Source organism: Bacillus sp. FDAARGOS_235, from assembly GCF_002073415.2.
In the GTDB taxonomy this organism is placed as follows: Bacteria; Bacillota; Bacilli; order Bacillales; family Bacillaceae_G; genus Bacillus_A; species Bacillus_A toyonensis.
The window spans coordinates 3,778,357-3,893,699 of the sequence record NZ_CP020437.2 but is presented as its reverse complement, the minus strand read 5'-3'; the positions used below and the strand labels follow the sequence as shown (position 1 = coordinate 3,893,699).

Annotated in this window: 116 protein-coding genes, 2 tRNA genes, 3 pseudogenes and 5 other annotated features (1 of these 126 running past the window's edge); of the genes and pseudogenes, 23 read left to right on the top strand and 98 right to left on the bottom strand. The window is 36.5% G+C overall.

All coding sequences use genetic code 11. The annotated features are described in order from the left end of the window. The 26 genes from obgE to hemA all read right to left on the bottom strand — a co-directional run. Positions 1–693, bottom strand: partial view of a GTPase ObgE gene (gene obgE, locus A6J74_RS22265; protein ID WP_000497121.1) — the 5' portion only. The gene continues 594 nt to the left of window position 1, outside the view; only the first 693 of its 1,287 coding nucleotides appear in the window; its start codon is at positions 691–693; its stop codon lies off the left edge, out of view. Further along, positions 693–1,241 (bottom strand): sporulation initiation phosphotransferase B, encoded by a 549-nt coding sequence (locus A6J74_RS22260; protein WP_001003572.1) that lies wholly within the window; start codon positions 1,239–1,241, stop codon positions 693–695. Before A6J74_RS22260 ends, obgE begins: the two co-directional genes overlap by 1 nt. 63 nt (positions 1,242–1,304) lie before the next feature. Further along, a complete protein-coding gene (gene rpmA / locus A6J74_RS22255; RefSeq protein WP_000944957.1) occupies positions 1,305–1,595 on the bottom strand; it encodes a 50S ribosomal protein L27 in 291 nt (96 codons plus the stop codon). A gap of 3 nt (positions 1,596–1,598) precedes the next feature. Continuing rightward, the gene (locus A6J74_RS22250; RefSeq protein ID WP_001973720.1) at positions 1,599–1,943 is read right to left on the bottom strand and encodes a ribosomal-processing cysteine protease Prp; all 345 of its coding nucleotides are present in this window, start codon (positions 1,941–1,943) and stop codon (positions 1,599–1,601) included. 11 nt (positions 1,944–1,954) lie between these two features. Continuing rightward, on the bottom strand, positions 1,955–2,263 hold the full coding sequence (rplU, locus tag A6J74_RS22245) for a 50S ribosomal protein L21 (protein WP_000270907.1): 309 nt from the start codon (positions 2,261–2,263) through the stop codon (positions 1,955–1,957). Positions 2,264–2,277: 14 nt separating this feature from the next. Further along, positions 2,278–2,355 (bottom strand) — a sequence feature (ribosomal protein L21 leader region). Positions 2,356–2,432: 77 nt separating this feature from the next. Next, entirely contained in the window at positions 2,433–3,821 is a 1,389-nt protein-coding gene (locus A6J74_RS22240) for an Rne/Rng family ribonuclease (protein WP_000855449.1), read from the bottom strand. Positions 3,822–3,888: 67 nt separating this feature from the next. Beyond that, the gene (gene spoIVFB / locus A6J74_RS22235; RefSeq protein ID WP_000598976.1) at positions 3,889–4,749 is read right to left on the bottom strand and encodes a stage IV sporulation intramembrane metalloprotease SpoIVFB; all 861 of its coding nucleotides are present in this window, start codon (positions 4,747–4,749) and stop codon (positions 3,889–3,891) included. Continuing rightward, positions 4,742–5,488: a stage IV sporulation protein SpoIVFA gene (spoIVFA, locus tag A6J74_RS22230; protein WP_000797540.1), complete on the bottom strand. Its 747-nt coding sequence runs from the start codon at positions 5,486–5,488 to the stop codon at positions 4,742–4,744. The genes spoIVFB and spoIVFA overlap by 8 nt, the downstream gene beginning before the upstream one ends. Positions 5,489–5,622: 134 nt before the next feature. Next, positions 5,623–6,420: a septum site-determining protein MinD gene (minD, locus tag A6J74_RS22225; RefSeq protein WP_000503310.1), complete on the bottom strand. Its 798-nt coding sequence runs from the start codon at positions 6,418–6,420 to the stop codon at positions 5,623–5,625. A 2-nt stretch (positions 6,421–6,422) separates the two neighbouring features. Further along, on the bottom strand, positions 6,423–7,109 hold the full coding sequence (minC, locus tag A6J74_RS22220) for a septum site-determining protein MinC (RefSeq protein ID WP_000391516.1): 687 nt from the start codon (positions 7,107–7,109) through the stop codon (positions 6,423–6,425). Positions 7,110–7,144: 35 nt separating this feature from the next. Further along, a complete protein-coding gene (mreD, locus tag A6J74_RS22215; protein WP_000975760.1) occupies positions 7,145–7,690 on the bottom strand; it encodes a rod shape-determining protein MreD in 546 nt (181 codons plus the stop codon). Positions 7,691–7,704: 14 nt separating this feature from the next. Further along, positions 7,705–8,559: a rod shape-determining protein MreC gene (gene mreC / locus A6J74_RS22210; protein WP_001135475.1), complete on the bottom strand. Its 855-nt coding sequence runs from the start codon at positions 8,557–8,559 to the stop codon at positions 7,705–7,707. A 41-nt stretch (positions 8,560–8,600) separates the two neighbouring features. After that, positions 8,601–9,620, bottom strand: a complete 1,020-nt coding sequence (mreB, locus tag A6J74_RS22205) for a cell shape-determining protein MreB (RefSeq protein ID WP_000466737.1) — start codon at positions 9,618–9,620, stop codon at positions 8,601–8,603. Between the two features lie 158 nt (positions 9,621–9,778). Next, the gene (gene radC, locus A6J74_RS22200) at positions 9,779–10,456 is read right to left on the bottom strand and encodes a DNA repair protein RadC (protein WP_001013401.1); all 678 of its coding nucleotides are present in this window, start codon (positions 10,454–10,456) and stop codon (positions 9,779–9,781) included. Between the two features lie 47 nt (positions 10,457–10,503). Further along, positions 10,504–11,079 (bottom strand): Maf family protein, encoded by a 576-nt coding sequence (locus A6J74_RS22195; RefSeq protein WP_001226288.1) that lies wholly within the window; start codon positions 11,077–11,079, stop codon positions 10,504–10,506. Positions 11,080–11,299: 220 nt separating this feature from the next. Continuing rightward, on the bottom strand, positions 11,300–12,262 hold the full coding sequence (locus A6J74_RS22185; protein WP_000361021.1) for a hypothetical protein: 963 nt from the start codon (positions 12,260–12,262) through the stop codon (positions 11,300–11,302). Positions 12,263–12,426: 164 nt separating this feature from the next. Further along, entirely contained in the window at positions 12,427–13,728 is a 1,302-nt protein-coding gene (locus A6J74_RS22180) for a bifunctional folylpolyglutamate synthase/dihydrofolate synthase (RefSeq protein ID WP_000582087.1), read from the bottom strand. Positions 13,729–13,820: 92 nt separating this feature from the next. Continuing rightward, on the bottom strand, positions 13,821–16,466 hold the full coding sequence (locus tag A6J74_RS22175; protein ID WP_000072227.1) for a valine--tRNA ligase: 2,646 nt from the start codon (positions 16,464–16,466) through the stop codon (positions 13,821–13,823). A 38-nt stretch (positions 16,467–16,504) separates the two neighbouring features. Then, positions 16,505–16,736, bottom strand: a binding site (T-box leader). Between the two features lie 176 nt (positions 16,737–16,912). Continuing rightward, complete coding sequence (ysxE, locus tag A6J74_RS22170) at positions 16,913–17,938, bottom strand: spore coat protein YsxE (RefSeq protein ID WP_000350668.1); 1,026 nt, start codon at positions 17,936–17,938, stop codon at positions 16,913–16,915. A 66-nt stretch (positions 17,939–18,004) separates the two neighbouring features. Then, positions 18,005–19,009, bottom strand: a complete 1,005-nt coding sequence (gene spoVID, locus A6J74_RS22165; protein ID WP_002049088.1) for a stage VI sporulation protein D — start codon at positions 19,007–19,009, stop codon at positions 18,005–18,007. 79 nt (positions 19,010–19,088) lie between these two features. Further along, positions 19,089–20,378 (bottom strand): glutamate-1-semialdehyde 2,1-aminomutase, encoded by a 1,290-nt coding sequence (gene hemL / locus A6J74_RS22160; RefSeq protein WP_000712951.1) that lies wholly within the window; start codon positions 20,376–20,378, stop codon positions 19,089–19,091. After that, entirely contained in the window at positions 20,378–21,367 is a 990-nt protein-coding gene (gene hemB, locus A6J74_RS22155) for a porphobilinogen synthase (RefSeq protein WP_001087055.1), read from the bottom strand. The genes hemL and hemB overlap by 1 nt, the downstream gene beginning before the upstream one ends. Positions 21,368–21,536: 169 nt before the next feature. Further along, positions 21,537–22,289, bottom strand: coding sequence for a uroporphyrinogen-III synthase (gene hemD / locus A6J74_RS22150; RefSeq protein WP_000992364.1), 753 nt, complete (start codon positions 22,287–22,289; stop codon positions 21,537–21,539). 2 nt (positions 22,290–22,291) lie between these two features. After that, positions 22,292–23,221 (bottom strand): hydroxymethylbilane synthase, encoded by a 930-nt coding sequence (gene hemC, locus A6J74_RS22145; RefSeq protein ID WP_001226392.1) that lies wholly within the window; start codon positions 23,219–23,221, stop codon positions 22,292–22,294. Positions 23,222–23,236: 15 nt separating this feature from the next. Continuing rightward, a complete protein-coding gene (locus tag A6J74_RS22140) occupies positions 23,237–24,070 on the bottom strand; it encodes a cytochrome c biogenesis protein (RefSeq protein ID WP_000009003.1) in 834 nt (277 codons plus the stop codon). A 17-nt stretch (positions 24,071–24,087) separates the two neighbouring features. After that, the gene (gene hemA / locus A6J74_RS22135) at positions 24,088–25,422 is read right to left on the bottom strand and encodes a glutamyl-tRNA reductase (RefSeq protein ID WP_000547854.1); all 1,335 of its coding nucleotides are present in this window, start codon (positions 25,420–25,422) and stop codon (positions 24,088–24,090) included. A 416-nt stretch (positions 25,423–25,838) separates the two neighbouring features. Here hemA and A6J74_RS22130 point away from each other — a divergent pair, with 416 nt between their 5' ends. After that, on the top strand, positions 25,839–26,291 hold the full coding sequence (locus A6J74_RS22130; RefSeq protein WP_000568750.1) for a MarR family winged helix-turn-helix transcriptional regulator: 453 nt from the start codon (positions 25,839–25,841) through the stop codon (positions 26,289–26,291). A gap of 2 nt (positions 26,292–26,293) precedes the next feature. Next, the gene (locus A6J74_RS22125) at positions 26,294–26,710 is read left to right on the top strand and encodes an organic hydroperoxide resistance protein (RefSeq protein WP_000359777.1); all 417 of its coding nucleotides are present in this window, start codon (positions 26,294–26,296) and stop codon (positions 26,708–26,710) included. A 33-nt stretch (positions 26,711–26,743) separates the two neighbouring features. Here the strand turns inward: A6J74_RS22125 and ysxC are convergent, their stop codons facing one another. The 8 genes and pseudogenes from ysxC to A6J74_RS30805 form a co-directional block, all read right to left on the bottom strand. Continuing rightward, a complete protein-coding gene (gene ysxC / locus A6J74_RS22120) occupies positions 26,744–27,340 on the bottom strand; it encodes a ribosome biogenesis GTP-binding protein YsxC (protein ID WP_000869123.1) in 597 nt (198 codons plus the stop codon). Continuing rightward, entirely contained in the window at positions 27,337–29,667 is a 2,331-nt protein-coding gene (gene lon / locus A6J74_RS22115; RefSeq protein ID WP_000097316.1) for an endopeptidase La, read from the bottom strand. The genes ysxC and lon overlap by 4 nt, the downstream gene beginning before the upstream one ends. A gap of 184 nt (positions 29,668–29,851) precedes the next feature. After that, on the bottom strand, positions 29,852–31,522 hold the full coding sequence (lonB, locus tag A6J74_RS22110) for an ATP-dependent protease LonB (protein WP_033657339.1): 1,671 nt from the start codon (positions 31,520–31,522) through the stop codon (positions 29,852–29,854). Between the two features lie 106 nt (positions 31,523–31,628). Further along, positions 31,629–32,888 carry an ATP-dependent protease ATP-binding subunit ClpX gene (gene clpX, locus A6J74_RS22105; protein ID WP_000472286.1) on the bottom strand — a complete coding sequence of 420 codons (1,260 nt, stop codon included), beginning with the start codon at positions 32,886–32,888 and terminating at the stop codon, positions 31,629–31,631. A gap of 264 nt (positions 32,889–33,152) precedes the next feature. Continuing rightward, positions 33,153–34,430 (bottom strand): trigger factor, encoded by a 1,278-nt coding sequence (gene tig / locus A6J74_RS22100; protein WP_000729257.1) that lies wholly within the window; start codon positions 34,428–34,430, stop codon positions 33,153–33,155. 309 nt (positions 34,431–34,739) lie between these two features. Beyond that, a complete protein-coding gene (locus A6J74_RS22095) occupies positions 34,740–35,738 on the bottom strand; it encodes a hypothetical protein (protein WP_000358251.1) in 999 nt (332 codons plus the stop codon). Positions 35,739–35,936: 198 nt separating this feature from the next. Then, a complete protein-coding gene (locus A6J74_RS22090; protein WP_001983650.1) occupies positions 35,937–36,185 on the bottom strand; it encodes a hypothetical protein in 249 nt (82 codons plus the stop codon). Positions 36,186–36,472: 287 nt separating this feature from the next. Further along, positions 36,473–36,585 (bottom strand): annotated as a pseudogene (locus A6J74_RS30805) (group I intron-associated PD-(D/E)XK endonuclease); the annotation flags it as partial. Between the two features lie 113 nt (positions 36,586–36,698). Between A6J74_RS30805 and A6J74_RS22085 the strand changes: the two are divergent. Beyond that, the gene (locus tag A6J74_RS22085) at positions 36,699–37,313 is read left to right on the top strand and encodes a PH domain-containing protein (protein WP_000473869.1); all 615 of its coding nucleotides are present in this window, start codon (positions 36,699–36,701) and stop codon (positions 37,311–37,313) included. 84 nt (positions 37,314–37,397) lie between these two features. Here A6J74_RS22085 and A6J74_RS22080 read toward each other — a convergent pair whose 3' ends face one another. The 12 genes from A6J74_RS22080 to A6J74_RS22020 form a co-directional block, all read right to left on the bottom strand. Continuing rightward, positions 37,398–37,598: a hypothetical protein gene (locus A6J74_RS22080; RefSeq protein WP_000090056.1), complete on the bottom strand. Its 201-nt coding sequence runs from the start codon at positions 37,596–37,598 to the stop codon at positions 37,398–37,400. 412 nt (positions 37,599–38,010) lie between these two features. Then, positions 38,011–38,084, bottom strand: a tRNA-Arg gene (locus A6J74_RS22075). Between the two features lies 1 nt (position 38,085). Further along, positions 38,086–38,159 (bottom strand) — tRNA-Gly (locus tag A6J74_RS22070). A 109-nt stretch (positions 38,160–38,268) separates the two neighbouring features. After that, positions 38,269–38,772, bottom strand: a complete 504-nt coding sequence (locus tag A6J74_RS22060; RefSeq protein ID WP_000645514.1) for a metallophosphoesterase — start codon at positions 38,770–38,772, stop codon at positions 38,269–38,271. A gap of 13 nt (positions 38,773–38,785) precedes the next feature. Continuing rightward, positions 38,786–39,394, bottom strand: coding sequence for an XTP/dITP diphosphatase (locus tag A6J74_RS22055; protein WP_000815932.1), 609 nt, complete (start codon positions 39,392–39,394; stop codon positions 38,786–38,788). An 11-nt stretch (positions 39,395–39,405) separates the two neighbouring features. Continuing rightward, positions 39,406–40,143: a ribonuclease PH gene (rph, locus tag A6J74_RS22050; protein WP_001261767.1), complete on the bottom strand. Its 738-nt coding sequence runs from the start codon at positions 40,141–40,143 to the stop codon at positions 39,406–39,408. A gap of 128 nt (positions 40,144–40,271) precedes the next feature. After that, complete coding sequence (locus tag A6J74_RS22045) at positions 40,272–41,318, bottom strand: GerMN domain-containing protein (protein WP_001126732.1); 1,047 nt, start codon at positions 41,316–41,318, stop codon at positions 40,272–40,274. Positions 41,319–41,498: 180 nt separating this feature from the next. Continuing rightward, positions 41,499–42,305, bottom strand: coding sequence for a glutamate racemase (gene racE, locus A6J74_RS22040; protein WP_000773999.1), 807 nt, complete (start codon positions 42,303–42,305; stop codon positions 41,499–41,501). Positions 42,306–42,629: 324 nt separating this feature from the next. Continuing rightward, on the bottom strand, positions 42,630–43,301 hold the full coding sequence (locus A6J74_RS22035; RefSeq protein WP_002109270.1) for a type 1 glutamine amidotransferase domain-containing protein: 672 nt from the start codon (positions 43,299–43,301) through the stop codon (positions 42,630–42,632). 107 nt (positions 43,302–43,408) lie between these two features. Continuing rightward, positions 43,409–43,633, bottom strand: a complete 225-nt coding sequence (gerE, locus tag A6J74_RS22030; protein WP_000659484.1) for a spore germination transcription factor GerE — start codon at positions 43,631–43,633, stop codon at positions 43,409–43,411. A gap of 165 nt (positions 43,634–43,798) precedes the next feature. Then, a complete protein-coding gene (locus tag A6J74_RS22025; RefSeq protein WP_080609589.1) occupies positions 43,799–45,094 on the bottom strand; it encodes a purine/pyrimidine permease in 1,296 nt (431 codons plus the stop codon). A 98-nt stretch (positions 45,095–45,192) separates the two neighbouring features. Continuing rightward, positions 45,193–46,434 carry an amidohydrolase family protein gene (locus tag A6J74_RS22020; protein WP_000219583.1) on the bottom strand — a complete coding sequence of 414 codons (1,242 nt, stop codon included), beginning with the start codon at positions 46,432–46,434 and terminating at the stop codon, positions 45,193–45,195. 189 nt (positions 46,435–46,623) lie between these two features. Here A6J74_RS22020 and A6J74_RS22015 point away from each other — a divergent pair, with 189 nt between their 5' ends. Next, entirely contained in the window at positions 46,624–46,809 is a 186-nt protein-coding gene (locus A6J74_RS22015; protein WP_000038412.1) for a PspC domain-containing protein, read from the top strand. A 68-nt stretch (positions 46,810–46,877) separates the two neighbouring features. Here the strand turns inward: A6J74_RS22015 and A6J74_RS22010 are convergent, their stop codons facing one another. Then, on the bottom strand, positions 46,878–47,450 hold the full coding sequence (locus A6J74_RS22010) for a helix-turn-helix domain-containing protein (RefSeq protein WP_000658048.1): 573 nt from the start codon (positions 47,448–47,450) through the stop codon (positions 46,878–46,880). 100 nt (positions 47,451–47,550) lie between these two features. Here A6J74_RS22010 and A6J74_RS22005 point away from each other — a divergent pair, with 100 nt between their 5' ends. Then, positions 47,551–48,516: a DMT family transporter gene (locus A6J74_RS22005; RefSeq protein ID WP_001201643.1), complete on the top strand. Its 966-nt coding sequence runs from the start codon at positions 47,551–47,553 to the stop codon at positions 48,514–48,516. Between the two features lie 141 nt (positions 48,517–48,657). Next, complete coding sequence (locus tag A6J74_RS22000) at positions 48,658–49,323, top strand: aquaporin (RefSeq protein WP_000913214.1); 666 nt, start codon at positions 48,658–48,660, stop codon at positions 49,321–49,323. 59 nt (positions 49,324–49,382) lie between these two features. On the opposite strand, the gene A6J74_RS21995 is transcribed toward A6J74_RS22000, so the two are convergent. The 3 genes from A6J74_RS21995 to A6J74_RS21985 all read right to left on the bottom strand — a co-directional run bounded on the left by A6J74_RS21995 (position 49,383) and on the right by A6J74_RS21985 (position 52,046). Beyond that, positions 49,383–49,814, bottom strand: coding sequence for an Rrf2 family transcriptional regulator (locus tag A6J74_RS21995; RefSeq protein ID WP_000512997.1), 432 nt, complete (start codon positions 49,812–49,814; stop codon positions 49,383–49,385). A 118-nt stretch (positions 49,815–49,932) separates the two neighbouring features. Next, on the bottom strand, positions 49,933–51,159 hold the full coding sequence (locus A6J74_RS21990) for an ABC transporter permease (protein WP_001224994.1): 1,227 nt from the start codon (positions 51,157–51,159) through the stop codon (positions 49,933–49,935). A gap of 2 nt (positions 51,160–51,161) precedes the next feature. Beyond that, entirely contained in the window at positions 51,162–52,046 is an 885-nt protein-coding gene (locus A6J74_RS21985; protein ID WP_000058105.1) for an ABC transporter ATP-binding protein, read from the bottom strand. Between the two features lie 342 nt (positions 52,047–52,388). Here A6J74_RS21985 and A6J74_RS21980 point away from each other — a divergent pair, with 342 nt between their 5' ends. Beyond that, a complete protein-coding gene (locus tag A6J74_RS21980) occupies positions 52,389–53,216 on the top strand; it encodes a 5'-nucleotidase, lipoprotein e(P4) family (RefSeq protein ID WP_000782783.1) in 828 nt (275 codons plus the stop codon). Between the two features lie 29 nt (positions 53,217–53,245). On the opposite strand, the gene motB is transcribed toward A6J74_RS21980, so the two are convergent. Then, on the bottom strand, positions 53,246–54,031 hold the full coding sequence (motB, locus tag A6J74_RS21975) for a flagellar motor protein MotB (RefSeq protein WP_001256739.1): 786 nt from the start codon (positions 54,029–54,031) through the stop codon (positions 53,246–53,248). After that, entirely contained in the window at positions 54,021–54,815 is a 795-nt protein-coding gene (gene motA / locus A6J74_RS21970) for a flagellar motor stator protein MotA (RefSeq protein WP_000344856.1), read from the bottom strand. The genes motB and motA overlap by 11 nt, the downstream gene beginning before the upstream one ends. Before the next feature lie 264 nt (positions 54,816–55,079). Between motA and A6J74_RS21965 the strand changes: the two genes are divergently transcribed. Beyond that, the gene (locus A6J74_RS21965; RefSeq protein ID WP_000720188.1) at positions 55,080–55,859 is read left to right on the top strand and encodes a M15 family metallopeptidase; all 780 of its coding nucleotides are present in this window, start codon (positions 55,080–55,082) and stop codon (positions 55,857–55,859) included. 38 nt (positions 55,860–55,897) lie between these two features. On the opposite strand, the gene A6J74_RS21960 is transcribed toward A6J74_RS21965, so the two are convergent. The 4 genes from A6J74_RS21960 to sdhC all read right to left on the bottom strand — a co-directional run bounded on the left by A6J74_RS21960 (position 55,898) and on the right by sdhC (position 59,622). Beyond that, positions 55,898–56,344, bottom strand: coding sequence for an acyl-CoA thioesterase (locus A6J74_RS21960; RefSeq protein ID WP_000822754.1), 447 nt, complete (start codon positions 56,342–56,344; stop codon positions 55,898–55,900). 90 nt (positions 56,345–56,434) lie between these two features. After that, positions 56,435–57,196, bottom strand: a complete 762-nt coding sequence (sdhB, locus tag A6J74_RS21955; RefSeq protein ID WP_001291830.1) for a succinate dehydrogenase iron-sulfur subunit — start codon at positions 57,194–57,196, stop codon at positions 56,435–56,437. Further along, positions 57,189–58,982, bottom strand: coding sequence for a succinate dehydrogenase flavoprotein subunit (gene sdhA / locus A6J74_RS21950; protein WP_000676745.1), 1,794 nt, complete (start codon positions 58,980–58,982; stop codon positions 57,189–57,191). Before sdhA ends, sdhB begins: the two co-directional genes overlap by 8 nt. 13 nt (positions 58,983–58,995) lie before the next feature. Continuing rightward, positions 58,996–59,622, bottom strand: coding sequence for a succinate dehydrogenase cytochrome B558 (sdhC, locus tag A6J74_RS21945; protein ID WP_000678354.1), 627 nt, complete (start codon positions 59,620–59,622; stop codon positions 58,996–58,998). 299 nt (positions 59,623–59,921) lie between these two features. Here sdhC and A6J74_RS21940 point away from each other — a divergent pair, with 299 nt between their 5' ends. Next, positions 59,922–60,371 (top strand): YslB family protein, encoded by a 450-nt coding sequence (locus tag A6J74_RS21940; protein ID WP_000042215.1) that lies wholly within the window; start codon positions 59,922–59,924, stop codon positions 60,369–60,371. A 114-nt stretch (positions 60,372–60,485) separates the two neighbouring features. Here the strand turns inward: A6J74_RS21940 and uvrC are convergent, their stop codons facing one another. From uvrC to A6J74_RS29810, 8 genes are all read right to left on the bottom strand, one after another. Then, on the bottom strand, positions 60,486–62,270 hold the full coding sequence (gene uvrC, locus A6J74_RS21935) for an excinuclease ABC subunit C (protein ID WP_000544286.1): 1,785 nt from the start codon (positions 62,268–62,270) through the stop codon (positions 60,486–60,488). Positions 62,271–62,418: 148 nt separating this feature from the next. Further along, positions 62,419–62,733: a thioredoxin gene (gene trxA, locus A6J74_RS21930; protein ID WP_000974757.1), complete on the bottom strand. Its 315-nt coding sequence runs from the start codon at positions 62,731–62,733 to the stop codon at positions 62,419–62,421. Positions 62,734–62,944: 211 nt separating this feature from the next. Continuing rightward, positions 62,945–63,922 (bottom strand): electron transfer flavoprotein subunit alpha, encoded by a 978-nt coding sequence (gene etfA, locus A6J74_RS21925; RefSeq protein ID WP_000101960.1) that lies wholly within the window; start codon positions 63,920–63,922, stop codon positions 62,945–62,947. A 36-nt stretch (positions 63,923–63,958) separates the two neighbouring features. Then, positions 63,959–64,732, bottom strand: a complete 774-nt coding sequence (gene etfB / locus A6J74_RS21920; RefSeq protein WP_001029031.1) for an electron transfer flavoprotein subunit beta — start codon at positions 64,730–64,732, stop codon at positions 63,959–63,961. 80 nt (positions 64,733–64,812) lie between these two features. Then, on the bottom strand, positions 64,813–65,589 hold the full coding sequence (locus tag A6J74_RS21915; RefSeq protein ID WP_000911298.1) for an enoyl-CoA hydratase: 777 nt from the start codon (positions 65,587–65,589) through the stop codon (positions 64,813–64,815). An 11-nt stretch (positions 65,590–65,600) separates the two neighbouring features. After that, positions 65,601–66,188, bottom strand: a complete 588-nt coding sequence (locus A6J74_RS21910; protein ID WP_000742218.1) for a fatty acid metabolism transcriptional regulator FadR — start codon at positions 66,186–66,188, stop codon at positions 65,601–65,603. 106 nt (positions 66,189–66,294) lie between these two features. Then, entirely contained in the window at positions 66,295–67,980 is a 1,686-nt protein-coding gene (locus A6J74_RS21905; RefSeq protein ID WP_000414726.1) for a long-chain-fatty-acid--CoA ligase, read from the bottom strand. A 189-nt stretch (positions 67,981–68,169) separates the two neighbouring features. Then, complete coding sequence (locus A6J74_RS29810; protein WP_080609586.1) at positions 68,170–69,207, bottom strand: BclA C-terminal domain-containing protein; 1,038 nt, start codon at positions 69,205–69,207, stop codon at positions 68,170–68,172. A 356-nt stretch (positions 69,208–69,563) separates the two neighbouring features. Here A6J74_RS29810 and A6J74_RS21895 point away from each other — a divergent pair, with 356 nt between their 5' ends. Then, positions 69,564–70,538 (top strand): ABC transporter substrate-binding protein, encoded by a 975-nt coding sequence (locus A6J74_RS21895; protein WP_000722816.1) that lies wholly within the window; start codon positions 69,564–69,566, stop codon positions 70,536–70,538. Between the two features lie 7 nt (positions 70,539–70,545). Then, the gene (gene fhuB, locus A6J74_RS21890; RefSeq protein ID WP_001087107.1) at positions 70,546–72,582 is read left to right on the top strand and encodes a Fe(3+)-hydroxamate ABC transporter permease FhuB; all 2,037 of its coding nucleotides are present in this window, start codon (positions 70,546–70,548) and stop codon (positions 72,580–72,582) included. 36 nt (positions 72,583–72,618) lie between these two features. On the opposite strand, the gene A6J74_RS21885 is transcribed toward fhuB, so the two are convergent. Both A6J74_RS21885 and A6J74_RS21880 read right to left on the bottom strand, forming a co-directional pair. Then, a complete protein-coding gene (locus A6J74_RS21885; protein ID WP_001031135.1) occupies positions 72,619–73,287 on the bottom strand; it encodes a hypothetical protein in 669 nt (222 codons plus the stop codon). Further along, positions 73,284–73,835: a sigma-70 family RNA polymerase sigma factor gene (locus A6J74_RS21880; protein WP_002104560.1), complete on the bottom strand. Its 552-nt coding sequence runs from the start codon at positions 73,833–73,835 to the stop codon at positions 73,284–73,286. The genes A6J74_RS21885 and A6J74_RS21880 overlap by 4 nt, the downstream gene beginning before the upstream one ends. 185 nt (positions 73,836–74,020) lie before the next feature. Between A6J74_RS21880 and A6J74_RS21875 the strand changes: the two genes are divergently transcribed. Together A6J74_RS21875 and A6J74_RS21870 are read left to right on the top strand one after the other, a co-directional pair. Beyond that, a complete protein-coding gene (locus A6J74_RS21875; RefSeq protein WP_000284958.1) occupies positions 74,021–74,524 on the top strand; it encodes a DinB family protein in 504 nt (167 codons plus the stop codon). A 137-nt stretch (positions 74,525–74,661) separates the two neighbouring features. Further along, positions 74,662–74,994, top strand: coding sequence for a YfjL-like protein (locus A6J74_RS21870; protein WP_001093294.1), 333 nt, complete (start codon positions 74,662–74,664; stop codon positions 74,992–74,994). A gap of 63 nt (positions 74,995–75,057) precedes the next feature. Here A6J74_RS21870 and A6J74_RS21865 read toward each other — a convergent pair whose 3' ends face one another. From A6J74_RS21865 to A6J74_RS21835, 7 genes are all read right to left on the bottom strand, one after another. After that, positions 75,058–75,750 carry an ABC transporter permease gene (locus A6J74_RS21865; RefSeq protein WP_000945205.1) on the bottom strand — a complete coding sequence of 231 codons (693 nt, stop codon included), beginning with the start codon at positions 75,748–75,750 and terminating at the stop codon, positions 75,058–75,060. Between the two features lie 24 nt (positions 75,751–75,774). Continuing rightward, entirely contained in the window at positions 75,775–76,647 is an 873-nt protein-coding gene (locus A6J74_RS21860; protein ID WP_000239296.1) for a DUF4097 family beta strand repeat-containing protein, read from the bottom strand. 35 nt (positions 76,648–76,682) lie between these two features. Further along, complete coding sequence (locus A6J74_RS21855; RefSeq protein WP_000475542.1) at positions 76,683–77,387, bottom strand: ABC transporter permease; 705 nt, start codon at positions 77,385–77,387, stop codon at positions 76,683–76,685. 34 nt (positions 77,388–77,421) lie between these two features. Continuing rightward, positions 77,422–77,583 (bottom strand): hypothetical protein, encoded by a 162-nt coding sequence (locus tag A6J74_RS30085; protein WP_000931813.1) that lies wholly within the window; start codon positions 77,581–77,583, stop codon positions 77,422–77,424. After that, a complete protein-coding gene (locus tag A6J74_RS21845; protein ID WP_000221075.1) occupies positions 77,576–78,499 on the bottom strand; it encodes an ABC transporter ATP-binding protein in 924 nt (307 codons plus the stop codon). The genes A6J74_RS30085 and A6J74_RS21845 overlap by 8 nt, the downstream gene beginning before the upstream one ends. 126 nt (positions 78,500–78,625) lie before the next feature. Beyond that, positions 78,626–79,561, bottom strand: coding sequence for a HAMP domain-containing histidine kinase (locus A6J74_RS21840; protein ID WP_000183219.1), 936 nt, complete (start codon positions 79,559–79,561; stop codon positions 78,626–78,628). 1 nt (position 79,562) lies between these two features. Next, entirely contained in the window at positions 79,563–80,255 is a 693-nt protein-coding gene (locus A6J74_RS21835; RefSeq protein ID WP_000018042.1) for a response regulator transcription factor, read from the bottom strand. 168 nt (positions 80,256–80,423) lie between these two features. Between A6J74_RS21835 and A6J74_RS30080 the strand changes: the two genes are divergently transcribed. Continuing rightward, on the top strand, positions 80,424–80,597 hold the full coding sequence (locus tag A6J74_RS30080) for a hypothetical protein (RefSeq protein WP_001293579.1): 174 nt from the start codon (positions 80,424–80,426) through the stop codon (positions 80,595–80,597). Further along, the gene (locus A6J74_RS21825) at positions 80,598–80,792 is read left to right on the top strand and encodes a YwbE family protein (RefSeq protein WP_001014310.1); all 195 of its coding nucleotides are present in this window, start codon (positions 80,598–80,600) and stop codon (positions 80,790–80,792) included. It begins immediately after the preceding gene. A gap of 39 nt (positions 80,793–80,831) precedes the next feature. Here the strand turns inward: A6J74_RS21825 and A6J74_RS21820 are convergent, their stop codons facing one another. Beyond that, entirely contained in the window at positions 80,832–82,031 is a 1,200-nt protein-coding gene (locus A6J74_RS21820; protein ID WP_001255939.1) for a class I SAM-dependent rRNA methyltransferase, read from the bottom strand. Between the two features lie 286 nt (positions 82,032–82,317). On the opposite strand from A6J74_RS21820, the gene isdG reads away from it, so the two are divergent. After that, a complete protein-coding gene (gene isdG, locus A6J74_RS21815; RefSeq protein ID WP_000587821.1) occupies positions 82,318–82,641 on the top strand; it encodes a heme oxygenase in 324 nt (107 codons plus the stop codon). Positions 82,642–82,707: 66 nt separating this feature from the next. On the opposite strand, the gene srtB is transcribed toward isdG, so the two are convergent. The 13 genes from srtB to zapA all read right to left on the bottom strand — a co-directional run bounded on the left by srtB (position 82,708) and on the right by zapA (position 98,319). Then, entirely contained in the window at positions 82,708–83,472 is a 765-nt protein-coding gene (gene srtB / locus A6J74_RS21810) for a class B sortase (protein ID WP_002104558.1), read from the bottom strand. 32 nt (positions 83,473–83,504) lie between these two features. Further along, entirely contained in the window at positions 83,505–84,275 is a 771-nt protein-coding gene (locus A6J74_RS21805) for an ABC transporter ATP-binding protein (protein ID WP_000403759.1), read from the bottom strand. After that, a complete protein-coding gene (locus A6J74_RS21800) occupies positions 84,265–85,248 on the bottom strand; it encodes a FecCD family ABC transporter permease (protein WP_001036848.1) in 984 nt (327 codons plus the stop codon). Before A6J74_RS21800 ends, A6J74_RS21805 begins: the two co-directional genes overlap by 11 nt. Before the next feature lie 27 nt (positions 85,249–85,275). After that, the gene (gene isdE, locus A6J74_RS21795) at positions 85,276–86,157 is read right to left on the bottom strand and encodes a heme ABC transporter substrate-binding protein IsdE (RefSeq protein ID WP_002093211.1); all 882 of its coding nucleotides are present in this window, start codon (positions 86,155–86,157) and stop codon (positions 85,276–85,278) included. A gap of 69 nt (positions 86,158–86,226) precedes the next feature. Then, positions 86,227–88,956, bottom strand: coding sequence for an NEAT domain-containing protein (locus A6J74_RS21790; RefSeq protein WP_001046173.1), 2,730 nt, complete (start codon positions 88,954–88,956; stop codon positions 86,227–86,229). A gap of 29 nt (positions 88,957–88,985) precedes the next feature. Continuing rightward, the gene (locus tag A6J74_RS21785; RefSeq protein WP_000476174.1) at positions 88,986–89,444 is read right to left on the bottom strand and encodes an NEAT domain-containing protein; all 459 of its coding nucleotides are present in this window, start codon (positions 89,442–89,444) and stop codon (positions 88,986–88,988) included. A gap of 23 nt (positions 89,445–89,467) precedes the next feature. After that, the gene (gene isdC / locus A6J74_RS21780; protein WP_000714742.1) at positions 89,468–90,178 is read right to left on the bottom strand and encodes a heme uptake protein IsdC; all 711 of its coding nucleotides are present in this window, start codon (positions 90,176–90,178) and stop codon (positions 89,468–89,470) included. Positions 90,179–90,666: 488 nt separating this feature from the next. Next, positions 90,667–91,992, bottom strand: a complete 1,326-nt coding sequence (brnQ6, locus tag A6J74_RS21775) for a branched-chain amino acid transport system II carrier protein BrnQ6 (protein ID WP_000842656.1) — start codon at positions 91,990–91,992, stop codon at positions 90,667–90,669. Positions 91,993–92,106: 114 nt separating this feature from the next. Continuing rightward, positions 92,107–92,362: a binding site (T-box leader), on the bottom strand. 108 nt (positions 92,363–92,470) lie between these two features. Further along, a complete protein-coding gene (locus tag A6J74_RS21770) occupies positions 92,471–93,160 on the bottom strand; it encodes a 23S rRNA pseudouridine(2604) synthase RluF (protein ID WP_000700727.1) in 690 nt (229 codons plus the stop codon). A 193-nt stretch (positions 93,161–93,353) separates the two neighbouring features. After that, positions 93,354–95,714 (bottom strand): endonuclease MutS2, encoded by a 2,361-nt coding sequence (locus A6J74_RS21760; RefSeq protein ID WP_000893740.1) that lies wholly within the window; start codon positions 95,712–95,714, stop codon positions 93,354–93,356. Between the two features lie 19 nt (positions 95,715–95,733). Beyond that, on the bottom strand, positions 95,734–97,452 hold the full coding sequence (gene polX, locus A6J74_RS21755; RefSeq protein WP_000867522.1) for a DNA polymerase/3'-5' exonuclease PolX: 1,719 nt from the start codon (positions 97,450–97,452) through the stop codon (positions 95,734–95,736). Positions 97,453–97,507: 55 nt separating this feature from the next. Beyond that, positions 97,508–98,047 carry a CvpA family protein gene (locus A6J74_RS21750; RefSeq protein WP_000565405.1) on the bottom strand — a complete coding sequence of 180 codons (540 nt, stop codon included), beginning with the start codon at positions 98,045–98,047 and terminating at the stop codon, positions 97,508–97,510. A gap of 2 nt (positions 98,048–98,049) precedes the next feature. Beyond that, positions 98,050–98,319, bottom strand: coding sequence for a cell division protein ZapA (gene zapA / locus A6J74_RS21745; RefSeq protein WP_000082703.1), 270 nt, complete (start codon positions 98,317–98,319; stop codon positions 98,050–98,052). 123 nt (positions 98,320–98,442) lie between these two features. Here zapA and rnhC point away from each other — a divergent pair, with 123 nt between their 5' ends. Further along, the gene (gene rnhC / locus A6J74_RS21740; RefSeq protein ID WP_000071617.1) at positions 98,443–99,378 is read left to right on the top strand and encodes a ribonuclease HIII; all 936 of its coding nucleotides are present in this window, start codon (positions 98,443–98,445) and stop codon (positions 99,376–99,378) included. Between the two features lie 168 nt (positions 99,379–99,546). On the opposite strand, the gene A6J74_RS21735 is transcribed toward rnhC, so the two are convergent. From A6J74_RS21735 to A6J74_RS21710, 6 genes are all read right to left on the bottom strand, one after another. Next, positions 99,547–99,681 carry a YuzL family protein gene (locus A6J74_RS21735; RefSeq protein ID WP_000039591.1) on the bottom strand — a complete coding sequence of 45 codons (135 nt, stop codon included), beginning with the start codon at positions 99,679–99,681 and terminating at the stop codon, positions 99,547–99,549. Positions 99,682–99,763: 82 nt separating this feature from the next. Continuing rightward, positions 99,764–100,666, bottom strand: a complete 903-nt coding sequence (locus A6J74_RS21730; protein WP_000503915.1) for an SDR family oxidoreductase — start codon at positions 100,664–100,666, stop codon at positions 99,764–99,766. A 177-nt stretch (positions 100,667–100,843) separates the two neighbouring features. Further along, a complete protein-coding gene (gene asnS, locus A6J74_RS21725; RefSeq protein ID WP_000432186.1) occupies positions 100,844–102,235 on the bottom strand; it encodes an asparagine--tRNA ligase in 1,392 nt (463 codons plus the stop codon). 52 nt (positions 102,236–102,287) lie between these two features. Continuing rightward, positions 102,288–102,539 (bottom strand) — a binding site (T-box leader). A 176-nt stretch (positions 102,540–102,715) separates the two neighbouring features. Continuing rightward, positions 102,716–105,136, bottom strand: a complete 2,421-nt coding sequence (gene pheT, locus A6J74_RS21720) for a phenylalanine--tRNA ligase subunit beta (protein ID WP_000498175.1) — start codon at positions 105,134–105,136, stop codon at positions 102,716–102,718. Positions 105,137–105,154: 18 nt separating this feature from the next. Beyond that, on the bottom strand, positions 105,155–106,189 hold the full coding sequence (gene pheS / locus A6J74_RS21715) for a phenylalanine--tRNA ligase subunit alpha (RefSeq protein ID WP_000388217.1): 1,035 nt from the start codon (positions 106,187–106,189) through the stop codon (positions 105,155–105,157). A gap of 43 nt (positions 106,190–106,232) precedes the next feature. Further along, positions 106,233–106,461, bottom strand: a binding site (T-box leader). A 62-nt stretch (positions 106,462–106,523) separates the two neighbouring features. After that, positions 106,524–107,321 (bottom strand): TrmH family RNA methyltransferase, encoded by a 798-nt coding sequence (locus A6J74_RS21710; protein WP_002039772.1) that lies wholly within the window; start codon positions 107,319–107,321, stop codon positions 106,524–106,526. A gap of 82 nt (positions 107,322–107,403) precedes the next feature. Between A6J74_RS21710 and sspI the strand changes: the two genes are divergently transcribed. The 3 genes from sspI to A6J74_RS21695 all read left to right on the top strand — a co-directional run bounded on the left by sspI (position 107,404) and on the right by A6J74_RS21695 (position 109,200). After that, positions 107,404–107,613, top strand: coding sequence for a small acid-soluble spore protein SspI (gene sspI / locus A6J74_RS21705; protein WP_000009509.1), 210 nt, complete (start codon positions 107,404–107,406; stop codon positions 107,611–107,613). 176 nt (positions 107,614–107,789) lie between these two features. Continuing rightward, complete coding sequence (locus tag A6J74_RS21700) at positions 107,790–108,347, top strand: HD domain-containing protein (protein WP_001189005.1); 558 nt, start codon at positions 107,790–107,792, stop codon at positions 108,345–108,347. A gap of 139 nt (positions 108,348–108,486) precedes the next feature. Beyond that, entirely contained in the window at positions 108,487–109,200 is a 714-nt protein-coding gene (locus A6J74_RS21695; protein ID WP_001183255.1) for a CPBP family intramembrane glutamic endopeptidase, read from the top strand. A gap of 27 nt (positions 109,201–109,227) precedes the next feature. Here the strand turns inward: A6J74_RS21695 and A6J74_RS30735 are convergent. Further along, a pseudogene (locus tag A6J74_RS30735) lies at positions 109,228–109,392 on the bottom strand (DUF4179 domain-containing protein); the annotation flags it as partial. 62 nt (positions 109,393–109,454) lie between these two features. Between A6J74_RS30735 and A6J74_RS21685 the strand changes: the two are divergent. Together A6J74_RS21685 and A6J74_RS21680 are read left to right on the top strand one after the other, a co-directional pair. Continuing rightward, a pseudogene (locus A6J74_RS21685) lies at positions 109,455–109,815 on the top strand (ammonia permease). 13 nt (positions 109,816–109,828) lie between these two features. Then, positions 109,829–110,191: a hypothetical protein gene (locus tag A6J74_RS21680; RefSeq protein WP_000446231.1), complete on the top strand. Its 363-nt coding sequence runs from the start codon at positions 109,829–109,831 to the stop codon at positions 110,189–110,191. A 22-nt stretch (positions 110,192–110,213) separates the two neighbouring features. On the opposite strand, the gene A6J74_RS21675 is transcribed toward A6J74_RS21680, so the two are convergent. Then, positions 110,214–112,013, bottom strand: coding sequence for a DHA2 family efflux MFS transporter permease subunit (locus A6J74_RS21675; RefSeq protein ID WP_000094770.1), 1,800 nt, complete (start codon positions 112,011–112,013; stop codon positions 110,214–110,216). Positions 112,014–112,025: 12 nt separating this feature from the next. Next, the gene (locus tag A6J74_RS21670; protein ID WP_001071409.1) at positions 112,026–112,679 is read right to left on the bottom strand and encodes an HlyD family secretion protein; all 654 of its coding nucleotides are present in this window, start codon (positions 112,677–112,679) and stop codon (positions 112,026–112,028) included. Between the two features lie 296 nt (positions 112,680–112,975). Here A6J74_RS21670 and A6J74_RS21665 point away from each other — a divergent pair, with 296 nt between their 5' ends. Further along, positions 112,976–113,593 (top strand): TetR/AcrR family transcriptional regulator, encoded by a 618-nt coding sequence (locus A6J74_RS21665; RefSeq protein ID WP_000023657.1) that lies wholly within the window; start codon positions 112,976–112,978, stop codon positions 113,591–113,593. A 41-nt stretch (positions 113,594–113,634) separates the two neighbouring features. On the opposite strand, the gene A6J74_RS21660 is transcribed toward A6J74_RS21665, so the two are convergent. After that, positions 113,635–114,720: a M42 family metallopeptidase gene (locus tag A6J74_RS21660; RefSeq protein ID WP_000163548.1), complete on the bottom strand. Its 1,086-nt coding sequence runs from the start codon at positions 114,718–114,720 to the stop codon at positions 113,635–113,637. 69 nt (positions 114,721–114,789) lie between these two features. After that, a complete protein-coding gene (locus A6J74_RS21655) occupies positions 114,790–115,281 on the bottom strand; it encodes a dUTP diphosphatase (protein ID WP_000365050.1) in 492 nt (163 codons plus the stop codon). Positions 115,282–115,343 lie beyond the last annotated feature (62 nt).

The following is a 115,343-nucleotide window of genomic DNA, read 5'->3' as shown; positions in this document are numbered from 1 at the left end:
TAAGAATTGGTGTCCAAGTCCGACGCCAGCATGTGCGCCTTCAATTAGTCCAGGAAGGTCAGCCATAACGAAGCTGCGGTTATCACCAGTTTCAACAACACCAAGATTAGGAACGATTGTTGTAAAGTGATACTCTGCAATTTTCGGACGCGCTGATGATACAACAGATAATAATGTAGATTTACCTACACTTGGGAATCCAACAAGTCCAACGTCTGCTAGCACTTTAAGTTCTAGAATGACATCACGTTCTTGACCTGGTTCTCCGTTCTCAGCGATTTCAGGTGCTGGATTCGTAGCTGTTGCGAAACGCGAGTTACCACGGCCACCTCGGCCACCTCTTGCGATTACAGCTGTTTGTTCATGCGTTACTAAATCGGCAAGAATTTGACCTGTTTTTTCATCTTTTACTATTGTTCCTGGTGGAACCTTTACGATTAAATCTTCAGATTTACGTCCGTGCTGACCTTTACTCATTCCGTGCTGACCACGATCAGCTTTGAAATGACGTTGGTAGCGGAAGTCCATTAATGTACGTAAGCCTTCCTCAACAACGAAAACAACATCTGCGCCTTTACCACCGTCGCCACCTGCTGGGCCACCTTTTGGAACATACTTCTCACGACGATACGCAACCATTCCGTTACCACCGTCGCCGCCTTTTACATATATCTTGACCTGATCTACAAACATTATTTCACCACACTTTTTTCGATTGGTTGTAATATAACTGAGACTTCTTCGTCTCGTACTGTATAAGAAATGGAATACCATTTATTGTTTTGGTTCGCAAGCCAATTCTGTAGTTCTTCTACACTCGTTAGCTTACCACGAAAATCAAAAAAGAAACGAGCATTCTCCGCGTCACATTCAATTGTGATACAAACATAATTTTCAACATATACGTCTAAACTATGCTGAAGCATTGAGAAGAATTGATTCGCCCATGTACATACAGTCTCATCTAAGTGAGATAAGTTATGTAATTCTCCTAATACTTCGTACTCCAATAAGCACGGCTGCTGTTTCCAATTATATGTTAAAATCCACTCTGAAAATAAAGGCATTGATAACCCCATCAGATTGGATTCTTGTCTCGCTTCTTGGACAAAACGATCGATGAGCCGATGAATCTCTTCCACTTTTCCAAGGGAAAGGTTTCCTTTAACCATCTGCATACGATTGAGCCAATCATGTCTTGAATGACGCAACGCATCTATAATTGTCCATTTTTCATTCATTTAGATACCCCTTAATATAGAAAAACTCTAACCTGCACTCAGGTTAGAGTTTTCCGTGAGTTCTTATGCTTCTTGAGCAACAGGATATACGCTCACTTGTTTGCGGTCACGGCCAAGACGCTCGAAGCGTACTACGCCGTCAACTTTCGCGTATAAAGTGTCATCGCCACCACGACCAACGTTAACACCTGGATAAATTTTTGTACCGCGTTGACGGTAAAGAATTGAACCACCTGAAACCGTTTGACCATCTGCGCGTTTAGCACCAAGACGTTTTGACTGAGAGTCACGACCGTTCTTTGTACTACCTACACCTTTCTTAGATGCGAAAAACTGAAGATCTAATCTTAACATACGTTACACCTCCTGCACTTTTTCTATTAAACGGATATACTTTCCGTAATCAAGTTCGATCGTCTTTAGCGAAACAACTAATCCTTCTAAAAGCGTTTGAGCTTTTTCTGCTGCATGAACGTCTAAATCATTAGGCAATTCATACGTTAAGAATCCACCATCACTTCCGAGTTCAATAGTTGCCTGCACATTACAAAGCTCTTCCACTGCATTTATAGAACCAAACACAACCGCTGTAGTTCCAGCACAGACAAGGTCTTGTCCATGTGGCGCATAATCGGCATGTCCAGTCATTTTAAATGATTGGATACTTCCTAATTTCGTGCGACTTATCGTAATTTTAATCATGTTAACCTGAATTAAGCGTTGATAGCTTCAACAACTAGCTTAGTGTAAGGTTGACGATGACCTTGTTTCTTACGATTGTTCTTTTTCGCTTTGTATTTGAAAACGATGATTTTCTTAGCGCGACCTTGTTTTTCAACTTTAGCAGTCACTGTTGCGCCTTCTACAACTGGGCTACCAACTTTAACGTTTTCGCCACCAACGAAAAGAACTTTGTCAAAAGTAACAGTTTCACCAGCTTCAACATCTAATTTTTCAATGTAGATTGCTTGACCAGCTTCAACTTTAATTTGTTTTCCACCTGTTTCGATAATTGCGTACATACTTGCACCTCCTCTTAATTACTAAGACTCGCCAAAAACGAGGTAGACATAAATGCCTTTAGGGAACCTGTCTTGTGCGGTTGTAGCATATAGCCGTTTAGGTGCTATAAACTATAACATAAAGATGTTATCATGAATCATAGACGGTTGTCAATAAATGTTCTGCTAACTATTTTTTCCGTTCTACAATTTCTTTTTTACTTCCAAATCTTATAATAGCGTACTTTTCGATAGTATCATCTTTGAAATAAATTTCAAATGGAATATTTTTTTGTAATTCTTTTTGTAAAAATTGTTTTTGCAGATCTTGAGGTGCAGCAATTAATACTGCTTCATCCTCTATATTGCCATATGTAATGAGTTCTCGCTCTAACTCATAAGCAATCGTTTCATACGACATTACATACCCCGTCGCCTTACACGGTACACACTCTTCTAGCAATACGTCACGTAAAGAATGTTTTTTACGTTTACGTGTCATCTCCAAAATCCCTAACTCAGTAAACCCAAGTACTCTTGTATAAGTGCGATCATTTTGCATAGCAGCTATGAGACGTTCTCTTACCTTTTCTTTATCTTCTCGTTTTTTCATATTAATAAAGTCGATTAATATCATTCCACCAATATCACGAAGTCTTAATTGGCGAGCGATTTCGTCAGCGGCCATTTCATTTGTACGAAGTACTGTATCTTGTAAATTTTGTTTTCCGGTAAACTTCCCCGTATTCACATCTATTACAGTCATCGTCTCCATTTGTTCCACAATCAAATAAGCACCGTTTTGGAGCCACACAATTTTTTGAAGTGCTTTTTCAATTTCTCGCTCTATTCCGAAATGATTAAACATCGAAGATTTTTCATTATAAAAAGATACTTTTTCTTTTCCGACCTTGTCTTCTAATTCTTTTACTACACTTCTTGTATCTACAACTATTTTTTCGATTGTTTCAATTGGATTCTCTTGAAATACACGATCTAAAAAAGTCGCTGGTCGATGAAGTAATAGCGGTGCCTTTCCTTGGCCCTCTTTTCTTTTTAACTCTTCATATAACTGCTGTAACCTTTGCATTTCAGTTTGTATTTCTTCAATTTCTCCTTTTTCAGAAGCGGAGCGGAAAATATACCCTCCTGTCCCTTCTACTTCAATTTCGAGTAACTGCTGTCTTCTTTTATTGTTTTTTATTTTCCGAGAAACAGCGCGCATTTCATCATATGGCATATAAACGACATATTTCCCGGTAAATTCTATATTCGCTGTTAATTTCGGTCCTTTCGTATCAATTGCCTCTTTCACAACTTGTACGAGTACTGCTTGTCCTTCATGTATACGATAAGAAGACGGTACATCATCATATGAAAGGTACGCATGTTTTTCTAAACCGATGTTTACAAATGCTGCATTCATTCCAGCAATTGTTCTTACGATACGTCCAACGTAAATATACCCAACAATCTCTTGTTCTTCATTACGTTTCCATAAAAATTCAACAATTTTGTTCTTCTCTTCAATTGCAACGCGCTTTTCCGATCCAGCATAGTTCATGTATAAGGTTTTCAAATTTCTTTCCTCACTTTATAATCTTCTTTGTTTTTACAATAATAAAAGGTTAGTGCTATCGTCAACACTAACCGATTAATTCTTCAACAGATGAAGTTGTTCGTTTTTCAGTAAAATACGCATAGAGTAATTCATTTTCATCCAATGTGTAATGCTCTTTATATTCTCCATGGACGATAATAGAATGCTTATATCCTCTACGAAATTTGGTGAAAATCGTATATAAACGATCTTCTGATTGCACCTCTATAGGTGCAATCTTTTCAATCCCTCTTTTATTTCCGTAATAACGCTCTAATAAAAAGCGCATAAACGCATAACGTCTTTGCTTCCATTCTTGATATAACGATATTGCTAAAAATATGAGTAGTACCCACATCATAATATTGTTACTATTCCAAAGTAACTGCCACCCTAATATGACACTAAAAAAAACACATGACAATTGCATCATTTTTTCATGTGCTTGTAAATAAGGAAAACGATATGATAATACATTAAACAACACTTTCCCGCCATCAAGTGGCCAAATAGGGAGTAAATTAAAGGCTAAAATAATTATATTATTCCACATAAAAAAATAATATAATTCCGCATTCAGCCAGCCAATCTCAAACAATATATACCCTACTAGCATCATCCAAATATGTTGAATAGGTCCTGCAATTACGACAACAAGTTCCTCTTTCAATGATTTATTTCCATGTTCCTCAAGCTCAGCCACACCACCAAACGGTAACAGTTGAATTTTTTTAATACGCCAATTATAATGCGCTGCTGCAAAAGCGTGACCGAGTTCATGAATGAGTACGATACAAAACAACAATAGTAACTCTTTAAAACGCGCCGTAAAAATACCAATAACTATAATAACCCAAAACAACGGATGCACTGAAATTTTCGTTAAAACTTCCTTATATTTAATCAAATGAAATCACCTGAATCGGATCAACAAATTTTTCATTCTTTTTTATTGCGAAATAAAATTTCCCATTTTTATTATTTGCATCATTACTCACCGTTCCAATTTTTTGTTTCTTTGAAACGTAATCATATAACTTTACTGACATATCATTTAAATTTGCATACCACGACTCCGTGCCATCTGCATGTTGAATTTGAACTGTATTTCCAAGTTCTTCTTTCTTACCCGCAAAAACAACTAATCCTTCATTTACTGACTCAACTGTTGCATTTGTAGCCGTTTGGACAAATACACCTTGGCCATTTTTTTGAAATCCTTGCATTACCTTTCCTGAAGCAGGAATTGCATAGTCTTTTTGCTGAATAGTCCCTTCCTTTTTCTCGTTAGGCGAATAGAAGACGAGAGGTTTTCCAAACTGTTTTTCATACCATTTCGCTACAGTAGCAAACTGAAACTCCTCTTTCATCACTTTTTCTGTAACAGCTTTAGCACCATCGAAAGAAGAAGGCGCATTCTTATACAAAATAGCAATTGAAAGAACTAAGATTGCTGATAATAAAACTTTGAAGAAAAAGACTTCCTTTCGAAACAAAGGATGAATTTCCTTTTCTCCCTCTTCAATAAATACCCCTTCACTATCAAAATTCCCCCCGGCAAAATACTGCTCTTCCTCCATTCTTTCTTGCTCTGCCTTCCTTTTCGCAATCCGCTTTTTAATTTCTTCTACACTTCTATTCTTCATACTGTCTCCCTTCTTTCGCTAACCTTATTTAAATAGAAACAGTTGTATACAGTTTGTACATATGTATGAGCTAGGAAAGAAAGATATTCGTATGAAGAAAAAAAGAAAGCACTTCGCATATGTGCGAAGTGCTCTTAACGGATGCCAAAGAAGTTTTTCATCTTTGTAAATACCGATACCTTTTCTTGTTCAAATGCTTGTAATGGTACATTCTCACCCAACAAGCGTCTTGCAATATTACGATAAGCTAACGCTGCTTTTCCACTAGGTTGCAACGCTACAGGTTCACCTGTATTTGTAGCACGAATAACTTCATCATCGTCTTCAACAACACCAAGAAGCTCGATTGATAATGTACGTACGATTTCATCAACATCTAACATATCCTGTTCATGAAGCATATGACTACGCACACGGTTAATAACAAGTTTCGGTGGTTCAATATCCTCTTTTTCTAAAAGCCCAATAATACGATCTGCATCACGCATTGAGGATACTTCTGGCGTCGTAACAACGATTGCTTTATCCGCACCAGCTACCGCATTTTTAAATCCCTGCTCAATCCCCGCAGGACAATCAATTAATATGTAATCATAATCTTGACGTAATACTTGTATTAATTCATCCATTTGTTCAGGTGTTACCGCTGATTTATCACTCGTTTGTGCTGCAGGTAATAAATAAAGATCATCAAAACGTTTATCTTTAATAAGAGCCTGAGGTAAACGACAACGCCCTTCAACGACATCAACAAGATCAAATACAATACGATTTTCCAGCCCCATTACTACGTCTAAATTTCGAAGACCAATATCTGTGTCAATTAAGCACACTTTCTTTCCAGATAAGGCTAGGGCTGTACCAATGTTCGCAGACGTTGTAGTTTTACCTACTCCGCCCTTTCCAGATGTAATTACTATTGCCTCTCCCACAGCTATACAATTCCCCTTTCTAACTTTGTTAAATTAGGTCTAAGATGAGTGAGAAGTTGCAGGCGATCGACAACAATGTGATTGTCCTCATTAATATACGCACATTCTGCCGTCTCCGCTCCGTCTTCTTTCTCTTCCGGAGCCCGCATTGCCACATCACTAATTCGAAGTTGCATCGGGTTCATAACAGATGCAGCAATTACAGCCTCTGAATCCCCATAATACCCAGCATGTGCAATCCCTCTTAATGATCCTACGACAAAAATATTCCCCCCAGCGATAACCGTTCCGCCTGGATTAACATCTCCAATTAACAATAAATTTCCTTTTACATGTAAAACTTGTCCAGAGCGAACAATTTTGGAAATAGGGACAATCTCTGTTTCTTCTTTCCATGCTATTGCTTCCGATTTAGTTATAACATCACTTTCAATTGAATCCACAACAAGATTCTTTTTATTACGAATTAACGTACGAAGCTCTTCTTGGTGGACTTCTGTTAAATAACGATTTCCCACTTTCACATGCACTTCAATTAAAGAACGCCCATCGCCATCATAGTAATGTGTAGATAGTTTTTCGTCCAATTCTTTCAGTAATTCAGAGAATGAACAGCAGTCATCTAAATGAAGCGTTATCCCGTCTTTTGTCCCTTTTATCGTTACATTTTGTTGCTTTTTTTCTTCCACTAAAGTTCACCCCACCGATTCAATTCGACATAAAATTAGAAAATCCTTTTTTCTTTTTCTTCCATCGCTCTTGAAAGACGCACTAAATATCGTCTCAGTGGGAAACAAACTATCAATATGAAAATTCCATTCAGCAATAAAGTAGAAAGGAGACGATCCGTGAAAAAGACATACGCCGACATATGAGTACGTCCTAACAAAGTTAAAAATCCATACACATAATATTCTAATGCTACAATGCTAGCTAATACGATAGACACAACAATGAATAAATTCAATTGTAGTACCTTCATCACACTATAAACTAAATAAGCTAAAATCGGATAAGCAAATATATATATACCGACAAGTTCTGTGTATACGGTATCAAATAAGAAACCAAATAATAGCCCGTAATAAATCCCTTGGACCGGACCATAGTACACAGTAACAAAACATAACACAATGATAAAGAAATGCGGCGCTGCTATACTGTCTTTCCAAAAAACTTCTGTTGGAACAATAGTAGCAAACATATTTTCAAACAGAAAAACAAAAAGGAGCAAAAGAGGAAGAGCTGCTCTTTTTAAAATCTTCATCATCTCTTCTCCTCCTCCTATTCTAATGGCGCTGATTTCATATCACGTTTAGCTACTATAATATGCTCTACGTCATTTAAATCAGCGGCAGGTTTTACATAAGCTGTTTTTGTTAAACCGTATGCATCTGGTTGAACATCAACGATTTCCCCAATCTCAAGACCTTTGGGGAAAATCTCCCCACCAAGTCCAGACGTTACAACCATTTGACCTTTAGCTACTGGTGCATCAGAGCCAATCTTTGTGAAAAGTAACAATTTTTTTTCTTTGTCATAACCTTCGATTAAACCGAAGATATTTTCATTTCCATGTACAACAGCAGAAACACGATTTGTTCGACTCATAGAACTTAACAACTCTACTGATGCTGTAAATTGAGATACACTTTTCACGCGTCCAACTAAACCTTTTGAAGTCATAACAGCCATATCCTTTTTAATCCCTTGCTGTGCTCCTTTATCAATTCCAATTAAATCGTACCATTTATCTGGATTGCGAGAAACAACAGTAGCTGGAATTTCAGAAAAATCGCTCGGCAACTCTTTTTTTTCAGTTAGCTGTCTTAATTTATTGTTGTCTTCCTCTAATTGCTTCACTTTAACTGATAAACTCGCATAGTTATCTATTTTTGCTTTTAATTCTTTATTCTCTTCATACGTGCGCTTTACATCCTCTACATTTTCAAAGAATCCAGCTACATATTTCGCTGGCTTTTGGAATACACGTTCTACAACACCGACAGTGTCTTTAACAAACTGCTCTGGCCATGTTAAACTGTTCCGTTCTTTCAATGAGATTCCAATCAATGCCACGAGAAGAATAATACTAACTAACAAAACAATTAATCTTTTGTTTAAGAAAAACTGTGGCACGTTCACACCCTCTTAATTCCATTGATTTTTATTTTGCAATATTATCGAGCAGCCGTTTTGAAAAGATCGATATTATCTAATGCTTTTCCTGTTCCAATTGCTACGCAATCTAATGGATCTTCTGCAACAAGAACTGGCATATTTGTTTCTTCACTAATCACTTTATCTAAGTTACGTAGTAATGCACCACCGCCTGTTAATACAATACCGCGGTCCATAATATCTGCCGCTAATTCAGGTGGAGTTTTTTCCAACGTATTTTTAACTGATTCTACAATTGCATCTACTGTATCTTTTAATGCATCCGCAATTTCTTCTGGTTGAATTAGTACTGTTTTTGGTAAACCACTTACTAAATCACGACCACGAATTTCCATAGGCTCGATACCTTCTGGCTCGCCTGCAGAACCGATTTCTAATTTTAATGCCTCTGCTGTTCTTTCACCAATCATTAAGTTATAGCTTTTCTTAATGTACTGAATGATTGAATCATCCATATCATCACCAGCAACACGAACTGATTGACTTGTTACGATACCACCTAATGAGATGATTGCAACTTCTGTTGTACCACCACCGATATCAACAACCATACTACCAGTTGGTTCCCAAACAGGTAAGTTCGCACCAATTGCTGCTGCAAATGGTTCTTCGATTGGATATGCATCACGAGCACCCGCTTGACGAGTCGCATCAATTACTGCACGTCTTTCAACAGCTGTAATACCAGACGGTACACATACCATTACATACGGTTTACGTGAGAAGAAGCCGTTTGATTTTTGAGCTTGTTGAATGTAATATTTCATCATTGTTGCTGTTGTTTCGTAATCAGCAATTACACCGTCTTTCATCGGACGAAGTGCTACTACGTTTCCTGGTGTACGACCAATCATCTGTTTTGCATCGCTACCTACAGCAACGATTTGTTTCGTATCAGTTTGTAATGCTACTACTGAAGGTTCACGTAAAACTACACCTTTTCCTTTTACATATACAAGCGTGTTCGCAGTTCCTAAATCTATTCCAAGATCGCGAGTAAAGCCACCAAATCCAAACATATTTTTTATCTTCCTTTCTTGTTTTCACGGACTCATTTTTTTCTTATTTTATATTATAAAAACAGTACGTTTTTTATATCTATATCCTTTTTGCAGATAATTTTCTACAAAAAACTCATAAATCACATTATAAAACAAAATAAGTAAAAAGCATAGTCTTAAATATGACCTTTTTCCTTTAAACTCACGAATTTATGGTCACCTATTATAATATGATCAAGCACTTCAATTCCAATAATCTGGCCGCATTCTACTAAACGTTTTGTTACTTCAATATCTTCTCGGCTCGGCGTAGGATCTCCTGAGGGATGGTTATGAAGACATATGATAGAGGCTGCTGCACGGCGGAACGCTTCTTTAAAGACTTCTCTTGGGTGTACAATTGACGTGTTTAGACTTCCAATGAATATCGTTTGCCTATGTATAACTTGATTTTTTGTATTTAAATATAAACAAACAAAATGCTCTTGTTGTAAAAAGCGCAGTTCTTCCATCATGTATTTCGCACAATCTTCTGGGCTTCGAATGCTATATCGATTTTGATACTCTAAACGTACCATTCTTCTACCTAGTTCAAAAGCAGCCATAAGCTGAGATGCCTTTGCAATCCCAACACCATGAATACTAATTAATTCTTCTAACGTTGCATCTTTCAACATACGTAAACCATCAAAGTGATGTAAAATTTTATCTGACAACTTTAAAACTGTCTCTTCTTTAGAACCTGTTCTGAGTAACACTGCAAGAAGCTCCCGATTTGATAAACTCCCTGTTCCTTCTAATAATAAACGCTCCCGTGGCTGTTCTTCTCTGACAACATCACGAATACCGTTCATCTCTCCACCCCTTTTACCTGTTCTCTCAAAGAAAACCCCATGCAATTTTACGCATGGGTTACATCAATATCAAATTGTTTTAATTCCCGGACAAGACGTGCAATTGGTAAGCCGACTACACTGTAGTAATCTCCTTGAATATGTTGAACAAAAATAGACCCTTTTCCTTGAATACCATAACTTCCTGCTTTATCAAGAGGTTCTTTCGATGCAACATATACGTCAATTTCCTCTTCTGTTAATTCCCAAAACGTAACTTCTGTACGCTCATAAAAAGTGACCGTTTTTTCTTTCGATATAATTGCCACACCTGTATATACTTCGTGTGTTTTTCCTGATAATAATTGTAACATTTCTTTCGCCTCAACCTCATTAGAAGGCTTTCCAAGAATACGCGACTCATATGTAACGATTGTGTCTGCACCTAACACAATGTGATCACTATTATTTTCTGCTACCGCAGATGCTTTTTGCAAGGCAAGGGACATAACAATATCAGGAGGTGATGAATACGCACCAATCGTTTCTTCTACTTCACTTACAACGATTTCAAATGGTACGCTAGCTAACTCCAGCAATTCCTTCCTCCGAGGTGATCCTGAAGCTAAAATAATTTTTCTCATATTTTCTCCTTCCTTTCTCACATGAAGCAGAACAATTTACATCAATCGTATCAAAAGAATAGTTTATCCACAAATGAAAGAAATATTATTTTCTCTAAACAAAATAATATTTCTTTACTGCATACGATTATATTCCAGCCATAGAGAAAGTACTTTGCTCTAAATTTAAAAGAAAAGAAAGAAGTATAGACACTTCTTTCTTCATCATTTCATTATCTTATCATTTCACTTTTTGTGAAACAATTTTTTCATACGAAAGTATACCATCAATAACAACTTGATTTAATTTCGCCAAAGATTCTTTATCGCTCTTTCCGTCCTTCACTGTTTGCACAGCTATTGACGTATACATATACAGCTTTTTTACCTCCTCCTGCTTCATACTTTTCCCTACTTTTTCAATTGATTTCCATTCTTTCTCAATTACTTCTATATCTTTTGCATTACTTTTCCCACCAGCTTGTACGCTAGAAGCATATTTTGCTAAATGAGTATATAATGGCTGTACTTTTGTTAAGAACGCTCCTATTTCTTTATCATCTTTAAGCAACGCTTTATCCGTAATATCCCAGTTCTTTTTTAAAACGGAGACACCATCATTTTTATACTGCGTCATTAATTGATTTATAGCCTGTTCATCGCTAGCAATACCAACAATTAGTGCATACTTATCACCGCTCGGTTTCAAAGCAGCAACCCCTCCGTTACCTTTCCATTCTTCAAGAGCGGCCTGTCCCGTTTCTTTGGAAGAATAAAGCCCACCTTGAACAAAAAATAATTTCATTGGCTCTAATGACGTTCCTGTCTGTTTTTTTTGTTTTTCCTCTTTTGATACTGGTGTTTGTTCTGCCGTTCCATCCACCTTTGATTCTTCATTTCCAGTCTGCTTCGAAGCCGTTACCGTACTTTCCCCTGTTGTCCCTTGTCCTGTAAGTAACTGCAGCATTCCCATTCCAAACGCCGTACCAATTATAATTGCAGTTGCAACAATTACAATTAATGTATTACTCCACTTCTTTCTGTATTTTTCCATGGGCGCTGATTTCTTTTTTTGAAACGGAACAACGTTTTTCGGTCTTTCACTTTCCACTACCATCCATTCAAACTCATCTTTCTTCTTCTCTTCATACTTCGCTTCTGTTCCATTTACTTTCACTGAGATCGTTCGTGATTGCTTGTCCATACACTCACACCTCACCTCTTGTCGTTGTCCGCATCATATCATATTCATTTCACAAAAAAACGAGATATTTGTCAGAGGAATTCGCCAAATAACCCTATATAATTATCTTATATGTATGCATTTGACTTCATTTGTAGAACAAAAAACTAGATAGCAAAGGCTATCTAGTTTTTCTCGCGAATATATTTTCTAACTTCAGAAATGAAATATAGAGAACCCGTTATGATAAAGACATCATTTCCCCCTATCATTTCAACCTTTGTATCAATTGCCTCTTTCCAATCTTCAAAGACTATTTTTGATTTTTTTTGCGAATGCGCTGCAAGTTTGTCAGCGGAAATGGCACGATCAAAGGCGAATGTTGTAAAAATAATTTCATCGGCAATTGTTTCTAATTGACCTACCATGTTATGCAACTGTTTATCACCAAGCGCAGTAAATAAAACTATTATATTTTTATCTTTATAATGTGCCTCTACTGTTTTTACAAGACTCTCAATACCTTCTGGATTATGAGCACCATCTATTATAATATCAGGATTACTTTTCAGCTTTTCAAATCGGCCAATCCAATACGCTTCATGTAATCCAGCTCTTATTTCCTCTTCCTCAATTAAAAATGATACATATGTTTTTAAATACATAATTGCCATAAGTGCTAGTGAGGCATTTCCTACTTGGTGAACACCTTTCATTGACATTCGAACATCTTCAAAAGATGCGAAAGGACAAGCAAAATCAAAACGTTCCCCATCTTCGTTAGACTGTTTATGTAACGCTGTAAAATGTTTGCCCAGTTCATATAAGTTTGCATGATTTTCCTTTGCAACCTTTTGAATGACCTGCAATGCTTCATCATCTTGCACGCCTGTAATAACCGGAACACCCGACTTAATAATTCCTGCCTTCTCATACGCAATTTCTCCTAGTGTATCCCCTAAAATATGCATATGATCGTGGCCGATATTTGTAATAATTGTGAGAATAGGATGAATCACATTCGTAGAGTCAAAGCGCCCTCCAAGCCCTGTTTCAAATAAAACAACATCACAGAAATTGATTTTACCGAAATAACAAATTGCCATAACAGTAATAATCTCAAACTCAGTCGCTTCCCCTAAATCCGTCTCGTCTAGTTTTTCAACGACTGGCTTTACCATGTTTACAAGTTCCGCAATCTCTTCATCTGCAATTGGTGTTCCGTTCACACTAATACGCTCATTAAATGTTTCAATGTAAGGAGAGGTAAATGTTCCAACCTTATATTTTGCGCCTTCTAGCATGTAGCGCATATACGTTAAAGTTGAACCTTTTCCATTTGTACCAGCAAGATGAACACATTTTATATGACGCTCTGGATTTCCGAGTTCTTCTAGCATCCAGCTCATTCTTTCTAATCCTGGTTTAATACCAAACTTCAATCGACTATGAATCCACCCTATCGCTTCTTCGTATGTATGTATCACGTATGTTTTCCCCTTTCAAAAGACAACCTTCATCATTCTATTATACGCAAAGAAAAGAGACTCACCAATATAGTGAGTCTCTAAAATACACTTTATTTCTCAAGATCTGCTAGACGTTGGCGAACTGCTTCGCGTTTTTCTAGGTAATCTTGCTCTTTCGCACGCTCTCCGTCAATAACTGCCGCAGGAGCTTTCGCTACGAAGCCTTGGTTTGAAAGTTTCTTCTGTACACGTTCTACCTCTTTATCGAACTTCTCAAGTTCTTTTTCAAGACGTGCTCTCTCTTCGTCAAGGTTGATAAGATCAGCTAACGGTAAGAATAACTCTGCACCTGATACGATTGCAGTCATCGCTTTTTCTGGCGCTTGTAAATTCGTTTGAATTGTTAATTCACTTGGGTTACAGAAACGCTCAATGTAAGAGCTGTTTTTCGTAAGTTGAGCAAGGATAGCCTCATCTTTTGCTTTAATTTGCATTTGAACTTTTTTGCTCATTGGCGTATTTACTTCTGCACGGATGTTACGAACAGAGCGAATGATATCAACTAGAAGGTGCATTTCTGCTGCCGCTTCTTTATCTTGTAAATCTTCGCGAACTGTTGGCCAAGCCGCTACTGTAATAGACTCGCCTTCATGCGGTAAATGTTGCCAAATCTTCTCTGTTACGAACGGCATGAATGGGTGTAATAGACGCATCGTTTGGTCTAATACGTAAGCTAAAATAGAACGAGTTGTTTTCTTAGCTGCTTCATCTTCACCGTATAGTGGAAGTTTCGCCATCTCAATGTACCAGTCACAGAAATCATCCCAAATGAAGTTGTATAATGAACGACCAGCTTCACCGAACTCATATTTATCCATGTTACGTGTTACACTTTCGATCGTTTCGTTTAAGCGAGTTAAAATCCACTTATCTGCAACTGATTTTTCACCAGTTAAATCGATTTCTTCATACTTCATATCATCCATGTTCATTAATACGAAACGTGATGCGTTCCAAATTTTATTAATGAAGTTCCAAGTAGATTCTACTTTTTCCATGCTGAAACGTAAATCTTGGCCTGGTGCACTTCCTGTTGATAAGAAGTAACGCATTGCATCTGCACCGTATTTCTCGATAACATCCATCGGGTCGATACCGTTACCAAGAGATTTACTCATTTTACGTCCCTGTTCATCACGAACTAAACCGTGAATTAATACATCTTTAAATGGACGCTCTCCTGTAAACTCTAAACCTTGGAAAATCATACGAGATACCCAGAAGAAGATGATGTCATAACCAGTTACTAAAGCATCTGTTGAATAGAACTTTTTAAAGTCTACTGCCTCTTCATTTGGCCAACCAAGTGTTGAGAACGGCCATAACGCTGAGCTAAACCATGTATCAAGTACGTCGTTATCTTGATTCCAGTTTTCAATATCCGCTGGCGCTTCAGTACCTACGTATACTTCACCAGTTTCTTTATGATACCAAGCTGGAATGCGGTGTCCCCACCATAATTGACGAGAAATACACCAGTCATGAATGTTTTCCATCCAGCGTAAGTATGTGTTTTCAAAACGCTCTGGTACGAACGTTACTTTTTCTTCTTCTTTTTGTTGAAGTGCTACTGCTTTTTCTGCAAGTGGAGCCATTTTTACGAACCATTGTGTTGATAAATAAGGCTCAACAACTGCACCGCTACGCTCACTATGACCTACTGAATGCATATGAGGCTCAATTTCTACTAATACGTCCGCTTCTTGTAAGTCTTTCACTAACGCTTTACGGCATTCGAAACGGTCCATACCGTTATACTTACCAGCTTTTTCGTTCATCGTTCCATCTTCGTTCATTACTAAGATGCGTGGTAAGTCATGACGGTTACCTACTTCAAAGTCATTCGGGTCATGAGCTGGTGTAATTTTTACAACGCCTGTTCCAAAGTCTTTTTCTACGTACTCATCGGCAATAATCGGAATCTCACGGCCTACGATTGGAAGGGTAACTGTTTTTCCGATTAAATGTTTGTAACGATCGTCTTCTGGATGAACTGCTACAGCTGTATCACCAAGCATCGTTTCTGGACGAGTAGTTGCAAGACGAATGTGACCAGAACCATCTGTTAATGGATAGTTCATATGGTAGAATGCACCTTGAACCTCTTTATGAATTACTTCGATATCAGAAAGAGCTGTACGTGTTGCTGGGTCCCAGTTGATAATATATTCACCGCGGTAAATTAAGCCTTTTTCGTATAATTGAACGAATACTTTATTAACTGCATCAGATAAACCTTCGTCTAATGTGAAACGTTCACGAGAATAGTCTAGTCCTAAACCAACTTTCCCCCATTGTTGACGAATGTGAGAAGCGTACTCTTCTTTCCACTCCCAAGCTTTTTCAAGGAATTTCTCACGGCCAAGATCGTAACGTGAAATACCTTCTTCACGAAGTTTTCCTTCTACTTTCGCTTGTGTTGCGATACCCGCATGGTCCATTCCTGGAAGCCATAATACATCGTATCCTTGCATACGCTTCGTACGAGTTAAAATATCTTGAAGAGTTGTATCCCAAGCATGACCTAAGTGTAACTTACCAGTTACGTTCGGAGGTGGAATTACAATTGTATACGGTTGTTTCTTCTCGTCTCCTGTTGCTTCGAAATATTTGCCTTCAAGCCACCATTGATAAAGGCCTTCTTCAACGGACATATGATCATATTTAGTTGGTAAATTCTTTTCCGTGTTTGACATTATTTTCCCTCCTTAAAATAAAAAATGCCCCTCATCCAAAAAAGGACGAGGGACATCGCGGTACCACCTTTATTTACAAACAAATTCAGAATTTGCTTATACTCTTAATTTGATAACGGACAAATCCGTCTTTTCCTAATGAGAACTATTCCGTTCAGAAAAGATGCTCCAGGGCTACCTTCTAACATAACTATCTAGAGAATCTCCCAGCTAATGATTCTCCTCTCTGAAGACGTTTCATGTTATACTCTTCCCCTTCAAGGCATTTATATGATTGTTAATTATTATATACAATAGTGTAAAAAACGAAACCTTATTCGTCAAGATAAATTTAAGACTATCACTTTCCGGGCGAATATAAAAAAGATAAGTAGCATCCTCCACTTATCTTTTTTACCCCTCTATTTACGGGCGGTAATACCCCCGCCACTGATTAAAGTTTCACTTTATCCGTTCCCTTGCTGGGCAGCTTGTAATTGTGACAGGAAATATTCTACATTGCTAACGAGCCAATGTGATTGTTGCAAGCTCTTTACTCCGCGAATCTCATTTTCCTTATTGCGACTCTGCCTTCTTTTTTTATAAGACTCAATTTGCCGAATAAATTGCGATGGATAGGTCATGTAAGCATACATAAGCAGTTGCTCTTCTTTCGTAAACGGGAAGTTTTTTTGGTACATTTGATACCATTCAAAACGATCACTTCGCGCAATTGGATATGTGTTTAAAGACCGCGAATAAAACCCTACAATATCTTGCACAGGCGTTGCAAACTTCGATTTTTCTAAACTAATAAAATAGCCATTCCGTTCATAGTCAAATAAAAAATGATTAAGTGACACGTTACCATGCACAAAAGTAATGCGTGTTTTATCTTTTTCTTTCATCGCATCGTTCCACTCATTTAATTGCTTCGTTGCAAATTCACGCGCCCTCATTACATGATGATAGTACGTACAATATTGTAATTCAAACGGAGACATATACCACTTCGCTTCAGATTCTACAAGAAACTCTTCTAACATCTCACCATCATTTTCCCAACGATCGGATATACTTGTGTAATGTTTTTCTAAATCTTCTTCTGTATATGTTTCTTCTTTCACCGTTTTTTGGTGCAACGTTCCAAGTGTTTGAAACATTTTATGGTATTGATCATTATCCTCGCCGTTTCCTTCCGCACGTTCTAACCAAGGCATTAAATAATAATTATAAGTCCCGTCACTTAAAATATAATTCCCATCCGTCGCATGGTATATAGGTACATAATTTGAAAAACCTTTCTCCTTCAAATATTGAATATGATGTAGAAAGTTATTCCGCTCTAACTTTCTATCTTCTATTTTCTTTAGCGCATATGGACCTTGATTCGTGTAAATTTTCGTTACACTTCCGTGCTCTTCCATATGCTGCGTATCCAATCTATATTGCCTTACAATGGGTTCATAGCGATTTCGTAATTCAATATCCATACGAATAACCCTTTCTATTCAAAACATAGCCTCTAGGACAATAGGGGAGTGAAAGCACTCACCCCCTTATTTCGCCTTTGCTTTTGAAACGGGAATATAAATAATTTGTCCCGTAGTTAAATATATATCTTCTGTTTGATTAACACGGTATAAGTTTTGTACAGACGTGTCATAACGTTCTGCAACAGATTCAATTGTATCCCCTTCTTGCACGAAATACATTCTTAACTTCGTAAATTCTTCTTCCGGTTCTTTCGTAAATAATTGTGTTAAATAAAGCGCATTTTCATCTCGCTGTGAGTATGCTTCTTCTTGCTCTTCCTGCTTTTTCGCCTTTTCTTTTTGATAATCTTTTCGTCCAAACAATTCAAATTGCAGCGTCGTTTCTTGCTCCTCTTCACGCTCCGCAAATTCATGTTCTGCCAATTCCTCTTCCGCTTCTTCTTGCCCTTTTCTTTCTTCTAGCTGGAACGGTTCAAATGCGTAATCTTCCCATTCATCCGATTCTTTATAGGTTGGTTCCGCTACATGCGGCGCGGGTCTATTTTCATCCTCTTCAGCTGAATCATTTTCTAACTCAGCATACGCCGTTTCTTCCTCTTCATCCTCGATTCTTTCCTCATCACATAAACCTGTAATAGATATATCCGCTAATAATTGTAAGCAACCATTTTCCTTCAATTCATAATCAAATTCTTCGATTGATACATATAATTCTTCAATTACTTTCACTCGATTTCTTGGAATTGATATTTCAAGTGGAAAGGAATGAACAAGTTCATTCACCCCATCTTCCCTTGTTTCTACATAATCAATTGACTTTGCTGGCGATAGTTCTCTTAATGAATAGGCCGAATCATCTTGCCTTGCAACATACTCCCCCGTTAAATCTAACTGCCCTCTCACGATAACTTCATGATCAAGCTCTTCTATCTCAACGTCTGGATCTAACGAAATTGACAAAAGTTCTTCGACTTCCTGTCCTTTTTGGAACCAAACAGATTCTTTTAATGAAAATCGTAACGAATGATCTGTTGTCACTTCTTTTCCCCCTCCCAAACTATATGTCATTACAGATTTATGTATGTAAAGCCCACTTTATGAATAAAAAAAATCGCTCCCCTTATGGAGAGCGATTTTCTCTAATATATTATGCTTGTAACTTTGACATTGCAATTTCAGCCGCTGCAATCGTCGCTTCAATATCTGCATCACTATGTGCTGTCGATAAGAACAAACCTTCAAATTGAGATGGTGGCAAGAATACACCTTGTTCTACCATTTCACGATAGTAAGCCGCGAAGAATTCTAAGTTTGAAGATTTCGCTGTATCGTAATTAATAACCGGCTCATCTGTAAAGAAAATACCAATCATAGAGCCTGCACGGTTAATATGATGAGGAATACCATGTTTTTCAGCCGCTTTACGTAGTCCCGCTTCTAACATTTCTGCTTTACGCTCAAACTCTACATATGATTCTGGCGTTAATTGTACTAACGTTTCATAACCTGCTGCCATTGCAAGTGGGTTACCTGATAAAGTACCAGCTTGATAAATCGGTCCGCTCGGCGCAACTTGACGCATAATTTCTGCTTTACCACCGTACGCCCCTACTGGTAAGCCACCACCGATTACTTTACCTAAACAAGTTAAATCAGGTGTTACACCGTAGTAACCTTGTCCGCAGTTATAAGCAACACGGAATCCTGTCATTACTTCATCAAAAATAAGCAGTGCACCGTTTTGTTCTGTTACTTCACGAAGCCCTTCTAAAAATCCTGGTTGCGGAGGAACAACCCCCATATTCCCTGCTACTGGTTCTACAATTACACAAGCAATATCATCACCGAATCGTTCAAAAGCGTACTTCACACTTTCTAAATCATTATAAGCTACTGTAATCGTATTTTTCGCTACACCTTCTGGTACGCCAGGGCTATCTGGTAAACCTAGAGTCGCCACACCAGAACCAGCTTTAATTAATAATGAATCACCATGACCGTGGTAACAACCAATAAATTTTAAAATTTTGTTACGGCCTGTATAACCACGAGCTAAACGTAGTGCACTCATTGTCGCTTCTGTTCCAGAGTTAACCATGCGGACAATTTCAATCGATGGTACACGCTCAATAACAAGTTTCGCTAATTTATTTTCGATTTCTGTCGGCGCACCGAAGCTTGTACCTCTTTCAGCAACAGATTTTAACGCTTCAACAACACGATCATTTGCATGACCATGAATTAAAGGACCCCATGATAATACGTAATCGATGTATTCATTTCCATCAATATCATATACTTTAGAGCCTTTTCCACGCTCCATAAACAATGGATTCATACCAACAGATTTAAAGGCACGAACAGGGCTATTTACGCCACCAGGCATTAAGTCTTGCGCCTCTTCAAACGCCGCAATCGATTTATCAAACTTTTTCATTATTTAGCGCCTCCTTCTTGTAACCACTTTGCTGCATCTTTCGCATGATACGTAATAATTAAGTCTGCTCCTGCACGTTTCATGCTAATTAATTTTTCAAGCACAACTTCTTTTTCATTAATCCAACCATTTTGCGCTGCCGCTTTAATCATTGAATATTCACCACTTACGTTGTAAGCAACGATTGGTAAATTAAAGTTATTTTTCACATCACGAATGATATCTAAGTAAGAAAGAGCTGGCTTTACAATTAAGAAATCAGCACCTTCCATTACATCTGATTCTGCTTCACGGAATGCCTCCATACGGTTCGCTGGGTCCATTTGATATGTTTTACGGTCACCAAATTGCGGCGCGCCGTGTGCAGCATCACGGAACGGTCCATAAAATGCTGATGAATATTTCACAGCGTACGACATAACTGGTACGTGTCCAAAACCATTCTCATCTAACGCATGGCGAATTGCTGTTACGAATCCGTCCATCATGTTTGATGGCGCAATAATGTCCGCTCCTGCTTTCGCTTGGCTTACAGCTGTTTTCGCAAGTACTGCAAGAGACTCGTCATTTAAAATAATACCATCTTCAATTACACCGCAATGACCATGGCTTGTGAATTGACATAAACATGTATCTGCAACTACTACTAACTCAGGGAACTCACCTTTAATTTGCTTAATGGCACGCTGTACAATTCCATGATCACAATATGCTGATGATCCAACTTCATCCTTTTCAGCAGGTAAACCAAATACAATAACAGAACGAATACCTAAATCAACAACCTCTTGCATTTCAGCTTGCAATAAATCTAAAGAGATTTGATATACGCCCGGCATAGAAGGAACTTCATTACGAACATTCTCTCCTTCTAATACAAAAATAGGGTAAATAAAATCTTCCGTATGTAAAAACGTTTCACGCACAAGCGCACGCATGCCCCCGCTTTGTCTTAAGCGACGATGACGATTAAATTGTAAAGAGTTCATAAATTTCTATCCCCATTCTTTTATTTTGTCCCGCGTTAACGGGCAGTAAGACTCCCATCTCAAAATTCGGCTAGAGCAAAGAAGTTAGATGGGAAATCAACTGCCCATAAACGCCCAATTGGTGAGGGCTAATAATTAGTGGGGAATGAACCTCCCACTAATTAAAGTTTCACTTTATAGATTCACAAATGCATTGTAGTAATGCTTCTACAGTGTACTCTTTCGGCACAATAACATGCGGAAAATAAAGGTTCGCTTCTTTTTCCGTAATAGGCCCTATACAAGCAATTGTACATTTTTTTGTCCATTCTCTCCAGTTTGTGCCCTCCAGTAAACGAACAAAACTATCAACAGTTGAAGGACTCGTAAATGTAATAACATTTACTTTCCTTACTTTCAATGCTGTTATAAGTTCTTGTTTTTTCTCTACATTTACTTTCGTACCGTATACGATTAGCTCATCTAGAGAAACACCAATTCCCCGAAGTTTAACTGGAATTACATCTCTCGCTAAATTCCCTTTCGGAAATAAAATACGCTCGTTTCCACTTAATTCTTTTAGAAACTCTTCGGCAAACACTTCTGCAACAAATGAGGTTGGAACAAAATGAACTTGATAGCCCCTTTTTTCTAACTCTAATTTTGTTTTCACGCCTACCGCAGCGATTTTAATAGTTAATGGTAGTTTCTTTTCTAAACCATCTAGAAAAAAAGTTACACCATTTTTACTCGTAAAAATAACCCAGTCATACGAATGTAGCTGCCTTGCTGTATGGTGAATTCGCCTATGAGATGTGCCTTCCATACGCAAAAGCGGAATTTCCAATGGAATTCCGCTCCGTTCTTTCACTGCTACACTCATTTGTTTCGCTTGATGCTGGGCACGTGTAATCAATACTGTTTTGCCAGCAAGAGCATTCATATTTATTGTTGTCCCTTATTTGCAGCAAGAATGAGTTCTTTTGCGCCTTGTTTAATTAAACGGTCCGCAGCCTCTAGCCCTACTTCCTTTGGTTCAACGCCTACCACTGTCTCTTTTAATAAAACAGAGCCGTCCATAGAACCGACAAGAGCTGTTAATTCGATTGCATCATCCTTTGTAAGAGTTGCATATCCAGCGATCGGAACTTGACATCCACCTTCAAGTTTATGAAGAAATACTCGCTCCGCTGCCACTGTTCTCTCTGTTACAGCATCATTCATATGCGATAACAACTGTAATAAATCGTTATCGTCCTTACGACATTCAATCGCTAATGCACCTTGTCCTACAGCTGGTACACATAACGTTTCATCTAAATGTTCTGTAATCACTTCATCATCCCAGCCCATTCTTTGTAATCCAGCTGTCGCTAAAATAATTGCATCATAATCTTCTTCTTTTAATTTACGTAAACGTGTATCGATATTTCCGCGAATCCATTTCACTTGTAAATCTGGTCTCGCAGCTAATAACTGTGCACTACGTCTTAAACTACTCGTTCCTAAAATCGCACCTTCTGCTAAATCTTTAAATGATTCTCCGCTTTTAGAAATAAAAGCATCACGAGGGTCAACACGCTTTGGTGTACAGCCAATCATTAATCCTTCTGGAAGTACGGCTGGCATATCTTTCATACTATGTACAGCCATATCGATTTCTTTCATAAGTAACGCATGTTCAATTTCTTTAACGAACAAACCTTTTCCGCCTACTTTTGAAAGAGTAACATCTAAAATCACATCACCTTTAGTGACAATTTCTTTCACTTCAAATTCATATGGTAAACCAAGTGCTTTTAACTGATCAATAAACCAGTTTGTTTGCGTCAATGCTAGCTTACTCTTTCGTGAACCTACAATAATTTTGCGCATAATTCTCTCTCCTCATTATAAATACCAAAAGTGGAAATTAGATAAACTACTTAATAGAAAAATGTTAACTAGCATTACGAGAAAGGCCCCTACATTCCACAGTACAATTTTCTTCCCTTGCAACACATCTGCCGCTCGTAAATACAAGCCCGTACAATATACAAATAGAACGACAAACGAACCGATTACTTTCGTATCATACCAATGAAAATTGTCCAATTTTGTATATCCCCATATGCATCCTAATAAAATTGCTAGTAAGAAAAATGGAACAGAAAATAAATTTAACCCGTAAGACGTAGATTCAAGCTTCGGCAAATTCCCTAACCTTCTTAATCTCGCATTCCACTTTTTCTTTTTTAATAGGCGATATTGCAGTAAATACATAATAGAAAAAATAAACGATACCGTAAACGTTGCATAAGAAATAATCGCCATTCCAACATGCACGTATACAAGTTCTGAAACTAATTGCTCTGCAAGTACTGGCGACATCTTTCCGAGCGGTGTAAAAATAGAAAAGGCGCTTACGCCAAATGCTACAACATTTGTAAAGAAGACTAAAAAGTCAACGCGCATAAATCGATTTATGACTAACGACATCGTAATCAATAACCAAACATAAAAATAAATCCCTGATAATAAAGTTAAAATGGGATTCGTTTCTGAATCTGTCGCCCTAAGCAACATAAAAATAGACTGCAATACCCATACAATCGAAAGTAACCAAAAAGCAAATCGGTTCGCCTTTCGGTTACTTTGGAAATAATCTATAAAATATAAACTAATGCTACAAGCATATAAAATAATTGCAATATGATAAATAATACTGTTATTTAAAAAACTCATCCGATCATCCTTCCAAATTATAAAGATGGAACGGATGGTGTCCACACTCTTTTATGTTCTACTTCTTCCGCACGACTCTCTACTTCTTCCGTTTCTAAATCAAAAATCTTTGCAAATAACGCTAATTTTTCGCCCGCCCCCTCTTCAGCAGCTATTTCTTTTGCTACTAAAATTGGGTCTTTTAATAATTGGTTAATAATACTTTTCGTATGCTTACTAATTACTTTTTTCTCACGATCACTAAGATTTGGTATTTTTCGTTCAAGACTTTCCATCGTTTCGCTTTGAATTACAAGTGCCTTATCACGAAGAGCTGCTATTAACGGAACAACACCAAGTGTACTTAACCACGTTTTAAATAGAACAATTTCCTCTTCAATCATAAATTGAATTTTCTCTGCTTCTTTCAAACGCTCAGCACGATTTGCTTCCACTACTCCTTGCAGATCATCAATGTCATATAAGAAAGAGCCTTCTAACTCATCAATTGCTGGATCAATATCACGTGGCACTGCAATATCAACCATAAATAAAGGACGACCAGAGCGCATTTTCTCTACCTTTGTCATCATCTCTTTCGTAATGACATACTCTGATGCACCAGTGGAACTAATTAAAATGTCCGCTTCTAATAATGCACATTGTAATTCACTTAAAGATTTTGCATGTCCCATATATTTCTCAGCCATTACTTCCGCTTTTGAAAGCGTTCTATTCATAACGGTTACTTTACGAGCACCGCTTCCGTATAAATTTTGTAATGCAAGTTCTCCCATTTTACCAGCACCAAGAATAAGTACATGACAATCTGTTAACTCACCAAATATTTTCTTTCCAAGTTCAACAGCAGCATAACTAACAGACATTGCACTCTCACCAATTGTTGTTTCTGAGTGAGCACGTTTTGCTAACGTAATGACTTGCTTAAACAATTCATTAAAAATTGTACCTGTCGCTTTTACTTGTTGCGCTTCTAAAAAGCTATCTTTTATTTGACCTAAAATCTGCGTTTCTCCAACTACCATAGAATCTAAACCGCACGTTACGCGGAATAAATGATCTATTGCACCATCTTGTTCAAAAATAGTTAAATATGGTGCGACTTCTTCTATTTCAAGCTGAAACCAATCAGCTAAAAACTTCTTAATATAATACCGTCCCGTGTGTAATTGATCGACAACAGCATAAATCTCAGTGCGATTACAAGTTGATACAATGACATTTTCTAACACGCTCTTTTGACTTTGTAATGTAGTCATTGCTTGTTCTAGCTCTGCTGCCTGAAATGTGAGTTTCTCACGAAATTCTACAGGGGCTGTTCGATAATTTACACTAACAACAAGAATATGCACGCAGCATGTCCCCCTTCACCCGTTTTATCACTTTATCTACTATCATAATACAACTTTCCTCTTATGAATCTGACAATCGTGTGAACAACCGATTATTTTTTATATATTCTCCGTATGTAATAAAGGAGATTCAGTAAAACTAATAAAAAGCTCCCTACTTTATAATGATTATAAATTAATAACTCTATTTGTACGTTACCAAAAAAAGTCCTCATAATCAAGTGATGGAAACTATTCCATATAAATTATAACATCATCTTTCCTATCTTCTTTCATCATGAAGGAAAATATGTATGATTGTTCCAAAATATAGCACACACTTTCTCAATACAATGTATTTGACATTGTATTTATTTTTCGTTATATTGGTTTTACAAAATTAAATTGTGCACAATTTAAAAAGAAAGGAGTTATTCATGATAGAAGATTCTTTGCATCTAGATAACCAACTTTGTTTTTCTATTTACGCCTGTTCTAGAGAGGTTACACGTTTTTATCGACCGTATTTAGACGAAATGGGTATTACGTACCCTCAGTACATTACTTTACTTGTACTATGGGAACAAGACGGACTAACAGTAAAAGAAATTGGAGAACGTCTATTTCTAGATTCCGGCACGTTAACACCTATGCTAAAACGGATGGAATCATTAAACCTTGTAAAACGTGTTCGTTCAAAAGAAGATGAGCGAAAAGTTTGTATTGAATTAACAGAACAAGGTAAAGATTTAAAAGAAAAGGCTTGTTCATTACCGAAAACGATGGCTACAAATTTAGGAATTACAGAGCAAGAGTATCGTTCTTTATTAACCCAATTAAATAAACTAATTGAAACAATGAAAACAATAAATGATAGAAAAGGGGAATAAACATGGATAAATTATATACTGCTTCAGTAACAGCAACAGGTGGAAGAAACGGGAAAGTAGTTTCAGATGATGGCATATTAAATCTTGATGTAAAAATGCCGAAAGCATTAGGTGGTGCTGGCGGGGAAGCAACAAACCCTGAGCAACTATTTGCCGCTGGTTATGCCGCTTGTTTTGATAGTGCATTGCAACTTGTCATTCGTACAAAACGAGTGAAAGTGGAAAGTACAGAAGTAACTGCTCACGTTTCTATCGGAAAAGATACAGATGGTGGTTTCGGACTATCTGCTGTACTTGACGTACATGTCGCTGGCGTTTCTCATGCCGAAGCACAAGAACTTGTAGAAGCCGCTCACGGTGTATGTCCGTACTCTAAAGCAACACGAGGGAATATTGAAGTAACATTAAACGTACGCTAAAAATTTATACAAACAAAAAACGCGCGACACTCGTCACGCGTTTTTTGTTTTTGTCATTTTATGAATTGCCTTCCACGCTTCTTCTTTTCCAAGTCCTGTTTCAGAAGAGAATAGAACGATTTCATCGCCAATTTCAACAGCAAGCGTTTCTTTTACAACTTTTAAATGCTTTTGCCATTTCCCTTTCGGAATTTTATCGGCTTTCGTCGCAATAATAATTGTTGGAATTTCATAATGCTTTAAGAAATCATACATCATCACATCATCGTTTGTTGGTTGGTGACGTAAATCTACTACTAATACAGCTGCATCTAATTGCTCACGTGTTGTAAAGTACGTTTCAATCATCTTGCCCCATGCTGCACGTTCCGTTTTAGATACTTTCGCATATCCATAACCTGGAACGTCAACAAAATGCATCATTTCATTGATTAAGAAAAAGTTCAGCGTTTGCGTTTTTCCTGGTTTAGAAGAAATACGTACTAACTTTTTACGATTTAAAATTTTATTAATGAAGGAAGACTTCCCGACATTTGAACGACCTGCTAATGCAATTTCTGGTAAATCACTGTCTGGATATTGTTCTGGTTTAACAGCACTAATTACAATATCTGCTTTTGTTACTTTCATTGTTTCACTCCTACTAATGCGTGCTCCAATACTTCGTCTAAATGAGATGCAAGCACAAACGTAAGATTTTCTTTTACGCTTTCTGGAATATCATCTAAATCTTTCTCGTTCTCTGCTGGCAAAATAATTTTTGTTAAGCCTGCGCGATGAGCACTTAATGTTTTTTCTTTCAATCCACCAATTGGTAATACACGGCCACGAAGTGTAATTTCACCTGTCATACCAACTTCTTTACTTACAGGAATACCTGTTAGTGCAGAAATAAGTGCCGTTGCCATCGTAATACCTGCTGACGGTCCATCTTTTGGAACTGCTCCTTCTGGAACGTGAATATGAATATCATTTTTCTCATGGAAATTTGGATCAATATGAAGCTCTTCGGCACGAGAACGAATATAGCTAAACGCAGCTTGTGCTGATTCTTTCATAACATCCCCAAGTTTCCCTGTTAAAATTAATTTCCCTTTACCTGGCGCTACGGACACTTCAATTGCAAGTGTATCGCCGCCCGCTGCTGTATAAGCTAACCCGGTTGCCATTCCGACTTGGTCTGTTTTCTCTGCTTGCCCATAACGGAATATGTGTTTACCAAGTAAATCTACAATATTTTTCTCTGTCACAACAATACGTTTACGTTCCGCTGTAACGATAATTTTCGCTGCTTTACGACAAACTTTTGCAATTTGGCGCTCTAGCGTACGAACACCAGCCTCACGTGTATAATAACGAATAATTTCAAGAAGCGCTTCATCACGTACTTGTAAATTACCTTTTCGTAAGCCATGCTCTTTTAATTGTTTCGGCAATAAATGCTCTCGAGCAATGTGCACCTTTTCCAGTTCTGTATACCCAGCAATCGAAATAATTTCCATACGGTCAAGTAATGGACCCGGAATACTTGAAAGTGTATTAGCGGTTGCTACAAACATAACTTTCGATAGATCATATGGTTCTTCAATGTAATGATCACTGAAGTTATGATTTTGTTCTGGATCTAACACTTCAAGTAATGCTGCTGATGGATCGCCACGGAAATCGTTAGACATTTTATCAATCTCATCTAATAAGAAGACTGGATTAACTGTTTTCGCCTTTTTCATACCTTGAATAATGCGTCCCGGCATTGCTCCAACGTATGTACGACGGTGACCACGAATTTCAGATTCATCACGCACACCACCAAGGGATACACGGACAAAATTACGATTTAATGATGTCGCAATTGAACGAGCTAACGAAGTTTTCCCGACCCCTGGAGGGCCTACTAAACAAAGGATAGGTCCTTTTAATGAGTTCGTCAATTTTTGTACAGCTAAATATTCAAGCACTCGCTCTTTTACTTTTTCAAGACCGTAATGATCTTTGTTTAAAATCTCTTCAGAATGAACAAGATCAATCATATCCTCTGTCGCTTCTGTCCACGGAAGTGCTAATAACCAATCAATATAATTGCGAATAACACCGCTCTCCGCAGAACTTGCTGGTAGCTTTTCATAACGATCTAATTCTTTCAGTGCAGCCTTCGTTGTTTCTTCAGGCATTCCTGACTGTTCAATTTTCTCACGAAGTTCTTCAACTTCCCCACCCTTACCTTCTTTATCGCCAAGTTCAGTTTGAATCGCCTTCATTTGCTCACGTAAGAAATATTCTTTTTGCGTGCGTTCCATTGAACGTTTCACTTTTTGTCCAATTTTCTTTTCTAAACTAAGTAACTCTTGTTCATCTTGAATAATTGAAATAAGTGTATGTAATCGTTCTTTCACAGATACAATCTCTAAAATTTCTTGTTTCTGTTTCGTTTTAATTGGCAAGTGAGAAGCAATTAAATCAGCTAGTCTTCCTGGTTCTTCTACATCAGCTACCGTTGCAAATGTTTCATTTGATACTTTTTTCGAAACTTTAATATATTGTTCGAAATGCTCCAGTAACGTACGCATAAGAGCTTTCTCTTCTAAATCACCTTCCACTTCTTCAGTTACCGTTTTAATAGAAACTTGTACTACATTTTCTTCCTCGATAAACTCTACTACTTCTGCTCTATGTAAACCTTCTACAAGGACACGAAGCGTACCGTTCGGCAATTTTAACATTTGCTTCACTTTCGCCACTGTACCTACACTATATATGTCATCTTCTTTCGGATCATCGATATTCATTTCTTTTTGCATCGCTAAAAAGATGATATTTTCATCCATTGCCGCCTGCTCTAGTGCCTGTATCGATTTATCACGTCCTACATCAAGATGCAGAACCATCGTTGGATATACGAGAACGCCTCTTAATGGTAGGAGGGGTACGATTCTTTCATTCGTATTCATACTAGACATAGCACCTCCATAATAAATTAAACTCCTGTTCAACTATTTTATATTACAATACATCTAGATGCAATTGCAGAGATTCTGAGCAATTGTAAATCCCTTGTTTTTTCTCCCTTATGAAAAGAAAAAAAGACTCCGCTTAAGCATACAAACTTAAACGAAGCCTGGCAAATTTTATTATCATTCATTCTCACATGGATTGTGCATCTGTTTCGTCTACAGTAGTATGTACATCAAGCTCTCGATGCATATTTTCCTGCATAAATGTTAGCTCAAATACTTCTTTTAACTTACGAACAGGAATGATTTCAATTCCCTTTATTGTGTACAAAAACGGTTGCATGTTTTCAGCAGGAATAATGACTTTCTTAGCTCCTGCTTTTTTCGCAGCCTTTATTTTTGCGTATACACCACCAATAGGCTTCACTTCTCCATGTATACTTATTTCACCTGTCATCGCCACTTCATTATTCACATATGTACGATGCACGGCTGAGTAAACACCCGTTGCCATAGCAATCCCTGCAGAAGGACCATCGATCGGGATACCACCTGGAAAATTAATATGTATATCGTACCCTTCTGGCAACACATCTAAAGAACGAAGTACTGTTAATACATTATCTACAGAACCTTTCGCCATACTTTTACGACGAATTGATTTCGTTTGGCTACCAATACTTTCCTCTTCTACAATACCGGTAACATTTACCGACCCTTTATCTTTCGCCGTGATTGCTGTTACTTCTATTTCTAATAACGCTCCTGTATTCGGTCCGTATACAGCAAGTCCGTTTACAAGACCGATCCTCGGAATAGGGTAAATACGTTTTTCATATTTCGGTGCAAGCTGACTAGAATGAACAACCCACTCTATATCTTCATCTTTAATGAAAGAACGTTCTTCATTTATCGCCATACCAGCAGAGATTTGCACGAGATTAATTGCTTCTCGTCCATTCCTTGCATACATACCAATCATTTCAATACCGTTCTCACCGATTTGCATTTCCACTTTGTCGGCTGCATTCTTCGCTACTTTTTGAATTTCTTCTGTATCTAGCTCACGGAAAAATACCTCTAAGCAACGAGACCGAATAGCAGGTGGAATTTCCTCTGGTGAACGTGTTGTCGCTCCAACTAAGCGGAAATCTGCTGGTAAACCTTTTTGAAAAATATCATGTATATACGTTGGAATCATCGTATTCTCTTCACTATAGTACGCACTTTCTAAAAATACTTTTCGATCTTCTAACACCTTTAACATTTTGTTCATTTGAATCGGATGTAGTTCACCAATTTCATCAATAAACAAAATACCACCATGTGCATCTGTTACTGCGCCTTTTTTCGGTTGTGGAATACCTGCTTGCCCCATCGCACCAGCACCTTGATAAATCGGATCATGAACCGAGCCAATTAAAGGATCTGCAATACCACGTTCATCAAACCGAGCTGTCGTCGCATCAAGTTCGATAAATGTTGCATTCGTACGAAATGGAGATTTCGGATTTCGTTTCGCCTCTTCTAATACAAGACGCGCTGCCGCTGTCTTTCCGACACCTGGCGGGCCATATATGATTACATGTTGCGGATTCGGACCACAAAGAGCCGCTTTTAACGACTTAATCCCGTCTTCTTGCCCTACAATATCTAAAAAGGATGTAGGGCGCACCTTTTCCGCAAGCGGCTCTGTTAGAGAAATCTCACGCATTTTACGAAGCTGTTCTAATTCTTTTTTTGATTCTCGATCAATTGAAACTTTTTGTGTTCGCTGATTTCGAAGTAAGTGCCAAAAATATAATCCGACAATTACACCAAAAACAAGTTGAACAAGTAAAAATATATTTGTCCAGCTCATCATTTATTTCCTCCCGCAATGTTTTATCATTTAGTATTTCCGCGGAAGAACGTAGCTAAACATAAAGAAAAACAGCAATTATAAAAATTGCTGTTTCTCTTTCGCATTATGCAGATGTTTTTGTATCAAGTACAGTACCGTCTTGTAGCACCAATTTCGGTGGCTCATTATCAGCTACTGTTTCTTTCGTAAGAATACACTTCTCGATATCTTTGCGAGATGGAAGTTCAAACATTACATCAAGCATTAAGCCTTCAATAATAGAACGAAGTCCACGAGCACCTGTTTTACGTTCAATTGCTTTTTTCGCAATCTCAATCAGTGCGCCTTCTTCAAACTCTAACTCAACATCGTCAAGCTCCAACAGTTTTTGGAATTGCTTAACAAGTGCATTTTTCGGTTTCGTTAAAATATCAACAAGAGCATCTTCATCAAGTGGCTCTAGGTTCGCAATAACTGGAAGACGACCGATAAACTCTGGAATTAAACCAAATCTTAAAAGGTCCTCTGGTAATACGTGAGATAGAACATGCTTTTCATTTACATCAGCATTTTTCTTCTCTGAACCAAATCCAATTACTTTTTCACCAAGGCGACGTTTAATAATTGGCTCAATGCCATCAAACGCTCCACCACAAATGAATAGGATATTCGTTGTATCAATTTGAATGAATTCTTGATGCGGATGCTTACGACCACCTTGAGGTGGAACGCTTGCTACAGTACCTTCTAAAATTTTCAGAAGTGCCTGCTGTACACCTTCACCAGATACATCACGTGTAATTGATGGATTTTCGGACTTACGTGCCACTTTATCAATCTCATCAATATAAATAATTCCTTTTTCTGCTTTTTCTACATCATAATCAGCCGCTTGAATTAGTTTTAGTAAAATGTTTTCTACATCTTCCCCAACGTATCCAGCTTCTGTTAAAGATGTTGCGTCCGCGATTGCAAATGGAACATTTAAAATACGCGCTAATGTTTGTGCCAATAATGTTTTACCACTACCTGTTGGCCCAATAAGTGAAATATTACTCTTCGCTAATTCTACATCATCAATTTTGCTGTTAGAATTAATACGTTTGTAATGGTTATATACCGCTACCGCTAGTGCTTTTTTCGCGTTATCTTGTCCGATGACATACTCATCTAAGATTTCACGAATTTCTACCGGTTTCGGTACATCTTTGAATTCTACTTCTTCGTCCTTCGCAAGCTCCTCTTGTACAATTTCAGTACAAAGCTCGATACACTCGTCACAAATGTAAACACCTGGACCTGCAACTAACTTTCGAACTTGCGTTTGTGTTTTACCACAGAAAGAACATTTTAATTGCCCTTTTTCATCATTAAATTTAAACATATTTTCACACCCCTTACAAAGTGCTAACCTCTTGCCTTCGTATGTACACGATAAATGTATCGTATGTAAATACATATTATGTCACTACGTAGCGAGAAATACAAATAATATGACTAGTTATGTACAAATAAAAAGTTTTTAAAACTTTTGAAATATGTATATTCGACTTATAAAGGAACTTTTCCTTCTTCATCGAAAAGTTTTATAAATATATTTCTATATTTATAAAACAAGGCACGATTAAAATCGCGCCTTGTTATTTTATTATGCAGCGTTTTCTACTAAGAAGTCTACAGCTTTACGCACTTTAAGATCTTCAGATAAAGCGTCTGCGCTTCCAAGAGCTTGCTTGATAGCGTCTACTGGCATACCGTACATTTCAGCCATTTTTTCAACTTCTGCAGTTACTTCTTCTTCAGTAACTTCGATGTTTTCAGCTTCAATGATAGCTTCAAGAACAAGATTGATTCTTACACGTTTTTGTGCATCCTCTTTCATTTGCTCTTTTAATTTGTCAGCATCAGTACCTGTGAATTGGTAGTAAAGCTCAAGGTTCATACCTTGTTGGCTTAAACGTTGCTCGAATTCACGAACCATACGATCTAACTCAGTGTCGATCATAGCTTCTGGAATATCGATTTCAGCGTTAGCAGCAGCTAATTCTACTACTTCGTCACGTACTTTGTGCTCAGCTTCGTGCTTTTTGCCTTCTTCTAAGTTTGTACGAAGTTTTGTTTTTAATTCATCAAGAGTTGCAACTTCTTCGTCAGCCTCTTTAGCGAACTCGTCGTTTAACTCAGGAAGTTCTTTTGTTTTGATTTCGTGAATTGTTACTTTGAATGTTGCTGGTTTGCCAGCTAATTCAGCAGCATGGTACTCTTCTGGGAATGATACTTCAACGTCTTTAGACTCACCAGATTTAAGACCAATTACTTGCTCTTCGAAACCTGGGATGAAAGTACCAGAACCGATTGCAAGAGAATAGTTTTCGCCTTTTCCGCCTTCAAATGCTTCGCCATCAACGAAACCTTCGAAGTCGATTACAGCTGTATCACCATTTTCAATAGTTCCTTCTTCTTTAACAACTAGTTCAGCTTGACGCTCTTGTAAAGCTTTTACTTCATTCTCTACATCTTCGTCAGTTACAGTTGTTTCAACTTTTTCTACTGCTAAACCTTTGTACTCACCTAATTTAACTTCAGGTTTCACTGTAACTTTTGCAGTGAAGATAAGGTTAGCATTTTTTTCGAACTTCTCAATATCGATTTCAGGATGAGCAACTGGGAAGATACCAGCTTCATCGATTGCTTCACCGTATGCTTTTGGTAAGATGATATCTAAAGCATCTTGGTATAAAGATTCGATACCAAAGCGTTGTTCGAATAACGGACGAGGCATTTTTCCTTTACGGAAACCTGGTACGTTGATTGTTTTTACTACTTTTTTGAACGCAGCGTCGATAGAGTTGTTTACTTCTTTAGCATCAACTTCAATTGTTAAAACGCCTACGTTACCTTCTAATTTTTCCCATTTTGCAGCCATTTATTCTTTCCCTCCAACTATAATAATGTATGCACATACCTTTATAGATCAAAATATTCATTATCTCTCTTTCGAAATAATAAATGTACAAATAATCCTCTAGCAAATGCTTTCAGATATAATGTTCCAATCTACTAGTTGTCTAAAAGACAACTACGGTATATTTTGTTCGAGACTAATATGAAACATATTAAGTAAGAGAATTACACTTCTCTTCTCTTACAAACAGGCAGATTTCTGCCTTTTGCAACCCTTACATTATAACATAGAATATGCTCGTTTCAAGAACTGAACGATTCTTTTTCATAATTATACGGGCAAATATCCTTCTCTTTCAACACGCAATAACCATTGATAGGCAATATGAAACTCTTCTAATTCAATATTATATGCTGTCATAAGTTCTTCTTCATCAATAGCCAATCCGAAACGTTTTCTTCCAATTCTCTCTAAAACAGCAGCCCAAATCTCTACTTTATCCATTAATAGTGCAAATGGGAAAACGCTAATTTGTAATTCTTTCCAATATACAACCATCGCACTAAATATATCGGGATAATTTTGCTCCAATCGGCTTGATAATGTATGTATAATGTTATCGGATTGCTCCTCATTATGACCTGTAAATGCTGGAATCACTTTAACCCTATTTCCAAACTTTTCTACTTCTATCTCTTCTTCTACTTGATTTTCTATCATTTTATACAAAATAGAAGTTTTCAAATAAGGATGTTGCTTTTCGTCTATTAAAAATTTCTTTAAAACAGGTAATGCGAGATCCAAGTCTTTTAACGAAATCTGTTGAATCGCTCTCAGCTTTTGCCCAAAGTTTTCTCCAAAAATCTCCTTAGTAAATTCATCCAATTCGAAATTTGAATCAATTAGCGACGTGTCTTCTTCATTTAGCATACCTTCTGCAAATAAAGCGAGTTGCGCTAATTTTTCCTTTTGCTCAGGCATTATATCTTTTGTTCGCAAAACTTTTTCAACAGTTTCAATAACGCCTTCATAATCATTTGTTTGAACTAAAATCGTCACATACGTTTCAAGAATATCACCAAATAAGACAGCTCCTGTTTCAAGCAACTGTTCACATTTGTCTTTCGCTTCTTCCATACGTTTTAATTCCAGCAAACAAATAACGGAAGCTAATTCCGTTTGTTCCGTTTCTGCATTATACTGACGTAATATTTCAAAGCAGCGCAATGCATCTTCGAATTCCCGCTCTTTCAGCGCTAAAAAGCCTTCATCAATATAGCGTTCTGATAGTTGCGGAAACAATACGACCGTATTTTCTTTTTTATCCATACGTCCGCCTCTTTTTCTAGATTTTAATGATCTTCAAAGTAAATATATCAAATGCGTAATAAGAACACAACAATCTAAAACCTTTTGTTTGAAATATAAAAATATTCTATTTTTATATTTCAATACAGCTAAATCTTTATTAAAAAATCAAAATTATACAAATAAAAATCCTCAGCAACAGACGCAGAGGATTCATCATTAATGGAAAGCTTTTATAATTGTGGGGTATATTACAAGGGTAATAATTTGGAGAACAATAATTGCCATAACAATCATGCTAAAATAGAAGATTGGCTTACTTCGCTTCATTAAAAACATAATAATAAGCATCGTGCAAGCAAACAAACTTAAGAAAAACAAACTCGTTGTCGAACTAAGTATACCACTCGGGACAAAGAACAATAACACTACACTACAAGTACCTATAATTCCAAATAACCATTCCATTCATTCACTCATTCCCTTTCCCTCTCATGGTAGTTTTTTTACTAAGCGATTAAATGTTTTACAACATCAACTACATACGTTAATTTCTCATACGCTACAAATCCAAAAGCAACTGTTAAGCCTGTTACAACTAATCCCTTCATCATTTCTTCCTCCTCGTTTTATCGTTGTTACCTTCATTATAAAAGATTAGCAAATTCTTACCATCGAACTACCTTACAGTTACCTTACAGAATTGTAAGATTTCAAAAGGGTTAGAAAAACACCTCCTATCGCTTGAGGTGCTTTCATGGAATTTCTCTATAATCACTTGCAACATTAACTTTTTCTCTTGATAATTTTTCGGAGAATCAACTCTCAAACTAATGGATTTATTAAATAATTTAGGATCGAAATAATATTCGTTATTTTTCTTAACTTACCTTCAAATATTTTCGCCTTACAAGAAAACATTTTGTTAAAATCATGTTAATATATTTTTGTATAATTAAGAATTTAAAAGGGGGATTATATATGTTTAAAAAAATGGCTGCAGATGTATTAGGACTAAGCGATGTAGGGTCTGTCATTACACCGAAAGATTACGATAAGGTTGATGCTGATGATTACGTGATGCATGAAGATGGAGAGAAAATTTATTTTCTAATTAAATCAAAATCAGATGAATATTGTTTCACAAACAAAGGATTAATCCACCTAGATGGCACAAGCGCAACAAGTAAAAAACGTACACTACGCCGCTTTAGCTATAGTAAATATCAAATTAAAAACGTAGCACTTGAAACTGCCGGAACGATTGATTTAGATGTAGAAATTAAGTTTCAAATGGGAGATGAGCATTATTCAATTGATGTTCATAAAAAACACATTGAAGAATTAAAAGATTTATATAAGGCTTTACTTAAAATAGAAGAAATTTCATACGACAACGATATTACATTGCAGTATGCACATAAAAGTCTAGATATGGCATCTAACGCTTTTAGCCGTATCTCAAATGCGCAAGTAAATTTAGCAGAGCAATTTAAAGAGATGAATGAAATCGCCTTTAACTGGCTCGTTGATACGAAAAAACAATATAATGTGAAAGATTATGGTTTTGTCTTTGAGAAGTTTATTAATAACTAAACAAAAAACCTTGTTATCAAAAGATAACAAGGTTTTTTTAGCGTCCCAGGAGAGGTTCGAACTCTCGGCCCGCTCATTTCCGTACTATTTTATATATTTTGATCGCAGTCTTAATATATCTTCCTCTTCGCGAATGCCTGCCGATCCCTTCCTCACATTTTTTACGACAGTCCAATTCGGGTTAGTTTCATCACCGATGTTCTGTATTGTAAAGTTGCCGTCACCATATTTCCGTTGACCTTCTGCCAATTTCTCCGTTAAATCATTCTCTTTTGCTCTCGCCATCTTTGCGCCATCTCCCTTTTTTATACAACCTTCTTAAACTGTCCAACCAATCACACGTCCAGTCAATTGGAGATTCTCGTTTTCCGCTTCTATTAATTGTAACACACTGTCGGGGATAAGTTTCGATAACGGGTGCTCAATCGTACTAGAATGATAAAAAGTTTTATAACACTCTAAGTGAACAATTGGGATAATATAGATATGGATTTAAGTTCCATCATAAGCCTATTGATTCTTTAAATTAAACAAGAGAAATAGAGCGCATAAATGGCGCTCTTTTCTTAATGCACTTTAATCTGTTGTATATAATAATTATTATATGTTACGTTATATTTTTTACACCCCTTGCACATACATCAATTTTTAGACAAACAAAAAACCTTGTTATCAAAAGATAACAAGGTTTTCTTAGCGTCCCAGGAGAGATTCGAACTCCCGACCGTACGCTTAGAAGGCGTATGCTCTATCCGGCTGAGCTACTGGGACATGGAGCGGGTGAAGAGAATCGAACTCTCGACCAGAGCTTGGAAGGCTCTTGTTTTACCACTAAACTACACCCGCATATGTTATTTTATTTTTCTTCGTTAGCGCTGTTGCCCTATCGACAATATTTATTATATGTATATCCATACATAAAGTCAACACCTTTTTTAAAAGAGGATAATTTTTCTTATCCTCTTTTAAAAACTGCTTGTTCAACTAGTTGTCCGTCTAATGTTTCAAAGCGAACATCTATATGTTTTTCATTCATTTCTAATAAGGCAAATGTCTTTTCTACACGCTGACGTGGTAATAAAATACTTCCTGGATTGATAAATAAAACTCCATCAATAAATTCCGCACCTAATACGTGAGAATGTCCGAAGCATGCAACTTGTGCCCCCACTTCTTCTGCATAGTACGCTAACGTTTGTAAAGTCATTTTCACGTTATGACGATGTCCATGCACAACTAAGAAGCGAATGCCATCTACGTCAGTTACAATTTCATCTTGAAAGTTAGCATAATCACAATTTCCTTTTACAACATGGAAACCTTGCAGTTCTTCATGAGCAGGCGTTAACTCCGAATCACCACAATGAATCATGACATCTACTTTCCCTTCATATTTCTCTTTTAACTGCTGTAATTCCTTCACAGAGCTATGACTATCGCTTACGATTAAAGCTTTCATCAATCTCTCTCCCTCATTCTCCTAAAAACCATTCCGGAATTTTTTCTTCTAACTTACGAAGAGCACGTCCGCGGTGACTAATGGCATTTTTCTCATCTGAACTTAGTTCTGCCATCGCTTTTTTATATTCTTCTACATAAAAGATTGGATCATATCCAAAGCCGTTTTCCCCGCGGCGCTGTTCTAAAATGTACCCTTCACACGTTCCATTCACAATGACCGGTTCTTTATCCGCTTCTGGGAATGCAACTGCTAATGCACAGTAGAAACGCGCTTTACGTTTTTCAAAGTCAATTCCATTTAATTCTTGTAACACTTTATCCATGTTCGCTTGATCGTCTTTCGGCTCTCCTGCAAACCGAGCTGAATACACGCCTGGTTTTCCGTTTAAAGCATCTACGATCAGACCTGAATCATCCGCAATTACGATAGAATCCAACTGTCTACTCAAACTATCTGCTTTTAAGATTGCATTTTCTTCAAACGTTTCACCAGTTTCTTCGACTTCTTCAATATGAGGAAAATCGTGTAATGATTTCACTTCTAAATCAAAGCGCTCAAATAACTCAGCAAACTCACGCACTTTCCCCATATTTTTTGTCGCAACAACAACTTGTTTCATATTTTCCACCTCTACTCTATATGAGATACGATGTCACCTAACGCTTCTTTTTGCATGTCAATTAGTTGGAAAATGCCTTGTTCCGCAGCATCAAGTAGTTCATTTAACTGTGTTCTGCTAAACGTCGCTTCTTCTCCAGTTCCTTGCACTTCGACAAACTGACCTTTTCCAGTCATAATCACGTTCATATCAACGTCCGCTTTAGAATCTTCTGCATAGTTTAAATCTAAAACAACACCTTGCTCTTCCACAATTCCCACTGACGTTGCTGCTAAATAATCTTTTACTGGAATTTTAGATACTTTTTCTGCTTGTAATAACTTCTCAAACGCTAATACCATCGCTACATATGCACCTGTAATAGAAGCTGTTCTCGTTCCACCATCTGCTTGAATAACATCACAGTCAATCCAAACTGTTCTCTCGCCAAGTGCTTCTAAGTCAACTACCGCACGTAATGCTCGTCCAATTAAACGCTGGATTTCCATTGTACGTCCAGTTACTTTCCCTTTACTTGACTCCCTGATTGTACGTTGTTCTGTTGCACGCGGAATCATCGCGTATTCAGCTGTTACCCAGCCCTTTCCTTCCCCGCGCATAAACGGTGGGACACGCTCTTCAATTGTCGCTGAGCAAATTACCTTTGTATCCCCAACTTCAATTAATACTGATCCTTCTGGGTGTTTTAAATAATTCGTATGAATATGTATATGGCGTAATTCTGTTTTCTCTCTACCATCTACTCGCATAAAAATAACCTCCTCATAACTACTTGTTAGTATAGCCAAACTTAAATGTATGATATGTATACAATAAAAGAAGGGGAACCCAAAAAGCAATTCCCCTTTCTTACTTAAGTATATCAAATTATCCACGATTAAAAACTACCTGTATTCACGTTTTCTGGACGATCTACAGGTTTTATTAACTTTCCGCCCTTTTCATCTATAAGATTTGCTTTACCATTTACCTCAATAGAAACACTTTTTACGCCTTTCTTTTCTGTCAAAGATAAAACTAACGACTTCAATACGTAATTTGAAACCATATTTTTATCTGGGTTTACAAATATATTTTCATTAAAGTTTAATGTAAGATTTCCGTCTTGCAATTTCGGATTCGTAATAAGCTTAACTCCTGGGTTAAAATCATTCAGGAGCGATTGATGAATCGGTCCTTTTACAAGTTCATCTATAATGGTTGCATAATCATTTTCTTTTCCCTCTACAACGCGGCGTGTTACCGGTACATAATATTGCTGCTTATCATTATTTTGCGCCATAAAGTAAAGCGTAACTGGTTTTGTATTTGTTACATCTGCCACTTGTTCATCATCAAAGTTAATACCATTCGCACGACTCACCCCTTCTCCAAGCGGTGTACCCGCGACAGGCATCTTCGCTAACTTTTCACCATTTATCTGAAACTGCACTTGTTTTATTTCTTTAAATTGAGTCAAAGTCCACGCTACTGACTCAACAATTTGACGCTCTTCTTCTTTTGCATAGTTTTTCATTTCTTTAGAGAAATCAATTACTGCTGTCCCATCTTTTTTTAAATCTAGAGTCATCGATGTATTTGCTGGAATGACTGCACGGAACCCATTCGGTAATAAATCAGTTACCGGCCCATCTTTCACAAGGTATTCTAGCGTTTGCTGTATTACTTCATTCGCTTTCGGAGTAGGCATTGCGATTGTTTGCGGTACAACATATCCATTTTTATCAACTAAGTATATTTCTCTATTTATCGTTTGCCCTTGTTTATTTTTAGCCGTCCCTTTCTTTTCACCATCTGTATACGTAACTTTTTTTGGTGGGTCAATTTGTTCGGTCGCTTTCTCCTGATTTATGAAGCCGCACCCTGTTAATAAAACAGCACTTACCGTAGCACCAATAACCCATTTAAAAGTGGATTTAGGCATGCCTTTCCCCCCTAAAAACTAAGTTTGTACTATTATGTATACGAGCTATTTCACGTTTTAGAACAAGCTGTGCTTCTTATAAAGTGAAACTTTAATCAGCAGGGTCTTACTGCCCGGCAAATAGCGGGATAAACAAAAAACCCCTAATTTCTCAGGGGTTCACTTATATGAATTCTATTATTATTCTTCTAAATGAATATGCTTCACATTTTCAATCGGCTGACCGAACCATTTTGATGCAATTTCTTTAAATAGGCCTATTTTCCCTGTTGTTAAGAAGAGATGATCACTTTGTTCCTCTCCCTCATTCAACATTTTACTATGATATAAAATTGTACTTACTTCACGCGCTGTTTCATCACCAGAACTAATTAGTTGCACTTTATCTCCCATTACCTTTTTAATAACAGGACCTAAAATTGGATAATGTGTACAACCTAAAATAAGTGTATCAATATCGGTATTTTTCAGCGGTTGCAATGTTTCTCTTACAACTTCATACGCCATTTCACTTTCGAAATTCCCACTTTCTACAAGTTCGACGAAAGGCGGACATGCTAAACTTTCTACCATAACACGGTTATTAATAGACTTTAACGCTTCTTCGTATGCACCACTTTTCACCGTTCCAATCGTACCAATAATCCCAACATGATACGTATTTGTCACTTTTAAAGCTGTACGTGATCCTGGGTGAATAACTCCCACTACCGGAATTGGTAATTGTTTCTGCATTTCTTCTAATACAACCGCAGTTGCTGTATTACACGCAATAACTAACATCTTGATATTTAAATCTAGTAAATGCTCCGTCATTTCCCACGTAAATTGACGCACTTCTTCTCGAGAACGTGGACCATAAGGGCAACGCGCTGTATCCCCTAAATATATAATACGCTCTTTCGGCAACTGACGAATTAATTCCTTCGCTACAGTTAAACCACCAACTCCTGAATCGATAACACCGATTGCTCTATTCAACTTCATCACCCGTTTTCTCATTCATCATCTTATTTTATCATTATATTTTACACACTTTAAGTTCGCTCACTTAAACTGCTTCTGTATGAAAATTTTCATTTGTACCTGTATAGACTAGGACCTTTTTTATTTTGCTCCTTTTTTTCATAATTTGCAAGACAGAAAAATAACCGACCTTCTATACGAAAGTCGGTTTCTTCTATATAAAGTGCATATTTACCTCGCTATTTGCCGGGCAGTAAGACCCCCACTAATTAAAGTTTCACTTTATTGCTCCATCTTTTTTTTGGAAAGAAGACATTCCTATTAATAAGAAGAAATGAGCAGAAATTAAAAGGACGATAATTTATTTACAGCCCTTTTTATAGCCTTACCTATTTCCACGCTAGACTGCGGATTTTGCCCTGTAATTAAACGACCATCCACTACAACATGTGGCGTAAAATTAGGAGCGACATAAAACAAAGCCCCTTCTTCTTTCAATTTACTTTCTAGCAAAAATGGAACTCGCTTTTCTAAATGTACAGCTTTTTCTTCATCGTTTGTATAACCTGTTATACGCTTACCGGCAACAAAAAACGAACCATCTTTATTTTTCACACCAACTAAAGAACTTACCCCGTGACAAACAGCCGCTACAATCCGGTTATTGTTATACATATTCTCAATTAAATTTGCTACATATGGATTACCTGGAAAATCTACAATCGCCCCGTGTCCACCACCAAATAATACCGCATCATACTCTGAAGAATGGACAGTTGAAATCGCCCTCGTATTTTGCAATAAAGAAGCGACATGCTTAAATTCACGAGGTATGCCATTCGGAATAGATACTCTATCAATCGGCACTCTTCCGCCTTTTATAGAAACAATATCAACATCGAACTTAGCTTTTTTAAATAAAAGATAAGGAGCTGGGAGCTCTTCCAGCCACAAACCAGTCGGGTGTCCATTCATATCATGAGCACTTGTTGAAACTAACAGTATCCTTTTCAACATATCCCCTCCTTATTACCTATTTATGTATGAAACGTTTTTATCATTCATATAGCACGTGAAACAAACAGAAAAATAGCCGACCTTTCATATAAAAGTCGGCTGCTTTCTTATAGTTCGAGCTCTCCCATGCGAAGAAGCTCAACAACTGCTTGTGAACGTCCTTTAACCCCTAGCTTTTGCATTGCGTTTGAGATGTGGTTGCGAACTGTCTTTTCACTTATAAAAAGTTCACCTGCAATTTCTTTCGTTGTTTTATCTTGAACCAGTAATTCAAATACTTCTCTCTCTCTCTTTGTGAGTAAAGGTTTAGATTGATACGCTTTTTCCTTCAACTGGTATAACCCTCCTTGCTTAAGCCAGAGCTGTGTATGTGTAAGTTGGGTGTTTATTTAGTCAAGATATTGTATGAACGAAATGTGCAGGTGGTGAATAAAAATGGGCTTTATTTCCTATGTTATTTTAGACTTTTATACAGTGCGGACACTCTTTTTATCCACTTACTTTCCAGTACGCCATGTTTGTTCTAGCAATATACTTACAACTGTACCTACAAATAAACCATTCCCGAATATATATTGCATAACAGACGGCAATGATTGGAGTGCTCCAGACGGTAAAAACATAACGCCGCTGCCAAATAATACTGCAACGCCTAAAATCATTATATTCCTTTCACTCATCGGCACTTGTTTTATATTATTAAATCCAATTCCAATTAACTGTACGAACGAAGCCATTAACACTGCAGATGCGACAGCGGATGGCAACGATGCTAAGTAACGAATAATACTCGGAAACAGCGACATTACGACTAGTAATATACATGCTAGTAAGAACGATCGTATATACTTTTGTTTTGTTAAACGTATAAATCCCGCTGTCGCCGGTAGCGGCACGACACCTACAGTTGAAAATACGGACGAAATGATATGTGAAATCCCTCCAACCCACGTACCATCCTTCAACTGTTTTTGTTCAATAGTCGCTTTATGAATCGTAGCTTGATTAATCGCTATAATAGCTGCCACTGTATTTGAAACTAAAATACATACCATAACGAAACTCGATACAGCCATCCCTGTATTCCACTTTGGAAGACCCCAAGCAAATATTTGTGGAAGTTGCACAAAATGAGTTACTTGAGATGGGATTGTCACTTTCCCTGCAATGAGAAAAATAATCCACCCACTAATTAATCCTATTAAAACGGCATAACTTTTAACGAAACCTTTTCCAAAATTAGATAGTATAATAACGAACAGAAATATACTAAACGCGATTATTGCTGTAAATCCATCAATTTGAGAAATAGTAGCTGTAATTCCTAGCATTCCTTTTAAAAATACACCACTTAATTGTAAACATAATAAAAGTAAAAACGTCCCTGTCACAACCGGCGTAAATAAAAATAAAATACGTCCAATAAAACCAGTTACTCCTAATCCTATTAAAATAACACCGGAAATGATCATTCCTAATTCCAAAATTTGCAGTGTACTATGTAATTGATCCTGTCCGGCCGTTGCATAAGCAAGTACGGTAAATACACCAACCCAAGATCCAGCTGGCCCATCCGCAATTGGTAGTCTATGTCCAATCCATCCTTGTAAAAAAGAAGATATACCAACTACAAAAAACGTACGCTGCATTAAATAAAATATTTCTTCCGTCGTAAGATGAAATAACCCACCAACGACAATTGGTAGTGCGATTGAATTCGCTAATAAAAATATAAACCATTGCAAAGTTCCCATAATATGATTTTGGTTATGTTGATTGTCCAAATTTTTCATCCCTTCTAGCTTTCCTATACGAAATATATTGTAAGAATAAAAAAGAAGAGTTCTATATTCTCAATTAGAACCCTCCTCAAATTATTTAAACGATTCTTCTACACAAGATTATTTAATTCCACCTCATTTAAACTTCCAACAACAATATCCCCTTTATACACGACTAAACGCTTTTCTGTTTGACGCGCTACCGCTTCAGCAGTACATGTTGCATTCGTTAAAACAAAGCTCGCTTCATCTCCTACATTTGGCCAAGCTCGTTTCCCTTCCTTGTTTAACGTTTCTTTTCCTCCCGTAATAAAGCGAAGTGCTTTTCCTAAAGACCTTTCGTCACTCCACCCAAAACGCTCTGCTAATCGATTTGCCTTTTGAAGCATATCGCCAGTTCCAAACGGCGACCAATGATCTGTAATACTATCATTTCCTAATGAAACTTTAACACCTTTTTTATCTAATAACGGAATTGGAATTACTTGTTTACCAATTGGCACCGTTGAAGTAATATCAATACTTAAAGCTGCTAGTCTTTCTGCCACTTCTTCAGCTTCTTTATCAGTAACACCACCAAGTCCAAGCGCATGACTAATTGTTACACGACCTTGCCACCCTGCTTCTTCTGTTAAGCTTGCCAACCTCTTCATCGTAAACGTTCCTAGATTATTCGCATCATGCAAATGAATATCAACATCTGCATTAAATTCTACTGCGATATCCATAATCGTATGTAATGATTTTTCGATATCATTATCCACTGTAGCTGGATCCACTCCACCGACTAGATTCGCACCCATACGCATCGCATCTTTCACAAGTTGTACAGAATTACTGCGCAATAATCCATGTTGCGGAAAAGCAACGATTCTACCAGACATCCGATTTTTATATGTTTCTAATGCAGCTAACGTCGCCTCCAAATTATGAAGTCCAATAATTGGATCAACATTACAATGCGTTCTAATATTCGTTGTACCATTTCGAAGTAGTAACTCTAGCATATTTTCCGCCCTGTCTTGAGCAGTTATTACTTGCTTTGGCAAAATCTTCTCTTCCTCATTAAAACGTGTAAAAATACTGTCTGCTGGCATACAAGCTTTCCAAGGCCCACTATAATATGTTTTATCAATATGAATATGCATCTCTTCGAAAGACGGCAAAATTAATAAGCGATTCACATCAAGAGTTACTATCCCTTCCTCTTGAACAATCCCTTCTATAATTTTTTTAATTCGTCCATCTTCAATGAGTAAACTACATAATTCTGTTTCTGTTCGTGAAATTGCCCCTTCTTCATATGTATACCTTGATTCAAGCATTACATTAGTCAACCAATATACTGTCATTTCTATTTCCCCACCCTTTATTAAAAATCGCCTCATACCTCTTACTATAAGTTTAATATCCGCTGAAAATTAAGACAATTAATATGATCGTTTCTCTAAAAAAATGTAATACAACCTCATAGTCTTCTCATAAATTTCCATATAGAATAGAAGTATATAGCTTCATATAAAAAAGGAGTTGATCGTTATATGTCAAAAAAATTATGTAAATCCGAAACTGATAAAATGCTATTTGGTATATGTGGTGGTTTAGGAGAATATTTTGATATTAGTTCTACTCTCATTCGTATCCTTTGGGTCATTGCTATTTTATGTTTTGGAACGGGATTTTTAGTTTACTTTATTTGTTTATTACTTATGCCACGTTCGTACTAATGGCATCACTTCCTATACTTAAGAAGAGCATATAAAAAATCACCTATAGAATTCTATAGGTGATTTTTTCATGAAGAGTATTTCATCGTTAAATGTAATACAGCCACTTCATCTTCTTCATTTTTATAGCTATGTTTCTTATTCGCTTCAAATTGAATGGAGTCAAACTCGTTTAATTCGTATACATCATTCTCCACTTGAATGGATACTTTCCCTTTCATTACCGTTACAAGCTCAATAGCACCTTCATGATGAGCTTCCGGTTCATATATACTATTCGCTCTTAAACAAGCACGGTGCATTTCCATCCCTGTTTCTTTCGTGTAACGGAACATCGTTTCTAAATGCCATGCTTGTCCTACATCTACTGCAAATCCTTCTCCGCAGCGCGCAACAGCTACAGGTTCTCCAACAACCATTAATCTCGATAAAGGTATCGATAACCCTTTCGTTATTTTCCAAATGACAGCTAACGTTGGATTCGTTTCACCTCTCTCAATTTTCCCTAATGTTAATTTACTAACTCCTGTTTTTTGGGCTAATTCTTCTAAACTTAATTTTTGTTCATTTCGAATTTGTCTTAATAGCTGACCTACTTGCTGAATGACTTCTTTCGTTTGCATATCTTCATGTTCTTTCATCTATAAAACCACCTTAAAGTATAAAATAGTTTACTTTTATTATCTTAAAGTATATTATACTATACATAATTATTTATTTCCAAAAGGAGTGTTATATTTCATGCGTGCAATATTATTAGGCCTCTTATCATCAGCCTTTTTTTCTGCAACTTTTATTATTAATAGAGCAATGAATGTATCTGGAACGAGCTGGGCTTGGACAGCTTCCTTCCGCTTTTTATTCGCTCTCCCTATTTTATTCCTTATCGTTTTATTTCGCAAAAACTTAGGTGGGTTATGGGCAGAGTTAAAAAAACATCCATTCGCATGGATCGGATGGGGTTCCGTTGCAGGGATTGGTTTCTATTCTTTATTAAGTTTCGCAGCTGTCTTCTCTCCGGCTTGGCTCGTTGCCGGAACTTGGCAAGTTACGATATTAGCAGGTTTACTTTTATCACCACTATTTTTCGTAAAAATAGAAACGAAGTCAGGTACAAAACTTGTACGCGGAAAAATTCCGCTTCGTAGTTTATATGTAGCATTATTTATTTTACTAGGTGTAATTTGTATGCAAACAACTGCAGCTGGACACATTACAATAACTCAGTTCATTTCAGGGTTTTTACCTGTCGTATTAGCTGCTTTTTTATATCCGTTCGGCAACCGAAAAATGATGGAACTTGTGGGGGGACGTCTTGATACATTCCAGCGTGTATTAGGAATGGCAATAGGCAGTCTTCCTATTACAATTTTACTTGGTATATACGGATTTTCTACTACTGGTATTCCAACATCCAGCCAAATGCTGCAAGGATTTTTGTTAGCTTTATGTTCCGGCGTCATTGCGACGATGACATTTTTCTTTGCCACTGACTTAGCAAAAGACAACCTCGCTTTACTTGGTGCCGTTGAAGCAACACAAGCTGGAACGATGGTCTTTACAGTACTTGGTGAAATTGTGTTCTTGAACGGTTCATTCCCTGGTGGCCTTTCCCTATTTGGAATGATTATTATTATGTTAGGAATGGTTGCAAATAGTATTTTAAACCGTTCTGTTCCAGTCATTAAACAGAAAAAGTCAGCATAACAAAAGATATGGTTCTTCTTCATAGAACCATATCTTTTTTATTGTCCCCCTATTTCGCCTTATCAGAATAGTATTTCATTGGCTGTTTATACGAAAACCTATGTTATAATACGTTTCATGCGCATTAATAGGAGGTAAATTATGTTAAAAAAAGCAATCGCTGAATTTATTGGTACATTTGTACTTGTATTATTCGGAACTGGAGTAGCTGTCACTGGCGGCGGAATTGAAGGAATTGGAACATTAGGAATCGCTATGGCTTTCGGTCTATCTATTGTAGCTATGGCATATAGCATTGGAACAATTTCTGGATGTCACATTAACCCAGCAGTATCGGTAGCTATGTTCATTAACAAAAGAATGAACGCTATGGAACTTTGTTATTATGTATTAGCTCAAATTTTAGGTGGTTTATTAGGAACTGCAACGTTAGTAACGATTTTACGCTCTGCTAAAACACCTTTAGATAATTTAGGACAAAATGGTTTCGGAACTCTTGGTTTATCTGGAGCATTTTTAGTTGAGTTCGTTTTAACTTTCGTATTTATTTTAGTTATCATGGCTGTAACAGGTAAAAAAGGAAGTTCTTCTTTAGCGGGACTAGTAATTGGTTTCACATTAGTTTTAATTCACTTATTAGGAATTCCTTTAACTGGAACATCTGTTAACCCTGCTCGTAGTATCGCACCAGCTTTATTTGTTGGTGGAGAAGCACTTTCTCAACTATGGGTATTCATCGTAGCACCAATTCTTGGTGGTATCGTAGCAGCTATCGTAGGTAAATTCATTTTAAATACTGAAAAATAGAATTTTCAATATTTCTGAATAAAAAAAGGCGAGCCCTCATTATGAGGAAGCTCGCTTTTTTATTCTTTTATTTTAGACTTTAAATTTGTAACTAATTGCTCTACCGTTACATTTGCAAGTACGGTTTCCATCGCTTCTTGCGCTTGCATTAAAATAATTTCTAATACTGATTGAATATTAGCTCCTACTGGACATTCAATGTTGGGATTTTCATGGAAGGAAAATAGATGTCCTTCTTCTACAACTTCCACTGCTTTATATACATCAAGTAATGTAATTTCTTCTAAATCACGAGCAAGTGTCGTACCACCTTTACCGGCTTGTACATCAACAAGTCCTGCTCTCTTCAACATTCCTGTAATGCGACGAATCACAACTGGATTTGTATTCACACTACCAGCAATCCATTCAGAGGTACAGCGAGAGTTTCGATCTATCGCAAGTAAAGTCAACATATGAACACCTACTGTAAAACGACTACTAATTCCCATCTGCACACCCTCCTTTGTATTCATTCTATTAAAAGACAACTCTTACTATTATATACTATTTTTAATTTATACATAAAGAAAAAGCATGATTTCAATAGAAAATCATGCTTTTCTCTCATTATTGACGCTTAATAAATTTTGCTAAATCTTTAAATTTCACTTTGTCTGAGTAATTCATTACACCATTTACATAGATACGACTTGTAACAGCGTTTAATATACCAATCGTCGCCAATAAGACTACTAATGTTATCGTAATTTCTAACATGCCTGCTTCACCGGCTACAATACGTGAGAAGGTAACCATCGGTGTAAAGAACGGAACGTAAGAACTTACAACAACGATAGTACTATTCGGATCACTTAATGATTTAATACTAATGAAGAATGCAGCCATAATTAAAATCATTATCGGGAAAGATACAGCTTGTAAATCCTCCGTCTTAGAAACAACAGCGCCAGCTGCAGCGTACATCATCGCATAAAGTAAATATCCCGTAATGAAATAAACAAGGAACATACTTATAACTTTTGCATCTAATTTTGTAAAGTCAATTGGAATTCCAAATAATGAGGCGTTTTCTAAATCGACCCACCCTAACAAATAAGGAATAAGATAACCGCACGCTAATATGACCAGTTGTAATAAAGCTGTTGAAACAACTGCTAATATTTTCGCATACATCATCGTAAGCGGTTTTACTTTCGGCAGCATGACTTCCATTACACGTGACGCCTTTTCTGATGCAATATTCATTGCAATTGTATTTCCGAACGCGACAATAAACATATATAAAGCAAATGTAAAGAAATAGGCAATTCCGAAAGAAGAAGAGCGATCTTTTATTGCTTCTTGTTTCACTGAAATTTCAGTTTGCAATTGCTGTGCAATTTTTGGTGAAACATTATGCTTTGCAATTGTCACCATTGTATATTGTTGTTTGAAATAACTTGCCATGATTGCAGAAGTTGCTTGGCTAGGAAATCCATTATACATATACGTAACCTCTGGAGCTCCATTCTTTTCTATTACATGAAACAAGCCATCCAGCTCACCGTCTTCTACTTGTTTATGCAGTTTATCAAAATCTGCTTTTGAACCAACCGTTATTTTTGCTGATGGTAATAGCTTAGTTAACTCTTCTTTTTGTACGTTGTATGTGGAACTTTCTGTTACAACTGCAATTTTATCTTTATCCTTACTTTTATCATTCCCTGAAGTAAAATGATTAAATGCAAAAATCCCAAATACAACTAAAAATAATATAGCACTCGTAATTAATGATTTTTTAGATAAAAACGCTTCTCTAAAATAAAATGAAAATACATGAGAAAATTTACGCATCGTTATTTCGCCCTCTCTACAAAGATTTCATTTAACGTCGGCTCTAACATTTTAAATTGGCGCAAGGTAACACCTTGTTCTTGCAATTGTTGTAAAATCTTTAGAGCTTCTGCATCGTCTTGTACTTTTATATAAAGAAGGCCTTGTTGTTTTTCATATGAAACATGTATAGCTTCTAATCCCTTTTCATTCTCTGCTGTATCTTCAATCGTTAAATTACGGAAACCATATTCTTTCTTAATATCACTTAACTGTCCTTTGACAACTGCTTCGCCTTTTTTCAAAATACATACATGTTGGCAAAAAGCTTCTACTTGTTCCATACGATGACTGGATAAAATAATTGTCTTCCCGCTCTGTACTTGTTCTTCAATAATGCTAGCTAACATCCCAGCATTGACTGGGTCAAGTCCGCTAAACGGTTCATCTAAGATGAGAAGTTCAGGATTATGAAGAAGAGCAGCAATTAATTGAATTTTTTGCTGATTCCCTTTTGAAAGCTCTCCTGCCGTTTTAAATTTGTATTCTGGAATTGCTAATCGCTCTAACCAGTGGTCAATGGCAAGATCTACTTCTTTTTTCGTCATTCCTTCTAATCTACCAAAATATCGCAGCTGGTCTATTACTCTACTTTTTGTATATAAACCTCTTTCTTCTGGTAAATAACCAATCGTTACCCCACTAGTCCCAAATGATTTTCCATCCCATGTAATAGAGCCTTCATTAGGCGTTAATAATCCGAGAAGCATTTTGATTGTAGTTGTTTTCCCTGCACCATTTCGTCCAAGTAATCCTAGCACTTCACCTTTTGGTAACGAAATTTGCAAACCGTTAACTGCTTTTGATTCCCCAAATAGTTTCGTTAAGTTTTGAATTTGTAAACTCAAAGTATAAAGCCTCCCCTTTATTATCATTCGTACTCTCTTTCAAAGATTATGTTTATTTAGGATAAAATATAGCACTACGCTTCATCCTCTTATATATAACATTACCTTTAATCCATCATTTGTTCTATTTAGTTAAAATTGTAAATAATAAAGGTTTATTTGTCAATTATAATTGTCATTACGACAATAAAACCTGTCAAAATGACTATCATTATTTTGCTCATCTTTCTAATATAGGACACACTACTATATATACAAAAGACAATATGCAAATGTTCATAAAAAATTTTTATATTTTAATATATAATATAAGATGATTTTCTAACATCAAGGAGGATACATATGAAGATGAAGAGGGGCATTACCACTTTATTATCTGTAGCGGTTCTATCTACATCGCTTGTAGCATGTTCAGGAACGACAGAGAAAACAGCGTCCAAAGAAGAAAAAGTAAAATTAACAGAACAGCAATTAATGGCTGATTTATGGTATCAAACAGCTGGCGAAACGAAAGCACTTTACTACCAAGGGTACAATATCGGTCAATTGAAGCTGGATGCAGCTCTTGCAAAAGGGACAGCAAAAAAACCTGCTATCGTACTTGATTTAGATGAAACTGTTTTAGACAACAGTCCTCATCAAGCAATGAGTGTAAAGACAGGAAAAGGCTATCCTTACAAATGGGATGATTGGATTAATAAGGCTGAAGCTGAAGCCCTTCCAGGCGCAATTGATTTCTTAAAATATACAGAGTCTAAAGGTGTAGATATTTACTACATCTCAAATCGTAAAACGAACCAACTAGATGCAACTATTAAAAATCTTGAGCGCGTAGGTGCTCCTCAAGCAACGAAAGAACATATATTATTACAAGATCCGAAAGAAAAAGGGAAAGAGAAACGCCGTGAACTCGTTTCTCAAACACATGATATTGTCTTATTCTTCGGTGATAACTTATCTGATTTCACTGGTTTTGATGGTAAATCGGTAAAAGATCGCAATCAAACAGTTGCAGATTCAAAAGCACAATTTGGTGAGAAATTCATCATTTTCCCTAATCCAATGTACGGTGATTGGGAAGGCGCTTTGTATGACTATGATTTCAAAAAATCAGATACGGAAAAAGATAAAGTCCGTCGTGACAACTTAAAATCATTTGAAGCAAAATAAAAGAGGATGGCATTTGCCATCCTCTTTCTTTATTGCATATTTCTCGTTAAAGGTAAAATAAACACTTCTACACGTCTATTTTTTGCTTTTCCTTCCGGTGTATCATTTTGTGCAATCGAACGGTATTCTCCATAACCAATTGCACTAAATTTTCCTGGTTGCAAATCTTTATTTTGAAGTAATACCTGCATAAAATTAACGGCACGCTGTGTACTTAACTCCCAGTTTGATGCAAACTGAGCATTTGCGATAGGAACAGTATCTGTATGACCAGATACTGTAATCTCACGAGGTGATGCGGAAACAAGCAGGTTAGACATCTCTTTTGCAATCCCTAACGATTCTAATTTCACATCTGCTTTCCCCGAGTCGAATAGTACATTTTCTAATATTGTTACCATTAATCCTTTTTCAGTTAAATCGGTTTTAAAAGAAGACGATAATTGCTTTTCCTCAATATATTTATCAATACCTTTTTGTACCGCTTTTAATTCATTCATTTCTTGCTGCTTTACTTCAGCCTCAGCATTCTTTTTAATCTGCTCAGATTCTAAACTATTTGCTGACAACTCTTTCTCTTCATTCGGCTTCTGGTCACTTAAAAACTCTTTATTTCCTGTTCCACCTGCTAGTTCACTCCGAAAAGCTACTGCCATCTGTTTAAACTTCGCAGCATCTATACTACTCATTGCGAATAATACGATGAATAATGCAAATAACAACGTTAACATATCAGAATACGGAATTAACCACGTTTCATCGATATGCTCATCATGTTTTTTCTTTTTACCTCTTCTATTTTTTTTACTCCGCATTTTTTTCTGCTCCTATTTCTAGCTTTTTACGCTCAGTTGCAGAAAGTGCACCTAAAATACGGTTCTTCATAATAAACGGATATGTACCTTCTTGTAACATTAATAAACAATCAATAATTAAACGTTTTTTCTCGATTTCAGCTGCAGATTTTTGCTTTAACTTATTTGCAAATGGATGCCATAGTACATAACCTGAAAAAATACCAAAAATCGTTGCAATAAACGCACCTGAAATAGCATGTCCTAACTTGTCAATATCAGTTAAATTACCAAGCGCAGCTACAAGACCAATAACAGCACCTAAAACCCCTAATGTCGGTGCATACGTACCAGCTTGTGAAAAAATCGCCGCTCCTTTTGCATGCCTTTCTTCAATTGCTTCTAATTCAGCTTCTAAAATCTGCTCTAAATCTTCTGCGGATACGCCATCAATCACAAATTTCATACCACGTAAAAGAAATTCATCTTGAATTTTGTCTAATTGTTGCTCTAAAGACAAAATACCGTATTTTCTACTTTCAGATGTCCAATGAACAAATAATTCTAGCAACTGTTCATAACTTAAATCCTTTTTATTTGAACCAAAAAGAACTTTAAATAATTTTGGAACCCTTTTTAGTTGATTCATCGGAAATGCAATACAAACTGCGGCAAATGTACCGATGAAAATAATTAATGCTGCGGCAGGATTCAATAAGGCTGTTACGTCAGCGCCCTTGACGACCATCCCTACTACTACCGCTACAAATCCTAAAATGAGTCCAATAATTGTTGCAAAATCCATTCCCATTCACTCCTAGTCTATACAAGAAGTTCTTTATTCTCGATAATCGCTACATCTTCTTATGTATATATATTACATAAAAAATTCAATTCATGAAAGATAAGAAATGAATTATATGAAAAAATACTACAATTTCACACATTTTCTGACATTTTCTTTGCATTTTCATTACGTTACGGCTCTTATATTTCTTTTTCAACAAACTAAACTTATAATAAAAACAATACATATTTTATTAAGAAAGGACTGTGATTACAAGGCATCATGAAAAAAATAATAATTATTTCTGCCGCTACTATTGTAATCGGTATCACATCTTTCGCTTATTTCAGTTCTGAATCACCATTACAAAATGGGGCGAAAGCTGTCGAAAGTCAAAAACATAGTAACCATCCAAAAGAAGAGATTCCTGCTTTTCCAAAAGCTGATCATAATGAAAAAAAACTAGATGATAATTTTTCCGTTGTAACAAATCCAGATTCTGCTCTTGTATTAGTCAATAAACATCGTAAATTACCAGATGGGTATATTCCAGAAGATTTAAAGAAACCGAACGTACCATTTACTAGTCCAAAAGATAAAGAGAAAACATTACTTCGTAAAGATGCTGCAGATGCGCTTGAGAAAATGTTCCAAGCAGCGAAAAACGAGGGGATAGAACTTACAGCAGTTTCAGGTTACCGTTCTTACAAACGTCAACAGTCATTACATAATACCTATATTAAGCGCCAAGGAAAAACTGAGGCTAATTCGGTAAGTGCAATTCCAGGAACAAGTGAGCATCAAACTGGTCTAGCAATGGATATTAGCTCAAAATCTGCTAAATTCCAATTAGAACCAATCTTTGGCGAGACAACAGAAGGGAAATGGGTTGCAAAACACGCCCATGAGTTTGGATTTGTCATTCGTTATTTAGAAGATAAAACAGAAACAACAGAGTACGCATACGAACCATGGCACATACGCTACGTTGGTAATCCATATGCCACATACATATATAAACACCATCTAACATTAGAAGAGGCAATGAAGGATAAAAAATAAGAGAGCGATTCGCTCTCTTATTTTTGTATTCTCTTCTATTATTTTAGTAATTTCATCTTCCATTCTTCAGGCCATGGCTCGCCTCTTCCTGTTTTTTTCGATGCTTGTACCATCATACCGCGTCCAACTAAACAAACTTCCCCTTCTGCATTTTTGACCATATAGTGCAAATCTAAAGAAGAATTCCCAACTGTTCCTGCCTTTACATATACTTTCAACTGCTCATCAAAATATATTTGTTTGATGAAATTACATTGTAAATCTGCAACAACGATCATCGTTTCTGATGATTCATTTGTCCATTCTTGCATAAATCCAAGTTCTTTAAACAATGCGATACGTGCTTCTTCAAAATATGTAAAAGCAATGACATTATTTACATGTCCAAACATATCTACTTCACCGAAACGAACTTTTACAGGATTGTAAAACGAAAAACCACTTTCCCATTGCTTAAAGTCTTCAATATAAGAAATTCTCTTCATCGTTTTCTCTCCTTTTCAATTACTAATATACAGAATAAACTGAAAAATAACCTTATAAATATTGCCCCTTCAAATGAAGAGGCATATTTATTAATAGTTATTATCGCTACCAAAGAAATCTTTGAACGATTGAATTGTTGTATCACGGTTTAATGCTGCGATTGAAGTTGTTAATGGAATACCTTTCGGACATGATTGCACACAGTTTTGAGAGTTACCACAGTTTGCAAGCCCTCCATCTCCCATAATTGCACGTAAGCGATCTGCTTTGTGCATTTCACCTGTTGGATGCGAGTTGAATAAACGAGCTTGTGATAACGGTGCTGGTCCAATAAAGTCAGATTTACTGTTTACGTTTGGACATGATTCTAAGCAAACACCACATGTCATACATTTTGAAAGCTCATAAGCCCATTGACGTTTCTTCTCCGGCATTCTTGGTCCTGGACCTAGGTCATACGTACCATCGATTGGAATCCAAGCCTTAACGCGTTTTAATGCGTTAAACATACGACTACGGTCAACTTGTAAATCACGTACAACCGGGAATGTCTTCATCGGTTTTAAGCGAATTGGCTGTTCTAATTGATCAATAAGCGCTGTACATGATTGACGTGGTTTTCCGTTAATAACCATCGAGCAAGCGCCACATACTTCCTCTAAACAGTTCATATCCCATGCAATCGGAGTTGTTTGGTTCCCTTTTGAATCAACAGGATTACGGCGAATTTCCATAAGTGCCGAAATAATATTCATATTTGGACGATATGGAATTTCAAACTCTTGGTCAAACTCTTGTGCATCTGGTCCATCTTGTCTCGTAATGATGAGGCGGATTGTTTTCTCAGACATGTTGCTTATCCCCCTTCTCTTCACCCTTAGCAGCTACATCATGTTTTGAAGAATAGTCACGTTTACGTGGTTTAATTAATGAAACATCCACTTCTTCGTAATGGAATGCTGGTGCATTTCCTTCTCCCTCAAATTTTGCCATTGTAGTTTTTAAGAAGTTTGCATCATCACGATTTGGGAATTCCGGTTTGTAATGCGCTCCGCGGCTTTCATTACGGTTATATGCCCCAATTGTAATAACACGAGCTAGCTCAAACATATTTGCAAGTTGACGTGTAAATGAAGCACCCTGGTTACTCCATCTTGCTGTATCGTTAATGTTAATGCGTTTGTAACGCGCCATTAACTCTTCAATTTTTGCATCTGTTTCTAATAACTTTTTATTTTCACGAACTACTGTAACGTTATCTGTCATCCATTCTCCCAACTCTTTGTGAAGAACATATGCATTTTCGTTACCATCAAGCGTTAAAATATTGTTAAATTTCTCTGTTTCGATTAATTCATTTTGCTCATATACACTAGATGAAACAGCATCAGATGATTTAGAAAGACCTTTCATATACTCAATTGCGTTCGGTCCTGCTACCATACCACCGTAAATTGCTGATAATAGTGAATTCGCACCAAGGCGGTTACCACCGTGCATAGAATAATCGCACTCACCTGCTGCAAATAAACCTGGAATGCTTGTCATTTGCTTATAATCAACCCATAGCCCGCCCATTGAATAGTGAACCGCTGGGAAGATTTTCATTGGTAGTTTACGAGGATCATCTCCTGTAAACTTCTCATAGATTTCAATAATTCCACCAAGTTTAATATCTAGTTCTTTCGGATCTTTATGAGAAAGATCTAGGTACACCATGTTTTCACCGTTAATACCTAGTTTTTGCTCTACGCAAACATCAAAGATTTCACGCGTTGCAATATCACGAGGTACAAGGTTTCCGTAAGCAGGATATTTCTCTTCTAAGAAGTACCATGGCTTACCATCTTTATATGTCCAAACACGCCCACCTTCACCACGTGCAGATTCACTCATAAGACGTAACTTATCGTCTCCAGGAATTGCCGTTGGATGGATTTGAATAAACTCACCGTTCGCATAATATGCACCTTGTTGATATACAGCAGACGCTGCTGTACCTGTATTGATAATAGAGTTAGTTGATTTTCCAAAGATGATACCAGGGCCCCCTGTTGCCATAATCACGGCATCAGCTTGGAAACTTTTAATCTCCATAGTTTGTAAGTCTTGTGCAACGATTCCTCGGCACACACCTTCATCATCAACAACAGCTCGTAAGAAATCCCAACCTTCATATTTCGTTACAAGTCCTGCTACTTCGTGACGACGTACTTGCTCATCTAATGCGTATAGTAATTGCTGTCCAGTTGTTGCACCAGCAAATGCTGTACGGTGATGTTGTGTTCCACCAAAACGACGGAAATCAAGAAGTCCTTCTTCCGTACGGTTGAACATAACACCCATACGGTCCATTAAATGAATAATACCAGGTGCTGCTTCACACATTGCTTTAACTGGTGGTTGGTTCGCTAAGAAATCCCCACCATAAATTGTATCGTCAAAGTGGATCCATGGAGAATCCCCTTCACCTTTCGTATTTACGGCACCGTTAATTCCGCCCTGAGCACATACAGAATGTGAACGTTTTACTGGTACTAATGAAAACAGTTCAACATTTACTCCTGCTTCTGCCGCTTTAATCGTTGCCATTAAGCCAGCCAAGCCACCGCCGACTACTATAAGTTTCCCTTTCATGCTCTCCCACTCCTTACTGGTTTGCTAGCTGTGGATCGATGAACGCTAATAATGCACTCACACCTACATAAGATAGACCTAAGAAAATAGCTAATGTTACATAAGTAGAGATTCTTTGTGAACGTGGAGACACTGTAATTCCCCAGCTAATGCAGAATGTCCATAGTCCATTTGCAAAGTGGAAAATTGTTGAAACAACACCAACTAAATAGAATGCAAACATAGCTGGATTGTTTAAAATATCTGCCATCATATCGTAGTTTACCTCTTTACCTAACATTGCTTGAATACGAGTTTCCCAGACATGCCAAGAAATGAAGATCAGCGTAACGATACCTGAAATTCGTTGGAAGACGAACATCCAGTTACGGAAATAACCGTAAGATACCGCATTGTTCTTAGCTGTAAATGCAATATATAAGCCATATATAGCATGGTACAGTATAGGTAAAAAGATGATGAAAATTTCTAGCGCATACCGGAATGGAAGGAGCTCCATAAAGCCTGCAGCTTTGTTAAAAGCCTCTGCTCCTCTTGTTGCAAAGTTGTTTACAATTAGATGTTGCGTCAAAAAGACACCAACCGGGATGACCCCCATTAATGAGTGCCACTTACGAAACGTATACTCGCGGCCTTTCATGTCCCCATTACCCCCTTGAATGTTTGACTGCTGTTTTCAGATTAATTTACAACAATAATGTTTTTTCACTATTGGCATAAGAAAAACTGAAAAAATTATTCGAAATATTTCAGCATAATTTGATACCAAGTTCATTTTACTCCTATTTTTGTCGAAGCGTCAAGAAAACGTATACATAATTTGCATATAATTTGCCAATTCTTTTTTTCTTCTTATATATTCAGATTTTCCTAAAGAAAAATCTGTTTTTATAAATGAGAAATGTTATATAATAAGCCCTATAGAAAGAGGGGAATATTGTGAGCAAAAATACAATCGATATAACATCTTTAGAAGATGTTTCATTGAACGCCTTCGCTTATGAATTGCTACGTGAAGAATTACTACCTGATTTAATTGGTAACGATTTAGATGGTATTTTATACTGGTCCGGTAGAAACCTTGCAAGAAAATATCCGCTAGAAACAATTGAAGAAGTCATTCAGTTCTTTGAAAAAGCTGGTTGGGGCACTTTAAGTATTATTGAACATAAACGTCGTGAAATGCAGTTCCAACTTAAAGGCACTCTCATTGCTGAACGTCAAAAACAAAACAGACATTCTTCTTATCAATTAGAAGCTGGATTCATTGCTGAGCAAATTCAGAAGCAACGAAACGTCGTAGCAGAGTCATACGAAGAAAAGAAAAAACGTTCAGACTCTATTACATTTCTTGTGAAATGGGATATAAAAGATCTCATTGAAGTGTAGCCTTATCTACAGTCAACTAGACATATAAGTTTAGTTGACTTTTTTGTATTTTCATTCAGATGAGTTTATTTTAAATCTTCAGAAATTATACCAAAAAACAGAAGACGTTGTAAACTACAACGTCTTCTTATCTGTTAAATACGTATAAATTGTTTCCGCGACATTTTTCGGCATACCCGCTTCGACAAATTCTGCTACAGAAGCTTCTTTCATCTTCTTTAATGAACCAAAATGTTTTAACAATACCTTTTTCCGTTTATCACCGATTCCTGGAATATCGTCCAGTGCTGATTGAATGACAGATTTCCCGTGTAATTGACGATGGAATGTAATCGCAAATCGATGCACTTCATCTTGAATGCGCTGCAATAAATAAAATTCTTGGCTATTCCTCTCGAGTATCACCGGTTCAGGTGGATCCCCAATAATTAAATGGGATGTTTTATGTTTGTCATCTTTTACAAGGCCTGCCATCGGAATATATAACCCAAGCTCATTTTCTAGAACATCACTTACAGCTGCCAGATGACCTTTTCCCCCGTCAATAATGATTAAATCTGGTAATGGTAAATTCTCTTTAAGTGCCCTTGTATAACGGCGCCTCACAACTTCTCTCATAGACTCATAATCATCTGGTCCTTGAACCGTTTTAATTTTATATTTCCTGTACTCTTTCTTCGCTGGTTTCCCATCGATAAAAGCAATCATTGCAGAAACGGGATTTGTTCCTTGAATATTTGAGTTATCAAACGCTTCAATACGATACGGTGTTTCAATCCCGAGCTGCTTTCCTAACTGATCTACAGCTTTAATCGTTCGCTCTTCATCACGTTCAATTAAGTAGAATTTCTCTTCAAGTGCAATTTTCGCATTTTTATTTGCTAATTCTACAAGATCTTTTTTCTTACCACGTTTCGGCTGCGTCGCTTCAACTTCTAAAAAGCGCTCTACTAATTCTGAGTCTATACTTCCTGGAACAACAATTTCTTTCGGTTTAAAATGACTGCTGTTTTCATAAAATTGACCGATAAACGTTAAAAATCCCTCTTCTGGTTCATCATAGATTGGAAACATAGAAACATCACGTTCAATTAGCTTTCCTTTTCGAACGAAGAAAACTTGAACGCACATCCATCCTTTATCAACTGCATATCCAAATACATCACGGTCCACTAAGTCACTCATAATCATCTTTTGTTTTTCCATAATTGCATCTATATGAGCAATTTGATCTCGCAATTCTTTCGCACGTTCAAATTCTAGTTTCTCTGAAGCCTCATACATCTTTGTTTCTAATTCTGAACGAATTTCTTTATGTCCACCATTTAAAAACTTAATAATTTCATCCACAATTTCTTTATTTTGTTCTTCCGTCACTTCTTTCACACAAGGTGCTAAACATTGGCCCATGTGATAATATAAACACACTTTATCGGGCATGTTTGAGCATTTGCGAAGCGGATACATGCGATCTAATAGTTTTTTCGTTTCATGAGCTGATTGTGCATTCGGATAAGGGCCAAAATACTTTCCTTTATCCTTTTTTACGTTACGCGTAATGAGTAAGCGCGGCTGTTTTTCAGCGGTAATTTTAATAAAAGGATATGTTTTATCATCTTTTAATTGAATATTATATTTTGGATCATACTTTTTTATTAAATTTAACTCTAAAATAAGAGCCTCCAAATTTGAAGAGGTTACGATATATTCAAAATCTACAATTTCTCCTACAAGCCGAAGTGTTTTCCCATCATGCGAACCAGTAAAGTACGAGCGCACACGATTTTTTAACACTTTTGCCTTCCCGACATATATAACCGTTCCTTGCTTATCTTTCATTAAATAACAACCAGGTTGATCTGGTAAAATAGCCAATTTCTCTTTCAAATGTTCGTGCACTCGCCTACCTCCATTTCTACATGCTTATCATTGCAAATTCAAAATAAAAACATACAATGACAAAACACCCAACATACGTTCTTTTATTGTAACGGAAAGGTTTAAAAAAGGAAAATAAAAAAAGCTACCAAATGGTAGCTTCTTTCTTTTAGAAGTGTTTAGAAACTAATTCTACTAACGCTTCTTTCGGTTTGTAACCTAACGCTTGATCAACTACTTTACCGTCTTTTAATACGAAAAGAGCTGGAATGCTCATTACTTCAAATTGACGAGCAGTTTCTTGGTTTTCATCAACGTCTACTTTTACTACTTTTACTTTTTCACCTAGTTCTGAATCGATTTCCTCTAATACAGGAGCGATCATTTTACAAGGTCCACACCAAGGTGCCCAGAAATCTAATAATACAACACCTTCGCTAGTTTCAGCTGCGAAGCTTTGGTCATTTGCGTTTATAATTGCCATTTTATTTCCTCCTTCAAGTATATTCTACCAAGAGTATATCATTAACTTATATACGTGGCGAATAATATGTATCGTTATGTATTGTAACAAAAAAATGTTCCTTTATACTATATAAAAATATGGATGAAATACTAAAAAGGTGAGGGACAGGGGATCCCTCACCTTTTTCTATATATAGGGGTACTTCACTTGGAACTCAAGGGTACTCAAATCATGAATGTACTTTTAACTTTTTAAACTCTTCTGTTAAAAGAGGTAAAACTTCGAATAAGTCACCAACAATACCATAGTCAGCTACTTTGAAAATACTTGCTTCTGGATCTTTATTAATTGCAACGATTATTTTTGAGTTAGACATACCAGCTAAATGCTGAATCGCACCAGAAATACCGCATGCAATGTATAGATCTGGCGTAACGACTTTACCCGTTTGACCAATTTGTAATGAGTAATCGCAATACTCAGCGTCACAAGCACCACGAGATGCTCCAACAGCGCCGCCTAGTACATCAGCTAACTCTTTTAATGGCTTAAATCCATCTTCACTCTTCACACCACGTCCGCCAGCGATAATAACTTTCGCTTCTGAAAGATCAACGCCTTCTGCAGTTTTACGGACAACATCTTGAATAATTGTACGTAAATCTTTCACATCTACTGTAATAGAAGACACGTCACCTGTGCGAGACTCGTCTTTTTCAAGAGTTGCAATGTTATTTGGACGCACTGTCGCAAATAAGATACCATCTGTTACAATCTTCTTCTCAAACGCTTTACCAGAGTAAATCGGACGAGTGAAGATAACATTTCCACCTTCAACTTCTAAAGCAGTTACATCAGAAATTAGACCAGCTTCAAGTTTCGCTGCTAATTTTGGTGATAAATCTTTACCAAGTGCTGTATGTCCAAATACGATACCTTCTGGCTTTTCTTCAGCATATACAGCTAAAAACGCTTGTGCGTAACCATCAGATGTATATGATTTTAATTTATCATTTTCAACTGTCACAACGCGATCTGCACCGTAATGAATCAATTCATTTGCAAAAGAGGCAACGCTGTCTCCAACTAGAAGACCTACCACTTCACCGCCTTCTGCAATTGTTTTTGCTGCTGCTACCGCTTCAAACGAAACGTTACGTAGCGATCCGTCACGAACTTCACCCATTACTAATACTTTACGAGCCATAGATTTTCCCTCCTGCATATATAATTTCGTATTTTATTAGATTACTTTCGCTTCTGTATGGAGCAACGATACAAGTTCTTTTACTTGATCTTGCAGCTCGCCTTGTAACACTTTTCCTGCATCTTTCTTAGGAGGCAAATAGATTTCAATTGTTTTTGTCTTTGCTTCCACATCATCTTCTTCTAAATCTAAATCATCTAATTCTACTTCTTCCAGTGGCTTTTTCTTCGCTTTCATAATACCTGGAAGCGATGGATAACGCGGTTCGTTTAAACCTTGTTGTGCTGTTACTAAAACTGGTAATGACGTTTCAATAACTTCTGTATCACCTTCAACGTCACGCTCAATCTTCACGTTTGTACCATCAATCTCAAGTTTTGTAATTGTCGTTACGTACGGAATATTTAGCGCTTCAGCTACGCGTGGACCAACTTGTCCAGATGCACCGTCAATCGCAACGTTTCCGCCTAAAATTAAATCTGCATCTTTATCTTTTAAATATTCAGCAAGTACTTTTGCTGTTGTAAACTGATCGCCATTTTCAACATCATCTTCAATATTAATTAATACCGCTTTATCACAGCCCATCGCTAATGCTGTACGAAGTTCTTTCTCACTATCTTCGCCACCAACTGTTACGACAGTAACTTCTCCACCTTGTGCGTCTCTTACTTGAATTGCTTCTTCAATCGCATATTCATCGTAAGGGTTGATGATGAATTCCGCTTCGCCATCGTAAATTGCACCGTTTTTAATTACGATTTTTTCTTCTGTATCAAATGTTCGTTTCATGAGTACGTAGATGTTCATTCCATTTACCCCCTTATTTTTTTCAGAAAGATTCTATCAATTTTAAAATTCTGTTAATTTATATTAAAAAAATAATTGAACTACCTACCACTAAACGAAGGCTTACGTTTTTCTAAAAACGCTGCTACACCTTCTCTTCCATCTTCACTCGTAAATACTTCACCGAAGATTTGAGCTTCGCGCTGTACACCTTCGTAATAATGAGACGATTTTGTCGTTTGCAATAACTCTAACACAGCACGAGTTGTTGCTAGACTTTTTCCAGCAATTTGTTTTGCAACTTTAAGTGTATCGTCTAAAAGTGTTTCTTCAGAAAACACTCCGTTAACAAGTCCCCATTTTAATGCTTCTGCACCAGTAATTGGTGTACTCGTTAACATCATTTCACAAGCTTTCGCTTTCCCAACATAACGTGGTAAGCGCTGTGTACCTGCAAAACCAGGAATTAATCCAAGTGTTAATTCAGGTAAACCAAGTTTTGCACTTTCAGTTACAAAGCGCATGTGGCAAGACATAGCAAACTCAAGGCCGCCGCCAAGTGCCGCTCCATGAATTGCCGCGATAACTGGTTTTGAACATTTTTCAACACGCTCAAATGTAACTTGTCCAAGCTGTGCTAATTCTGTCGCTTGCTTCGCTTCAGTAACAGATGTAAATTCTTTAATATCTGCTCCAGCTGAGAAGAAGCGCCCTTCACCGTGAATAACAACAACACGAATGTTATCATCCTTCTCCACTTGATCAATTAACTCAGTAACGTCATGCATAACTTGTGAAGACATCGCATTCGCTGGCCCGTGATTTAACGTCGCCACCGCAATATGGTCTTCAACTCTTACAGATAGGAATTTCAACATGATCCCTCCCATTATTGACGATAACCACAAGCCGCAATAAGTAGCCCATGTACCGTTTTTGAAAGTGCGACCAGATCATACTTATGATCGCTCATTACCCAATTGGTCACAACTTCATCTACTGTTCCAAAGATCATTTGTCTTGCCACACGAACATTTAAGTCCGCCTGAAACTCACCTTGCTTTATACCTGTCTCTAAAATTTCATCCATAACTTGTAAGTAGCCTTTTAATACTTCATTTATTTTAAGGCGCAAGTCTTGATTGGACTGTCTTAGCTCTAATTGCGTAACGATAGCAAGAGGATCATTTTGTGATAACAGCAAGAAGTGCGTTTCTACCAACATGAATAACTTCGCTACAGCGCTTTCAATTCCTGCTGTTTTTTGACGAATTGTTTCAACAAATTCTCCCATCTTCTCTTGGAATAAGGATATTAATATATCTTCTTTATTTTTAAAATATAAATAAATCGTGCCATCAGCTACCCCAGCTTGCTTTGCAATTTTAGAAACTTGCGCTTGATGGTATCCATTCTCTGCAATCACAATGACTGCCGCATCAATAATTTGATTGTATTTCGGTCTATTTTTCTTCACTTTACTGTCCCCTTCAAGAAGATGACTGAATGAATAGTCATTCATATTCTTATAATACTGACTATTTAGAAAAGTGTCAATCCTATTTTTTCAAAAAGAAAGGGCCTTAGCCCGTTTGCTCATCCTCATTCTTTCTCTTCTCTTCATCTATTAGGACGCGGCGCAAAATTTTCCCTACTGTCGTTTTCGGCAATTCATCTCTAAACTCGTATACTTTCGGTACTTTATAAGCCGCTAAATATTTACGTGCAAACTGATCTAATTCCTCTTCAGAACATTCAGCGCCTTCTTTCAAAACAACAAATGCTTTTACAGTTTCCCCTCTGTACGGATCAGGAACACCGATCGTCACTACTTCTTGCACCTTTTCGTGTTCATATAACACTTCTTCTACTTCACGAGGATATACGTTAAAACCGCTAGCAACAATCATATCTTTCTTACGATCTTTCACATAGAAAAAGCCATCCTCATCCATGTATCCTACATCACCTGTATGAAGCCAGCCATCTTGCAATACAGCCGCCGTTTCTTCTGGCTTATTCCAATACCCTTTCATAATTTGTGGGCCTTTAACAACTATTTCACCGATTTCACCTGGAGGTAATGCCTCTCCTGTTTCAAGTGACATGATGATTGACTCCGTATCTGGCCACGGTACCCCAATACTTCCTGGCACACGTTTTTCCCACAAGAAATTCCCATGTGTAACGGGTGATGACTCCGTTAATCCATAACCTTCTACCAGTTTACCACCTGTAACGCTCTCAAACTCCTCCTGTACTTCTACAGGAAGCGGTGCAGAGCCACTAATACAAGCCTGAATAGAAGAAATATCATATTCTTTTAAAAGAGGGCTATTTAATAGAGCAATATAAATGGTCGGCGCTCCTGGAAATAGTGTAACTTTATGTTTTTTAATTGCTTCAAAAACCATTTTCATATCAAACTTCGGAATAAGCACCATTTTATACCCTTGCATAATACTTAAATTCATTACAGCTGTCATTCCGTATACATGAAAAAACGGAAGGACACCAAGGATCACTTCTTCTCCCTCTTTACAATTATATAACCAATGTGCTCCCATTAAAGTGTTCGAAACGAGGTTTTTATGCGTCAGCATAACCCCTTTTGGAAATCCTGTCGTTCCCCCCGTATACTGCAAAAGAGCTAGATCATTTTCAGGATCACAGGGAACCTCAACATCAGCAGTACTTTCCCTTTCTACTGATTTCCATAGATGAATCGTTTCGCTTTCCGACACATTCACAACAAGATTCGCCTGCTTTTTTTGTACAAATGGATAAAGTAAATTTTTAGGGAATGGTAAGAAATCTGCAATACGAGTTACGATAATGTGCTCCAGCTTTGTGGCATTTTGAACATTAGTAACTCTCGGAAACACTAAATCAAGGCAAAGAATGACTTTTGCCCCAGAGTCATGAAGTTGGTACTCAAGCTCTCTTTCTGTATAAAGAGGATTCGTTTGTACGACAATCCCCCCGGCAAGCAAAGTACCATAATAACCGATTACAGATTGCGGACAATTCGGCAACATAATTGCAACTCTATCTCCCTTTTCAACACCAAGACTTTGCAGATAATTCGCAAACTTCTTTACCTTGTCATGGAAATCTGAAAATGTAACATCTTTACCTAAAAAATGAAGCGCTTTCTTTTCTGGATAACGAGAAGCTATTTTCTCTAAATATCCATGAAGTGGCTGAATATCATAAGAAATAGTACTAGGAATTTCCTCTGGATAACTTTTTAACCAAGGTTTTTCCACCTTCATTCCCCCTTCAAATACATAAAAAATAAATGAATGTTCATTCATGATAGTTGTTTTCATTATATTATAGTCATAACAACGTTACAATCATAATATTCTGACTTTTATATAACTATGCCTTACCTCATTAACTTCTTATTATATGTACAAACTCTCTTACTCTTAAAAGAGTAAGAGAGTTATTATTTAACTTAGTCTTATAATTGTTAATACCGCTCCTGGAGTAGTCGTTGATAACGTCGCAACAGCTAACAAGCCAAATAATTGCAAACTAATTGCACTCCCCGCCGCAAGAGTCGTAATAATTGTTGCACTAAACGATGTGGTTGCTACTGCAGGGGAATTGATCGTCCCAGCAAGCGGTGCACCATTAATTGTAATTCGCGAACTGACTAATAATGAAGCCGTTATATTAATCGAATATGAAATATAATAATTCCCTGCATTTGCAGCCGTAAATACTGTGTTCCCCCCAGACACTGTAATACCTGGACCGATATTCTGATTGTTTGGAAGCGGGACATTTGTTCCACCAAGTAGTACCGATATTGCTGTACCCGACGTATTATTTGCAAATGCGTATGTTGCCGTTATACTTGTGCCGGTTGCTCCTGTTGGGCCTGTATCACCGGTTGCCCCCGTTGGACCTGTTATTCCTGTCGCTCCTGTTGGACCCGTTGCTCCCGTTGCTCCTGTTGAACCTGTCGCTCCTGTTGGACCCGTTGCTCCTGTTATTCCTGTCGCTCCTGTTGAACCGGTTGCCCCCGTTGGACCTGTTGCTCCTGTTATTCCTGTCACTCCTGTTGGACCCGTTGCTCCTGTTGAACCTGTCGCTCCTGTTGGACCCGTTGCTCCTGTTATTCCTGTCGCTCCTGTTGGACCTGTTGCTCCTGTTATTCCTGTCGCTCCTGTTATTCCTGTCGCTCCTGTTGGACCTGTTGCTCCCGTTGCTCCCGTCGGACCCGTTGCTCCTGTTGAACCTGTTGCTCCCGTCGAACCCGTTGCTCCTGTTGAACCTGTTGCTCCCGTCGAACCCGTTGCTCCTGTTGAACCTGTTGCTCCTGTTGAACCTGTTGCTCCTGTTGAACCTGTTGGACCTGTTGGACCTGTTGGACCAAGCTTAGGTACTGTCCCATCGCAACTAAAACAACATGAATCAACATGTACACCATTTTGATTATTACACCCACAATATCCATTTGTATTATTGAGCCATGAAGACATGTTGATCCCTTCCTTCAAATTCAATCTTTTCAGTACAAACAACGAATTATAAAACAACTATCCAATAATAAAGAAATACTTTATTCCGTACATTCTAATAATTATTACATGCGACACCCTTCCCTTTTGCTTGTACATTCGCCTTCCTGCTTAAACGAAATTCCTTTTCTGCATTTTCATATACATATAGATTTCAACCTCACATATTGAAATCTGTATAATTCGTTATTTTTCGTCAAAATTTTAAAAATATATTGACACTTAAAATATCATCATAGTATGATTTGGATGTTGTAATTGATAACGATTTTCAATATCGTACATTGCAAATTAAATAATTTATTTGGGGGCAGAAGATGAAGAAAATTCTCAGTATTTTCATAGTAATTCTTCTATTCGCTGTTGGATGCGGACAGCAAAAAGAGGAGAAAAAGGAAACAAAAGCGGACAATAAAAATCAAGCTATAACAATTAAACACGCTGAAGGGGAAACGAAGTTAAATAAACCAGCGAAAAAAGTTGTTGTACTTGAGTGGGTATATTCAGAAGACTTATTAGCACTTGGTGTTCAGCCAGTAGGGATGGCAGACATTAAGAATTATAATAAATGGGTAAATACAAAAACAAAACCGAGTAAAGATGTTGTAGATGTAGGGACACGTCAACAACCAAACTTAGAAGAAATTAGCCGTCTAAAACCAGATTTAATTATCACAGCATCATTCCGTGGTAAAGCAATTAAAAACGAATTAGAGCAAATTGCTCCTACAGTTATGTTCGATCCATCAACTAGCAACAACGATCACTTTGCTGAAATGACAGAAACATTTAAACAAATTGCAAAAGCTGTTGGAAAAGAAGAAGAAGGTAAAAAAGTATTAGCTGATATGGATAAAACATTTGCTGATGCAAAAGCAAAAATTGACAAAGCAGGCTTAAAAGATAAAAACATCGCAATGGCACAAGCATTTACTGCTAAAAACGTGCCAACATTCCGCATCTTAACTGACAATTCTACAGCTTTACAAGTTACAAAAAAATTAGGTTTAACAAACACTTTTGAAGCAGGTAAATCAGAGGCAGATGGTTTCAAACAAACAACTGTAGAATCATTACAAAGTGTACAAGATTCAAACTTCATTTACATTGTAGCGGATGAAGATAACATTTTTGACACTCAACTAAAAGGCAATCCTGCTTGGGAAGAATTAAAGTTCAAAAAAGAAAACAAAATGTATAAATTAAAAGGCGACACTTGGATTTTCGGTGGTCCTGAGTCTGCAAAATCTTTAGCAACACAAGTAGCAGATGTAATGACAGCGAAGAAGTGATTACACGATGAATAGCTTACAACATACACTTCGAGCAAGTCTTGTATTCGGAGGAGGAGCAGCTCTCTTGCTCCTCCTTTTCTTTATTCATATCGGACAAGGTCAAGCAAATATTTCCTATAGTATGATTATCGATGCTCTTATCTCACCGAACCAATCACTAGAGCACCAAACTTTAATCATGCTTCGATTACCTAGAGCCGTAATTGCTATTTTAGCTGGAGGTGCTCTTGCTGCATCTGGGGTCATTTTGCAAACATTAACAAAAAACCCACTTGCTGAATCAAGTACAATGGGAATTCACTCTGGCGCATATTTCTTTCTAGTAGCGGCTACAATTTTCTTACCGAAAGGTCTGCAAATTAACTCACTTCTTTTCACATTTATCGGTGGTGCTATTACTGCTTTATTTGTATACCGTATTTCTGGTGGGAAAAAGGGAACCCCACTTAGAATGGCACTAGCTGGGATGGTCGTTACATTAATGCTTTCTGCTTTTACTGGAACGATGCAGCTTTTCTATGAAAATGAAACGGCTGGTTTATTTTTATGGGGAGCTGGCTCTCTTATCCAAAATAACTGGGATGGCGTTCAATTTGCTTTTCCATTTATCATTATTTCTTTCCTAGTTTTACTATTTATGTCTCGTAAACTCAACATCCTCTTACTTGGTGACGATGTTGCTGTTTCTCTTGGTGAAAAAACAGCAGTAACACGTCTTATCACCTTCATTGCTGCAATCTTTTTAACAGCAGTAATTGTCACTGTCGTTGGACCGATTGGGTTTGTTGGCTTAGTTGCACCACACTTAATGCGCCTTATTGGTTACCGGCAACACTTTACTCTTCTTCTTTCCTCATTCTTATGGGGAGCAGTATTATTACTGGGGGCAGATGTCGTCGGTAGATTAATAGATCCAACTGGTGCAGAACTTCCTGTTGGATCAGTCACAGCAATGATTGGGTCACCTTGGCTTATTTATTTAGTGTATCGTATGATGAAGTCGAAACAATATATGAATGATAACGGTGCGAATGCAGCTGGAGCTAGTTCCCGCTATTACTCTTATAAAAAGGTAATCATCATATCTATCACGCTTTGTATTGTGACGATTGCTCTTGGTGTTACAATCGGTAGTAATGCTTATATCGAAAGCATTACAAATGTTATAACAGGGCAATTAACGCAATTTGATAAAAATATGATGATGAACCTTCGTTTACCAAGAATGCTCGTTGCCGCTATTGCTGGCGCATGCCTTGCAATAAGTGGGCTTGTCTTCCAAGGAATATTACGAAACCCACTTGCCGACCCTTCGATTATTGGTATTTCGTCTGGAGCAGGTGTCGGTGCTTTAACTATTATGTATGTTTTCCCTGCACTTCCAGGTTTCTTCCTACCAATTGGTGCATTTATCGGCGGACTACTTGCAGTTGGAATTGTCCTCTTCTTCTCATGGAAAGCAGGATTTAGTCCAACAGCTCTTGCTTTAATAGGGATTGGTATTTCGGCTCTCGGCTCAGCAGTTATTCAAATCTTTATCGTTAGAGCGAATTTGAATGTTGCTGCTGCTTTAACATGGCTATCAGGCAGTACGTATGCAAGAGGATGGAATCACTTAGAAAATATCATTCTATATCCATCACTTATTCTTATACCAATTATCTTTTTCTTAATGAAACAACTTGATGTCCTTGTACTTGGAGACGATTTAGCAACTGGACTCGGACAGCCTGTAAATAAAACGCGTCTTGCTCTAATTGTACTAGCGACACTTCTTGCATCTATAAATATCGCGGCTGTCGGTACAATCGCCTTTTTAGGCCTTGTCGCTCCTCACTTAGCAAGAATTGTTGTTGGTATGAATCATCAAAGATTATTCGTTTGTTCCGCTCTGTTTGGAGCAATCCTTCTTTCTGTTGCTGACTTACTTGGACGTACAATCGCATATCCGAAAGAAATTCCCTCTGGCCTTGTCGTTGCTGTACTTGGGGCACCTTATTTCTTATGGTTGATGAGGAAGAGTGGGGAGAATGTTAATTAAAAGACGGCTTCATATATATGAAGCCGTCTTTTCCTATTATGGCATAAAATTAATATAAGCTTTGTACAGAATATATATAACAAGTGCATACATGATTATATTGAATACACTTCGTTTTAAAGTTAACTTTCTCTTTAATTTCTTATCCTGTAATTTTAGTTCTATTCCATTTGCTACTTTCAGTCTACCTACTATTTGAAATAACTCTCTGTAATCATCAGCATTTCCCAATAATACGTACTCCTTATCATTTTTATACTTTATATGTAGAAATTCACTCCCACCTTTACGGTCTAATATTGTTCTCATAGAAGCTATTTCATTTAATACACATACTTTTATATCAACTTCATTATAATAACGATCCACAAAAAATACATACAACCGTTTATTTGTAACGATTAGCACATTATTAATACCGAAGTTCATCGCAAGAACGCCTACCCCTAATGTCATGGCTGTGCCTGTCTGCCAATTTTTCACACGAGAATTTTCGACAAGCATACTATATAAAATCTCTTCGCTTCCCTGTAACTCTTCTTGTACAACCTCATAACAACGTTTCATTAAAATTGTTTTTGTTACAACTTCTTTTGTACGATTTATTTTCTTTTTATCTATTTTCTCATCATTTCTATAATCATCTACAAAATTATCGCTATACTGCAAGTTATTTAATTCCTGAAGTAACTTTTCTTTATTCATTTCTTTCCCCCCCCCAACAGCTTCTTCAATTTCTTTCTCCCTCTTGAAAGCCTGCTATATACCGTATCTCGTGTCATACCGAATTCAAGCGCTATTTCTTGTACGCTATATTCATCTAAATACCTTTTTATAAAAATTTCCTTATCTTCTTCATTCAATTCTTTAATTAAAACGTAAAAATTATAATCTCGCTCTTCTTTTGTTAAATTGACATTTTTTCTATCTTCATATATTTCTTGCTGAAGCTCTTGTAATTGATAAGCCTTATTACTTTTTCGTTTATAATCAATAGCTTTAAACTTAGCGACAGATATAAGCCAGTTTCTAAACTTCCCACGATTTTCATCATAACTACTAATGTTGTACCAAACGATTAATAAAATATCGTCAACACATTCGTCCACTAATACCTTGCTCTGTGCCGTATCTAAAACACTATGAACCACCTTATAAATTAAATCCCCATATCGATCAATTGCTGTATGTAATGCTAACATGTCTTGTTTTCGAAGACCTTCTACTATTTCTATATCCTTCACCCTTATCACCACTCTTTATCCCATTCTTTATTCATTATATATACGAATGAACACATTCGTTTCCTGACACTTTTACAAATATTTTCTAATTATTTTCATATTGTAGCAAATACTTAATTAATTATTTCTTGTGGAACAGGGATTATATTATCTCTCACGAATTTAATCTATGAACAAAAATAGGAGGGATAACAATGTACCAAACAATTGAAGGCTTCTTTCAATCATGGACATACGAAGCAGAGTCTACTCAGAAAATGCTTAATTCATTAACCGATGCATCTTTATCACAAGAAATTGCGCCTGGGCATTGGACATTAGGAAGAGTTGCTTGGCATATCGTAACGGCAATTCCTGTTATACTATCTGGCACAGGCCTAAAGTTTGAAGGAGAAACGAAAGATTATCCTGTTCCAACTTCTGCAAAAAAAATTGCAAATGAATACCATAAAGTGAATGCAGCTTTCGTTGAAGCACTTCAAAGCGAATGGAATGATAAAGATTTAGCAACTATTAATGATTTCTTTGGTCGTCCTATGCCGAATTCTATATTTTTAATGACACTTATTAATCATCAAAATCACCACCGCGGACAAATGACGGTTTTAATGAGGCAAGCTGGCTTAACAGTTCCTGGCGTATATGGTCCTGCAAAAGAAGAATGGGCTGCCGCTGGAATGGAAGTTCCTAAAATGTAAAAACAAAAAAAGACAAGGTATTTACACATCTTGTCTTTTTCTGTAACTTGTTTCATGTGAAACTATTTTTTCTAAATGGTTGTTTTATGGAAAAGATAGATTAAAATGAATACATATTACGAAGAGGAGTAACCAAATTGAATACAAAAAATAAAAAAATAGCTATGGGAACTATTTTACTAACTTCTATTATTGGAGTGATTAGTGTATCTCTTTATTTCACCTATTATGGTACCCCTTGGGGAAAACAAGCAGCAATTACGGAATCAAAAGAATATATTACAAAATATTTTAATCTAGATGCAGAAGTCAAAAACACTTCTTACGATGCTAAAATGAATAGCTATGCAATCGCCTTTGAAACAAGTCGAGACGGAGAGTTTACTATCGAATATAAAAGTCCTAATAACTTTAACATTTCTCCAGGAGTTCAAGCGTATTTAAGCAAACACTCCAAATTTACAGAGTAGTAACGATGCATACATATACAAAAAAGAGTTGGTTTAACGCCAACTCTTTTTTATTTATTCTTGTCAGACTGTTATATCTTCCTTCTCTATATTTTTAATTCCGTAATATGCAATTGCAACTCCAATTGTTGCCAATGCTAGTTGAAGGGGAAGAAAAGTCGCTACAGAAAACGTAGTGCTATTCATTGCAATTGATACAACGATAAGGGATGAAACAATTGTAGTTGGCACTGAACGTTTACGCATTCCGAAATATAGTGGGATTAAACTTATTCCCGCAGTTGCAACGGCTAAAGGAACAAGGTTTATCCCTTCTTGCTTCAATTGATCTATTGTGAATGAATTAGGAAGAATTGAAAAATAGCTATCTATCCCAAAGAAAACTCCTACTACTAAAATGTTAGATACAATAACTGTTATAAATGTTAATATTGCTGTAATAACCAACTTACTAATCATCATTTTCTTCCGATTAATAGGATAAGAAAACATAAGTAGTATTGTTTTGTTTTTATATTCACCAATTATTAACCTTGCGATTAACACACTACCAAAAATAATAAATGTTGCTCTTACTAATGTACTAGCCATTAACAAAACCATCTGTGGATCTCTCATTTCTGGATCTCCTTCTATTTGAGAAACGATGCTCGTAAAAATCAGTAATGCCAGTATAGCGATATTTGCAATAATCGCTCTCCTTACATACCATCCAAGCTTAAACTTCTTCATTTCTAGCTTCATAAGACGTAGCATAATAGTCCTCCTTTCATTTATATTTTAATCGATATAAATTACCCCTGTCTTACTTAAAATCTCCACTTTGTTTTTTGCATCACCAATGGTTCCTACTTTTATTTTTTCTGTACTTTTATCTTTCTTAAATCCTTTTAAATCCACTATTACGTCAGCCGAATTACTTTTAGCCATAAGCTTCAATGATGCCGGGACACCTTTATACCGTACGCCAATATCCCCTGATTTTGTTTCTACAAATAATGATTTTCCTTCTGTCATATCTTTCAGTAATACTTCCCCAGATGTTGAAGTAATGTTCATATTTTCGTTTTTTACATTTTTTACATAATTATCACCAGTAGTGGAAGTTATATTTACTTCTTGTAATGAACTATCTTTTAACATTAAATCCCCGCTTTCGGATGTAAATTCACCCTTCTCTGCCGATAGTCCTGTAATCATTCCATCTCCAGATTTGCCTCTTGTCACGATGCTTTTTACTACTATATCGTTTATTTTCACATCACCCGATTTATTATTTAATACAATTTTATCTATTTCTTTCTTCGGAATAGCTATAGATATACTATTTTTCTTCCGAAACGTAAAACCATAAAAAAATCTGTTCACCTTTTGTTTTTGCTTAATCACAAGTTTATTTTCATCATTTTCTATTTTGACGGGATCTATCTCTTTATCTGCTTGTTCACCTTGAGCGGAAATTACTATTTTATTAGCGTCTGTACTTTTAAATTCAAGATTCCAGTTTTCAATGTCTACTTCTATTGCTTTTATATTATTTATCTCAAAAGACTTTTCTTTCTTAAAATCTTTCCCCTGAAATACCTTAATACCAAAAACTACACTAGCAATTGTAATGAATAATATTGCAATTACTATTATTTTTTTCACCATTCATACCCCAGTTCGTTTTTTGTTTTAAGCTTGCTTCACGCCACATCGATCTTGTCGATTTTACGAAACGATAGATAACTAATGAAAATTCCTAATAAACAGAGCACGATTGGGATAGCTATAAAATCAAACATACTTACTTGACCGTTTCCAGGACCAAAGTTACCACTAATCAGCATACCAATTATTACTGCCGAAGTAATCGTTGTCGGTGTCGATTTCTTTCTCATTCCAAAAAACAAAGGAATTAAACTTATACCAGATATCATAAATGCACTTATAATAGTACCTGGAACGATAGCTATTATTTCACCTATCGTAGCAGGTGTTTCAATCAGTCCCATCATTGGACTCACAAAATATACGAGCAAACTAATAATGAAAGTCGCGATAATGGTACTCACAAAACAAAAACAAAAAACAATTGTTAATTTCGCACTCATTAGCATTTTCCTTTGAAGCGGATACATAAATGATAGTTGTATCGTTTTATTCTTATACTCATCAATTACTAAACGTGATAAAATGACCGAACTAAAAATAATGAATGTTATCCTAATAAAAATATTTACTAAAGCCATATTCTGTGTGAAGTCAGAGAAGAGCATGTCTTCCTCGGCTTTCATTCCCAATGCCATAAGGCTTACTGCAGCGAAAATTGCTATAATACAAATTGCTACACTTTTAAAGTAACTAGATAATTTATGTTTCTTCCATTCGAGCTTCATTAATTTAAACATATAAATTACGCCTCCATTCTTTATATACCTGTCTCTACGCTGCTAACATTCTAATTCCAGCAGTAACGAAGCTTAACATTCCTATCACTAGTACAATGAACAACCATTTCCGCTCTGGTTTTCTATAATATAAAATTCCACTTATTAGCATTACGATAAATCCACTTACCAGGTTCAGCCACAGTCCATTAAGCATGAATACCCTCTCCATCCATTACATTTAAGAAATATTCTTCTAAGGAACTATGTTTCTTATTAATACTTTCAATTTCCACATCGTTCATAATAAGTGCTTTTGAAATGGCCTGCTGAGACGCTGACGTATCATACACACGAATCATGGTTCCACTCATTATTTTGTAGTTTTTTATACCAAGTTTATCTTCTAAAATATAAGCTGCACGTTTCACATCAGGAACAGTGATTTCAATGTACTCTGTTTGTTTTCCGTTAATACTCTTCATTGAAACTTCTTTTATTAGTTTTCCATTTTGAATCACACCAATTGTATCCGCCATTAGTTCCATCTCACCTAAAATATGACTAGAAACTAATAATGTAATACCGTATTCTTTGCAGAGCATTTTAAATAAGTCTCGTAACTCTTTAATACCAATTGGATCTAAACCGTTAATTGGTTCATCTAAAATGAGCAATTCTGGCTTTGTCACGATTGCCCTTGCAATACCGAGTCGTTGTTTCATCCCTAATGAAAAATCTTTTATTTTTTTATTGTCTATGCCGTGTAGTTTCACTAAATGTAAAGCATGATCAATGCCGTTTTTATCGTAATAGCCCATATATTCACAATGTAATTCTAGGTTTTCCTTCGCCGTTAATTTATCATAAAAGATTGGATATTCGATAATTGTTCCCATTCTTTTTAATACTTCATAAGATGTGTCTGTTAACTTCTCACCGAAAATTTCAATATCGCCGCTCGTCGGTTTTATTAAATTTGCAATCATTTTCATAATTGTTGTTTTACCAGCACCATTCGGTCCTAAGAAACCGTATATCTCTCCTTTTTTCACATGCATGTTAACGCTAGAAATAACTTCTTTTCCTTTAAACACTTTCGTTAACTGGTTCGTTTTTAATATATATGTCATGTCATTTTCCCCTTTCGCGCTGCTCTATATTTCTATAATAGACAACGGAAATCTCTTTTTTCTTACTCGTTCCTTACAAATTCCTTACGCTGAAAAAAAAGCTTGTAGAATTTACTTCTCTACAAGCTAAAACTTCATCTTTGTTAATACAACTGTAAAAATCGTTTTTTCATATGGCTTACTAGAAAGATGAATCTTTCCATCCATCGCTTCCACAAGCCTTTTCGTAATCGTTAATCCCAGGCCGCTTCCTTGGTACAATTTATTTCTTGAGTCTTCAAGTGTATACATACGCTCAAACACTTTATCAATATGAGATTCATCAATTCCTTTTCCTTTATCCCATACGTCTATATACACACTCGTTTCATCATCTCTTAACGTCATACCGAGTGTCTTTCCAGCCTCTCCATATGTAATTGCATTTGATATTAAATTATTTAACACTCTGCCTAATACTTCTGTATTTCCAAGTGCATATATATTTCTTTCAGGTATATCAATATGAACATGAAATCCTTTCGTCGTCACTAAATCATAAAAAGATAAAATCTTCTCGCGGCAAACTTCATTCATATTTACTTTTGTTATCTCTATTGCCTTGTCACCAGATTCTAATTTTGCTAAATCAAAGAACTTATGAATTAGTTCCATCACTTCCAGCGTTTTTATATGAACCTTTTCAAGTAATATTTTCTGTTCTTCTTCATTTATCGTTTTATCCTCATTTAACATTTCTGTATATCCAAGAATAACTGTTAGTGGTGTTTTCAAGTCATGCGAAATATTTGAAAGCATTTTTCTCATCGAAATTTCTACTTTTGCATGATCTGCATTCGTTTTCTGTTTTGCATCTAATAATTGATTAATTGCCACTAATAATTTTTGCAATTCTAGATCATCTGTCATAACGAGTAACGTCTCGCCTGTTTTTTCATTTACAATACTTTCTAATTTTTCATATGTGTATCGTAAGTTTTTGCTACTATTTTTTCTCATCTTATATTGTATGTAAATGATACATAACAATATAAAAATAATGCCCATTAACAGATTGGTCATATTACATCACTTCCAACTTATAGCCGATGCCCCATAACGTTTTAATATATTCTGGATTAGATGGATCACTTTCAATTTTCTCACGCAATCTTCTCATATGAACATTAATAACGTTATCATCACCGTAATACTCTTCATTCCAAACTAACGTATAGATTTGTGCTTTTGTAAATACACGATTTTGATTCTTTACGAACAGTTTTAAAATCTCAAATTCTTTTAAAGTAAGTTTGAGAGGGTTCCCGTTTTTTTCTACAGTAAAATTAATTGGATCGATTGTTAAATCACCAATCTGAATCATCTTTTCTGTTGTTTCCGTAGTCGAATATTTTGTAGACCTCCGAATACCCGCTTTTACACGTGCAGCTAATTCAATCATAGAAAATGGCTTACAAATGTAATCATCTGCCCCAAGTCCTAATCCAACAGCTTTATCAACATCTGTATCTTTTGCTGACATCATTAAAATTGGAACGGCACTTTTTTCTCGAATGATTCGTACAACCTCTAAGCCATCTAGCTTTGGCATCATAATGTCGAGGATAATCAAATCAAATGAACCTTTTAAATATGTATTTACTCCCTTTTCTCCATCAGACGCGATTGTAACTTGAAAGCCCTCTTTTATTAAATACTTTTCCACCATCTCTTGAATTGAGATATCATCTTCAACTAATAAAATATGATGTGACATATGTCTATCCCCTTTTTACAAACGTTAACAATTCAATTGTATCGTAACTACTACAGACTGGAAACAATTATATGAATTTTCAAACCAACTTCCCTTCCTTCCTTAACAATGATATGATGAAATTCACTACGATTGTTCATAATTAACTTTATATAAAGGAGACTTATCATGTCAGAGAATAAAAAAGTAAGCTTAGCTGATTTAATGCGCGAACAACTTGCTAAGAAAAAGCAAGGAAATGGAAATGGCCAAAATGCAAAAAGTCAAAGCCAAGAAACGAAAAAATTACAAAACCAACAAACGAAAAAAACAAACAACCAACGTAGACGTACAGGTGTATAAATGAACGGACAAAAACGTTCTAATATCGCACCCGGTCTTGAAGTTGATATTGTATTAAAACAAGATCAACGAACAGGCAAATTAACACGTGGAATTGTAAAAGATATTTTAACAAACTCCCCTTCCCATCCGCATGGCATTAAAGTGCGATTGCAGGACGGGCAAGTCGGTAGAGTACAAAATATCGTTCAATAAGAAAAGGAGCTCAAGTAAACCCGAGCTCCTTTTTCTTTATTAGCCTTTAATTTTTTCGATGAAAACTACTTTTAAGTAGTCTCCCTCTTTAAATTGATCAATTGTACGAAAATCTTCTGGTAAAGAATGTTCTTCTAATATTTTGTATTTACCGTTCATTTCTTTAAATGCAGTATCGATAAAGCCTTTAAACTTTTTCATATCAAATGCGCTACAATTTGTAGAAGCAACGATAATACCGTTATTTTCTGTAATCGCGATCGTTTCTTTTAATAAGTTTTTATAATCTTTCGCTGCGCTAAATGTATACTTTTTAGAACGTGCAAAGCTTGGAGGATCTAATACAACCATATCGAACTTCATTTTTTTCTTCGCAGCATATTTAAAGTAAAGGAATACATCTTCTACAATAATATCTTGTGCTTCGTAATCAATTTCGTTGACACTAAATTGTTCAATCGTTTTACTTAAACTACGATTTGCAAGGTCCACACTCGTTGTTTTAGTCGCTCCACCAAGTGCTGCAAATACAGAGAAAGCACCTGTATAAGAGAACATATTTAACACAGTTCTTCCTTGTGCATATGTATCACGAATTTGTTTTCGAACGTTACGCTGATCTAAAAATACACCAACCATTGCTCCGTCATTTAAATAAACCGCAAAGTTCACACCATTCTCTTTTACGATAAGTGGGAACTCACCGCGCTCTCCTGCTACGAAATCATCGCCTTCAATGTATTTCCCTTTCGTATCAAAACGCTTTTTCTCATAAATACCTTTAAAGTTTGCTACTTTTTGAAGCCCCGCTATGATTTCATCTCTAAAAGTATAAATCCCTTCACTATACCAGCTCACTACGTAATAACCGTCATAATAATCGATGATTAAGCCGCCAAGACCATCACCTTCACCATTTAGGACACGGAATGCTGTCGTATCATTTGATTTGTAAAACTGTTTTCGTTTATGTAAGGCAGATTTGATTTTATTTTCAAAGAAAGATTGATTAATTTGTTCACTCTCTTTTCTCGTTAAAATCCAGCCGTATCCTTTATTTTGTTTTCCATAATAGCCTTTTCCGATAAATTGGTTCTTCTCATCTACTACTTTGATGATTGTCCCTTCTTCACGAATATCGTTTAAATTTTGAATTGCATCTTTTAAAATAAGCGGATATCCACTTTTAATTTCTTTTATAAATTTCGGTTTTATTTTTATAGTTACTTCAGATCGCATGTAATGTCTTCCTTTCCATTTGAATGCTTTCTATTAGTAGGAAGCATGTAAAAAACGAGGCCGAAAAACAGCCTCGTTTCACTATACCATATTATCGCTTTGCTAGTACAACCCGCTCAGCCTTACACCTAATCGCAATATATTTACTAACTTATGAAATAAACATCATACTTTCAAAAAAAATTTATATATTTCATTATTGCCATTGACAATGATAATGATTTTCATTATCATTTAATATATATGAGTTCTTGAAAATATAGCTACATTTATAGGAGGAATACACATGATTATTGTTACAAATACAGCTAAAATTACAAAGGGAAATGGACATAAATTAATTGAGCGTTTTAATAAAGTAGGTAAAGTTGAAACGATGCCAGGATTTTTAGGATTAGAAGTTCTTTTAACGCAAAATACAGTTGATTATGATGAAGTAACAATTAGCACTCGCTGGAATGCAAAAGAAGATTTCCAAGGTTGGACAAAGAGCTCAGCATTTAAAGATGCTCACTCACATCAAGGCGGAATGCCAGAATATATTCTTGATAATAAAATTGCTTACTATGATGTAAAAGTTGTACGTATGCCAATGGCTGCAGCACAGTAAAAACAGTTATTTTTTAAGTATAGAATATGAGGAGCGCTATCACTTCTCATATTCTATACTTTTTCTTTAATTTCTTTTCACTAATTTTGCATGTACAACTAGCCTTCCAGCCTCTGGATCAAGCGCATAGTCACATGTAGAAAGTGTTACAATTTCATCATTATCCGTCAATTCCGTATCCGTTTTGTACAGTGATTTTTCTTGAATTTCCTTTAAGAACGATGTATATGCTGCATCATTTTCAAAATCCGTTTCAATGTAATAAAAGTCCGTTGTTGTCGTATATACTGAAAAAACTTCAACATCGTATCCTTCAAATAATGTATCGTAATATAATTTACGATGGGACATGAAGAATTCTTCATCCAACATTTTTTTTAAACTACCAAACATAGAACCGTCTTTCATACGATGGCCATATAAAATCGTATTTCGATTTTGAGATTTCACATCATTACGATGGTCCATAAAAATGCTTCCTGCTCTCATATCTTCACCTTTGTAATTACGAAATAAATAGTAATCATTATCCTTCGCTTGAACGATTGGATAATTAATTTGTGTATCATCCATCGTAATCCATCCAACTATCTCCGGATTAATTTTTTGGAGAGCTTGAAACTGCTTACGTACTTCCCCATCCTCTGATTTTTCTTCCATTGGACTTCTCTTATAAATATGTTGCGCTTCAGCCATTACTTTACGATTTTCATAATAATCCATGAAAATCCCACCCAATTCATACATTGAATAGAAAAAGATTCCTAAAAACACAATGGTAAGTATGCGTTGAAAAAATGAATTCTTTTTCCGTTCTTTCTTACTATTCAAATTATCACCTCAAAACGGATTATGCTCAGCCTTTAGATTCCCATTGGTACCATGTATAGTCCTGTATCTTCATCCTGCTTTACAACGACATCTACACCATATATTGCTTTAACCATTTCTTCTGTTATTACATCATTAGGATTACCTTTCGTAACAATCTCTCCATCTTTCATAACGATAATATGATCACTGTAACGAATGGCTTGATTAATATCATGTAATACCATTACAATCGTTAGTCCATACACTTCATTTAACTCTTTCACTAACTCTAATATTTCTATCTGATAATAAATATCTAAATATGTTGTCGGCTCATCTAAGAAAAGCATTGGTGTATTTTGAGCTAATGTCATTGCAATCCAAACTCGCTGTCTCTCTCCGCCTGATAAAGCATAAATTGGCTTATCACGCTTACTTTGTAAATTCGTACATACTAGTGCACGCTCAATCGCTTCTCTATCTTCATCTGTTTGCGGAGAGAAAATATTTTTATATGGCATACGCCCAAAGCTTATTAGCTTTTCCACTGTAATATCTGCTGGAGCCTCATTTTGTTGATGGACAACCGCTAGCTTTCTAGCAAACTCTTTCGGTTTATATTCACTAATCGCTTTCCCATCAAGTATTACTTCTCCACTGCTAGGAGCGTGATTTCTAGACATGACACTAAGTAATGTTGATTTCCCACATCCATTTGGGCCAATAATTGTTGTAATTTTCCCAATTTCTATTTCACTACTAACAGACTTTAAACGATTTGTTACGTTATCGTATGAAAAGGTTACATTTTTAATTTCCATGAACTTTATCACTCTTTCTAAGCAAGAATATTAAGAATGGACCACCAATAACTGCCATAATTGTTGCTGCTGGAATTTCATTAGGTGGCACAATTAACCTTCCAATTGTATCTGCCGTCAAAATTAATAACGCCCCTGCAAGAGCAGAAAATGGAATTAATACTTTATGGTCTGAACCGACTAATTGTCTTGAAATATGAGGAACGAGTAATCCAACGAAAGCAATGACTCCTGCAATCGCTGTTGATACTGCCGCTAAAAGTACTGCAATGGCAGAAATAATAAGACGAACTCTCGTCACGTGCAAGCCTAAGTTTTTCGCAGTCTTATCTTGTAGCGATAATAAGTTACACCAAGCTCCTACGAACAGAGCAAGAATAAGACCAATCGTTCCATAAGTCACCATTATTTCTACATCGCCCCACGTCTTCATTGTTATGTTAGAAGTCGTCGTTTGCTTAATACTCTTAATAAAATATCCACAAATCGTAACGAATGATTCATTTAATCCAGTAAACATTGCATTAATAGCAATACCAATTAAAATAATGCGGAGTGGACTTAATCCAGACTTCCATGAAAAAGAGTAAACGAGATAACACGCAAGCGCACCGCCTAAAAATGCGAATACTGGTGTCCAGAAAAAGAATTGCGGAAACAACGTAATAATAACGAGTGTCATAAAACTTGCTCCAGAAGATATCCCGATTACACCAGCATCAGCAAGTGGATTTTTCATAACAGCTTGAAAAAGCACACCTGAAACAGCCAGAGCTGCTCCAGTAAATAGTGCAATAATAATACGTGGGAAACGTAAATCTTTAATCACTTCAACATCTTCATTTCCCCCTGTAAATATCCCTTGTACAAGCTCAACAATACCTACTTCTAAACTCCCTTTCATCGCTGACAATGATGTCATAACAATAAGCAATGCAGTAACAATGAGGAAACTCCAAGTTTTTTTATTCATTCCACTCTTCCTTTATATTAAAATGCATCACGGATACATCATTTTTTTCAATTCATCTAACGCTTCAATTGCTGCTAAATTGCCTGTCGTTCCAAATAAACGCTCCTCTAAATCGTAAACACGGTTATTTTTAACTGCAGCGAAGTGCTTCCAAATGTCATTCGTTTTAAATTCTTTATCGAACATTTTTACAACTTCATCAGGCATACCATGAGCTGCTCGTAAAATAATATCTGGATCAGCTTTCTTTAAGTACTCTGTATTAGAAGCTAAATACTCTACTCGTTCACCTTGTACAATGTTTTTACCACCTAGTTGTTTCACTAAATCTCCAATATAAGAATGCTCTGTTGCTACTAAATAACTTCCTGGCACACCTAACAAAATAAGTACTGTCGGTTCTTTCTTTCCTTTTACTTCTTTTTGAATGCTAGCAACCTTTTTATCTAACTTAGTTACAACTTCTTCAGCCTGCTTTTCACGTCCATATTTCTTACCTAAATCGCTAATAGAATTTTGCATATTTTTCAAGCTTGTTAAATCTAAAAAGTTTGCTTTCATACCCACACCATCAAAAACTGGCTTTAATTCATATTCAAGTGTTGTCACAGATAATACTTCTGACGGCTTTAATGATTTTACCTTTTCCATATCTGGACTCATTGGATTCCCAACTTCAGGTAAACCTTTATATCGCTTTGGTAAAGTTTTAGAACTTGTTGGAACGCCGACTAAATCTACTTCTAACGCATCCATAATTTCAGTAACAGCCACTGTTGTTGCAACAATGCGCTCTTTACTCTCACTCTTTACCTGCTTTGCTGTTTCTTTTTTGGGTGATGAGCACCCGGCTATACTCATTAACAAAATGATAGCCATTAGTACACTTGCAATTTTCTTCACTCTCAATCACCACTCCTTTCCATACAATATGAAACAAGTCTTGATGCACGCGAACATGCATCAAGACTCCAAAAATTACAATCTACCCGCTCTATATTTACGAACTAGTAAAGCAAGTGAACCTAGCAGTAACACCATGTATAAACCAAGTTGTGCTGTATCTGCAGTTTTTGAGTTTTTCTCTTTTTTTGCATCATTATCTGTAGCATTGTTTTTCTTCTTATCATCTGCATTTCGATTAAAATCAGGATTACCTACTGTTTTTACATTATCTACTTTCGGTGTAGTCACTGGATTTTTTGGTTCATTTTTTGGATCCTCTTTAATAGTTCCTAACGCACCAATATTATTTGTATCAAATTGAATTTGTACATCGTAGAAATGATGGTAGTTCATCTCATCGATGTCTACCTTTACTTTTGCGTTTAATTTTTTAAATAGATCTTCTACTTCAAACTGTACTACTCGCGTATTTGCATTTTTATCTTCGCTTATTACTTTCGCATCAGCGAATAGCTCATTGTTTTCCGTTTGGAATTTCGTAATCCACACGCTATTTTTCAGCGTCATCTCAATGTATTTTTTACCATCTTTTACGATTAATTTCGCTGGATTTACAACATAGTCATGCATCTTTGAAATCTCATCTGTTTTATCTTTTAATACTTTAAATGTAATATCATATTGACCGTCTACTAAATTTTCCGGATCAACTATTACTTTCGGTTTATTATTTCCACCTTGGTTATCATTTCCGCCTTGCTTGTCGTTTCCACCTTGGTTGTTGTTTCCGCCTTGCTTGTCGCTTCCACCTTGGTTGTTGTTTCCGCCTTGCTTGTCGCTTCCACCTTGATTCCCTAAAGCTTTAATACTATCTTGATCAAATACAAATTGAACATCGTAGACATGGTGATAATTCATTGAATCAATATCTACTTTTACTTTTGCATTTAATTTTTTAGACAAATCGTTTACTTCTACTTCTACTACTCTTGTATTTTGTTCTTTATTTTCACTTAACACTTTTGTATTAACGAAAGAACCATTCTTCTCAAATTCAAATTTCGTAATCCATGTACTATTTGTTAATGTAAACGATACATATTTCTTACCATCTTTTACTTTTAATACACCTGGACTTTTTGTGTATGTGTTCATCATTGAGATTTCATCTGTTTGATTTTTTAACACTTTAAAGCCAATGCTGTATTCACCATCTTTAAGAGCTTTTGGATCAATTGTTGTGTTATTATCTTGCTTGTCGTTTCCACCTTGGTTGTCGTTTCCGCCTTGGTTGTCGTTTCCACCTTGGTTGTCGTTTCCACCTTGGTTGTTGTTTCCGCCTTGGTTGTCGTTTCCGCCTTGGTTGTCGTTTCCACCTTGGTTGTCGTTTCCGCCTTGGTTATTTAACGGCTTAATGCTACCTTTATCAAATGCAAATTGAATATCGTAAAAATGGTGATAATTCATTGAATCGATATCTACTTTTACTTTTGCATTTAACTTTTTCGATAAATCCGGTACTTCTACTTCCACTACGCGTGTATCAGCTTTTTTATCTTCACTTATTACATTTGCATCAACAAACGAACTATTTTTCTCAAATTCAAACTTTGTAATCCAAGCACTATTCGTTAACGTAAAGGATACATACTTCTTACCATCTTTTACTTTTAACACACCTGGACTTTTTGTATATGTGTTCATCATTGAAATTTCTTCTGTTTGATCTTTTAATGTTTTAAAATTGATGCTGTATTCACCATCTTTAATTGTTTCAGCATCTGGTTTTTTATTTTCATCTGGTTTTTCTGCTTCTGGTTTTTCTACTTCTGGTTTTTTCTCTTCATTTTTAATTTTTTCAAGTTTATCTTGTTCAAATAAAAGTTGTACATCATGCGTTTGCTTATAATTTCTTGATGCCATTTCGATAAATACTTTTGTATTTAGTTTTTTAGATAAATCGTTTACTTCAAACTCTACTACTCTTGTATCTTTTTCCTTATCCTCACTCACTACTTTTGCATCAACAAATGCACCATCTTTTTCCGTTTGGAAATTTTTAATTAATGAGCTACTTTTTAGTGTTATAACGGCTTTTTTCTTACCATTTTCTACTTTTAATACTCCTGGATTTACCATGTAACTATTCATCTTGGATTCTTCATCTGTTTGATCTTTGAACACTTTAAATGGAATGCTGTACTCACCATCTGTAATTGTGTTAGAATTTGGTTGTTGATCTGGGTCAGGCTTTTGGTCGGGCTTCTGACTCGGATCAGGTTTTTCATTTGGATCTGGCTTATTAGCTGGGTCCTCTTTTTCATTTGGCTTTTCTACATGAACGGGTTTAATACTATTTTGATCAAAGACAATGCGTACATCATAGTCATGATGATAATTTAAAAAATCAATATCTACTTTTACTTTTGCATTTAATACCTTCTCTACATCTTCCACATCAAATTCTACTACTCTTGTATCTTTTTCTTTATCTTCACTAATTACATTTGTCTCAACAAGTTGGCCTGCTTTTTCTGTTTCAAACTTCGTAATCCATGAACTATTCGTTAATGTAAAGGATACTTTCTTTTTCCCATCCTTCACTTTTAAAGTTCCCGGGCTTACTGAATATTGATTCATCATCGATTCTTCATCTGATGTATCTTTTAAAACTTTGAAGCCAATTGAATATTCACCGTCAGCTAACTTGGTAGCTGCTTGAACTGCAAGTGGTTGTAATGTTGATACAAATGTAAATATCATTAGACACATTGCAACAACAATCTTAAGATACTTGTTCAATGAAATAACGCTCCTTTATAAAAAATTAATTATTTAACACTGTTCCCATCAAATACAAAGCGAATATCATATGAAGCATTGTAATTAATAATTGGGATATTAATTTTCACCTTGCCGTTTAGTTTTTTTGACAAGTCAGCAACTTCAAATTCTACAACTCTAGTATTATCTGTTTTGTTTTCACTTAACACGGTTGTTTCTATAAATTGACCATCTTTTTCTACTTGGAAACTTTTAATAGAAGAACTATCTTTCACTTTAAATGAAACATATTGTTTTCCATTTTTAACTGTTAATGTTGCTGGGCTTTCAAAATAACTATTCATTCTAGATGATTCATCTTTATCGCCTTTCCATACAGTAAAAGCAATATTATATTTCCCATCAGCTAGTTTTGTAGCAGCCTTTGCATCTTGTGAACCTAGTGTTGCGATAAACGTAAATAAAACAGCAAATACGGCAATAATCATTTTAAATTGTTTAAACATATATTCATCACCCTTCGAAATATTTATTTGTTTAGCTTCGCTTTACGAATTAAGAAAACACCTGAAACAAGAAGTAACGCTGCAAAGAATCCGATACGTGCTTCGTCTCCCGTTTTTGGATTATCTGTTTTTTCAGCTTTTCCACTCTCATTTGTTTCTTTATTCGCTTCTTTATTCGCTTCTTTATTCTCTACTTTCGTTTTTTCTTCTTTTACTTGTGTATCTGTTTTCGCTTGGTCATTATTTTTTGTTGCAGCAACTACACCGTTATCGCCACCTACAGCTTTTACATTTGCATCAAACGCAAAACGAATTGTATAGTGGTGGTCATAGTTTGCACTTGGTACAACAACATGAATTTTTACTCCCAACGGCTTTGATAGATCATCAACTTTAAATTCAACCGTTCTTTTATCAGCCCCTTCGTCCTTACTCACTACTTTTGCATCAACAAAATTTCCATTCTCCGGTGCTTTAAATTCTGTAATCCAAGCACTATGGTTCATTGGAACTTGAACTTTCATCTCACCATTTTTTACAACTAACTTAGCTGGCTTTTCAAAATAATCATTTGCCATTGAAGCTGACTCGTTTTCCGCTTTTTGTATTACGTAGTTAATATCATACGTACCGTCAGCTAATTTTGCTGAAGCTTGTCCGAACGGCACTACAAGAAAAGCTAGCATACATACAAATGTCATAATAAAAGCGGGTAATACAGAAAACTTTTTCATTTTTCTTGTTTCCTCCTTGTTTATCTTGCATTTCACTTTTTAAAAATGATAATTATTCTCAATTTATAAGAAAAAAATAACCTTTTCCACCTATATTTAATTAGCATTCTTTTATGTAACATAAGTATTATTGATTATCATTCTCATTGAATATTAAAAATAATATCTCACCCTATTCCTTATACGAAGGCATAGAAACTGAGAAAAAATTATAAAACTTATTCATTGATTATCATTCTCAATATAAATCAAAAAAAATAAACTATCCCTTTTCCTCTTCTTTCACCTCTTCCCATAACAACACTATAGTTATAGAAACCCCTTTCCTTCACTTCCCTTCCAATATTTCCACAACTAAGTCAATCTTAGCCTACTCATAAATTTTTTGTCAACTATATTACGTATAAAATTTTTAATATCTGAATTTCTCTATATGTGGCTTTTTCTACAAAAAAAAGAGACTTTCTATTATAGAAAGCCTCTTTTCTCTATTTTTCTACAGCAATTTCCTGCTTTTGAAACTTAGAAACTATATAACCAAATCCTATACCGATTATGCCTGGAACTAACCAACCAATTCCTACACTATATAATGGAATTTTATCTAAAATAGGTGCTAATGCTGCAATTTGAAGGTTTGCATTGTGTAATCCATCAAAGAAACTAATTGCGAACGCTCCTACAATACCACCCACATACATCGCTAATGGAAGACGAACGTAGTTTTCAACAAGTGATAATACGATAAGAACGATTCCAATTGGATAAATGGCGATTAAGATTGGTAATGCTAATGCGTTTAACTGCGTTAAACCAAGATTGGCTACCATAAATGCTAGTACACAGAAAATGAAAACGACTTTTTGATATGAAAGCTTTGGTAATAAGGAAGAGAAATATTCTCCACAAGCTGCAACAATACCTACAGAAGTTGTTAAACATGCTGCTGTAATTGCGATACCTAGTAATAATGTTCCGTAACTACCAAATAAATGATTTACAACGTTTGTTAAAATAATGCCTCCGTTTGCGCCCATTCCAAGCGATACACTAGAAGCTCCAAGATACGCAAGCGCTAAATACACAAGTAGTAAACCAAGTGCTGCAATAAATCCTGCAAAGATTGTTACTTTCGCAATGCTATTCTTATTTGTAACACCTTTTGCTTTTAAAGCATTAATGACAACATTTCCGAAAACAAGTGCTGCCAGTCCATCTAAAGTTAAATATCCGTCAATAAAACCTTTGAAAAGAGGAGCACTATACGCTTCTGTCGGTGAACCAAATTCTCCAATTGGTGTAATAAGTGCTTTACCTACAATAATTGCAATAACAGCTAATAAAATTGGAGTTAACACTTTACCGATGCGTCCCACTAATTTTGAAGGATTTAAAGCTAAATAGAAAGTTACCGCAAAGAAAATAAATGTAAAGATAACAAGTGGATAGGATTGGCTAGCTATCTCACTTGGTAAAAATGGTGCAACACTCATTTCATAAGCAACTGTCCCTGTACGCGGAACGCTTACGAATACGCCTAAGCATAAATAAATTGCAGTGATAAAAACAAGTGCGAAGATAGGATGCACACGTCCTGCTAGCTCATTAATATCTCCCTTTAGAGCTATAACGATTACCCCTAATAAAGGCAATCCAACACCTGTTACGATAAAACCAAATAACGCGATCCATACATCTGTTCCAGCACCTTGTCCTAACGCTGGTGGAAAAATCATATTACCTGCACCGAAAAATAGTGCAAATAACATTAAACTTATTGCAAACATCTCAGAAAATTTTAAAGATGATTTCATTTCTACTAACCTCCTAAATAATTAATTGACAAAATATTCTGAATTAAAATCCGTCAAATCTCCTCTTTCAAGCATACTTCCCCGTAAAAGAACGCAAAAAACACCCGTCCCTAACAAAGGGACGAGTGTTGAAATCGTGGTTCCACCCTTATTCTAATAAAATGAATTTATAACGAAATAAGCTCATTTTATAGCTCGTGTAAATTGATAACGGTTTTATCCGCCAAGAATTACAATGCATCATGCATGCAGTTCACTCTTGAAGTTTAGAGGTGGTAAGATTGTCTTTTCGTATTAGGAAGCTCACAGCCTAAGGCTTCCCTCTCTGAGAATCGTAGAAAACAACTCATGTCCTCATCATTACTTTTATAAAATATCTTGTCGAAACTTGTTGTTTTTTATTATATGGGCTATTTTTTAAAAAATCAATAGTTTTATTTTTTCTGACAAAAAAATATAGGGAGAAAATTTTTCCTCCCTATAACTGCCCTATTAAAATTTCTAACTCTTCAGCTGTAACGCTCCGCCACTTTCCCACTTCAAGCTCATGTAATTCTATATTCATAATGCGCACTCGCTTTAGCTTTGTTACAGTAAACCCGAAAGCACGGCTCATTCTACGAATTTGCCTGTTCATTCCTTGTGTTAAAACGATGCGAAATGTAGATTGGCCGACTCTCGTCACTTTGCATGGCTTCGTCATTCCATCTTTAATCTTTACACCGCTGGACATCTCATCAATAAACCAATCTGTAAAAGGTTTATCTACCGTCACAACGTATTCTTTCTCATGCTCGTGATCTCCGTGTAAAATTTGATTCGCAATCGCGCCATCATTCGTTAATAAAATAAGTCCTTCCGATGCTTTATCTAATCGTCCAACGGGAAAGATTCGCTCTGGGTAATTGATATAATCAATAATATTATCTTCAATATGATCGGCTGCTGTACAAGTAATTCCAACTGGTTTATGAAAAGCGATATACACCTTTTCTTTCTCTTCTTTTGCAATAACCTGCCCATCAATCGTTACAACATCATCATCGCTCACGAGAGCACCGTGCGTACAAATTTCGCCGTTAATAGCCACGCGTCCAGCTTTAATAAGACGATCTGTTTCGCGTCTTGAGCAGGATTTTGCTTCGCTTATGTATTGGTTGATTTTCATATTTTGTTCCTTTTCGTATATTAAAAGCGTCAATCTATGGCAATATCATTATGCCACGATTGACGCTCCTTCACTTCGCAAAAACAACTAAATAAATAACCCCAATCACCAAAAATATTCCACAACAAGCTAACAATGCTTTTGCAAGTTTGTCCATAAACATATAATGGTTTCCCCTTCGTTTCGTTGTTTGCTATTTTAATTCGACAACTGTTACGCCTAGGCCTCCCTCGCCCATGTCACCGTAACGGTAGTTTTTCACGCCGCGATGTTTTTTCAAGTAATCTTGTACACCTTGGCGAAGCGCTCCTGTTCCTTTACCGTGAATGATTGACACACGAGGATAGCTTGCAAGCTGTGCATCGTCTAAATATTTTTCAACGCGCATCATTGCATCTTCGTAACGCTCACCGCGAAGGTCAAGCTCTAACGACACGTGATAATCTCTACCCTTCACACTTGCGACTGCTTTTTTCTCTGTTTGCTTCGGTGTATTAATGTATTCCATATTGGATTCTTTCACTTTCATCTTCAGAATACCAATTTGTACGCTCCACTCTGTATCACTTACTTTTTCAAGTAATTGACCTTTTTGACCGAACGTTAATACTTTTACTTCATCGCCTGCACGTAATTGTTGTTTTGGCGCTGTGTTTTTCACATTCACTTTTTGTTTTTTCACAAGCTCTGGCGCTGCACCTTCTAGGCGGCTCTTCGCTTCAATAAGCTCGTGATCTTTCACGTTTACAAGCTGCGCTTTGCGCAATTGACGAAGTTCGTGAATAATGCCCTCTGCTTCTTTCTTCGCAGCTTCGACTTTTTCTTCCCCTTCTTTTTGCGCTTTTAATAATTTTTCATCACGCTCTTCGTTAAATTCAATAATTTGACGCTGTAATTCACGATGAAGTTTTTCAGATTGCTTACGAAGCGCTTCTGCTTCGTTCCAGTCACGCTCTGCGTTCTTTTGACTTTCTTCTAACTTCGCAATCATATTTTCAATTTTATTTGTATCCGTACTAATATGGTTACGCGCTTGATCAATAACGCGATCAGATAATCCAAGGCGCTTCGAAATTTCAAAGGCGTTACTACGTCCTGGTACACCGATTAATAATTTATACGTTGGGCTTAATGTGTTCACATCGAACTCAACACTCGCATTAATAACTTGCTCACGGTTATATCCGTATGCTTTTAATTCCGGGTAATGCGTCGTTGCAACAACGCGAGCACCACGATTACATACTTCATCTAAAATTGAAATTGCTAGTGCAGCCCCTTCTTGCGGGTCTGTTCCAGCACCTAATTCATCGAATAAAACTAAGCTTTCAAAATCAGCTTTTTCTAAAATATCTACAATGTTCACCATATGTGAGGAGAACGTACTTAAACTTTGTTCAATCGATTGCTCATCACCGATATCAGCGAAAATATTTTTAAATACACAAATCTCTGACTCATCCATTACTGGAATATGAAGACCAGATTGCGCCATTAATACACAAATACCAACCGTTTTCAGCGTAACTGTTTTACCACCTGTATTCGGTCCTGTAATTACAATTGTTGTGAAATCTTTACCGAGCATAATGTTATTTGGCACAATAATTTCCGGATCAATAAGCGGATGACGCGCTTGTCTTAAATCCATGTAGCGCTCGTTATTTACGATTGGCTTCGTTGCTTTAATTCGCTTCGCATAAAAAGCTTTTGCAAAAATGAAGTCAAGATTTGCAACTACTTCTACGTTAGACAAAACAATATCAGCTTCTACTGCCACTTCTTCTGTTAACATTAATAAGATGCGTTCGATTTCTTGTTTTTCTTTCACACGTGCTTCTTGAAGTGCGTTATTTAATTCTACAATTACTTGTGGTTCAATAAATAACGTTTGTCCAGAAGCAGATTGATCGTGAACAATACCACCATATACACCGCGGTATTCTTGTTTTACCGGGATTACGTAACGTTCGTTACGGATCGTTACAATCGCATCAGATAACATCTTTTGTGCGTTTGAAGAACGCGTCATATTCTCTAACTTTTCACGAATACGGCTTTCCGCAGTACGAATTTGGTTACGAATACCACGTAGTTTATCACTTGCGCTATCGACTACTTCACCGCCATCACCGATACAATTTGTAATTTTCTTTTCTAAGTCATATAAAGATACAATTTGAGCGACGTGAGTTTCTAAAATCGGAAGCTCGACACCATTATCAACCATATCTTCGATAAAACGTTTCATATTGCGACTACCATACATCGTATTTGCAATATCAAGTAGTTCATTTGGGCTTAACATACTTCCGATTTTTGCACGCTTCACATTTGAGCGAACATCAGTAATACCACCTAATGGCGCACTCCCTTTTAAACGAATGACTTTCGCCGCTTCATCCGTCGTATCTTGTAGTTCTACAATTTCTTCAAAATCAGTGCTCGGTACTAAATTCTTCACTTTGTCACGACCAAGTGAAGAGGCTGTATGTTCAAGTAATTGTTCTTTTACTTTATTGTATTCTAATACACGCAACGTTCTTTCTAACATGTTGCAGGTCCCCCTTGTGTTACTTATTACGTTTAATATAGTCTAATAAACGTTCAATATCCCACGTGTTAATCACGTTATCTTTTTGAATCCAACCTTTACGTGCTGCTGCTACACCTGTTTCCATGTCTTCTAACATTTCAAGTGTATGAGCATCCGTATTAATCGCTACTTTTACACCAGCATCTTGTGCTTGTTTTAATAATTTCGCGCTTAAATCTAGACGGTTTGGATTTGCATTTAATTCTAAAACTGTATTTGTTTCTTTTGCGAGTTCAATTAATAAATCTGTGTCTACATCGTAACCCTCGCGACGTCCAAGAAGGCGTCCTGTCGGGTGAGCAATCATTGTAACATGTTTATTCTCAAGTGCAGCGCGAAGACGCTTCATAATCGTTTCACGGTCTTGTGAGAAGCTAGAGTGGATAGCTCCAATAACATAATCTAATTCTGCTAATACTTCATCATCAAAATCAAGTGATGCATCCGGTAAAATGTCCATTTCAATTCCGCGTAAAATTGTAATGTCTGAATACTTTTCATTCATGCGTTCAATTTCTTTCGCTTGTTCACGAAGACGCTCTTTCGTTAAACCGTTCGCTACTTTCAAGTATTGTGAGTGATCAGTAATCGCCATAAACTTATATCCACGGGCACGACATGCCTGTACCATTTCTTCAATAGAAAAAGCACCGTCACTCCACGTTGTATGCATATGTAAATCACCTTGTATATCAGAAAACTGAATTAAGTTTGGATACTCTTTAATTAATTCAATTTCTTTTCCATCTTCACGCACTTCTGGTGGGATAAATGGAAGACCGAAATGAGCAAAAAATTCTTCCTCAGTCTCGAATGTTTTTACTTCACCTGTTTCCAATTTCTCTACACCGTACTCACTAATTTTTTCGCCTTTATCTTTTGCAATTTGGCGCATTTTTACGTTATGGTCTTTTGATCCTGTGAAATGATGAAGCGTTGTAATAAACTCTTCTGGTTTTACTAAACGGAAATCGATTGAAATATCATATTCGTATTGAAGACGAACAGAAACTTTCGTATCTCCACTTGCAATTACTTCAATCATATTATCGAATTGCAATAAATGTTCACGTACTGCTGCTGGTTCTGTCGTTGCAATAATGAAATCTAAATCCTTCACTGTCTCACGAACACGGCGTAAGCTACCAGCGCGAGAAAAACGAATTACTTCGGTAATATTCGACAACTTCTCCTCTATTTCCCCGGCAATAGGTAATATCATCGCAATCGGTAAACGTTCTGGACGAGATCCTACTTGATCAATTGCTTCTAATATCTTCTCTTCTGTTTTCTTACCGAAACCTGCTAAAGCTTGTACTTTATTTTCCTCACAAACAGCTTTTAACGATTCCATATCCACAACACCAAGTTCTTTGTATAACTTAGCTACCTTTTTACCACCAAGGCCCGGAAGTTTTAATAAAGGTAACAAACTGCTTGGCACTTCTTTTTCAAGTTCTTGTAATACTTCAGATGTTCCCGATTCTATATATTCTTGAATAACTGCTGCCGTTCCTTTTCCGATACCTGGAATCTTTGTGAAATCTTCAATTTCAGAAAGACTACGATCATCACTTTCTAGTGCTGCTGCTGCTTTACGAAATGCAGATATTTTAAATGGATTCGCACCCTTTAATTCCATAAAAAGCCCGATTGTCTCTAGTAATTTAATAACTTGTTTTTTATTTACTTTCATCATTGCCCCGCCTTTCTTTCATAGAAAAAAACTTCTCTTTCCGAAAAAAGAGAAGTTATACTCTGCTACCTGTCTGCCATAGCTCCTTCACCTTTTCAGAGAGAATCGGTGTATCGTCTACAATTATTTTGCTAATTGATGATTTTTGTAATGGTGTTTGTATTTGTTCAATCGGAAGAATATTTCCAACAATAATTAAAACAAACAAAATAATATATACTTCTAAAAATCCGAGGATTGCCCCCGCAAACGCATTTACTTGCTTTAACACCGGTATTTCTGCAAACATATTTAACAAATTACCAAGTAATGAAAGTGCGATTTTTGTAATAATAAATAATACGATAAACGCAATTGCTTGATAAAATACTGTCTCAATATTATTTGCATCAATCCATTCTGGAACAGATACATTTTTATCAAATGGATACGGAATAAATTTCGCAAGTGCTGGCGCTAAATCTTTACAGTACCAGTATGCAACAAGGTATGCGATAATAAAGCTTGTTAACTTTACAAGTTGTAAGATAAAACCTCTGCGTAATCCGAGGAAAAATCCCATAACAAGCAGTAAAATGATAATAATATCAATCATGTTTATTCCATTCCTTTTTTTGTCATACTTTCTTTCAACTTCTCATGTTCTTCTTTTAATTTTATGTAATCGTGTATGACGTTTACCGCCGTCAATACCGCTAGTCTACTCGTATCAAGCGAAGGATTCTTGGCATTGAGTTCGCGCATTTTATCATCCACAATCGCTGCTACCATGCGGATATGACTTGTACTTTCATCGCCAACAACTGAATACTGTTGGCCATATATTTCTACATTAATTCGACTTTTATTTCCCTTTTGTTGTGACAACTCACCGGCCTCCAATCACGTACAGAATCCTAAAGTTTATCATACCATGAACCATCATAATATGGAAACAGAAAGAACAATCCGATATGATAAAAATAACAATATAAAAAAGGAGCGACCATTTTGTCAAATTCTATCGTAATACAAACAAGTTCTACAGTAATTGAAGACATGAAACAACAATATAAACAAGCACTTAGCTCAAAAATTCCGCAAGGCGGTATCTTTATGGCAAAGGTGCCATCTTGCACGATTACAGCATATAAATCTGGAAAAGTAATGTTCCAAGGTGGACGTGCTGAAGCAGAAGCTTCTCGTTGGCAAACTGTCTCTCAAACACCGAAAACAACTGTAAAAAAATCGGTCGATTCTCATCGTTTTGCACCGCCTGCTTCCATCGGTACAATGTCTATAGCAGGATCAGATGAAGTAGGTACTGGTGATTACTTCGGACCGATGACAGTAGTTGCTGTATATGTGGACGCAAAACAAATTCCACTTTTAAAAGAACTTGGTGTAAAAGACTCCAAAAACTTAAACGATGCTCAAATTACCGCTATTGCAAAACAACTACTTCACGTTGTTCCTTACAGCTCTCTCGTTCTTCATAATGAAAAATATAACGAGCTATTTGATAAAGGAAATAATCAAGGTAAGCTAAAAGCTTTACTACACAATAAAGCCATTACAAACTTATTAGCGAAAATTGCTCCTACAACACCAGAAGGCATCTTAATCGACCAATTTACGCAACCTGATACATACTATAAGTATTTAGCAAAACAAAAACAGGTACAGCGTGAAAATGTTTACTTCGCTACGAAAGGTGAAAGTGTTCATTTAGCTGTTGCCGCCGCTTCCATTTTAGCTCGTTACTCATTCGTAAAACAATTTGATGAACTAAGTAAAAAAGCTGGTATGCTACTTCCAAAAGGTGCTGGTAAACAAGTTGATATTGCCGCTGCTAAATTAATTCAAAAAGTAGGTAAAGAAAGATTACCTGAGTTTGTAAAACTGCATTTTGCTAATACAGAGAAAGCGTTTCGCTTATTGAAATAGTATCGACAAAAACAGGGGCTTACAAACTCCTGTTTTTTGTTTCATGTGTTCTCGATTCAATGTAATTGCATTTACTATTTTCCTCTCCTAACTATATCGCTAAATTAACTCATTTTTAGTAATTCCCCTATAAAAAAGGAGAGCCGCCAAGACTCTCCCTTTTTTATATTAGCTTCGTTTCTGCTTCTTATTTGATGAAGATACTTTATGAGAACCAGTTTCATGTGTTGTTGTCCCTTGCCCTTCCACTTCTGGAGAACCTAGGATTGATCTTGAATGGTCTTTTTTCACTTTTTTACTCATTGCACTCACCCCCAAGGTTACTTTTTACTTAAGGGTAAAAAACTATTCAACATAATAATCTGAACATATACTCGCTACTCTTTTACTCTCGTGTTTGGTTTTCGCTTATGTCCCATAGACGCTTTGCTGCATCCTTATCCAAGGCAGCTTCAGACATTTCCCCTACTTGTTTATCGGCATAGTAATAACCACTCTGATTAGTAAATCCAGTTGATTCTGCTAGCCATACTAAAGTTTCAGCACCTTTCTCCGGCGTACGGGAGAAAGGTTTCATTGCTGCCATAGTTAAGCGAGCAGCTAGACCATTATCCTGGTTAAAATTCGTATTCACTAGCCCCGGGTCAAAGCTATAAGCACTAACACCCGTTCCCTCCAACCGCTGTGCCAATTCAGAGGTGAATAAAATGTTAGCTAGTTTTGTTTGTGCATAACGCATTGTAGGACCGCCCATGAACTTCTTAATACCGCGATACAGTTGTTCTGCATCTAGATCATCGAAATCAATTCCCTTTTTAGCCATTTTGTGACCGTGAGATGCAGTGGTAATGACGCGAGCAGGAGCACTTTCTTTTAAACGCTCCAACAACAAATCTGTAAGTAAGAATGGACCTAAATGGTTTACCGCCCAGGTCATCTCCAAACCGTCTTCTGTAATTTGCCTTGTTTGAAATAAAGCACCCGCATTATTTACTAATATATCAATTCTCGGACATCTTTCTAAAATATTGGTAGCTACCTGGCGTATAGATTGTTGGGAAGACATATCAGCGAAAAATATATCTACCACTGCATTCCCATCCGTTATATTTTCAAGTTGAGTCATAACATCATTCGCTTTTGCTTCATTACGTGCAATGATTCCTAGCTTAGCACCGCTTTTTGCAAACACCTTAGCTGCCGCTAATCCAATACCACTTGTTGCACCAGTGATTACTATATACTTGTCACGCAATGTCCACTTTGTATGACTTGGAATTTCCCCCATTGTATAAAAACCCCTTCCCTATATAAATGTCGCATTCGTTTTACTTATATATGAAGTGGGAATTGAACTATGAACAACATCTTTTCTAGTCGTGAAATACTTTATAAAGTTCAGGTTGCAATTACAACCTTTCTCAATAAAAAAAGCGAGAGCAGTTGCTCTCGCTTTTTTTATATCTTAAAACTCAGAAGAACCTGGAGTTCTTGGGAATGGAATTACGTCACGGATGTTAGCCATACCAGTAATGTACATTAGGAAGCGCTCGAAACCTAGACCGAATCCAGCGTGTTTTGTACCGCCGTATTTTCTAAGTTCTAAGTACCACCAGTAGTCCTCTTCGTTCATGCCTAGTTCTTTAATTCTTTCTACTAAAACGTCCATTCTTTCTTCACGTTGACTTCCGCCAATTAATTCGCCGATGCCAGGAACTAGAAGGTCAGTAGCAGCTACTGTTTTACCGTCTTCATTCATACGCATATAGAACGCTTTAATGTCTTTTGGATAGTCTGTTACGAATACAGGGCGTTTGAAGATTTCTTCTGATAAGTATCTTTCATGCTCTGTTTGTAAGTCAATACCCCATTCTACTGGGTATTTAAAGTCAGCACCTGATTCTTGAAGTACTTTAATTGCTTCTGTATAAGTGATACGACCGAAGTCAGAGTTAATCACATTGTTCATGCGCTCTAGAACTGTTTTATCAACGAAGCTGTTGAAGAAGTCCATTTCTTCTGGTGCATGTTCTAATACATATTTCATTGCATATTTCAGCATATCTTCTGTAAGATCCATTACATCGCCTAATTCAGCAAATGCAATCTCAGGCTCAACCATCCAGAACTCAGCTGCATGGCGAGTTGTGTTTGAGTTCTCCGCACGGAATGTAGGTCCGAATGTGTATACATCACGGAATGCTAATGCATAAGCTTCAGCGTTCAGCTGTCCACTTACTGTTAAGTTTGTTTCTTTACCGAAGAAGTCTTTTGATTCATCAACTTGTCCGTCTTCACCTTTTGATACGTTGTTTAAATCTTGCGTTGTTACACGGAACATTTCGCCAGCACCTTCTGTATCACTACCAGTAATGATCGGTGTGTGAACATGTACGAATCCACGCTCTTGGAAGAATTGGTGAATCGCAAATGCTGCGATAGAACGTACGCGGAACGTTGCAGAGAATGCATTTGTTCTTGGGCGTAAGTGAGCGATTGTACGTAAGTATTCAAACGTATGACGCTTCTTTTGAAGTGGGTAATCAGAATCTGATAAGCCCTCGATATCAATTTTTTCTGCTTTAATTTCAAATGGTTGCTTCGCTCCAGGCGTTGCAATTACTTTACCTTCTACTTTAACTGAAGAGCTAAGTGGAAGTTTTGCAATTTCTTTGAAGTTCTCTAATTCTGTATCGAAAACGATTTGAACGCTTTTGAAGAAGCTACCGTCGTTTAATTCGATGAAACCAAATGCTTTTGAATCACGTAAGTTACGAATCCACCCTGATACTTGTACTGTTTGATCTGCATACTTTTCTGTATCTCTATACAGACTTTTTACTAATGTGTTTTCCATAGTGAAATTCTCCTTTGCTGATATATTTAAATACAAAAAAACCTTTCATCCATAAAGGGACGAAAGGTTAAACTTCGCGGTACCACCCAATTTGTCATAAAGACCAACTTTAACTCGTATGTAATACATACTTCCCGGTTTGTAACAGGCCGGATTCCCGTCTAAGTCTACTCTTGAATACAAGATTCAATTTCGGTTAGCAACTCCAAGGTGTTCTTCACATATACCGCCTCATCAGGCTCTCACCGTCCCTGACTCGCTATGGATTATAGTATATACTACTTTTCCTTATCATCGTCTTTCATTTTGTTAAACTAAAATTAATGTACTACATTCGAGGGAAAGATGCAAGACACCAGAAAATATATCAGCGATTTTCGCAATATATCGACCGTAACTTCAAATATATCGGCAATTTTTATAATATATCGACAATCGCATCATAAAAAAAATTGCCGGAATAGATCCGGCAATTTCTTATTACTTACGTAACTCCGCACCAAATTTCTCTTCTACCGTTGTTAATACACGGTTATGTGCTTCTGTTACTTCTTCGTCTGTTAACGTACGTTCTGCATCGAAGTAAGTCATAGAGAATGCAAGTGATTTCTTGCCTTCTTCCATTTTTTCACCTTCGTATAAGTCGAATAGTGTTACGTCTTTCAGAAGTTCTCCACCAGCTTCAGCAATGACTTGCTTCATTCCGCCAGCTTTTGTTTCTTTCGTTACAACAACAGCCATATCACGTGTCATCGATGGGAAACGTGGGATTGGTAAGTAGTAAGTTTCTTCCACGTCTGCACCGAATACTTTTACAAGAGATAGTTCGAATACGAATGTATCTTTCACATCCAATTGTTTTTGCGATTCTGGATGCAATTGACCGATGAATCCAATTACTTCGCCATCTAATACAATGTCAGCTGTACGGCCTGGGTGCATACCTTCACGTTTTGCTGGTGCATATGCGATTTGGTTTGCAACGCCAAGTACGTCGAATAATCCTTCTAGCACACCTTTCATAACGAAGAAGTCTACTACTTTCTTCTCGCCTTGCCATGCATGGTGAAGAGCAAGACCTGTCATAACACCCGCAAGATGTTGTTCTTCTTTCGGAAGTTCTCCTGCTTCTGTCGGTAAGAAGATAGAACCTACTTCGTATAGAGCAACACTGTCGTTTTTACGTGCAACATTGTATGAAACTGCTTCTAACAATTGTGGCACTAAGCTTAAACGAAGTTGACTACGCTCTTCACTCATTGGAAGCGCAAGATTTACAGGAGCTTTTTCGTTCGGCTCAACCATATATTGTTTCGCTTTGTCAGCGCTTGTTAATGAATATGTGATTGCTTCATATAAACCAGCACCTTCTAAGAAGCGACGTACTTTACGACGTTTCGTTTGTGCTGATGTTAATTTACCACGTGTCATCGTTCCAGAAGGTAATGTAACTGGAATGTGATCATACCCATACAGACGACCCACTTCTTCTACTAGGTCTTCTGAAATTGTAATATCAGGACGACGTGCTGGTACATTTACATGGAATGTTCCTTCTACTTCTGTGAATGGGAATTTCAAGTTTGTGAACATTGTACCCATTTCACTTGCAGAAATATCTGTACCTAATACACGGTTTACTTTTTCAGCCGTAACAGATACTGTACGCTCTTGTACTTGTAAGTTATCAGCTTCTACTACACCTTCAAGTGCTTCTCCGCCAGCATATTTCGCCATTAAAGCAGCTGCGTGTTGAATTGCTTCAAACGTACGTGTTGGATCAATTCCTTTTTCAAAACGTGCACTTGATTCACTGCGAAGACCTAAGTCTTTTGATGTACGGCGCACTGTTTGACCTGCAAAGTATGCAGACTCGATTAAAACGTTTACCGTCTCATTTGTAACTTCAGAATCAGCTCCGCCCATTACACCAGCAACCGCTAAAGCTTTTGTGCCGTTTGTAATTACAAGATGATGTTCTTGTAACGTACGCTCTTGATCATCTAACGTTTCAATTTTTTCGCCTTCTTTTGCAAGACGAACAACGATTTCTTTTGAACCTAATTTATCGTAATCGAATGCATGTAACGGTTGACCGTATTCCATTAAAATGTAGTTTGTAATATCAACTACATTGCTAATTGGACGAATGCCAGCTGCCATAAGGCGCGTTTGCATCCACATTGGTGATGGACCAATCTTTACGTTCTTCACCATTTTTGCAATATATAATGGGTTTTCTTCTTTCGCTTCTACACTTACAGAAATGTAGTCAGAAGTTTTTTCTGCTGTTTCTTGTAAGTCGATAGCTGGAAGTTTTACTTCACGGCCGTAAATAGCAGCTACTTCATATGCAACACCTAACATGTTTAAGCAATCTGCACGGTTTGGTGTTAAACCAAGCTCAAGTACTTCATCATGTAAGTTTAAAATTTCAAGTGCATCTGCACCAACTTCAGCGTCACTTGGGAAGATGAAGATACCATCTGCGTATTCTTTTGAAACTAACTTTCCATCAATGCCAAGCTCTTGAAGAGCACAAACCATACCATGAGAAGCTTCACCGCGTAGTTTTGCTTTTTTAATTTTGAAGTTACCAGGAAGTACAGCGCCAACTTTTGCAACTGGTACTTTTAAACCTTTTGCAATGTTAGCAGCACCACAAATAATTTGAACTGGTTCTTCTTCACCGATATCGATTAAGCATTTGCTTAACTTATCAGCTTCTGGGTGTTTTTCACACTCTAATACGTGACCAACTACAACACCTTTTACACCTTTATTTAATACTTCAACACCTTCTACTTCAATACCACTTTTCGTGATTTTGTCTGCTAGTTCTTGTGCTGTTACATCTTTAATATCTACATACTCTTGTAACCAACGATATGATACGAACATATTTATCCTCTCCTTCCCTTACGCTCGTTTGAATTGTTGTAAGAAACGTACGTCATTTGTATAGAAATGACGAATGTCATCTACGCCGTATTTCAACATTGCGATACGTTCTGCGCCCATACCGAATGCGAAACCTTGATATTCTTTTGAATCATAACCAGCCATTTCAAGTACGTTCGGGTGAACCATACCTGCGCCTAAAATTTCAATCCAGCCAGTTCCTTTACAAGTGCCACAACCTTTACCGTGACACATCATACACGAAATATCCATCTCTACAGATGGCTCTGTGAATGGGAAGAAACTTGGACGAAGACGGATTTCACGGTCTTCACCGAACATCTTTTTCACGAATACTTGCAGTGTACCTTTTAAGTCACTCATACGAATGTTTTTATCAATTACAAGACCTTCAATTTGCATGAATTGGTGTGAATGCGTCGCATCATCGTCATCGCGGCGATACACTTTACCAGGACAAATAATTTTGATTGGGCCTTTTTCTTTGTTATTTTCCATCGTGCGTGCTTGCACAGAAGATGTATGCGTACGTAGTAACGTTTCTTCTGTAATGTAGAATGTATCTTGCATATCACGCGCTGGATGATCTTTCGGTAAGTTTAATGCTTCGAAGTTGTAGTAGTCTTTTTCTACTTCTGTTCCTTCAGCTACTTCGTAACCCATACCGATGAATACATCTTCAATTTGTTCAACAACAGCTGTTAACGGATGGTGACAACCTGTTTCAACAGGACGACCTGGCAAGGTAACATCAATTGTTTCAGTAGCTAATTTCGCTTCAATTACTGCTTTTTCTAAGTTACCAATTTTGTCATCTAAACGCGTTTGAATCGCTTCACGTACTTCATTTACTAATGCTCCCATACGTGGACGCTCTTCCGCTGATAATTTTCCCATGCCGCGTAATACTTCTGTAATTGGGCCTTTTTTCCCTAAATACGCTACGCGTACGTCATTTAAGCCCTTTAGCTCTTTCGCTTCTTCAATAAGCTCTAACGCTTTTTGCTTTAGCTCTTTTAAACGTGCTTCCATTTGGAACCCTCCTAATTTTAAAAATAAAAAAACCTCGCTCCCAAAAAGGGACGAGGTAAATTCGCGGTACCACCCTAAATTGACAGAACAAGTCTGCCCACTCATTAGTTATAACGATCAATTCTGACCGGAACGCCTTTACATATACATGGTCCTGGCGTCAACTCCAGAGGTGAATTCACTTCCGTCTACCATAAGAATGCTTTCAGTCTACGGCATTCTCTCCCTATATGGCGATTTTGTCAGCTACTCTTCTCTATCAACGTTTTTCGTTATTTAACTTTTATTATATGTTCATTACGAACATGTACTTCAACTTATTATAAGAAGTTTTTTATTTGTTCGCAACCGGGCTTTGTAAATAATACGTTAAAATCCCTGCTGCAACCGCAACATTTAATGATTCTGCCCCGCCATAAATCGGAATATACAAGTTTTGATCCGTTTTCGCAAGAATTTCTTGGCGTACGCCACTTCCTTCATTCCCTACAATTAATGCAAAACTTCCGGCTGGTGTTACTTCACCGTAAGGAGCTCCATTTTCAAGAGCTGTTCCATATACAGGAACACTATTTTCTTTTAACTTGTCTACCCATTCTTCTAAATTCCCTTTTACAATCGGTAAGTGGAAAATAGAACCTTGTGTAGAGCGCAGTACTTTACTATTGTAAACATCAACACAACCTTCTCCAAGCACAACGGCATGAATACCAGCTGCATCAGCTGTACGAATAATCGTTCCTAAATTACCTGGGTCTTGAAGGCCGTCTAATAAAAGAAATTTCCCATCAGTAAGAGCTACTTCTTTCTCATGCTTTTCACAGACAGCAAATACACCTTGTGTCGTTTCTGTTTCACGAAGTATTTTTACAATCGCTTCAGGCACGATATACATTTCAACATCATTCACTGTCCAATCTTTCGGAAGGTCTGTTTGATCTGAAACGATAAGTTCTGTTACAACTCCTGCCTTTAAAGCTTCCTCCACTAAGTGGAATCCTTCAACAAAGAACAACCCTTTTTTATCGCGTTCTTTTTTCGTTTGCAGCTTTTTCCACTGCTTCACACGCGGATTTTGTACTGAATCAATGTTTTTCATAATATGTATTTCCCTCTCTTCTTGTCTTATCATTATAGCCTATTTTTCATACATATTTACATAAAAAAGAACAAAAACTAACGTCAGTTTCAATTCTGAAGAAGAGGTGAAAGCAATGAGTTTTAATTTACGTGGTGCTGTATTAGCAAATGTATCTGGAAATTCACAAGATCAATTACAAGAAACGATTGTCGATGCAATTCAAAGCGGTGAAGAAAAAATGCTTCCAGGTCTTGGTGTTTTATTCGAAGTCATTTGGAAAAACGCTGATGAAAATGAAAAGCACGAAATGTTAGAAACACTAGAACAAGGATTAAAAAAATAAACAATAAAAGGTCACCTTAGAAAAAACTAAGGTGACCTTTTATGTCTATAAAATTTTTCTTCTCCTAAACATTTCTACTTTACTAACGCTGATTGATGGAGTACAATGTTCAAAATACATTTAAACCGATCGATTTTTCTTCATATACATCATTAGATAAAAGGAGTGAATGTTTTATGCAACGTATTACGCTTGAACAAGTTTTTAAACACCACATTACCCAAAAATATGTGAACCGTTCTGGAATGGTCCACGCGATTGCTGTCGCTTACCATGCGTTTCACTTAGCCAAAAAGCATCACGCCTCAGTCGATGCTGCGACAAAAGCCGGTTTCCTTCACGATATCGGACATCATACATGGTACACAGGCGGCGAATGGGACTATGACTTATATAAAAAGAATGATATACATGCAATTAAAGGAGCGGAAAGAGCTCATAAGTTATTAATCCGATTAGGCGAACATCCGAAGCAAGCCAAAGAAATTTCTGTTGCAATTCTATTGCATACTGATTCTTTCCTAGTAGAACAATCACTTGAAAGAACACCTCTACAAAACACTATTAAGTGGGCAGATGAAGCAGACGAAGAACCAGGCGGCGCACACCACTATCGAACTATCTCTTATGAAAAAGCACTAAAAGCAATTCAGCAGTTAGATCGATTGGTAGAGCGTGAATTGCAAATAGAGCAATCAAAATCAAATAACAAGGCAGAACATAGTTATCAATGAGAAAGAGGCATCACTATAGGGTGATACCTCTTTTATTATTTTATGGAAAATACACCTTTATATGTAATATTTAAATGTTACATATAAAAATAAAACACTTTATAATTAAATATATAAATATAAAGAGGTGATTCTACATATGCAACCCACTACACAACTTCCTTATGAACAGAAATACTCTATGTCATGGGGACAATTCATTAGCTCCGTTTTATTTGCTTTTTTCGGAACTGGACTCATTACTGTGTTCCTCGCAATGCCCTTAACAATTTATACAGCCGGACTCGAAAATAAAAAACAAATTGCCCTGTATGAATCTATTGCAAATACTGCAAGTATCGGATTACAACTAACCGTGTTGTTATTCTTCATTTTTAAATTCGAACCCGCAAAAAATTTACTATTAAAATCTTTTAATTTTAAAGCACTGAAAGAATGGCGCACATACTTATACTTACTTCTTTTCTTCGCTATAAGCATCGTGCTCAATTATATCTTTTTAAAATATGTGTTCCAAGACGCAACAAAGCAACAAGCTTCTGCACTAAACTTAGGCGTATTTGAACAGTATCAAATATTATTACTTATCGGCTTTGCGATACTCACCCCAATTTTTGAAGAACTTATTTTCCGTGGTTTTTTACTCCACTTTTTCTCTGAACGCTTTCCATTTTGGATTGCAGCAGTCTTAACAAGTTTCTTCTTTGGTATCGCTCATACATACTCACTCGGAGTAATGGTAATTACTTTCTTCACGGGATTATTAATGGCTATTTTATGCAAGAAAACAAAATCCATTATTCCAGCTATGTTATTTCATATTATGAATAATATGTTAGCATTCTTAAGTTAAAAAGAGGTATCATCGCGATACCTCTTTTTACTCTTTTATAACAACTTCAAACTCTTCTTCCGTTAGCACTTTTCGATAATTCGTTTTCTTTTCTCCTTCTTCACCAGAAGTTAGGACAGGCGTCAGTATAATTTTTGTTACACTATCCTCTAGCTTTTCAAATCGCCAATAACTATTTTTCGATTTTATTAATAATATCCAAAATAAACCTCATGTAGTAAAATATAACTTAATTCACATAAAAGAGTTTACATATGTTCAGTATTATTTGGATGCTTTTTACGCCACTTCTCTTACTATGCGGGATTGCTGGTGGTATTTTTTAATGGTAACAGAAATTAAACATCGGAAATTACTTGTTACCTTAATGGGGATTATTTGCTTTTCATTCGTTATAATGCCTTTTACTTTTTTTAAACAAAGGTATCAATGGAGAGAACGTTCTCCACATTCCACCTGTCCTATATTGGATGCTTTTCTCTCTAGCTGGTTTATTAGCAGGATTGAATGGGGTACATTCAAAAATTAAGAGTATACGCAACATGGGACTCATTATTTTCTCAATAGGACTGTTTGCAGCTATTGTCCATGCCTGATTCATATTTTATTCATTAAGGAGTTATTACATATGGAATCTACTGGTTTATTTATTTGGCTTATCTTAGCCCCTATTTTGTTATTATGTGAAGGCATCGTTGGCATTTATTTAATTGCTGCCGGAATTAAATATCGAAAATCACTTATCGTTATAACTGGTTTAATTAGCATATCACTTATCGTTGTTCCTATCATTTGTATAGGTTATGGAATAGATTTAGAGGGAATGGTTCCAATTTCGGGAACTTTATATTGGTGCTTCTTCTCATTAGCTGGACTAGTAGCTATTATAAGTGGCAGACAAATATCAAGTATTCGTTCTATGGGGACGATTTTGGTTATAACAGGATTATGCTCTGTAACTAGTTATCATCTTTTATATCTAACTACATAAAAAACACAAAAAAGCAGGGAAATTAATTCCCTGCTTTTCTATTTGGTTTATTGCCTGATGGCAAGAAGAACGATAACACCCAAGCAATACCTGCGAGTATTGTTGCAATTAAGAAGGCATCGTTAATACCGTTAATTGCAGATAGCTTTGAGATTTGTCCGAATAATAGTTGCGTGCTCATCGCATCTCCCGCTTGAGCTGATCCAGCTAAAGCCGCTAAGCTTTGGCCCATACCATGTACTTTATCAACTAAAATTGGATTTGACGTTGTTAACATGTTGCCATAATCCGCTACGTGAGCAGTCGTTTGTTGCGTCATAAGTGTGATTAAGATCGCTGTTCCAATTGAACCAGCTACTTGTCTTGACGTATTTTGCGTTGCTGTACCGTGAGAAATTAATTTCATCGGCAGCGCGTTCATACCAGCTGTCATAATTGGCATCATAATGAATGACATACCAATTGAACGTATAATATAATCCGTCATAATAACGCTATACGGTGTATCCATCGATAATTTTGTAAATTCATATGTCGCATAAGTTGTAATTGCCAATCCAATTATCGCTAATGGACGAATGCCATATTTATCGAATAATTTACCTGCTACTGGTCCCATGATCCCCATAATTAATGATCCTGGAAGAAGTAGTAAACCAGATTCAATTGGCGTAAAGCCACGAATATTTTGTAGATATACTGGAAGTAATAACATACCTCCGAATAATGCCATCGTTACGATTGCGTTAATTACTAAAGTAAAAGTAAATACTGGATATTTAAACACTTGTAAATCAAGCATTTTATTGTCCGTTGTTAGCTCTCTCCAAATAAATACTGCAATACCTACTACACCAATGATAAGTGATATCACAACCTCTGCACTAGTCCAGCTATTATTTCCCGCTTCACTAAATCCATACAATAAGCTACCTAGTCCAATACTTGAACTAATAACACCGAATACATCTAGCTTTGTGTTAGATACCGGCTGAGCTAGTGTAAAGAATTTTAAAGATAGGAAAGTAATAATTAAACCAATCACAAACATTCCGTAGAACATTAAGTTCCAGCTATAGTTTTCAATTACCCATCCTGTTACAGTTGGTCCGATAGCTGGTGCTAAAATCATCGCTACCCCTAGTAATCCCATAGCTGCTCCTCGCTTATGAGGCGGGAATAATGTCATGAAAATATTCATACCAACCGGCATTAAAATACCCGCTCCAACCGCTTGAATCACTCGGCCCGTCATCATCATTGTAAAGTTTCCTGAAGTAGCACAAATGATAGATCCTACCGTGAAGAATAACATTGCCGCTACGAACAATTTACGATACGTAAATCGTGAAACTAAAAAGGCACTAATCGGTACTAAAATACCATTTACGAGCATGAAGCCTGTAATTAACCATTGTGCTGTTGAAGTTGATACATTAAATTCATTCATTAACGGAGGCAATGCAACGTTAATGATCGTTTGGTTTAAAATAGAAACGAACATCCCGAGAATTAATACTGTTACAACTGCTTTTACGTTCACATTCTCTATAGGCATAGACGTTTGTTTTTTCGGCATTTCTTTTTCTTGTTTTACTTCTTCTTGCTTACCTGTTTCTAACTCAACTACATTAGAAATTTCTGTTTCTTGCTTTCGTTCAATTTCTTTTTCTTCTGTTTCTACCTTACTTACTTCTATTTTACTTACGGCTGGGACTTGTTCTTCTCCCACGTTCGTTTTTTTCTTTCGTAAAAGACGATTTACAAGGAAGAAGACGATTATACAAAATAGTGCATATCCTGCAATTGCAATTGAGGACATCTCATCTCCCCCTTACTTATGAATACGAACTGTCACATTCATGCCAGGAACAATATTTACTGATTTACTATGATCTAAAGAAATTTTAACTGGTACCACTTGTGTTACTTTCGTATAGTTCGCTGTTGCGTTGCTTGATGGTAACATAGAGAATGTATTCGCTGTTGTTAATCCAACTTGCTCTACTTTTCCTGATAACGTCGTGTCTGGGTATGCATCTACATACACGTCTACATCTTGACCTTTTTGCACATCGTCAACATCTGTTTCTTCAATATTTGCTGTTACCCATAAATTGTTCATATCAAATGCATAAGCAATTGGACTACCAGCTCCAACGAAAGCATTTGTCGTTGCGTTTGATTGTACAACTGTCGCGTTTTGCGGAATTGTTACGTCTACTGTTTGCTCCCCATTTGCTCCAGCTACAGTGACAGCACCTAATTTATCGTTCTCATTGTAGTTTTTTCCTACTTCAGCTTTCCAGTCAGTCAATTTACCTGCTGCTGGTGAAGCAATTGGAATTACCTTTCCATCAATTTTCGCATTTTCTGTTTTTAAATAGTTTTCCGCTTGATTGTAATAGTAATAACCGCCAATGCCGCCGCCAACTAGTACAATTAATGTGATAATGTTGATAATCACCATTCTTCGAAACTGATTCATTGCATTCCTCTCCTTATATCGCATATAATTTTTTTCTAAACTATTTACATCCTTATTGTTTATACTGTTTAATTGTTAATTATATTAACCTTTAAACAAAAAAAGCACACCTTCAGCAGCATAAACCGGATTTCGTCTACCTGCGAGTGGTGCTGATTTCTAAAGGACTATCGTTTATAATTATAAATAATTATTTCGAATCTACAACCGACAATTTAAGTATGAAATGTCGCTTAAACAACAATATAATAACGATTTGTTGTTTAAGTGTATAAAATGAAACGAGGAGAAGTAAAATGTCTATTAAAAATACAAATGATCCACGTGTAAAGCGGACGAGACAACTCATACAGGATGCTTTTGTCGCTTTAGTAGGCGAAAAAGGGTTTGAAAATGTAACTGTTCAACATATCGCAGAACGCGCTCCTGTAAATCGCGCTACATTTTATAGCCATTACCATGATAAATACGACTTATTAGACAAAAGCATTGAAGAAATGTTAGAGAAGCTAGCAGAAGTAATCAAACCGAAAAATAAAAATAAAGAGGATTTTCAACTTACATTCGATTCACCACATCCAACATTTTTGGCTCTGTTCGAACACATCGCAGAAAACGTGAACTTCTATAATGTTATGCTCGGGGATAAAGCTGCAGGAAACTACTCTTATAAAATGATGAAAACAATACAAACGCATTTAACATTAAGCTTATCAATTTCACAACCAGATGATAAAGATCTTATGGTTCCTCGTGATATTCTAATTAGTTATGTGACAGGGGCTCACATCGGGATGATTATGTCATGGTTAAAAAGGGGGATGATATATACCCCGCATTTTATGGCCATGCAATTAACTCGTTTAATTATTTTAGGGGCCCATACTGCCGCAGGATTAGAAAGACCTTTTTAACACATAAAAAAGCGAAGGAGATTCTCCTTCGCTTTTTTCTATTAATTAAATGTAATGTTATGTACAGCCTCTTTATCAAGACGTTTAATAACTTCTACAATTAACTTCACTGCATTTTCATAATCATCACGGTGTAACATTGCCGCATGCGAATGGATGTAGCGTGTCGCAATCGTAATTGCCATAGACGGAATACCATTTACAGAAATGTGAATCGCACCTGCATCTGTTCCCCCGCCAGCTACTGAATCATATTGGTATGGAATTTGTAGTTCGTCAGCAACATCAACTACGAAATCACGTAAACCTGTATGTCCAATAACAGAAGCATCATATAAAATAATCTGCGGTCCATCGCCCATTTTACTTTGCGCCTCTTTTGACGTTACACCCGGTGTATCTCCAGCGATACCAACATCTACTGCGAACGCGATATCTGGTTTGATATAATTCGCAGATGTTTTTGCACCACGAAGACCAACCTCTTCTTGTACAGTTCCAACGCCGTATACAACGTTTGGATGTTTTTCATCTTTTAATTGTTTTAATACGTCAATTGCAATCGCACAGCCGATTCGGTTATCCCATGCTTTTGCAAGTAACATTTTTTCATTCTTCATCACTTGGAATTCAAAGTAAGGTACAACTTGATCTCCTGGTCGTACGCCCCACTCCATTGCCTCTTCTTGGCTAGAAGCACCAATATCGATAAACATGTCTTTAATATCAACTGGCTTTTTACGAGCTTCTGGAGGTAAAATGTGTGGTGGTTTTGAACCAATTACACCTGTTACATCTCCTTTACGCGTTACAATTGTCACGCGCTGTGCAAGCATAACTTGTGACCACCAGCCACCAACTGTTTGAAAACGAAGGAAGCCTTTGTCATCAATTTGCGTAATCATAAAGCCAACTTCATCTAAATGACCTGCAACCATAATTTTCGGGCCGTTTTCTTCCCCAACTTTTTTCGCAACTAAACTTCCTAAATTATCAGTAGAAAGTTCGTCCGCAAACGGCTCAATATATTTCTTCATTACTTCACGTGGTTCACGCTCGTTACCAGCAATACCACGTGCATCTGTTAACTCTTTTAGCATTGTCAATGTCGCGTCTAATTTTGTCATTGCCAACACCCTCCTTTTTCTTCAGTCACCTTATTATACAAAAGGAAATTGAAATATTCAAAAATTAAATTAGTATCCTTGTGTTTGACGCTGATGATTTACTTCATTTTTATCTAAATACGCTTTTTCAATTTCTTCTTGTTCAAATTCAAGTGCTTGTCCAAGTCGAAGATAGCTTGTAAATAATTCAATATAGTTCGTGATAGATGGTTGATCTGTAAAACGAATTACTTTCGCATATGTGTCTAAGAAAATTTCCACTTGTGTTTTATTCGTTTGTGCACATTTATAGAATAAGAAGTTTTTATCAATACCTAAATCGATTCCGATTGATAAAATAAAATGCAAACCATCTACGTATTCTTCTAATATTACTTCACGTTCTGATGCTGGTTTATTGCTCCAATATTTAAAACAGCGTGTTTCATTTGCAAGTTCTCCAATTTCTACAAGAAGAGCTAGCATTTTTTCTTTTAACAACTTTTTCGGTTGTAAGTCATGTTCTTTTGCAATACGGTCATCTAATTCTTTTTGTAATTTAAATAGTTGTAGTAAGTCCATTCTATTGTCCTCCTCCAACATCGCATTTTATGCAACAATGTTGTTTCATCTCAAAGTTCATT

Coding starts and splice junctions, on each gene's coding strand:
- racE (WP_000773999.1), bottom strand. CDS start 42,305: ATGAAGTTGAATAGAGCAATCGGTGTTATCGATTCAGGAGTTGGTGGT.
- mreB (WP_000466737.1), bottom strand. CDS start 9,620: ATGTTTGGATTTGGTGGCTTTACTCGCGATCTTGGAATAGATTTAGGA.
- A6J74_RS29810 (WP_080609586.1), bottom strand. CDS start 69,207: ATGTCTTCATGGCTCAATAATACAAATGGATATTGTGGGTGTAATAAT.
- polX (WP_000867522.1), bottom strand. CDS start 97,452: ATGAAAGTAAATAAAAAACAAGTTATTAAATTACTAGAGACAATCGGG.
- A6J74_RS21660 (WP_000163548.1), bottom strand. CDS start 114,720: ATGACAAAATTAGACGCGACATTGACAATGCTAAAAGAGTTAACAGAT.
- etfB (WP_001029031.1), bottom strand. CDS start 64,732: ATGAACATCTACGTACTCATGAAACGAACATTTGATACAGAAGAAAAA.
- A6J74_RS22175 (WP_000072227.1), bottom strand. CDS start 16,466: ATGTCAAACACGGAAAAGAATTTACCAACTAAATATGATCATATGTCC.
- A6J74_RS21995 (WP_000512997.1), bottom strand. CDS start 49,814: ATGGGAATTAGTAGTCGTTTTACAGTAGGTGTTCATATGTTGACTTTA.
- A6J74_RS21835 (WP_000018042.1), bottom strand. CDS start 80,255: ATGTCACATCATATTTTATTAGTTGAAGATGATATCTCAATTCAAGAG.
- A6J74_RS21680 (WP_000446231.1), top strand. CDS start 109,829: ATGGAATCTACTGGTTTATTTATTTGGCTTATCTTAGCCCCTATTTTG.
- A6J74_RS30080 (WP_001293579.1), top strand. CDS start 80,424: ATGTCAGAGAATAAAAAAGTAAGCTTAGCTGATTTAATGCGCGAACAA.
- hemC (WP_001226392.1), bottom strand. CDS start 23,221: ATGCGCAAAATTATTGTAGGTTCACGAAAGAGTAAGCTAGCATTGACG.
- A6J74_RS21840 (WP_000183219.1), bottom strand. CDS start 79,561: ATGACCAATCTGTTAATGGGCATTATTTTTATATTGTTATGTATCATT.
- A6J74_RS21735 (WP_000039591.1), bottom strand. CDS start 99,681: ATGAGTAAAAAAGTGAAAAAAGACCATTCAAGATCAATCCTAGGTTCT.
- A6J74_RS21675 (WP_000094770.1), bottom strand. CDS start 112,013: ATGTCCTCAATTGCAATTGCAGGATATGCACTATTTTGTATAATCGTC.
- rpmA (WP_000944957.1), bottom strand. CDS start 1,595: ATGTTAAGATTAGATCTTCAGTTTTTCGCATCTAAGAAAGGTGTAGGT.
- A6J74_RS21855 (WP_000475542.1), bottom strand. CDS start 77,387: ATGTTTAAATTAATGAAGCTCGAATGGAAGAAACATAAATTATCTAGT.
- spoVID (WP_002049088.1), bottom strand. CDS start 19,009: ATGACATATAGTTTGGGAGGGGGAAAAGAAGTGACAACAGATCATTCG.
- A6J74_RS22140 (WP_000009003.1), bottom strand. CDS start 24,070: ATGAGTTTTTTAAATAACAGTATTATTTATCATATTGCAATTATTTTA.
- A6J74_RS22080 (WP_000090056.1), bottom strand. CDS start 37,598: ATGGCGAGAGCAAAAGAGAATGATTTAACGGAGAAATTGGCAGAAGGT.
- A6J74_RS21875 (WP_000284958.1), top strand. CDS start 74,021: ATGTACCAAACAATTGAAGGCTTCTTTCAATCATGGACATACGAAGCA.
- etfA (WP_000101960.1), bottom strand. CDS start 63,922: ATGGCTCGTAAAGTATTAGTAATGGGTGAAGTTCGTGACGGATCGCTA.
- A6J74_RS22000 (WP_000913214.1), top strand. CDS start 48,658: ATGTTAAAAAAAGCAATCGCTGAATTTATTGGTACATTTGTACTTGTA.
- A6J74_RS21770 (WP_000700727.1), bottom strand. CDS start 93,160: ATGAAAATCAACCAATACATAAGCGAAGCAAAATCCTGCTCAAGACGC.
- A6J74_RS22125 (WP_000359777.1), top strand. CDS start 26,294: ATGGATAAATTATATACTGCTTCAGTAACAGCAACAGGTGGAAGAAAC.
- A6J74_RS22020 (WP_000219583.1), bottom strand. CDS start 46,434: ATGACAGTATATTGGTTGACTAATGTAATGCTTGAATCAAGGTATACA.
- hemB (WP_001087055.1), bottom strand. CDS start 21,367: ATGAACTCTTTACAATTTAATCGTCATCGTCGCTTAAGACAAAGCGGG.
- brnQ6 (WP_000842656.1), bottom strand. CDS start 91,992: ATGAAATCATCTTTAAAATTTTCTGAGATGTTTGCAATAAGTTTAATG.
- A6J74_RS21915 (WP_000911298.1), bottom strand. CDS start 65,589: ATGTTGAAATTCCTATCTGTAAGAGTTGAAGACCATATTGCGGTGGCG.
- clpX (WP_000472286.1), bottom strand. CDS start 32,888: ATGTTTAAATTTAATGATGAAAAAGGGCAATTAAAATGTTCTTTCTGT.
- mreD (WP_000975760.1), bottom strand. CDS start 7,690: ATGATGAAGATTTTAAAAAGAGCAGCTCTTCCTCTTTTGCTCCTTTTT.
- rplU (WP_000270907.1), bottom strand. CDS start 2,263: ATGTACGCAATTATCGAAACAGGTGGAAAACAAATTAAAGTTGAAGCT.
- A6J74_RS22195 (WP_001226288.1), bottom strand. CDS start 11,079: ATGAGAAAAATTATTTTAGCTTCAGGATCACCTCGGAGGAAGGAATTG.
- A6J74_RS22025 (WP_080609589.1), bottom strand. CDS start 45,094: ATGAAAAATTTGGACAATCAACATAACCAAAATCATATTATGGGAACT.
- ysxC (WP_000869123.1), bottom strand. CDS start 27,340: ATGAAAGTAACAAAAGCAGATATTGTAATTAGTGCTGTTAAACCAGAA.
- sdhA (WP_000676745.1), bottom strand. CDS start 58,982: ATGAAAGGGAAACTTATAGTAGTCGGCGGTGGCTTGGCTGGCTTAATG.
- fhuB (WP_001087107.1), top strand. CDS start 70,546: ATGAATAGCTTACAACATACACTTCGAGCAAGTCTTGTATTCGGAGGA.
- A6J74_RS22005 (WP_001201643.1), top strand. CDS start 47,551: ATGCGTGCAATATTATTAGGCCTCTTATCATCAGCCTTTTTTTCTGCA.
- A6J74_RS22010 (WP_000658048.1), bottom strand. CDS start 47,450: ATGAAAGAACATGAAGATATGCAAACGAAAGAAGTCATTCAGCAAGTA.
- A6J74_RS22055 (WP_000815932.1), bottom strand. CDS start 39,394: ATGAAACAAGTTGTTGTTGCGACAAAAAATATGGGGAAAGTGCGTGAG.
- A6J74_RS21695 (WP_001183255.1), top strand. CDS start 108,487: ATGCAACCCACTACACAACTTCCTTATGAACAGAAATACTCTATGTCA.
- sdhC (WP_000678354.1), bottom strand. CDS start 59,622: ATGAAAGGCCGCGAGTATACGTTTCGTAAGTGGCACTCATTAATGGGG.
- sspI (WP_000009509.1), top strand. CDS start 107,404: ATGAGTTTTAATTTACGTGGTGCTGTATTAGCAAATGTATCTGGAAAT.
- A6J74_RS22045 (WP_001126732.1), bottom strand. CDS start 41,318: ATGCCTAAATCCACTTTTAAATGGGTTATTGGTGCTACGGTAAGTGCT.
- hemD (WP_000992364.1), bottom strand. CDS start 22,289: ATGAATGCTCTTGCTGGCAAAACAGTATTGATTACACGTGCCCAGCAT.
- A6J74_RS21805 (WP_000403759.1), bottom strand. CDS start 84,275: ATGGAAATTAAAAATGTAACCTTTTCATACGATAACGTAACAAATCGT.
- A6J74_RS21655 (WP_000365050.1), bottom strand. CDS start 115,281: ATGGACTTACTACAACTATTTAAATTACAAAAAGAATTAGATGACCGT.
- lon (WP_000097316.1), bottom strand. CDS start 29,667: ATGTCTAGTATGAATACGAATGAAAGAATCGTACCCCTCCTACCATTA.
- A6J74_RS22060 (WP_000645514.1), bottom strand. CDS start 38,772: ATGAAAGCTTTAATCGTAAGCGATAGTCATAGCTCTGTGAAGGAATTA.
- A6J74_RS21845 (WP_000221075.1), bottom strand. CDS start 78,499: ATGACATATATATTAAAAACGAACCAGTTAACGAAAGTGTTTAAAGGA.
- A6J74_RS21730 (WP_000503915.1), bottom strand. CDS start 100,666: ATGGGGGAAATTCCAAGTCATACAAAGTGGACATTGCGTGACAAGTAT.
- radC (WP_001013401.1), bottom strand. CDS start 10,456: ATGAACGGTATTCGTGATGTTGTCAGAGAAGAACAGCCACGGGAGCGT.
- A6J74_RS21670 (WP_001071409.1), bottom strand. CDS start 112,679: ATGAATCAGTTTCGAAGAATGGTGATTATCAACATTATCACATTAATT.
- spoIVFA (WP_000797540.1), bottom strand. CDS start 5,488: ATGAAGAATAGAAGTGTAGAAGAAATTAAAAAGCGGATTGCGAAAAGG.
- A6J74_RS22090 (WP_001983650.1), bottom strand. CDS start 36,185: ATGGAATGGTTATTTGGAATTATAGGTACTTGTAGTGTAGTGTTATTG.
- motA (WP_000344856.1), bottom strand. CDS start 54,815: ATGGATTTTGCAACAATTATTGGACTCATTTTAGGATTTGTAGCGGTA.
- A6J74_RS22015 (WP_000038412.1), top strand. CDS start 46,624: ATGTCAAAAAAATTATGTAAATCCGAAACTGATAAAATGCTATTTGGT.
- A6J74_RS21990 (WP_001224994.1), bottom strand. CDS start 51,159: ATGCGTAAATTTTCTCATGTATTTTCATTTTATTTTAGAGAAGCGTTT.
- A6J74_RS22085 (WP_000473869.1), top strand. CDS start 36,699: ATGTTTAAAAAAATGGCTGCAGATGTATTAGGACTAAGCGATGTAGGG.
- A6J74_RS21960 (WP_000822754.1), bottom strand. CDS start 56,344: ATGAAGAGAATTTCTTATATTGAAGACTTTAAGCAATGGGAAAGTGGT.
- A6J74_RS21750 (WP_000565405.1), bottom strand. CDS start 98,047: ATGATTGATATTATTATCATTTTACTGCTTGTTATGGGATTTTTCCTC.
- sdhB (WP_001291830.1), bottom strand. CDS start 57,196: ATGTCTGAGAAAACAATCCGCCTCATCATTACGAGACAAGATGGACCA.
- A6J74_RS21785 (WP_000476174.1), bottom strand. CDS start 89,444: ATGTTTAAACAATTTAAAATGATTATTGCCGTATTTGCTGTTTTATTT.
- lonB (WP_033657339.1), bottom strand. CDS start 31,522: ATGAGCTGGACAAATATATTTTTACTTGTTCAACTTGTTTTTGGTGTA.
- A6J74_RS21760 (WP_000893740.1), bottom strand. CDS start 95,714: ATGTTAGAAAGAACGTTGCGTGTATTAGAATACAATAAAGTAAAAGAA.
- A6J74_RS21700 (WP_001189005.1), top strand. CDS start 107,790: ATGCAACGTATTACGCTTGAACAAGTTTTTAAACACCACATTACCCAA.
- isdC (WP_000714742.1), bottom strand. CDS start 90,178: ATGAAAAAGTTTTCTGTATTACCCGCTTTTATTATGACATTTGTATGT.
- A6J74_RS21895 (WP_000722816.1), top strand. CDS start 69,564: ATGAAGAAAATTCTCAGTATTTTCATAGTAATTCTTCTATTCGCTGTT.
- A6J74_RS21965 (WP_000720188.1), top strand. CDS start 55,080: ATGAAAAAAATAATAATTATTTCTGCCGCTACTATTGTAATCGGTATC.
- A6J74_RS21860 (WP_000239296.1), bottom strand. CDS start 76,647: ATGGTGAAAAAAATAATAGTAATTGCAATATTATTCATTACAATTGCT.
- trxA (WP_000974757.1), bottom strand. CDS start 62,733: ATGGCAATTATAAACGCAAATGACCAAAGCTTCGCAGCTGAAACTAGC.
- A6J74_RS22035 (WP_002109270.1), bottom strand. CDS start 43,301: ATGTTGAAAAGGATACTGTTAGTTTCAACAAGTGCTCATGATATGAAT.
- isdG (WP_000587821.1), top strand. CDS start 82,318: ATGATTATTGTTACAAATACAGCTAAAATTACAAAGGGAAATGGACAT.
- A6J74_RS22185 (WP_000361021.1), bottom strand. CDS start 12,262: ATGGACAAGCAATCACGAACGATCTCAGTGAAAGTAAATGGAACAGAA.
- hemL (WP_000712951.1), bottom strand. CDS start 20,378: ATGAAAAAGTTTGATAAATCGATTGCGGCGTTTGAAGAGGCGCAAGAC.
- A6J74_RS21710 (WP_002039772.1), bottom strand. CDS start 107,321: ATGATAAGACAAGAAGAGAGGGAAATACATATTATGAAAAACATTGAT.
- A6J74_RS21665 (WP_000023657.1), top strand. CDS start 112,976: ATGTCTATTAAAAATACAAATGATCCACGTGTAAAGCGGACGAGACAA.
- A6J74_RS21885 (WP_001031135.1), bottom strand. CDS start 73,287: ATGAATAAAGAAAAGTTACTTCAGGAATTAAATAACTTGCAGTATAGC.
- A6J74_RS22260 (WP_001003572.1), bottom strand. CDS start 1,241: ATGAATGAAAAATGGACAATTATAGATGCGTTGCGTCATTCAAGACAT.
- pheS (WP_000388217.1), bottom strand. CDS start 106,189: ATGGAAGCACGTTTAAAAGAGCTAAAGCAAAAAGCGTTAGAGCTTATT.
- A6J74_RS21865 (WP_000945205.1), bottom strand. CDS start 75,750: ATGCTACGTCTTATGAAGCTAGAAATGAAGAAGTTTAAGCTTGGATGG.
- ysxE (WP_000350668.1), bottom strand. CDS start 17,938: ATGGATATTGAATTACGAAATCGCTATGAACCCATTGTAAGGCAATAT.
- rph (WP_001261767.1), bottom strand. CDS start 40,143: ATGCGAGTAGATGGTAGAGAGAAAACAGAATTACGCCATATACATATT.
- A6J74_RS21820 (WP_001255939.1), bottom strand. CDS start 82,031: ATGCGATCTGAAGTAACTATAAAAATAAAACCGAAATTTATAAAAGAA.
- A6J74_RS21825 (WP_001014310.1), top strand. CDS start 80,598: ATGAACGGACAAAAACGTTCTAATATCGCACCCGGTCTTGAAGTTGAT.
- A6J74_RS22250 (WP_001973720.1), bottom strand. CDS start 1,943: ATGATTAAAATTACGATAAGTCGCACGAAATTAGGAAGTATCCAATCA.
- pheT (WP_000498175.1), bottom strand. CDS start 105,136: ATGTTCGTATCATATCGTTGGTTACAAGAGTATGTAGATATTAAAGAT.
- A6J74_RS22095 (WP_000358251.1), bottom strand. CDS start 35,738: ATGGATAAAAAAGAAAATACGGTCGTATTGTTTCCGCAACTATCAGAA.
- A6J74_RS30085 (WP_000931813.1), bottom strand. CDS start 77,583: ATGCTTAATGGACTGTGGCTGAACCTGGTAAGTGGATTTATCGTAATG.
- asnS (WP_000432186.1), bottom strand. CDS start 102,235: ATGGAAAACACATTAGTAAAAAGTCTGTATAGAGATACAGAAAAGTAT.
- motB (WP_001256739.1), bottom strand. CDS start 54,031: ATGCGGAGTAAAAAAAATAGAAGAGGTAAAAAGAAAAAACATGATGAG.
- tig (WP_000729257.1), bottom strand. CDS start 34,430: ATGGCTGCAAAATGGGAAAAATTAGAAGGTAACGTAGGCGTTTTAACA.
- A6J74_RS21980 (WP_000782783.1), top strand. CDS start 52,389: ATGAAGATGAAGAGGGGCATTACCACTTTATTATCTGTAGCGGTTCTA.
- A6J74_RS21800 (WP_001036848.1), bottom strand. CDS start 85,248: ATGAATAAAAAAACTTGGAGTTTCCTCATTGTTACTGCATTGCTTATT.
- A6J74_RS22130 (WP_000568750.1), top strand. CDS start 25,839: ATGATAGAAGATTCTTTGCATCTAGATAACCAACTTTGTTTTTCTATT.